Below are 95168 nucleotides of genomic sequence, written 5' to 3' on the forward strand. Positions count from 1 at the left end.
ACGCACGCAGCTCGATTCGGGCACGCATCTGTCGAGCGCCAATGACGGCACCATCACGTTCGGATTCTTCACGCATAATCATGCGGTCGGCGTGAACAACAATCCGCATTCGGGCGAAGGCAAGGGTTACACGCCTTTTACCGAAGCGCAGAAAGCGGCGGCGCGGATCGCGGTGGCGAACTGGGACGAGCTGATCGCGCCCGAGTTCCAGGAAGTCACCATGTCCAAGGGCGCGAGCGACTGGGCAAAGAACTCGGCCGACATCTGGCTCGCCAACACCAGCACCGGTCCGGCCCAGGCCTGGGCCTATTACCCGGATCAGGGCCAGCCCTATGGGCGCGCGTCGAGCGATGTGTGGCTCGCCGATCCGCGCTACAACAGCAGCAATGCCGATCTGCGTTCCGGGCAATATGGCCTGCAGACGCTCAATCACGAGCTCGGCCATTCGCTCGGCCTCAGCCATCCGGGCGACTATGATTTCGGCGACGACAATGACGGCGACGGCCAGCCGGACCCGATCACGTACGAAGGCGACGCCTTCTACTTCCAGGACAGCCATCAATATACGATCATGTCGTATTTCGACAGCTACGAGACCGGCAACAACGTCGTCGACTGGAACCTGATGCGGGTCGTCTACCCGTCGACGCCGATGGTCCACGACATCTGGGTCATTCAGCAGAAATACGGCGTCGAGACGACCACCCGCACTGGCAACACCACCTATGGCTTCAACGCCACCGCAGACGTCACCAACGACGCGATGCGGTTCGAAAAGGGCGAGATGGCGGCTGTCTTCTCGATCTGGGATGCCGGCGGCAACGATACGCTGAACCTGTCGGGCTTCTACACGCCATCCATCATCGACCTGCGCGAAGGCGCGTACAGCAGCGCGGGCGGGTTCGGCTCCTATGATCCGGCATTCGCCGGCAAGGACCCGTCGACCATGTCGAAGGATGCCTACCTTGCCTTCGTGAACGCCAACAACACCGCCCAGGGTTTCGGCACGCGCACCGCGGCCTACGACCTCTATTTCGGCGGCCGTGAGGGCGTGAACGAGGGCGTTCCCTGGTCCGAGATCATGGGCAAGGACTGGCTGATGGAGAACAACATCGGCATCGCCTATGGCGCGGTAGTCGAAAATGCCATTGGCGGCTTCGGCAATGACCGGATCAACGGCAACCAGGCCAACAACCAGTTCACCGGCGGCGCCGGCGCGGATGTGTTCGTGCTTGCCAATTATTCGGGCGTGGACGCCACCGGCAAGTCGGTGATCGACACGTCGATCGACTCGATCCTCGACTTCAGCTCGAAGCAGGGCGACAAGATCGACGTCAGCTCGTTCAAGTCCGTCGATGCCGGCGACATCAAATATGTGAACGGACAACTGCGCATCGACACTGACGGCAACGGCACCGCCGACTTCTTCACCAACCTGGCGGGTGCCCCGACCATCAATCTGGCGCAGGATTTCATCTACGCCTGACCGAATAGGCTGAAGGAAGGGCGTCGCCGGCTGCGGCGGCGCCCTTTTTTAAGCCTCAGGGCAGCAGCAGCGACGCGTCGCCATAGCTGTAGAAGCGGTAGCCACCCGCAATCGCGTGCTGGTAAGCAGCCAGCATCCGCTCCCGTCCCATCAGCGCCGAGACCAGCATGAACAGCGTCGATTTCGGGAGGTGGAAGTTGGTCATCAGCCCGTCGATGCCACGGAAGCGGTAGCCGGGTGTGATGAAGATCGCGGTGTCGCCTTCGAAAGGCGCAATGCGCCGCTGCTCGTTTGCGGCGCTTTCAAGCAGGCGCAGGCTGGTGGTGCCGACCGCGATGATCCTGCCGCCCTCGGCGCGCACCCGATTGAGCCGATCGGCGGTGGCCGCGTCGAGGCGGCCCCATTCGGCATGCATCTTGTGGTCGGCCGTATCCTCGGCCTTGACGGGCAGGAAGGTGCCCGCGCCGACGTGCAGCGTCAGTGTCTCGTGAACGATGCCGGCGTCCGTTAGCGCGCACATCAGCTGCGGCGTGAAATGGAGCGCGGCGGTGGGCGCGGCGACGGCGCCTTCCTTCCGCGCGAACATAGTCTGATAGTCGCGGGCGTCGCGCTCGTCCGTTTCGCGCTTGCTGGCTATATAGGGCGGCAGCGGCATGCGTCCGGCGCGCTCCAGCAGGACCTCTACTGGTTCATTGCCAAGAAAGTGGAGCAGGAAGCTGCCATCCGGCGCGCGGCTTTCGGCAATTGCCTCGACGCCTGAGCCGAAGTCGATCGCGTCGCCGGGTCGCAGCCGCTTGGCGTTGCGAACGAACGCGTGCCACCGACGCAGATCGTGGCGCTTGTGGAGCGTCGCGCCGATCCGCGCTTCGCCGCGGCGTCCCTTCAGCTGGGCCGGGATGACGCGGGTGTCGTTGAAGACCAGGCAGTCGCCGGCGCGCAGTAGGGCCGGGAGTTCGCGGACGATGTGGTCAGCCGTGCGGGCGCCGTCCAGGAGCAGGAGCCTGGCGGCATCGCGCGGTTCCACCGGACGCAGCGCGATGCGCTCCGGGGGGAGATGGAAATCGAAAAGGTCTACGCGCATTCCCCATAAACCCCGGTTTAGCCTGAGCTTGTCGAAGGCCTCCCTTCTTTAGGGCTGCGAAGAAAAGGAGGGCTTCGACAAGCTCAGCCCGAACCGCCTATTAGTTTTGCGGCTGAGGCGTCGGGCTGGCAGCCGGCGTCGAGCTCGCCTCGGGCGCCGGGGTGGGAGCCGGAGCGGTCACCGCCGGCAATGGCCGGAGCGGTGCGTTCTCGCCATCGGCCTGGATCCAGGCGCGGACAATCCGCGACGGGTTGACCGGCGGCTCGCCCTTTTCGATCGCATCGACAAACTGCATGCCGGAGACGACCCGGCCAAAGGCGGTGTAGCGATTGTCCAGTCGCAGCGTCGGCATCAGCATGATGTAAAACTGGCTGTTCGCCGTATCATTGCCCTCGGCGCGCGCCATGGAGACGACGCCGCGCACATGCGGCAAGTCGTTGAACTCCGCTTTCAGGTCCGGCAGGGGCGAACCGCCTGAGCCGGTGCCTTCCGGATCGCCGCCCTGCGCCATGAAGCCGTCGATGACGCGGTGAAAGGTTAGACCGTTGTAAAAGCCGGCACGGGTCAGCGTCTTGATCCGCTCGACGTGGTTGGGGGCCTTGTCGGGCCGCAGCTGGATAACCACGCGGCCGCCGGTCGACAGATCGAGCACCCAAGTGTCTTCCGGCGTCAGGGGCGGCACGGGCGCAGGCGTCGGCGCTGGCGCGACTTCGCCCTTCTGCGCATATGCGGTCGACGCGAAAACAACGCCGAGCAGGGCAAGAAAGGCGGCAACAAAGCGCATGCACGAAACTCCGAAGATCGGGAGAGGCCTTGCCGCTAGATTATGGCGGCTTAGCGGCGGCTGAATAACGTCACGATCCCTTGCGGCCGAGCCTTGCGACACGGGCGACCACGTCCTCGCTGACCGCCGGCGTGACGAACTTGGTAACGTCGCCGCCAAACATTGCGATCTCCTTCACCAGGCGCGACGCGATGGGCTGCAGCGACACGTCTGCCATCAGGAAGACCGTCTCGATGCGGTCGTTCAGCTGCTGGTTCATGCCGGCCATCTGATACTCATACTCGAAGTCGGCGACGGCGCGGAGGCCGCGCACGATTACGGAGGCGCCCTGGCGTTCGGCAAAGGTCATCAGCAGCGAGTCGAACGGCACCACGTCGATCGACGAGCCTTCCCTGTCCACTTCGCGGCGGACCATCGCCATCCGCTCCTCGATCGTGAACATCGGCGACTTGGAAGGGTTGGTGGTGACTCCGATCACCAGCCGGTCGACCAGCTTCGCGCCGCGGCGAATAATGTCCATATGGCCAAGCGTGATCGGATCGAACGTGCCCGGATAAACCCCCACTCTCATCGTCAGCGATCCCGGTCTACGATGTAGCGCGCCACCTCGCGCAGCAGGTCGGCCTCTGGGCCGTGGTCGTGCAGATATTCGACGGCCTGGTCGACCAGCATGCGCGCCTGTTCGCGCGCGCGCTCCGGACCCAGATGCGAGACGAAGGTCGCCTTGCCCGCTGCCTCGTCCTTGCCGACGGCCTTGCCGGCTTGTTCTTCGCTGCCTTCGACATCGATGAGGTCATCGACGATTTGGAAGGCAAGGCCGATATTGCGCGCATAGCCGCGCAGCCTCGTCCGCCCCTCGGGCGGCACCCGGCCCATGATCGCGCCGGCTTCGAGGCAGAAGCCGAACAGAGCCCCCGTCTTCAACTGCTGGAGCCGGGTCACCATGGCCAGATCCATATCTGCGGCGCCGGCAACCAGGTCCATCATCTGCCCGCCAGCCATCCCGGCCGGACCACTGGCACTGGCGAGCTCCAGGCAGAGCTCAGCGCGGACGAACGGATCGGCATGGGTGGCCGGATCAGCGAGGATCTCGAACGCGAGCGCGTGCAGCGCATCGCCGGCCAGGATCGCCGTGGCTTCGTCGAACGCCTTGTGGACCGTGGGCTTGCCGCGGCGCAGATCGTCATCGTCCATCGCCGGCAGATCGTCATGGATCAGCGAATAGACATGGATGCATTCGATCGCGGTCGCGACGCGCAGCGCCGCTTCGCGGCTGACGGCGAACAGGTCGCACGCCGCGCAGACCAGCAGCGGCCGCAGCCTCTTGCCGCCGCCGATCGTCGCATGTCGCATAGCTTCATAGAGCCGGGCACGGGCGTCGTCGGGAACTGGCAGCAGCAGGTCGAAGGCGCGGTCCATGTCCGCCGCGATGCGGCCGAGCGCCTGATCCAGTTCCCCGCCCCCGCGCGCCATCGGCTCAGCCCGCGTCGAACGGCTGAGTGCCGGTAGGACGGCCGTCCTGGCCGAGCGTGATCTTTTCGATACGCGCCTGCGCCGCCTGCAGCCGCGCCTCGCACTGGGCCCGCAGCTTGTCGCCTTCGGCATAGAGCGTGATCGACTCGTCGAGCGAGGCGTCGCCGCTTTCGAGCCGGGAAACGATCGCTTCCAGCCTTTTCAGCGCATCTTCGAAGGACAGGGCGGCGACATCCTCGCCGGCTTGACTTTCCATGCATCCGCTATGGGGGAGCGGCCGTATCTTGGTCAACCGAGCCGTCGCTTTTGTCGCAATCATGCTATACTTTGGGGCGCCTGGCCGGAAAGCAAAAGCCTACAGGGGAGTAAGCAGATGATCGCGTTGCGCACGTGGCTTACCCTGGGAGGCGCGCTGGCGCTCATCCCGGCGGTGTTGATGTCGTCTGACTATGCAACGCTGGCTGCTGATCATGTGGAACCGCCTACGCGCGCCGACCCCACCGTAGATCCGATCCCGGATGCGGCGGCGGACCTGGCCGATATTTTCGCCTGGCATACGCCGCAATCAGTCGTGATCATGATCACCTTCGCCGGCCCACGCGCAGCAAACCTGCCACCCGTCTATGATCGCGACGTATTGTATCGGATCAATATTTCCAATGCCGGCGCCAGTACCGACGCCGAGCATCAGATCTTGGTGCGCTTCGGCTTTGATGGGAATGCAGTCGGTGTGCAGATCAGCGGCGTGCCAGGCACGACAGGTCCGATCATAGGCCCCGTGCAGACCGAACTGAACAAGGAAGGCGTGCGGGCGATCGCCGGTATTTTCGACGATCCGTTCTTCTTCGACTCGCAGGGTCTCAAGGACACACGCGCGACCGGAACTCTATCCATCCGGAACACCCGCGATTTCTTCGCCAATGGCAACGACACGATGGTGATTTTAGAAATCCCCCGCGCTTCGATTATGAACGGCTCGAACCGCCTGGATATCTGGTCTGATACGGGTCGCTTTGGAGGACAGATCTGATGCGCACTCGCTTCTTGCTCGTGCTTTCCGGCGCAACCATTTTGCCGTTACTGGCCGGCTGCGGCGGCGATGGTCAAAGCGCGGCGCCCCGGCCAGCCCCCGTCGCGACTGTTGCCCCGACGCCCAGCCCGACGATCACCGGAACCAGCTTCGACGTCACGCCTTGTCTGAACCAGCAGGTCGCGCTGGGTGTCAGCGTGACCAACCTGATCATTCCCGACACGATCAAAATGGACCTGAGCAAGCCGAACGGTTTTCCGAATGGGCGGCGTCTGGAAGACCCGGTCGTGGACGTCACGTTGGCCGTGCTGTTTCTCGATCTGACCAAGCATCCAGCCAATCTGTTCGCCAGCCTGCCTTTGAACCCGCCAACTAACGATGTGCCGTTTCCGAGCTCCTTTCCCTATGTCGCAAAGGCGCAAGGCAATCCGCCTCTGCCACCGACCAACGGCAGCAATTATAACTTCAGAACCGATCCGGCTTCAGCCTATGTAAGGGTGGACCGGACCGGAATGCCGGCAGTCGCAACCGCACTCATCTCCCCGCCACAAAAGAACCCTTACAACGACGCCGACCCGGTGGACGACGTAGCGGGCAAGTTCGTGCCCGACATGAAGGCGACGTTGACCGGCCTTACCAACGCACTGGCCGACGACTTCCAGCGTCTGAACCTCAACATGTGCGCCAAGCCGGTGGCGTGAACGTGGCGTTGCCGCGGCCGACCGCGGCAAGGATCATTGCGGCCGGCGTGTTGGTCGCGGTCGCACTGTTCGCGCTCGCGCGGATCGAAGAGCATTGGCGCGCCCCGCCCACGTCTCCCCCCCTGGCGGTAGCGCTCCGCCAATACAGCTACGTTCAGGCAAAGTCGGGTCTGGATGCGGAGATCATCGGCGCGCGCTCGTTGGCGGCGAACCGCGAAGATGATTGGCTGACTCGCGAACGTCTCGCCCTACTGCTGATGGATCGAGCGCGCCTGACGGGCGATTTCACCGACCTTTTGGAGGCGCAAAGGTCACTCGACCGCGGTTTCGCTGCCGCACCGGAAGGAAGCGGCCCGCACATGACCGCGGCGATTCTGGCGCTGAGCGAGCACCGTCTCGATACCACGGAGCGCCTTCTCGCCAGCATTGACCGCTATGCTGTCGAGCCTGACCCGAAGACGCGTTCGGCGCAGCGCGCCCTCCGCGGCGACGTAGCGTTCTACCGGGGTCGCTACCGCGCCGCGCTCGTCGCCTATGCGGCACTACCGCAGCCAGATTACCGGCTGGCGATCTTTCGCGCACGGACCGGACAGCCGGACATGGCGCTGGATACGATCGGCAGAATCGAGCGAACCGCATTGCACACCGGTCACGCGCTCGCCCAGCTCGCCCTGCTGCGCGGCACGATCCAGCTGCAGCGCGGCGACTGGGATGCCGCTGAAGCGAGCTTCGTCGAAGCGGACCGGCGGTTCCCCGGCTGGTGGCTGGCAGCCGCGCATCGGGCGCAGATGCTAGCGTTACGTGGGCAGCAGCCGGCCGCGATCCGCGCCTTCAAAGCGCTAGCGGGAGCTCATGGCGACCCGATGCTGCGCGACGCGCTCGCCAGCCTGTACCGCGCCAGCGGCGATTATGCGCAGTCGCGTGCTTGGGCGGAGCAAGCAGCGCAAGGTTGGGCCGAGCGGCTGCGGCTGCTCCCCGACGCGGCGCTGGGCCATGCCGCCGAACATGAGCTCGCCTTCGGGACGCCCGAACGGGCGCTGATGCTCGCGTCGCGCGACTTCGACCTTCGCCCGCATGGCGCGACAGCGATCACTTTGGCTTGGGCCCTCATCGCGAACAACAGGCCCGCGGACGCGCTGCGCCTCATGGAGCGGGTGAACCGGTCCAGCTGGAGCTCGGCCGAGCAGCATCTGGTAGCCGCCCGTGCTCACGCCCTGCTCGGGCACGGCGAGGCTGCGGCAGAGGCGGAAAAGCGGGCATTGGCGATCAACCCGAGGGCACTGGATGCGTCCGCCGCTACCTTATGGTTCGGCCATTGAAGCGGCTTCTGCTCCTCCTGCTGTCGCTGATCGCATCGCCAGCCGCCGCGCATCTGACGCCCAATTCCGAAATCCGGCTCGATTTCGGCACGAGGGCGGTCGAGGCCGAAGCGATCATACCGCTTCCTGAACTCGGCTTCGCGCTGAGGCGGCAAGTTCAGGCAGTGCTCGGGCCGGTCAATGATCCGGAGATCCGCGCCTATGTCGCCGAACGGCTGGCGGTACCCGGCTGGCGGGTGCGGGTGGAGGCGATAGACATCATCCATGAGGCAGGGCCGCCCGATCTCCGAGCCCGCTACCGCTTGGAGCCACCCCCGGACGCCTCCCCCCGCCGTTTCACACTCGACTATCGCGTAGTGATCGACCGGGTGCCGAACCACATGGTGCTCGTCGTCGCGCGCAATGACTTCGCCGGTGGTCACGTCAGCGCCGAACCGAAGCTGCTCGGCGCCCTGCAAGGCACTCGCACCCGGCTGGCAGTCGACCGCGGCGGCGCGAGCGACTGGAAGGGCTTCGCTGCCGCGGCGCAGCTCGGCATGCACCACATCGCCGAAGGGCACGATCATCTCCTCTTTCTCGTCGCGCTGCTGCTGCCTGCCCCGCTGCTTGCGAAGGGGCGGCGTTGGAACGGCTATGCCGGGCTGCGCCACACCGGTCGCGGCCTGATCGCCGTGGTCACCGCCTTCACCATCGGCCATTCGCTGACCCTGATCGGCGGTGCCTTCCTTGGCTGGCAGCTGCCGGTCCAGCCAGTCGAGATCGGCATCGCCTTGTCGGTGCTGATCTCGGCCGTTCACGCGTGGCGTCCGCTCTTCGCGGGACGCGAGGCGATTGTTGCCGGCCTGTTCGGCCTCGTCCACGGCCTCGCCTTCGCAACGCTGATCGGACATCTCGGCATGGAGCCAGCGCAGAAGGCCAAAGCGATCCTCGGGTTCAATATCGGCATCGAACTGATCCAGCTGCTCGTCGTCGCGGCCGTCATGCCTGCTTTGATCATGCTCGCCCGTACGCGCTTCTACCCGCCCGTGCGCATGGCGGGCGCCGCGCTCGCCGGCACCGCCGCTCTCGCATGGCTCACCGAACGCTTGTTCCAAGTCGAAAACCCGATCGCCAGCGCCATCGACCAAGGGCTCAGCTACGCGCCCTGGCTGCTCGCCCTGCTGACCGTCGCCGCAGCCACCGCCTTCATGCTCGGCCGCAAAGCGCATGCCGCCTGAGTTTCAACCCATGCGTTGAGGCAGGTAGCTGTCGTCTATGAAGTCGCTGAACTTGGTGATGTTGCTTTCAAACTTCAGCCGCACCTTGCCCGTCGCGCCGTGGCGCTGTTTGGCGATGATCACTTCCGCCTTCTGGAACGCGTCCTGCATTTCCTGCACCCAGGCATTGTACGCCTCGGCCGTTTTTCCATCCTGACTGTCGCCCTTGGGCTCGCGCGCAGCGACATAATATTCCTCTCGATAGACGAAGAGCACGATGTCGGCGTCCTGCTCGATCGAGCCGGATTCACGAAGATCGGAGAGCTGTGGCCTTTTGTCCTCGCGCTGCTCGACGGCACGGCTGAGCTGCGACAGCGCCATCACTGGCACGTTCAGCTCCTTGGCGAGCGTCTTCAGGCCGCGGCTGATCTCGGAGATCTCCTGCACCCGATTGTCGCCGCTGCTCTTGCCGCCGCCGGTCAGCAGCTGGAGGTAGTCGACGATGATCAGGCCGATGCCATGCTTGCGCTTCATCCGCCGCGCGCGCGTCCTCAGCGCGGCGATGGTGAGGCCCGGCGTGTCGTCGATATAGAGCGGCAGATTCTCAAGCTCCGCCGCAGCGCGCGCGAACTGGTTGAACTCGTCGCGGCTGAGCGAACCCGAACGGATTTTGGAGCCGACCACACCCGAATTTTCCGCGAGGATACGAGTTGCCAACTGGTCGGCGGACATTTCGAGGCTGAAGAAAGCAACCGGTGCGCCGAGCGATTTGGCGGGATCGATCCCGTCCTCGATATCGCGCTGGTAACGCTGGGCGGCGTTGAAGGCGATGTTGGTGGCGAGCGAGGTCTTGCCCATGCCCGGGCGGCCGGCAAGGATCAGCAGGTCGGACCGCTGCAGGCCGCCGGTGCGATGGTTCAGATCCTCCAGGCCGGTCGTCACGCCTGAGATATGGCCGCCCGAGTTCTGCGCCTTCTCCGCTTGGGCGATCGCGATGCGCGCCGCCTGCAGGAAGCTTTTGGTGCCTCCCTGCTCGCCACCCTGTTCGGCGACGCGGTACAGCGCCACTTCGGCCTGTTCGATCTGGCTTTTCGGGTCGACCGCCTCCGACGTGTCGAGCGCATTCTCGACCATCTCGCGGCCCACGCCGACCAGCTCCCGTAGCAGCGCCAGGTCATAGACCTGCTCGGCGAAGTCGCGCGCGCCGATCAGGGCGGCACCGCTGCCGGTCAGCTGGGCGAGATAGGCGGGGCCGCCCAGATCCTTCATCGCCTCATCGCTGTCGAACATCGGCTTCAGCGTTACCGGATTGGCGACCATGTTGCGGTCGACCAGCTTCAGGATCGCGTCGTAGATCCGCCCGTGAATCGGCTCGAAGAAATGATCGGCCTTCAGCTTCAGCTGCACGTCTTCGACCAGGCGATTGTCGATCATCAGCGCGCCAAGCAGCGCCGCCTCTGCCTCGATATTATGCGGCAGGGTCTGGGGTTCGACGCTCGCGTCGTGAATCAGCTTGAGCTCGGGCATGGGCGCATCATGCGCGCCGCGTGACTCGCACTCAAGACAACAAGCCTGTGGATGCTTTGGTGAATGGATTCAGTCACTCCGGCTCAAGCGATCGTGTGCGACGAGCCGGGCGGGAAAGAGGATGGATTCCGGCTTTCGCGCAAATGACGAAGAGGGCTAGGACGAGCGGACATGAGCGATCCGCGCATCATCGACATCGAGCTGGACGAGCACACGATCCTGTGGCGCTCGGCCGATGTTGAACAGGAGCGGCGGATCGCCATATTCGACCTGCTAGAAGGCAATCATTTCGCGCCGCAGCGTGAGCATGCCGACGGCTATAAGGGCCCCTACCGGATCAAGCTGCGAGTCGAGGAAGGCCGGCTGGCGCTGGACATATACCGCGAGGACCGCACGCACCTTGAGACGTTGGTGCTGGCGCTCGGGCGCTTTCGCAGGCCGATCAAGGACTATTTCGCAATCTGCGACAGCTATTATCAGGCGATCCGGCAGGCCACGCCGCAGCAGATCGAGACGGTGGATATGGCCCGCCGCGCCGTTCACAACGAAGCCGCCGAGCTGCTGCAGGAGCGGCTCGCGGGCAAGATCGACGTGGATTTCGACACGGCGCGGCGCCTCTTCACGCTCATCTGCGTGCTGCACATCAAGGGGTGAGCGTCTCGCTTGACCTCCACTTTCCGTTCGTGTCGAGCGAAGTCGAGACACGGCTTCTCGACTGCGCTCGAAGCGAACGGAGATGAGGTGACAAGAAAAGAACTGATTGAAGCCGCTCGCGCGGCTGCACGCAACGCCCACGCGCCCTATTCGCGCTTCGGGGTCGGCGCGACGCTGCTGATGACGGACGGCAGCGTGGTCACCGGCTGCAATTTCGAGAATGCGAGCTACGGCTTGTCGCTCTGCGCCGAAACGGTGGCGCTCGCCAAGGCGAACAGCGAAGGACGCCTGCGCGACGTGGCGGAAGTCGCAGTGATTGGCGGCACGATCACACCCGAAGGGCTGAGGGGCGGCTCTGTCGTCAGCCCCTGCGGCCGCTGCCGTCAGGTGCTGAACGAAGCGGCGCAGCTGGGCGGTCGCGACTTGCCTATCCACTGCGCCTCTGCCGATGGTGCGCATGTCGAAAGCTATCGCCTGTCCGAACTGCTGCCGCATGCATTCGGGCCGGCCAATCTGGGGATGTGAATGTCGATCCTGTCCGACCGGTGGATACGCGAACAGGCGCTTGGGAACGGCATGATCGAGCCGTTCGTCGAGAGCCAGCGGCGTGAGGGCTGCATCAGCTATGGCCTGTCGAGCTATGGCTATGACGCGCGTGTGGCCGACGAGTTCAAGATTTTCACCAACGTCGACAATGCGATCGTCGACCCGAAGGACTTCGCCGCCAACAGCTTCGTCGACCGTAAGACGAACGTCTGCATCATTCCGCCGAACAGCTTCGCGCTGGCGCGCACCGTCGAATATTTCCGCGTGCCGCGCGATGTGCTCGTCATCTGCCTCGGCAAATCGACCTATGCACGTTGCGGCATCATCGTGAACGTGACGCCGCTTGAGCCCGGCTGGGAGGGGCATGTGACCCTGGAATTCTCCAACACCACGCCCCTCCCCGCCAAAATCTACGCCAACGAAGGCGCCTGCCAGTTCCTGTTCCTGCAGGGCAACGAACCGTGCGAAGTCAGCTACGCTGATCGCGCGGGCAAATATATGGGTCAACAAGGCGTAACCCTGCCAAGGTTGTAAAGACCTAATAAGAGCCCTATATTCCGGTCATGATCGATCCCATTCTCGCCAACGCCAGCGTCAGCATCAGCACGCTCAAGAAGAATCCCAGCGCCGTCATCAAGGCAGCGGAGGGGTTCCCGGTCGCCGTGCTCAATCACAACAAGCCGACAGCTTACATCGTGCCGGCAGAGGCATGGGAAGCACTGCTCGACCGGCTTGAGGATATCGAACTGGCAGAGATTGTTCGTCAGCGTGAAGGCGAGGTCGGCATCCGAGTCGACATAAATGACCTATGAGCTCGAGTTCCTTCCAAGCGCTCAGAAAGAGTGGCGCAAGCTAGGTTACACAGTTCGGGAGCAGTTCACGCGCAAGCTGCGGCGCGTCCTAGAAGAACCGCACCGTCCGGCCGCTCGCCTCCACGCGATGCCGGACTGCTACAAGATCAAGCTGAAGGACTCAGGGTATCGGCTTGTCTATCGAGTGATCGATCGGGTCGTAGTCGTGCAGGTTGTCGCCATCGGCAAACGTGATGGCGACGTGTACGATGACGCGATTGGCCGGCTTGACAGCTAAGCTCAATATACCCGCTTCTTCGGCTTGATGTATTCGGCGTCGTCGGTGAGCGTGTATTCGTGGACGGGGCGGTAGTCGATCGTCACCCCTTCCTTGGCCAGCGACACGCCGGGGGCGCCGCCGGCCGAGTTCAGCCAGGTCACCGTGTGCTTCATCCAGTTCGCGTCGTCGCGCTCGGGGAAGTCCTCGTGCATGTGCGCACCGCGGCTTTCCTTGCGGTTAGCGGCCGAGTGCATGGTCACCACTGCCTGGGCGAGCAGATTGTCGAGCTCCAGCGTCTCGACTAGGTCGGTGTTCCAGACCAGCGAGCGGTCGGTCACGTGCACGTCGTCGATCGAACGCGCGATGGCGTCGATCTTGGTCTGGCCTTCCGCCAGCAGCGCTGAATCGCGGAACACTGCGGCATGCGCCTGCATCGTCTTCTGCATGTCGCGGCGGATCTGAGCAGTCGGGGAGCCGCCCTTTGCATGGCGAAAGCGGTCGAGCCTTGTGAGAGCGAACTCTTCCGATCCCTTGGGCAGCGGATTGTGCGGCGTATTCGGCTTCTGGATGTCGGCGATGCGCAGGCCCGTCGCCCGGCCGAATACGACGAGGTCGATTAGCGAGTTGGAGCCGAGCCGGTTGGCCCCATGCACCGAGACGCAAGCCGCTTCGCCGACTGCGAACAGGCCAGGCACCACGCTGTCCGGATTGCCATCCTTCAGCGTGACGACTTCACCATGATAATTGGTCGGGATGCCGCCCATATTATAGTGCACGGTCGGCACCACCGGCAGCGCTTGGCGGGTCAGGTCGACATTGGCGAAGACCTTGCCGGTCTCGGTGATCCCGGGCAGCCGCTCGTGCAGCACCTTGGCGTCGATATGGTCGAGGTGAAGGAAGATGTGATCCTTCTCCTTGCCGACGCCGCGCCCTTCCCGAATCTCCATCGCCATCGAACGCGAGACGACATCGCGCGAGGCCAGGTCCTTGGCCGAGGGCGCATAGCGCTCCATGAAGCGCTCGCCCTCGGAGTTGGTGAGGTAACCGCCCTCACCGCGGGCGCCTTCGGTGATCAGCACGCCCGCGCCATAGATGCCGGTCGGGTGGAATTGGACAAACTCCATGTCCTGCAGCGGAAGCCCGGCGCGCAGCACCATCGCATTGCCATCGCCGGTGCAGGTGTGGGCGGATGTCGCCGAGAAATAGCAACGGCCATAGCCACCCGTAGCCAGCACCGTCTGATGGCTGCGGAAACGGTGGATCGTGCCGTCGTCCATGCACAAGGCGATCACGCCCCGGCAGGCGCCATTCTCCATGATCAAATCGAGCGCGAAATACTCGATGAAGAAGTCGGCATCATATTTGAGGCTCTGCTGGTAGAGCGTGTGCAGCATGGCGTGACCGGTGCGGTCCGCCGCGGCCGCCGTCCGCTGCACCGGCGGTCCCTCGCCCATATTCTGCATATGGCCGCCGAACGGGCGCTGGTAGATGGTGCCATTCTCGTTGCGGCTGAACGGCATGCCGGCATGTTCGAGCTCGTAAACCGCGGCAGGTGCCTCGCGGCACAGATATTCGATCGCGTCCTGATCGCCGAGCCAATCCGAGCCCTTGACCGTGTCGTACATGTGCCATGACCAATGGTCGGGCGAGTTGTTGCCGAGCGACGCCGCGATGCCGCCCTGTGCCGCGACAGTGTGGCTGCGGGTCGGGAACACCTTGGTAATGCAGGCGGTCTTCAGCCCGGCGCCGGCAATGCCCATCGTCGCTCGCAGGCCCGCGCCGCCTGCGCCGACCACCACCGCGTCATAGGTGTGATCGATGATCTTGTACGCGTCCGCCATCAGGCCGCACCCCCGCCAAAGGCGATCTTGAGAATGGAGAAGATCGCGAAGGCCGCCATCGCGATCACGTAGAAATTGAGCAGCACCAGCGCGACCACCCGCGTCTCGTCATGCTGGTAATCCTCGATCACCACCTGCAGGCCCATGCGGAAATGCCAGAAGACGCTGGCCACCAGCAGCATCATCGGCACCGCCGCCATCGGTGAGGACAACCAGGTGGTGATCGTCAGATAGTCGAACGCCGGCAGCCGCAGCAGCGAGATGAGCAGCCAGCTCATCAGCAGGAAGTTGGAGCCCGCGGTCAGCCGGTGCATCCACCAATGGTGCGCGCCGGTCTTGGCGGAGCCGAGCCCGCGGACGCGGCCGATTTCAGTGCCCGTGCCCATCAGTTCCTCCCCACGAGCAGAACTGCCCAGAAGATCAAGGTCATCAGGATCGAAAAGCCCCAGGTCAGCTGTGCCGAAAGCTTGTTGCTCTTCAGCTCGAAGTTGGCGCCGGTGTCCATCACCAGGTGGCGGATCCCCGAGGCCATGTGCTGGAACAGAGTGAGCGTCAGCCCGATGCCGAACAGATAGCCGAGAATGTTGAGCTCGCCCGATGACACCGTGAACACGTCGCGGAAGTTCGCATAAGCCTCTGGCCCGCTCGCCAGCGCAACCAGCCACCAGACGAGCAGGATGGCGCCAACCGTCGCCATGCCGGACCCAGTCACGCGGTGCAGGATCGAGACCGCCATGTGCGGCCCCCAGCGCCATATCGTCAGGTGCGGCGACAAGGGCCGGTTGCGGTTGCTGCTGCTCATCGGAGCCCCTCTTCCTGTTCTTCGGGGAAGCTCTTAGCCAATGCGCCGCCGCTTGCAATAATGCGGCTCCGTGGCGCCGATGTTTAACCCGGGCTTTACCAGCGGAGGCCTAGCAGGAGCCGGACGGCGTAGCGAAGGACGAAGCCAAGTGAGTTCTCAGAAAACTGCGAACACCAACCAACTTGCGGACACCATCGCGATCTCGGTACGCGAGCGGCTCAACGAATTCGACCGCGACGGCACTCTGACCAGCGATCTGCGCGAGGCGTATGAGGTTGTCGAGCCGAAGGCGGACGACATCTCCCGCCGCTTCTGGGAAGCCTTCAACCAGTCGAACTACGTGCAGCCGAAGGTCACGGGCGAGGCGCTGGAAAAAAGGATTGCGGCGAGCACCGCTTTCACGCGCGAGAAATTCATGAACTTGTCGGGCCAAGCCTGGGCCGACATGGCGCGCACCAATGCAGCTTTCTGCGAGCGCGCGGGCGTGCCGCTCTACGCTTCGCTTGCAGCTTTCGCCGCCGCCTACGATCTCGCGATGGAAACCGTCTTCCACGCCTGCAAGGACGACATCAGGAGACTCGCCCGCCTGACCCGTGCTATCCGCCGGGCGGCAATGATCGAGGCAGAAATCATGTCTGCCTTTGTAGCTGAGCTGCGCGCCCGCCAGGCGGCAGCAGGCCGGTCCGAACAAGCAGACCTGTTCCAGAACCGGGTCGCGTCGGAGGTCTCCACCACCGTTTCGCTAGGCGAGTCCCTGCGCACGCAGGCCGCCGATGCTTCGATCGCCGCGCGAGGGATGCTCGGCAAGGCCTCCGAAGTCGCCGCTGCCGCCGAACAGTCGGCCGTTGCGATGCGGGAAGCGGCCCACACCGCAGCCGGCCTGATCCGAGCGATTGAGGATGCCCGCACCGAAGTGGAAACCGCCGCGGGCATCGCCACGCGTGCCGCTGGCCAGGCGACCGCCGCCGTCGAGGTCTCCGAAGCCCTGTCGAACCATGCTCAGTCGATCGAGTCGATCCTCGGCCTCATCCGCGATATCGCCGGGCAGACCAACCTGCTGGCGCTCAACGCCACCATCGAAGCGGCGCGCGCCGGCGATGCCGGCCGCGGCTTCGCGGTCGTCGCTCAGGAAGTGAAGAGCCTCGCCAATCAGACGGCGCGTGCGACCGACGACATCGCCGCCAAGATTGCTGCCATCCAGGCCGCGACCCGTACCACGGTCGAAGCCAATGGCTCGATCCGCGACACGGTCGGCGAAGTCCAGCAATCCGCAGACCGCATCCGCGCAGCGATGGAGACGCAGGCGCAGACGGTCACCATGATCACCGCCGCGGTGGACGAGACCGCGCTGGCCGCGGACTCCATGTCCTCGACCATCGCCTCGATCCGACAAGACACCGAGACGGTCGCCAGCGAGATCGACGAACTCGAGACGGGCTTCCGCAAGGTCGACGACCAGCTGGGGCATTTGAAGTCGGCGGCGCAGGATTATGTGAAGCTGGTGGCGTAGTCAGAAGCGAAGAACAGGGCTTCGGACAGGCTCAGCCCGGACGGGTGGAGGAGAGATCGTCCCAAGCTCCGTTCGGGCTGAGCTTGTCGAAGCCCTGCTTTTCCTTTTACCGCCGCACCCATGACGAACATCCTCCTGACCGGGGCCTCGCGCGGGATCGGCGCGGCTTGCGCCGAGGCTTTCAGCGCCCACAATCTGATCGGCACGTCCAGCGCCGATGGCGACCTGGCCGATCCCGCGACCCCGCAGCGCATCTGGAACAGCGCGCTCGAGCGGTTGGACGGGCGGATCGACGTGCTCGTCAACAATGCAGGCGTGTTCGAAGCGGCGCCGGTGGACCTGGCTCACGACAAATGGGTCGGCGCCTGGGAGCGGACGATGCGGATCAACCTGACTGCTTCGGCCGAGCTCTGCCGGCTCGCCGTGCTCCACTTCCGCGAACAGGGCGGCGGCCGCATCGTCAACGTCGCCAGCCGCGCCGCCTATCGCGGCGACTCGCCGGCGCACTGGCATTACGCCGCGTCCAAGGCCGGCATGATCGGCATGACCAAATCGATCGCGCGCGGGTTCGCGGCCGAGAACATCCTCGCTTTCGCCGTCTGCCCCGGCTTCGTCATGACCGGCATGGCCGAGGATTATCTGGCGAGCCGCGGCGGCGACAAATTGCTCGCCGACATCCCGCTCGGCCGCGTCGCCACTCCGGACGAGGTTGCGTCCGCAGTGCGCTACCTGGCCCTCGAAGCGCCCGCCTCCATGACCGGCGCCGTGATCGACATCAACGGCGCGAGCTATGTCCGCTAGTACATGGAAGCTGACGCTGCCGTGCACGCGCGCGGAAGCCGAGGCCATCGACGCGGGCGCCATCGAGATCGACGCCGTGCTGATGACAACGGAGGTCGTCGAAGACGATGTCGAGCAGTGGCGGCTCGACGCCTATACGGAGGATGAGCCTGGGCCGGAGATGATCGCGGTCATTAGGGCCCTGGTGCCGAGCGCAGCTAACGTCACGCCCGACATCCAGCAGCTGAGCGACGAAGACTGGGTGGCGATGAGCCAGGCCGGGCTGGAGCCGATCCGCGAGGGCCGTTTCATCGTCCACACCGAAGCGCATCCGGTGGAGCCCCGCCCCGGCGAGCGCGCCTTCCTGATCAATGCGGGGCAAGCCTTCGGAACCGGCCACCACGGCACTACGGCCGGCTGCCTCGCAATGCTGGACAGGCTCGCGGGCGAAAGCTTCGATCGGGTCATCGACCTGGGCACCGGGACCGGCCTCCTCGCCTTCGCCGCCCGTCATCTCTGGCCCGGTGCGCAGGTGATCGCGACAGACATCGACCCGGTCGCGATCGACGTCACCGCCGAAAACGCGGAGACCAACGGCGTCCAGGGCGTCGAGCTGATCGTTGCCGACGGTGCTCGTTCGCCCGCGATCACCGGCAGCGCACCTTACGATCTGATCATCGCCAACATTCTCGCCGGCCCGCTGGTCGCAATGGCGCCGGAGATCGCCGCCATCGCCGCACCAAGTGCAACGATCGTGCTCGCCGGCCTGCTGACCAACCAGGCCGATAAGGTGCGCGCCGCCTATCGTGCGGTCGGCTGCTCGGTTGAAGAAATGGACGAGCGCGGCGACTGGACCATTCTACGGCTGCGGGCGGCTGCGGTTCCGGTCACCGATGCCAGGTCGGACGATGCTGGCCGCGAGAACTGGGCACGAGACATTTAGCCATGGCCGCAGAGGCGCCCTGGTGGAAACGCGCGGTTTTCTACCAGATTTATCCGCGCAGCTTTGCGGACGGGAATGGCAACGGCGTCGGCGACCTGGCCGGCATCATACACCGGCTGCCCTATATCGCCTCGCTCGGTATAGACGCGATCTGGCTGTCGCCCTTCTTCCGCTCGCCGATGAAGGATTATGGGTATGACGTCGCCGATTATCGCGACGTCGATCCGCTATTCGGCACCCTTTCCGACTTCGACAGGCTGCTTGAACACGCTCATTTACTCGGGCTCAAGCTGATCATCGACCAGGTCTGGTCGCACACGTCGGACCAGCATTCGTGGTTTAGGGACAGCGCCGCCCGGCGCGGCGGCTATGACGAATGGTATGTCTGGGCGGATGCGAAACCGGACGGCACGCCGCCCAACAATTGGCAAGCGAGCTTCGGCGGCCCGGCCTGGACCTGGCATCCGGGCCGCCGCCAATATTATCTGCACAACTTCCTTAGCTCGCAGCCCGACCTGAACTTCCACAATCCTGCCGTGCAGGATGCGATCTTGGACGTGGCTCGCTTCTGGCTCGATCGCGGCGTCGATGGCTTTCGGTTGGACGTGATCAACTATGTCGCGCACAATCCGGCACTGACCGACAATCCGGTCGCGCGTTACGCCGCCACTCCTCCGGCAACGATCCGCTTCCAGCGGCAGCGGCACAACAAATCCCAGCCGGAGGCGCTGGCCTTCGTCGCCCGGCTCCGCGCCCTGCTCGACGATTATGATGACAGGATGGCGGTCGGCGAGATCTTCGACGACGACATGCTGGCGCGGCAGCTGGAATATACCGATGGCCCGGACCGGCTGCACACCGCCTACAGCTTCCATCTCCTGAACGCGCGCAAGGCGACGCCGGACCTGTTTGCGGACGCCATAATGGCGTGGACCGATGCGGCGGGCTGGCCATCCTGGTCACTCGGCAATCACGACGTCCCGCGCTTTCCCACCCGGCTCGCCGCCGACGACCCGCGGCTCACCCGCAGCTCGATGCTCCTTCTGCTGTGCATGCGCGGCACACCCTTCCTCTACCAGGGCGACGAACTCGGCCTGCCCCAGGCGCGCGTGCCGTTCGAACGGCTGCGCGATCCTTTCGCCATCGCCAGCTGGACCGAAGACGCACAGGATGCCGGGCGCGACGGCGCCCGCACGCCCATGCCGTGGACCGAAGACATGCTCCGTACCGAGACCTGGTTGCCCATCGACTCGCGCCACCTGGCGCTCGCGGTGGAGCGGCAGGAGCGCGTTCCTCACTCGACGCTCCAGTTCACCCGGCGCTTGCTGGCCCTGCGGCGAGCACATCCGGCGCTGCAATATGGTGACGCCAGGCTGGTCGAAGCTCCCGCGGGCGTTCTCGCCTTCGAACGGCAACTCGGCGACCAGCGCCTACTGTGTCTGTTCGAACTGAGCGGGGCTGAATCCACCTACGACCTGCAGGGTCCGGGGGCGCTACTGGACACCGGTCTACCCGCTCAAGCCGCAGATGGACAGGTGACGCTGCCCGCCTACGGCGCAGCGATCCTGGCGCTGAGTCAGGCGCCTTGTTCGGCCTCGCCCTCCGCATCGGCCGCTGGCGTCAGGTAGTAGGGCTCGACCGGACCGGTCAGCTTGATGGTAAGTGGCCGGCCATGGCGGTCGACCTTCTTGCCGAGCGCCACGCGCACCCAGTTCTCCGAGACCGAATATTCCTCGACATCGGTGCGCTCATTGCCCTTGAAGCGAATGCCGATGCCGCGGCTCAGCACGTCCTGATTGAAGTGCGGGCTGCGCGGATCGTTCGAGAGGCGGTCGGGAGGCGTGTCGGTCATGGCCGAGGCGCATAGCCCGGACCCGCCCGACTTTGCAAAGGCTTGCGCACCGGCAGCGGCTATGGCCTGTTCGTCCGATCAAACGGGGGGACACTCATGAGGCTCGGCGTAGCGGCTTATAGATTTTTTGTGATGTCGCTCGCGCTTCGGACCGGTGCCGCCGCCTTCGACACCCTGTACAGCCATGCGGGCTGGTATGCCGATCCGGTCGCATGGACACGGCAGCCGATTAGTCCGCCGGGCGCGATGAACCCGTGGCCGATCCTGACCGTCTTGGCGGTCCTCGGAACGCTGACTGCCCTGATCGCCCTGTGGCGCGACCGTCGCATCAGGAGCCGCTCCGCCATCATTCCTCCACTCGGCCTTGTCGCGGTGCTGATCGCAACCGGCGTCTATTTTGTACCGACTTTAGTGGGGCTCGCGGATCACGCGAACTTGACCGACGCGCAGATCGTCGAGGCCGTCCGCCTCTGGATCACGCTCAACATCTTGCGCCTGCTCGCTTTGCTTGCGCTCTTTTACCTCGCTCTCGTCGCGCTGGGGCGGATGAGCAGCGACTAGGCGGCGAGGTCGCGCAGCCGCACGTTCGCCGTTTTCAGGTCCTCGACGAAGCGGCCGAATTCGTCCTCCGCCTTAGCCTTGTCCTGCAGCCGGAGCAGATAGCTTGGGTGGATCGTCACCCAGCATTCGCCGCCATCGGCCAGCTTGAGCGGCTGTCCGCGGCTGCCGGAAATCGTCACGACCTTGCCGAGCAGCGAGCGGGCGGCGGTGGCGCCGAGCGCGACAGTCACAGGCGGCCGGATCAGCACCCGCTCCTGATCGATCCACCAGCGGCAGGCGTCGATCTCCGAGCCGTTCGGCTTCGAATGGATGCGGCGCTTGCCGCGCTGCTCGAATTTGAAATGCTTCACCGCATTTGTGACATAGGTGTTCGAGCGGTCGACCCCCGCCTGCGCCAGCGCCTTGTCCAGCACCTGGCCGGCGGGCCCAACGAAGGGCTTGCCGGCCAGATCCTCCTGGTCGCCCGGCTGTTCGCCGACCAGCATCAGCTTGGCCGAGACTTCACCTTCGCCGAAGACGGTCTGCGTCGCGCACCTGTAGAGGTGGCAACGGGTGCACGCAGCCGCTTCGTCGCGCAGCGCTTCCCAGGCGACGCGCGCATTGCCGCCGATGTCCGCACGCGATGCCGCGACCATTCTAGCCTCCCGAGCCTGCGCCCCCGCGATCAGCTGCGGGACCAACGCGGTCTCCGGCATGTTTTTCCAATATTTGCGCGGCATCTCCTTCAGCATGGCGCCGACTTTCAGCCGTGCCGGGTTGAAGATCGAGCCGTAATAAGTGCGCCAGACCTCCTCTACGGCGTCGCCCTGCGGCGCATCCGCCTTGGTCGCGCCCGGACTTTCGGTGAGGCTCTCTCCATCCCAATGGATCGACAGTTCCGGCGTCAGGATCGACCAGTGCATCGACGCAAATCTTCTGACGAAGAAGCCGGCGTTGACGCGTACGATGTGATGCTCTGGCTCGAACCAGGCGACGAAGCGCGTGCCCTCCTCCGTCTCCACCTCGCGGAAGCGGACGAAGGCTCGCATCTTGTGCATGTCCCGCCGCACGCCTTTGGCCATCTCTTCCAGCCGCCGCAGCAGCGGATCAGCCCGGTCGTCCATGGCGCCAGGCTGGTCGCGCAGGCGCAACAGCATGCGGTAGAGCATGGCGAACCGCTCGGGATCGCTGTGCGCGACCACCGACTGGGCGAGCTCCACGAAGGGGCGCGGCACGCTGAAAGCCCCGGCAACTGCCTCCGGCACGGCTTCGTCGCCGAACAGATCGCCTGCCCGCTCGCCGACTTGCCAGACGACCTGGTCCGCCGGCACGCGCGCCGCCGCCAAGGCTCTCGCTGCGGTGCGCCAGCCGTCGAAGTCGTCCTCCGTCGCGAGCTGTGCGACCCTCACTCCCGCTCGTCGCTCCCGGGCGGATTGGCCTTGGCGTTCTCCAGCTCCGCCGGCTTGCGGTTCTCGTACACGCCCGCGAGTTCGCGCTCCTTGTGCTCGGACAGCACCTCCGAGGCGGCGGGGAACATCTCCTCCTCTTCCTCGTCGATATGGTGTTCGTAGCGGTGCCGGAGATGCTGGAACTTCGCATCCCATTCGGCAGAGGCGGCGTCCAGGTCCATCATCTCGGCGAGAATGTCGTCGACTTCCTTATGCTCGGCAACCGAGTGGCGGGCGTCGTCGCGCACCTCGGGCTTGGCCAACATCGTCGCATAGAGCGACTCTTCCTCCGCCGCCGCATGGGACTGGAGTTCCAGGCGGAACTCCTCGAACAGCTTGGCGCGGCCGTTGCCGCCTTCGCCAAGTCGGCGCAGCATATCCCGCTGCTTGTCGTGATCGCGCTTCAGCTTCGCGTAAATATCCTGATCGGCCATGCGGTCCTCCTTGCCCGGTCGAACGGATGATCAGGCAAACAGCTCCAGCTGTTCGCGTTTGGGCGCCACCAGCGGCTTCAACTCCGCCCTGTCGCTGAGCATTACCGGGCGCCAATCTTCGGCGACGATGAAAGGGCGAAGCTTGGCAATGGAAACGGTCAGCCGGGCGACATCGTCGAGGCGGAGCCGGCGCCATCGGCGGCTCGCGACGATGGCATTCACCGCCTTCACACCGAGGCCCGGCACGCGCAGCAGCAGCTCTTTTGGTGCGCGGTTCACATCAATTGGAAAGCTTTCGCGGTGTTTCAGCGCCCAGGCGAGCTTCGGATCAATGTCGAGCGGCAGCATGCCCGTTTCGTTCGCTGCCGCGACAACTTCCTGCGGCTGGAAACCGTAGAAACGCATCAGCCAGTCGGACTGGTAGAGCCGATGCTCGCGCATCAGCGGTGGGCGCTGGAGCGGCAGCACGGCGCTTGCGTCCGGAATCGGGCTGAAAGCAGAGTAATAGACGCGCCGCAGACTGTATTTGCCGTAGAGGGATGAGGCGCGCAGCACGATGTCCCCGTCGGTGGCGCTGTCCGCGCCGACAATCATCTGCGTCGACTGCCCTGCGGGCGCGAGGCGCGGCGCGTGCTTGTACTTCTTCGCCTCCGCGGCGTCGTCGATCGCGTGCTTCACATCGGCCATGGCGCTTTCGATGCGCGTCCCGTCTTTCTCTGGCGCCAAGCGTTTGAGCCCGCGTTCCGTCGGCAGCTCGATGTTGATCGACACGCGGTCGGCATGAACGCCGGCCAGCCGCACTAGCTCGGGATCAGCATCCGGAATGGTCTTCAGGTGAATATAGCCTCGGAAATCATGATCTTCGCGCAGGCTGCGCGCTACTTCGACGATCTGCTCCATCGTGTAGTCGGAGCTGCGGATAATCCCGGAGGAAAGGAACAGACCCTCGATATAGTTGCGCTTGTAAAAAGCGAGGGTGAGGTCGACGACTTCCTTGGCGGTAAAGCGCGCCCGCCGCACGTTCGAGCTCTTCCGGTTGATGCAGTAATGGCAGTCGAAGATGCAGCTGTTAGTCAGCAGGATCTTCAGCAGCGAAATGCAGCGCCCGTCCGGCGCATAGGCATGGCATATGCCCATGCCTTCCGTCGAGCCGATGCCCTTCCCGTCCCGGCTGTCCCGCTTCGACGTGCCCGAAGAGGCGCAGGACGCATCATATTTCGCCGCGTCCGCGAGAATTTCGAGCTTCTGACGGACGTCGAGTTGAGCCATGCGTTCTACTTATGTTCGGTAGCGCACAAACTCAAGTGCTTGATTGCGCAACTGTTCCCCGGCGCAGGCCGGGGCCCAGCCACCTTGGACCCCGGCCGTCGCCGGGGAACTGTTAGGCAGCAGCCTCCGGCGTCATCAGCTTGCGGACGAATCCGATCAGGCCGGTCTGGCGGCTGCGCTTCAGCCGCTCCGCCTCCAGGATGGTCTGGACTCGGCGGAAGCAGGCATGGGCATCATCGTTGACGAGCACATAGTCATAGCCGTCCCAATGGCCGATCTCGCTCGCGGCCCTCGCCATGCGCGCGGTGATCACTTCGTCGCTATCGGTGGCACGGGCGCGCAGGCGGCGCTCCAGTTCCTCCATCGACGGCGGCAGGATGAAGACGCGGACGACATCGCCGCCGGCGAGCTGGTGCAGCTGCTGCGCGCCCTGCCAATCGATGTCGAACAGCACGTCGTTGCCGGAGGCCAGAATGTCATCGACCGGCTTGGCGGGGGTGCCATAGCGGTGGCCGAAGACGTGCGCCCATTCCAGGAACTCTCCCGCCGCCACCATCTCCTTGAACCGCGCTAGGTCGGCAAAGTGATAATCGACACCGTCCTGCTCGCCGGGACGGATGGGCCGCGTCGTCACCGACACCGACATGCGCAGCGTCCGGTCCGACTCGAGCAGCATGCGCGAGATCGTCGACTTGCCCGCGCCCGAGGGCGAAGACAGCACGAACAGCACGCCGCGCCGGCGGAACTTGTGCGGATCGTCGGGGCGCGAGGCGGTCAGCGTGGTCGGGCGAAGCACGGCTGCGCTACTGGCCCGTGCCCGCCCTCGCGTCAACGTCAGTAGCGGCCGCGGCGGCGGTCCATCGCCTTCTTGGCGACATAAGCGCCGCCCAGGATCATGCCCAGGGGACCCATGCGCCGCAGCGCCCCGGCCGCCAATGCGCCGGTCAACATGCCGCTGCCGCCGCGCCCGCTGCGCCGTCCGAGTTCGCGCCCGACGAGCGCGCCGATCACCTTGCCGATCATCTCAATCTCCTTTTCGCGGAGGCATAACGCCGGAGCGGGATGCTTTCTCCGCAAGGCCGGAGACGCCCCTGCGCCGGTCCAGTTCCGCCAGGACATCGTCAAAACTCAGCCCCATGCTCTCCAGCAGCACGGCCAGATGGAAAAGCAGATCGGCGGCTTCCGAAGTCAGCCCTTCAGCATTCCCCTTGGTCGCGGCGATCACGGCTTCGACGGCCTCTTCGCCGACCTTCTGCGCGATCCGCTCGCGCCCTTTTGCGAGCAGCCGGGCCACGTAGGAGTCGGACGGGTCGGCGCCTCGCCGAGCACGGATGAGTTCCGACAGCTGAAGCAGCCGATCCTCAGTCATGACGCCGCACCGGATAGCCGGCCGCACCCAGCGCGGCGTGCGCTTCTGCGATCGTGTGATGGCCGAAATGGAAGATGGAGGCCGCGAGCACGGCGGAGGCATGGCCGTCCCTGACGCCCGCGACAAGATGCTCGAGTTCGCCGACGCCGCCGCTTGCGACCACCGGCACCTGCACGGCGTCTGCGATGGTTCGGGTCAGCGCCAAGTCATAGCCCCCCTGCGTGCCGTCCCGGTCCATCGAGGTGACGAGCAGTTCGCCGGCGCCAAGTTCCGCCAGCCGCAGCGCGTGTTCGACGGCATCGATGCCCGTCTCGCGGCGGCCGCCATGAGTGAAGATCTCCCACCGGTCCTTCGTCACCGCGCGGGCGTCGATCGAGGCGACCACGCATTGGCTGCCGAAGCGATCGGCCACCTCGGCGACCAGCTCCGGCCGGGCCACGGCAGCCGAGTTGACTGCGACCTTATCGGCACCGGCAAGCAGCAACGCTCGGGCATCCTCGACCGAGCGCACGCCGCCGCCGACGGTCAGCGGCATGAAGCAGACCTCGGCCGTGCGCCGCACAACCTCGACCATCGTGCCCCGCGCTTCGTGGCTGGCGGTGATGTCGAGGAAGCAGAGCTCGTCCGCGCCCGCCGCGTCATAGGCGCGCGCCTGCTCGACCGGATCGCCGGCATCCGCCAAGTCGACGAAGTTCACGCCCTTCACCACGCGCCCATTCGCGACGTCGAGGCAGGGGATGACTCGAACGCGGACGGTCATCTCGCGGCGGCCTCGATCGCGTCTGCGAGGTCGATGCGACCGTCGTAGATGGCGCGGCCGGTGATCACACCCTCGATGCCGGTATGAGGCTTCAGCGCTGCGATGTCCTCCATGCCGGCGAGGCCGCCGCTGGCAATCACCGGCAGCGACTGGCCATCGGCCAAGGCGACCGTCCCCTCGACGTTCACGCCCCGCAGCATGCCGTCCCGGCCCACGTCGGTGAACAGCAGCGCAGCTACCCCCACATCCTCGAAGCGGCGGGCAAGGTCTATAACGGGCACGTCGGACACATCGGCCCAACCGGCCGTCGCCACCATGCCGTCGCGTGCATCGACCGCGACGACGATCCGGCCGGGAAAGTCGCGCGCGGCGCCCTTCACCAGATCAGGGTCGGTGAGGGCGGCGGTGCCGATCACCGCCCGCACCACCCCGTAATCAAACCAGCGCTCGATCGCCTCGCGCGAGCGGATTCCCCCGCCGAGCTGCACATTGCCGCGGAAGGCGTTGACGATGCGGCGGACGGCTATGCCGTTGACGCTCTCGCCGGCAAAGGCGCCGTCCAGATCGACGACATGGATCCACTCCGCGCCGGCCGCGGCGAACCGCTCTGCCTGAGCTGCGGGGTCGTCGGCATAGACGGTGGCGCGGTCCATATCGCCCTCGGCGAGCCGCACCACCTGTCCGCCCTTCAGGTCGATGGCCGGAAAGACGATCATCTGATCCTCCCCGGCACGGGGAGGGGGACCGCGCCGCGCAACGGCGTGGTGGAGGGGGCCCAAAGGCTGGCACAGGCGGAGGGCCCCCTCCACCAGCCTGCGGCTGGTCCCCCTCCCCTTGCCGGGGAGGATTTCATCGCCGCCATGCCAGAAATCTCCTCAGCAGCTCGATCCCATAAAGCTGGCTTTTTTCCGGATGGAATTGCACGCCTGCCATATTGTCACGGCCGATCGCGGCGGTGACCGGACCGCCATGATCCGTGTCCGCCAGCACGCCTTCGCCTTCATAGGCATAGCCGTGAAGGAAATAGGCCTCCCCGTCCGCAATCAGCGGGTGCTCGGCGCGAGGGCGGACATCGTTCCAGCCCATATGCGGGACCTTAAGTTCCGGCGAAGCGGGCAACGCCCCCACCCGGCCCTTCATCCAGCCCAGGCCCGGCGTCGTCCCATGCTCCTCGCCGGCTTCCGCCATCAGCTGCATGCCGACGCAGACGCCGAGAAAGGGGCGGCCCTTTTCGACAACGACTTCGTTCAGCGCCTCGATCATGCCGGGCACGGCAGCCAGCGCCCGCATTGCCGCGCCGAACGCGCCCACGCCGGGCAGCACGATGCGGTCTGCCATGCGGATGCCGATCGGGTCGGCGGTGACCGCGATCCGCTCGGCTCCGGCTGCCCTCAGCGCGTTATGGACCGAAAAGAGATTGCCGGCGCCGTAATCGACCAGCGCGACCGTTTCAGCCACCAAGTGTACCCTTGGTGGACGGCACCGCATCGGCCTTGCGCGGATCGATCTCGACCGCCTGGCGCAGCGCCCGGGCAAGCGCCTTGAACGCGCTTTCGACCAGATGGTGATTGTTGCGGCCGTAAAGATTGTCGACATGGAGCGTCAGGCCGGCCGTCTGGGCAAAGCTGTGGAACCAGTGTTCGACCAGTTCAGTATCCCACTCGCCAAGCTTCTCCTGGGTGAACTCCAGCTTCCAGACGAGGAAGGGCCGTCCGGAAATGTCGAGCGCGCAGCGGGTCAACGCCTCGTCCATCGGCGCATAGGCGGTGCCATAGCGGGTGATGCCGCGCCGGTCTGCCAGTGCCTGGGAGATTGCCTCGCCGATCGCCAGCGCCGAATCTTCGGTTGTGTGGTGCTGATCGATATGCAGATCGCCTTCGACCGCGACGTCCAGGTCAATTAGCGAATGGCGGGACAGCTGTTCGAGCATGTGATCGAGAAAGCCTATGCCGGTCGCGACCCGATAGGCTCCCGTCCCATCGAGATTGACGGTCACCGCGATCTTCGTCTCGCTGGTGTTTCGGTTCACCGTGGCCGTGCGCATGGCGCGCCTATGCGAACAAGTGTTCCGCTTTGCAACGTGGCTTGACCCGCCCGCTCGCCCCTTTACGAGTCGAGGGGATGAGCGAGACTCCGCCCGACAGCCTGATTCCGTACGACGAGATCGTGCAGGAGGCGCTGCGCGCCGTCGTCGGTCGCGTGCTGGGCGAAGTGCAGGAATCGGGCGGGCTGCCCGGCGAGCATCATTTCTACATCACCTTCAAGACCGGTCATCCCGGCGTCGATCTGCCCAAGCACCTGACCGAACGCTTCCCCGACGAGATGACGATCGTGCTCCAGAATAAGTTCTGGGACCTGAAGGTCGGCGACCAGCATTTCGAGGTGGGGCTCAGCTTCAATCAGGTGCCCGCCAAGCTCTCGATTCCGTTCGCTGCGGTCACCGGCTTCGTCGATCCGGCGGTCAACTTCGCGCTGCAGTTCCAGGCGCAAGGCGAGGATGCCGGTCCCGAGCCGCACGAAGCCGCCGAGAATGACGGTCCCACTGTGACTCCGGCCGAAGATGGCTCGAACGTCGTGACGGTGGATTTCGGCCGGAAGAAATAAGTTCTACTCCGTTCGCTTCGAGCGACGTCGAGAAGCGTATCTCGACTTCGCTCGATACGCCGGAAGGAGGTCACCGAGGCGGCGGAGGCCCCTGGATCGTCGGCCCCAAGTTCTGCATCACCTCGCGCGCATCGAAGTCGCGAGCGTCGCGGGGACGGCCCTTGAACATCACGATCTCGGCAAAGGCTTCGAACCGGTCGATGGTACGGACGTCGATCGTGTCGGCCCAAAACGGGTCGTAACCCCAGGGATCCCACGCCCGCCAGCCAAAGCCGCCGCCATAATAGCGCCAGCTCGGTCCCCAATAGCCCCAAGGGCCGGCGCCGAACGGGCGCGGCGTGGTCTGCACCGATGTGCGGCGGTCAGTCTCACGGTCCACCAGGGTGAAGCCGTCATAGCCTTGCTGCACGGTCAGTTCCGCAGCGCGGAAGAGCAGGTAATTCTCCACCGTCTCGCGGGCGGTGAACTGGTTGCCCGCGAACATCACCCGGAACCGGTTTGCCTCGATCCGCTGTTCCGAGAAGCCGCCGCGGACGCCCGTAGGGGCGCCGAGCGGCTGGTACGGCGTCGGCGTGGCGCAGCCAGCGAGCAGCGCGGCCAGGCCAAGTGTAGCAAAAGTCAGGCGTTTCATTTCGTCGCGACCTCGTTTCCTTCCATCGTCAGAACAATGGGGGAGCGGACCCGTTCCACGCGATCAGTTGCAGGCGAAAACCCTCTTTAACTTAGGTGTCAGCAATGGCACTCTCCCCGGCAAACGAGACCGAGTCAGGAGAAGGATATGGCCACTCTCGCACAGCCGCCGGTCGAGAGTTTCACCGATCCGCTGGATGTCAGCCGGGCTGAAATCTACCGCGAGCATAAGTGGCACGAGCCGTTCCGCCGTCTGCGCACCGAGGCGCCGGTCTATAAGTGCGAACATAGCAGCTTCGGCCCCTATTGGTCGGTCTCGACCTACAAGCCGATCGTCCATGTCGAATCGCTGCCGGAGCTTTTCTCCTCGGAAGCAGGCGGCATCACCCTCGCCGACCGCCTGGCCGACGATTATGCGATGCCGATGTTCATCGCCCGCGACCGGCCGGTGCACACCGCCCAGCGCCGCACCGTCGCGCCAGCCTTCACTCCCAGCGAGATCGTCCGCATGTCGGGCGATGTCCGCCGCCGCACCGCGGAAATCCTGGACGAACTGCCCTGGGGCGAGACGTTCGACTGGGTCGACCGGGTCTCGATCGAGCTCACCACCCAGATGCTGGCGATCCTGTTCGATTTCCCGTGGGAGGACCGGCGCAAGCTGACCTTCTGGTCCGACTGGGCCGGCGATATCGAGCTGGTCCACAACGAGGCGACCCGCCAGGAGCGGCTCGGGCACATGTTCGAGTGCATGACCTATTTCAAGAAGCTGTGGGACTCGAAGCTCGGCAAGGAGCCGACGCCCGACCTCATCTCGATGATGATGCATTCCGAGGCCATGTCGAGCATGCCCGACAATGAGTTCATCGGGAACCTGATCCTGCTGATCGTCGGCGGCAACGACACCACGCGCAACTCGATGACCGGCGCCGTCTATGGCCTCGACAAATTTCCGGACGAGCGCGCGAAGCTCGAGCAGAATCCCGACCTGATCCACAATGCGGTGCAGGAAATCATCCGCTGGCAGACGCCGCTCGCCCATATGCGCCGCACCGCGAAGGAAGACACCGAACTCGAAGGGCAGCAGATCAAGGCCGGCGACAAGCTCGCGCTCTGGTACATCTCCGCCAATCGCGACGAGAGCGTCTTTCCCAATGCCGACAAATTGATCGTCGATCGCGAGAATGCGCGGCGGCACCTCGCCTTTGGTTACGGCATTCACCGCTGCGTCGGCGCCCGTCTCGCCGAGCTGCAGATCGCCGTGTTGCTGGAGGAAATGGCCAAGCGTCGGATGCGGGTGAACGTGATGGAGGAACCGGTGCGGGTGAGCGCCTGCTTCGTGAACGGCTATCGCACGTTGCCGGTCCAAATCAGCAAATATTGAAGCCGCGGCGCTGCTTCCCACGTAGCTGACCCCAAACAGCGCGAGCGGAGTTGCCATGATCGATCGTCGAATGCTTCTTGTATCCGGTGCCGCGGCCGCCGGTGCGATGTGGCTGGGCGGCGGCGCGAGCGCTGCATCCCCCGCCGCCGACCCGCGCTTCCGGCTGAGCCCGGCGGAATGGCGCAAGCGACTGAAGCCCGCCGTCTATGCCGTGTTGCGCGAGGAAGACACGGAGCGGCCGGGCACCAGCCCGCTGCTGAAGGAAAAACGCGCCGGCACCTTCGTCTGCGCCGGCTGCGCCCAGCCGCTTTTCTCGTCCAGGACGAAATATGAGAGCGGTACCGGCTGGCCGAGCTTCTGGGCAGCGCTCCCCGGCGCCACCGGCACCACCACCGACCGCAAATTAGGCTTCGAGCGGGTCGAGGAACATTGCCGCCGCTGCGGCGGGCATCTCGGCCATATCTTCGACGATGGCCCCAAGCCCACCGGCAAGCGCCACTGCATCAATGGTCTCGCGCTGCGGTTCGTGCCGGCCTGACATCACCCGAGCGCGGGCGCGGCCTGGGCCGGGCGCTCGGACATCGGACATGTCGGACACGCAATATGTTCATTTGCGCGTCCGATCGGAACCAGCTTCCAGCCCGGCGGGATGAGCAGCTCCGTCTCCTTGTGTTCGGTATAGCCCTCATCCCTGATCTGTTGATCCCGTAAACGACGCAGCTTGCGCATGATGCGCGCGATGACGTCTTCCTTCGAACCGTGCTGCGCCTCCTGCTCCGCTTCCAGCTCAGCCTCGATCTCGGCGCGGATCTCCTGCCGCAGGCGCAGCATCCGCTTCTTGCCCAGCGTCTTTTTGCCGCGCGACGCGCCGGCCTGCGGGCCATATTTCTCCGGGTTCGAGCCTTTGAGCAGCGTCTGCAGCAGCGCGTCGGAGCGCTTGACGCGCGTGCCGACATGCTTGCCGTAATGGATCACATCTTCCTCGATGCCGGTGACGGCGCGATCGAAGGCGGCCAGCTCGGCCACCGGCGCGATCACCTTCTGCGCCGCCAGGCACGCGGCCGCGAAGTTCGCATCCTCCTTCTGGTGCAGATAGATGGTCGAGCGGCTGACCGACGCCGCCCGCGCTGCCTCCGTCAGTGTCGCCCCTTTAGAAAGCGCTTTGAGAAACGTCTTCTTCCGCGCCGCATCGAACGCCCAACGCCGGGACGGCGTCGCATCCTGGGCGGCGTCTTCGAGCTGCTGCTCCCAGCTGGCGGGTTGTTCCTCGGGGAGATCGGGCGAATCGGACATAACCATTCTCCTTTGTTCAAAGGAGAGCAGTTTGACCTATTTGGTTGGTAATAGGACAGCGGGTTTTCGTTCGAGGCACTTTTTCGACGTATGAGTAGCTTACAACCCCACATCGCTGCCGCCGTTTCGCGGGCGACGATCAAACTCGCTGATGTTCGAGAAAAGATAGCCGACCATCCCGCCAACAAGTGCAGCCACGGTTGCACCGTCGATCAGCTTCTCGAGCGCCAATACGATTATGGAAGGCATAAAGGTGGCCGTGGCGATGACTTGCATAGCTCGGACGCCCAGCCCTCGTTTTGTTATCATGCGCTCGACGATGACCACCACGATCGTCAGGGGTATAGTCAGGATCGCGACTAACTCCACGATCTCACGTCCAGTCATGCACGCCCCCCACGTTCAAATTGTCGGCCACAGTGCCTGGATATTGTGGCACTCAGCCTCAATGTCCTTAAGCCGTTTGGCGGTAGCTTTCACGCCCGGAAAGACCTGCCCCGAACCAATATCAATAACTGGACAGAGGTGAGGCGCGACGATCTCTTCCCCTTCGATGACGAACGCACGCAGATACTCTTGAACGACGGCGGACACATATCCTGCGGATTCGCCGTCGTGACAGTGGGTTTTGGTGAAGTGCAGTTTGACGGCACCCACCATTTTTTGACCTTTCGGCCCATCCGCCCGCAGGATCACTTCAGGGCGCACGCTGATCTTCACGCCGTGGAATGTCAGCTTTTCCGGGTTCTGTGATCCAAACGTGGTGCTGGCGCCTTGTAGATCGATGTCGTCCAGCATGTCGCCGCTTGCCGACGATACCCTTGAGGCTCTGAACGGCGCGCTGGCGATCATCCACGCCATTGGCGATGCGGTGGTTATACCGGAACTCGAACTCGGCAAGATAACGGTGCAGGTGCTGCTCGGCACAGCAGATCGACGCCCTAATTGCGCGTTCGCCAGCGCTACCAGGCGGCAGCGTCCCCTCCCCGGTCCGCGACCCCCAAGCGCCGCCTCGTCCAACCACGCGCCGGCGCTTCTACGTAGCGGTAGGCGATGGCCGCGGCGGCGATGACCAGTGCCAGCGTCGCCAGGGTGATCGCGTCGGCTTGCCAGCCTTGGGCGGTGAGCCGGTCCGGTGATCCGGTCTCGGCGAGGCCGAGCCTGGCCAGTACCTCCATCAGCCGCGCCTGCACGAACGGGTGCACCATATAGATGCCGTAGGAGAGCGTGCCGAGCAGGGCGAAGGGGCGCAGCCTCAGCAGGCGGCTGACGAGGCCGGCATCATCGGCGAAGACGGCGACGGCGGCGGCGAACAGGATCGGGGCGAGGAGCGTGCGTGCGCCGCCCCAGACGAGCGACGCGAAGCCGATCACCGCCGCCACGAGCAATATCTCCGCCAGGGTCGCGAGCCAGACAGGCGGGCGCCAGTCGGACTCTCCGCGCAGCCGCCACACCAGCACGCCCAGCGAAAAGCCATAGAGGCAGCGCACGACCCCGAGATCGAAGCTGGCGTCGTGCAGGTCCGGGTGGGTGGCGAGCGTCGTCAGGCCGGCCGCCACCGCCATCAGGGCGAACGGCCAGACGCGCCGGGTGAGCGCCAGGGCGGCGAATGCGGCATAGGCCCAGAACTCGGCGGCGATGCTCCAGCTCGGGCCGTTCCAGACGAGGCGGTCCGTCGTCCCACTGGCATGGAGCAGCAGCAGCGAGCTGATGAAGTCGCCCACCGTGCGGCCGGGCGCGAAGGCGGCGCGGCCGCCGCCGACCAGCCACAGGCCGACCTCTCCCGCCAGCATCAGCAACAGCATCGCGAGGTGCAAAGGATAGATTCGGCCAAGCCTCAGGCCGAGGAAGCGCCAGGGCGACACGCCCCTGCCGATCCCGCTGAAATAGGCATGAGCGAGCACGAAGCCACTCAGCACGAAGAAAAAGTCGACGAACATCCAGCCGCGGCGGATCGCGGGCAGGTTCGTCAGCACGCCTTCGGTGCGGAAATGGAACAGCACCACCGCGACTGCGCACAGCCCGCGCAGGGCATCGAGCGCGGCGATGCGGTGCGGTTGCGTCAGCCTACCACCAGCGATCGGGCCGGGCGGTGAAGCCCGCCCGCTGCTCGAGCGCTAGGCCGGCGTTCAGCACGCCCTGCTCGTCAAACGCCTTGCCGATGATCTGCAGACCGAGCGGCAGCCCCTGCCCGTCCAGCCCCGCCGGCACCGACATGGCCGGCAGCCCGGCCAGCGACGAGGGCACGGTGAAGACGTCGTTCAGATACATGGCGATCGGGTCGGCCGACTTCTCGCCCAAGGCGAAGGCCGCCGACGGAGCGGTCGGGGTCAGCAGCAGGTCGCACTGCTCCCAGGCATCGTCGAAGTCGCGGGCGATCAGCGCACGGACCTTCTGCGCCTGGTTGTAATAAGCGTCGTAGAAGCCCGCGGAGAGCACATAGGTGCCGATCATCAGCCGACGCTTCACTTCGGCGCCGAAGCCGGCGGCGCGCGTCGCGGCATACATGTCCTGCAGGCCGGCGCCGTCGGGCAGCTCGCGCAGGCCGTAGCGGACGCCGTCATAGCGGGCGAGGTTCGACGAAGCTTCGGCAGGCGCGATAATGTAATAGGCCGGGAGCGCATACTTCGTGTGCGGCAGGGAGACTTCGACGATCTCGGCGCCCGCATCCCTCGCCCAGGCGATTCCCTGCTGCCACAGCGCGTCGATCTCGGCCGGCATATTGTCGACGCGGTACTCCTTGGGGATGCCGATGCGCTTGCCCTTGAGATCGGGCGACAGGCCCTGTTCCCAGGCGGGCACGGGCATGTCGAGCGACGTCGCGTCCTTCGGGTCGAAGCCGCTCATCGCCTCCAGCATGATCGCGCAATCGCGTACCGTGCGCGCCATCGGTCCGGCCTGGTCGAGCGAGGAGGCGAAGGCAACCACGCCCCAGCGCGAGCAGCGGCCATAGGTCGGCTTAATGCCCGAAATGCCGGTGAAAGCGGCGGGCTGGCGGATCGAACCGCCGGTGTCGGTACCGGTCGCGGCGGGGACGATCCGGGCCGCAACCGCTGCCGAGCTGCCGCCGGAGGAACCTCCGGGCGCGAGCGCGGCATTGCCGCCATCGCTCCGCCGCCAGGGCGAAATGACATTGCCGAATGCGCTCGTCTCGTTGGACGAGCCCATGGCGAACTGGTCCATGTTGAGCTTGCCGAGCATGCCGGCGCCCGCGCGCCACAGATTGGCGGTGACGGTGGACTCGTAAGTAGGCTTGAACCCGCCGAGGATGTTCGACGCGGCAGTCGTCTGCACGCCTTCGGTGCAGAACAGGTCCTTGATGCCCAATGGCACACCAGCGAGCGGCTTCGCCTCTTCTCCCGCGGCACGCGCCTTGTCGGCAGCGTCGGCGGCGGCGAGCGCATGGTCCGGCGTCTCGATCAGGAAGGCATTCAGGATCTTCGCGCCCGCGACGGCAGCATTGAATGCCTCCGCCGCCTCCCGCGCAGAGAAGGCGCCGCTGCGGAAGCCGTCGCGCAATTCGGCGACGGTGAGTTCGGTGAGTTCTGTCACTATTCGATCACCTTGGGCACGGCGAAGAAGCCGTGTTCGGCCTGGGGTGCGTTGGCCAGCACCTTGTCGCGGATATCACCGTCGGTGACTTCGTCGTCGCGCAGGCGGAGCGTGTTCGGGATCACTGCCGTCATCGGCTGGACGGACGAGGTGTCGACCTCCTGCAACTGCTCGATCCAGCCGAGGATATTGTTGAGCTCGGGCACCAAAGCCTCCGCCTCGACGTCGCTGATCGCGATGCGGGCGAGGCCGGCGACTTTCTTCACGGTGGACAGGTCGACGGACATGGCGGCGCGGCTAGCATCGGAGGGCCAAGGCGGCAAGGCGGGGTTGCGGATGGCGCGGGAGTGGCTACCTGCGCCGCGTGGATCGCAAATTCCTGTACATCGTCGCCGGGCTGATCGTGCTGGTGCTGGGCGCCGGAATCGCCTGGCAGCTGTGGAGCACGCAGCTGATCACCCGCGCCCTGGTGCCGACGGTCGCTTTCAAGGCGGAGCCGTCCCAGCCGAAGACAGCCTATGCGGACCCGCGCATGTGGTATTCGCGCCCGCCCAACAGCGCCAATGATCCGGCCTTGTGGGTGCCGGAAGGCTATGCGCCCAATCGCAAGCCGGAAGCCGCGCTGTTCTTCATCCACCCAACCAGCTTCCTCGACCGCAGCGCCTGGAACATGCCGCTCGACCACCCGGACGCCAGCCAGCGGGCGCGGCTGTTCATTCGAGGCCAGGCGAGCGCGTGGAACGAAGTCGCCGAGGTGTGGGCGCCCAAATACCGGCAGGCGACCTTCGGCGCCTTCCTGACCAACGCCGAAGACGCGAGCAAGGCTTTGGACCTCGCCTATCGCGATGTGGCGCTCGCGTTTGAGGAGTTCGTGCAGCAGGTGCCGAAGGATCGGCCGATCTTCCTTGCCGGCCATAGCCAGGGCGCGCTGCACCTGACGCGGCTGCTGCGCGAGAAGGTCGCCGGCACTCCGCTCGCGCGCCGGGTCGTTGCGGCGTACGTCGTCGGTTGGCCGGTGTCGCTGACCACCGACACCGAGGCGCTGGGGCTGCCCGCATGCGAGGCCGCGGACCAAGCCGGCTGCCTGCTCTCATGGCAGAGCTTCGGCGAACCGGCGGACCCCAAGCTCATCATCGACACCTATGACGCGACGACGGGCTTCAACGGCCAGCCGCGTAAGGACACGCCCTTCCTGTGCACCAACCCGATCACCGGCACGAAGGACGGAGAAGCGCCGGCGAGCGCCAATCTCGGCACCCTTTTCCCGAGCGACGATTTTGCAACCGCCGAACTGAGGCCGGGCGAAGTCCCGGCACGCTGCGACGGCCGCGGCATATTGCTGATCGGCCCGGGCCCGAAGCTCGGCCAGTACGTCCTGCCCGAGAACAATTACCACGTGTTCGACATCAGTCTGTTCTGGGCCAATGTCCGCGCCGATGCGAAGCGGCGGCTGGTGGCGTTCGCGAAGTGATCACCTCGCTGGCTTCCGAATTCCGCGCGGCGCTGCCGATGGGCGGGCGGCTGCTCGGACTGGACGTCGGCACCAAGACCATCGGCACGGCTCTGTGCGACGCTGGCTGGTCGATTGCGAGTCCGGCCGAGCTGATCAAGCGGACGAAATTCGGGGCCGACAAGGCGGCTCTCGGCAAGCTCATCGGCGCCCAGTCGGTGAAAGGGCTGGTGATTGGCCTGCCCTTGAACCTCGACGGCAGCGACAGTCCGCGCACGCAGTCCGTCCGCGCCTTCGCCCGCAACATGGCGCCTTCGGGCCTGCCGATCCTGCTCTGGGACGAACGATGGTCGACCCAGGCCGTCACCCGCACCCTGCTCGACGCCGATGCCAGCCGCGCCCGGCGAGCGGAGCTGGTCGACAAGATGGCCGCCGCCTACATTCTGCAAGGCGCGATCGACGCGCTGATGATGGGGTGAGACGTTTTTCGCTCGTCCCGAGCGAAGTCGAGGGGCGCCTGCTCCAGGCCACGCCCTTCGACTACGCTTCGCTCCGCTCAGGACGAGCGAAAATGAGATCTAATCCTGCAGCACCTTCATGCCGCGCTGCACTGCCGGCCGGCCACCGACGCGGTCCATCCAAGCTGCGACCGCAGGCGACTTCTCGATTGCGGCAGCGAGTGGCTCTTTCAGCATCGTCGTGGCGGCGACCATCCAGGGATAGCAGGCGATATCGGCGATCGAATAATCTCCGCCGAGATATTCCGCCCCCTGCAGCCTCTTCTCCATCACGCCGAACAGGCGCGTGCTTTCCTCGCTGAACCGACCAATCGCCAGCGGCAGCTTTTCCGGCGCGCGATTGGCAAAATAGCCGAGTTGGCCCAGCATCGGCCCCAGCCCGCCGATCTGCCAGTGCAGCCACTCGAGCGCCTTGAACCGCGCGTGGCCGGACGCGGGGAGCAGCTGACCGCTTTTCTCCGCCAAATAGGTCAGGATCGCGCCGCTTTCGAAGATCGACAGCGGCCCGCCCTCCGCATCGTGATCCACGATCGCCGGGATCTTATTGTTCGGACTGACTTTCAGAAAGTCGAGCGCGAACTGCTCGTCCTTGCCGATGTTGATCGGCTTGACTTCATAGGCCCAGCCAAGCTCCTCCAGCATGATCGCCGGCTTGCGGCCATTGGGCGTCGTCCAAGTGTAGAGCGTGATCAACGAGAGCCTCCGTTACGGAACCGGTCCGGTAGATAGGGAGCCGGGTCGATCTCCGCCACCTGGCGGCCGAGGAGCAGTGCGGCCGCCATTTTTGCAGCAGCGGGCGCGGTCTGGATGCCGAACCCGCCTTGAGCTGCGCACCAGAAGAAGCGCGGCTCCAGCGGGTCGAAGCCATAGACAGGCAGCCGATCCGGCGCGAAGCTGCGCAGGCCGGCCCAGCGGCGCTCCACGCGGCGGATCGGCCAACGCGCGGCTTTCTCGAACCGGTCGATCGCGACCGCCACGTCGAGCTCGTCGGCGGCGGCGTCGCACGGCGAATCGGGCGTTTCGTCATGCGGGCTGAGCCACAGGCGCCCGCCCGCCTCGGGCTTGAAGTAGAAGCTGCCGTCCATGGCCATGACCAGCGGCAGGTCGGCGGGCGCCGGGGGATCGACCTCGAGCTGCACGACCGTGCGGCGATAGGGCTGGATGCCGATCGGCGGTACGCCCGCGAGCGCCGCGACCTGATCGGCCCAAGCACCGGCGGCGGAGACCAGGACGCCTGCCTCGATCACCGGCCCTCCAGCTACGAGCCTCCAGCCCGAGCCCATGCGCTCCGCGCGCTCCAGCGGCGCGCCGCAGCGTAGCTCCGCGCCCGCCTGCCGCGCGCCCTTGAGGAAGAGCTGGTGCGCACCGGCGACGTCGATGTCGGTGCAGCTCGGCATCCAGAGCGCTTCCGCGAAATCGTTGGAAAGACCCGGAAGCCAGCGGCGTGCCTGCTCAACGGACCAGCGCTCCATGACCACGCGCCCGTTGAACGCGGCCATCATACGCTCGACCTCGCCCCATTCTGAGGCGCGGGCGAGGTAAAGTTCTCCGCGCGGCGTCAACAGGCCATGGTCCTGCAGCCAAGGACCGGAGGCGGAGGTGAGCGGCTGAATCAGCGGCCCGCCATAGGTCTCCGACCAGAAGGCGGCGGAGCGGCCGGTGGCGTGATAGCCCGGCTGGTCCTCAGCCTCGAGCATGAGCACAGAGGCGTGCGGCGCGACCTCCGCGGCAAGGCTGGCGCCGGCGATGCCCGCGCCGATGATGACGATGTCGAAGCGGCTCATGCCGGCGGAGCGCGCTCGCCCAGGAAGCGGTCGATTTCGGCAAGGGCAGCGTTCCGCACCTGGTTCGCCTCCCGCAAAATCTCGTGTGCCGACTCAGGCCCCCAGCTGCGCAGCGCTGCATTGGGCAAGCGCCCCGCTGAGCGGCGAATCGCGGCATAGTCCACCAGCCGGTCCTGCTCGGCACCCAGGATCAGGATAGGTGTAGCGATCCGTTCCAGTTTTCCCGGCTCTTCCAGCGACAAGGTCGAGCGATAGGCCTCGGCCACCCAGGCCCAGCTGGGCGGGCCCACGGCGATCTCTGGCTTCTCTGCCTTCCACCAAAGCTCGTCCTCGTAGCGCTCGCGGTCGTGCGTCAGCAGCGCGAGCCTGCCCTTCATCGGCACGCCGGGACGCTCGTTTGCTTTCCAGGCGAGCCGCTCGGGCTTGCCGATCCGGCACATCAGCCCGGCGACCTTGGCCGCGACTCGGGCGCCGAAGGGTGCGCTTTTCAGCCCCAGCATCGGCGCGACCAGCACTGCGGCATCCGGAGCGATCCGTTCTTCCGACAGCGCCCGAAGTGTCAGATGACCGCCCATGGAATGGGCAATGATCACGTGCAGGCTCGGCTCGCGTGTCCGCCACTGCTCCACAAAGGCGGCGAGATCGTCGATCCAGGGCGCAAAGGCGGCGGCATGCCCGCACTTCGGATCGGACGAGAGCCGCCCCGATCCGCCCTGCCCGCGCCAGTCGAAGCTGGAGACGGACCAGCCCGCGCGGTGCCAATGATCGAACGCCTCGAAATATTTTTCGAAAATGTCGCCGCGGCCGCCGAGGAACAGGATCGAGCCTCGCCCGCCGCCGCTCGGCCATTCGAAGGTGCGGTGCGGCCAGTCATCCGCCGCCTGCCAGCTTCCGATGATGGCGCCGTCCGGAACCGCTCGTCTGTTAAAGACCATGGTGGCTGGTTACGGTTAAGCAAGGTTCGGCGTCTAGACATTGTGGCATGGCTGGTCATGCCCTGCTCGCGATCCTTGCGCTTCTGCTGCTCTGGGCAGCCGCGACGGACCTGCGTTCGCGGACGATCGCCAATGGATTGAACCTGCTCATCGCGCTGCTCGCCCCGGTCTATTGGTGGGCGACCGAGATGGCCATTTGGCCCGACATGGCGGTGCAGCTGGCGCTCTCCGCCTGCGTGTTCGGGATGTTCGCTTTCCTGTTCGCGATGGGCTGGATGGGCGGCGGCGACGTGAAATTGCTCGCCGCGCTGGCACTGTGGCTGCCGCTGTTCGCGGTGGTGAAGCTGCTGGTCGCGATGTCGCTGCTCGGCGGGCTGCTGACCTTGAGCTTCCTGGCCGTGCACCGGCTGCGCAAGCTCAAGACAAACCTCGAAATTCCTTACGGTGTTGCAATCGCTTGTGCGGGTCTTTGGGTCATTGGCGAACGCTATCTTAACCAGTTTGCCTGAAAGCTGCGGGCGGGTCGCGAGACCCGAGTGGGAGTGAGCTGACGTGGATGTGAGAAAGATTGTCTTGCTGGTCGGCGCGCTGGTGATCGCTGGGGTCACCGCCGTCATGGCGCGCAGCCTGTTCAACACCGGCGGCACGCCCGTCGCAGCGGCCCCCGCAGAGCAGCCGACGGGCCCGCAAGTGCTGGTCGCGACTCGCGCCCTGCCTGTCGGCACCATCCTGCAGGTGGACAGCTTCCGTTATCAGCCCTGGCCCAAGGAGCTGATCCAGGAAGCCTATTATGTCCAGGGCGAGCAGGCCGCGCCGCAGCCCGGCACCGTCGTCCGCTATAATATCGCCGCCGGCCAGCCGATCCCGCAGGGCGCGCTGGTCAAGCCCGGCGACCGCGGCTTCCTGGCCGCCGCGCTCGGACCCGGCATGCGCGCCGTCACCGTTCCGGTCGATGCGAAGAGCGGCGTCGCCGGCTTCGTCTTCCCGGGAGACCGAATCGACCTGGTGCTGACCCAGACGATCGAAGGCCGCGATGGCGGCCCGGCGCTCAAGGCGGCCGAGACCTTCGTCCGCAACATCCGCGTGCTGGCGACCGACCAGCGCACCGAAGCGCAGACCAAGGACGGCAAGACCGAAGTCACCACTTTCTCCACCGTGACGCTCGAGGCGACGCCGCGCATCTCCGAGAAGATCGCGCTCGCCCAGGCGCTCGGTCAGCTGTCTCTGTCGCTGCGCTCCATCGCCGACAATAATGCAGAGCTGGAGCGGGCGATCGCCGCCGGCGAAGTCACCGTCGGCGACGGCAAGGATCCGAAGGCGGAAAGACAGATGCTGCTCGCCGTCGCGTCGCGCCCGATCGACAGCGACACCACTTTCGTCACCGGCGGCGACGTGTCGCGCTTCGCCCGGCGCACCGTGCCAGGGATGGGCGCGCCTGCCGCCGCGCCTGCAGCTTCGGCCGCGCCCGCCGCGCCGGTGCCGGGCTTTTCCACCGGACCCGTGGTGCGCGTCGCGCGCGGCAATGTGGTCGTCGAAGTTCCCGTAGGGGGTCGTTAAGATGCGTAACAAGCTCCTGATGGCGCGGCTGGCGCTGGTCTCCGCGGCCGCACTTGCCGCCGCCCAGCCAGCCCTCGCCGCCAAGCCGGCGCGTGTGGGACCGCTGCCCGCCGGCACGCAGCGGCCGAGCAGCGAAGTGCTGCTCTCCGTCGGCCAGGGCCAGCTCGTCACCCTGCCGCAGAGCGTCACCAATGTCTGGACGTCGAACGACAAGGTGGCCGACGTCTATGTGAGCAATCCGCGCCAGATCCACCTGTTCGGGAAGGAAAATGGCGAAGCGACGGTGTTCGCGACCACGGCTTCGGGCCAGGTCGTTTACGCCACCAACGTCCGCGTCAGCCAGAACATCACGTCGCTCGACAAGATGATGCGGCTGGCCTTTCCGGACGCCGACGTGACCGTCACCACGGCTGGGCAGCTCGCCGTCCTGACCGGCACGATCCGCTCGCCCGAAGACAGCGCCGCCGCCGAGCGGCTGGTGCTGACCGCGCTCAATCCTGGCGTGAATCTCGGCGATCCCAATGCCCAGCTGAAGATGGGCGTGATCAACCGGCTGAAGATGGCGACCCCGCTGCAGGTCAACCTGCAGGTCCGCATCGCCGAAGTCAGTCGCGACCTGGTCAAGGAAATCGGCGTCAACCTCCTCACCCGCGACCAGACCGGCGGCTTCCTGTTCGGCGTCGCGCAGGGGCGCAACTTCGGTTCGATCACCAACTTCGACGCCTCGGCCTTCCCGAAGCTGGACGCGTCGCAGCTGTTCGGACTCCCGGCGGGCTCGATCAGCCTGCCCTTCAACCCGGCGACCGGCCAGTTCATCAACCCGAACAGCGGCACGGCGTTCAACTTCAACAATCTGGGTCAAGGTGCCGGCAAGACGGCGATCGCACTCGCCGGCAAGCTGTTCGGCATCGACGTCGCTTCGGCCATCGACCTGGCCGAGACCCAGGGCCTGGTCGTCACCCTCGCAAACCCGAACCTAACGGCGCTGTCAGGCGAGACCGCGAGCTTCCTGGCCGGCGGCGAAATCCCGATTCCCTTGGCCCAGGGCCTCGGCACGATCGGCATCGAATACAAGCAATATGGCGTCAGCCTGGCCTTCACGCCGACGGTGCTCGGCGATGGCCGCATCTCGATGCGCGTGCGCCCGGAAGTATCCGAACTGAGCACCCAGGGCGCGATCACGATCAGCGGCTTCCAGGTGCCGGGCTTTTCGACCCGACGCGCAGAGACGACGGTGGAGCTCGGCTCCGGCCAGAGCTTCATGATCGGCGGCCTGCTGCAGAACAAGCATTTCAACCAGATCGAAAAGGCGCCGGGTCTGGGCGACGTGCCGATCCTCGGCTCACTGTTCCGCTCCAGCCGCTTCCGGCGCAGCGAGACCGAACTGGTCATCATCATCACGCCGTATCTGGTGAAGCCGACTTCCGGCACGCTGCCGCTGCCGACCGACGGCTACAAGGCGGCGACCGACGCCTCGCGGGTCTTCATGGGACAGAGCTTCAGCGGCGACAGCGGCGCGGCACGCCCGCGCCCGACGCTGGCGCCGCCGCAGACGCAGGTCACCGGCCAGCCCCAAGCGCAGGCCGTGGTGCCGGCGAAGCCCGAAAAACCGAAGCAGAGCGCGGCGGCCGTCCCGGCCCCCGGCTTCTCGATCAAGTGATGCGTGCGGAGAGCATGATGGCGCTGAAGATCCTTCCCCTGACCGCCCTGGCCTTGGCGCTTGCCGGCTGCGGCACCGTCAACCGCGGCATGGAGTCGGTGCACCAGCCGGTCGTGCAGCGCACCGACTATGTGATCGATCTCGCCAGCTCCGGCTCCGGTCTTGCCGCCGGCGAGCAGGAGCGGCTGGAAGGCTGGTTCCGCTCGATCGGCCTTGCCTATGGCGACCGGGTCGCGGTCGACGATCCGACCGGCGGCGCGAGCGGCGACGTCGCAGAGCTGCTCGCCCGGCGCGGCATGAGCATCTATGGCGCAGCGCCTGTCACCGCCGGCCGCGGCGCGGACGGGTCGGTCCGCGTCGTCGTCAGCCGCGCTTCGGCAACGGTGAGCGGCTGCCCGGACTGGAGCCGTCCCTCCGCTCCCGATTTCGTCGGTTCGACCATGTCTAATTACGGCTGCGCCAACAATGCGGCACTGGCTGCGATGGTCGCCGATCCGCAGGACCTGATCAGCGGCCGCGAGCCGGGCGCCGTCACCGACCCCGCCATCGCAACCAAAGCCATCGACGCCTTCCGCGCTGCTCGCCCGACCGGCGCGCAGGGCATCAAGACCGAATCCACATCCAAGGTTGGGAAGTAATGAACGCACCCTGGAGCCCCACCCGATCCGCAGCCCTGCGTGATCCGTTCGTCGCCTATGTGTGCGACGACAGCGCCGCCGATGCGATCCGGCCGGTGGCGGTCGAGATGGGCTGGTCGCCTGAGAAGGTCGTGCGCGGCGGCCTGCGCGCGGCGATCCAGAACCTCGCGATTTCGGCCAGCCCGAACATCCTTCTCGTCGACCTCTCGGAAACGGCCGATCCGCTGAACGACATCAATGCGCTCGCCGAAGTATGCGAGCCCGGCACAGTGGTGATCGCCACCGGCCTGATTAACGACGTGCGCCTCTACCGTAACCTGGTGGCGAGCGGCATTCAGGATTATCTGCTGAAGCCCTTTCATCCGGACCAGCTCCGCGACGCCTTCACCAACGCGCAGGCGGTGTTCAGCGCGCCCAAAAGCTTTGAGCCCAGCGCCGACCGGCCGCATCTGATGACGGCAGTGATCGGCTCGCGCGGCGGCGTCGGTGCATCCACCATCGCCGCCTCCCTGGCCTGGCTGTTCGGCGACAAGGACAAGCGCTCGACCGCCTTGGTCGATCTGGACGTGCATTTCGGCACGGATGCGCTGGCCTTGGACCTTGAGCCCGGCCGCGGCCTCACCGACGCGATCGAAAATCCAAGCCGCATCGACGGCCTGTTCATCGAACGCGCGCTGGTGCGGGTGAACGACAAGCTCGCCGTGCTGTCGGCCGAGGCGCCGATCAACCAGCCGCTGATGACCGACGGCTCCGCCTTCTATCAGCTGCAGGAAGAGATCCGCGCCGCCTTCGAGTGCACGGTCATCGACCTGCCGCGCCACATGCTGGTCCAGCATCCGATGCTGGTGCAGGACGTCAATACGGTCGTGCTGGTCACGGAGATCACGCTGGCGGCCGCGCGCGACTGCATCCGCTTCCTGTCCTGGTTCAAGACGCACGCCCCCCAAGCGTCAGTGGTGCTTGTCGCCAACCGCGTCGCGCCGGCCGGCGGAGCGGAGCTGAGCCGCAAGGACTTCGAGGACTCGGTCGAACGCAAGATCGACTTCGTCATCCCGCTTGACCAGAAGCTCGCAGCGCAGGCCGCCAAGCTCGGCAAGCCGCTCGCCGAAGCCGGCAAGACCGGCAAGATGGGCGTGGCGTTGCAGGCGCTCTCCGACCGCCTGATCTCGGCGGCGAGCGGCGACGCCGCTCCTTCGACCAAGGCAAGCGGCAAGTCGCTGCTCGGCAAGCTCGGCGAGTTCAAGCTGAAGCTGCCGAAGTCGGCCAAGTCGTGATCGCCGGCAGACGGACATGATGGAACTGCTCCTTCCGGCGTTCGGCGCGGGCGTCACCCTGGTGCTGCTCGTGCTGGCCTTTTCCGGCCCGTCCGAGGCAAAGGCGCAGAAGCGGCGCCTGGAAACGCTGCGGGAGCGGCACAGCGGCACGGCGATCGCTCCGGAAGAACGGCTCCGCCGCATCACCGGCGCGCAGGACACGAAGATCGACGATTTCGCGTCGCGCTTCCTGCCAAACCCGGCGCTGCTGAAGAAGCGACTGGCGATGACCGGCAAGGAATGGTCGGTCGGCCAATATGCCCTGATCAACCTGCTGCTGACGCTCGTCGTCGGCGCTCTCGCGCTCAGCCAGGGCGCGCCAACCCTGCTTGCCCTGTTCGGCGGCACGCTGATCGGGCTGGGTGGCCCTCACATGTATGTCGGCCTGATGATCAAGCGGCGAATCAAGCTGTTCACCGTCCGCTTTCCAGATGCGATCGAGCTGCTGGTCCGCGGCCTGCGCGCCGGCCTGCCGATATCCGAAACGCTGACCGTCGTCGCATCGGAGATTCCGGGGCCGGTCGGCGAAGAATTCCGCATCGTCACCGACAAGATGAAGATCGGCCGCACGATGGAAGCGGCGCTGCAGGAAACGGCCGACCGGCTCGGCACGCCCGAGTTCCAGTTCTTCTGCATCACGCTTGCCATCCAGAAGGAGACCGGCGGCAACTTAGCGGAAACCCTCAGCAACCTGGCCGACGTGCTGCGCAAGCGCGCGCAGATGAAGCTGAAGATCAAGGCGATGTCGTCGGAATCGAAGGCTTCCGCCTATATCGTCGGTGCCCTGCCCTTCATCGTCTTCGCGATGATCTGGATGATCAACCAACCCTATATGATGAACTTCGTGCAGGACGAGCGGCTGATGATCGCCGGCCTGGGCGGGCTCGTCTGGATGAGCATCGGTGCCTTCATCATGGCCAAGATGGTGAATTTCGAGATCTAGGGCCTGTCCTCAATGACCACATCAGACATGATCGTTTCGAGAGGTGCGCTGGCGAGGAGCGCAGCACAGACGCGTAGCAGGAGCTACGCGCAAGCAAGCGACGCGGCCAGCGCGCCTCTCGAAGCGACCGCGGAGCGGCGGGGCGTCTTTTGGTCTGTGGAGGGCGTCGCTCGATCGGTCACGATGTGGAACATCGCTCCCTCCTCGCTCCTACCCACAAACCAAAACTCGCCCCGTCATGCCGATGTGGTCATCGAGGACAGGCCCTGATGGAAGCGACCGGCCCCACTCTCCTTGGCATCGATGTTCTCTGGGTAGCGACGCTGCTGAGCGGCATCGCGACCTTCATGGTTCTGGTCGCGCTCTATGCGGTGACGACGGTGCGCGATCCGATGGCGCGGCGCGTCAAGGCGCTGGTCGACCGGCGCGAGCAGCTCAAGGCGGGCATCACCGCCTCCAGCTCGAAGCGGCGCGCCAAACTCAACGCCCGAAGCGAGACGACCGACCGCATGCGATCGCTGCTGTCGTCGCTGAAGGTGCTGCAGGACCAGCAGCTGAAGGCTGCCCAGATCAAGCTGATGCAGGCGGGCATCCGTTCCAAGGACGCCGCCATCGCCGTCATCTTCGGTCGCATGATGCTGCCGATCCTGTTCGGGCTGGGCGCCGTGGTGATGGTCTATCTGCTCGAATTCTGGCCCGAATGGGGCCCGTTCAAGCGGTTCATGGTGACTGCCGGCGCGCTGATCGGCAGCTACAAGGCGCCCGACATCTATCTGAAGAACCGGATCAGCAAGCGCAGCGACGCGATCCGCAAGGGACTGCCCGACGCGCTCGACCTGCTCGTGATCTGCGCCGAAGCCGGCCTGACGGTGGACGCCGCCTTCGGCCGCGTGGCACGGGAGTTGGGCAAGGGCTATCCCGAACTCGGCGACGAGTTCATGCTGACCTCCATTGAGCTCGGCTTCCTGACCGAGCGGCGCCAGGCTTTCGAGAACCTCGCCACGCGCGTCGATCTGGACGCGGTGCGCGGCGTGGTCACGACCATGATCCAGACCGAGAAATACGGCACCCCCCTCGCCTCTGCATTGCGCGTGTTGTCGGCCGAGTTCCGCAACGAACGGATGATGCGCGCAGAAGAAAAGGCTGCACGTCTGCCGGCGATCATGACCGTGCCGCTGATCTGCTTCATCCTGCCGGTGCTGTTCATCGTAATCCTCGGCCCGGCGGCCTGCTCGATCGCCGACAACTTCAAATGACGCGACCGTAGAGCCGCGTCATCCCGGCGCAGGCCGGGATCCACTCCACTATGGGCCCCGGCCTTCGCCGGGGAACAGAAAGGCGGAACGGCGGCGTCCTCTCCTTCGTTGTTCCAGCGGAACAGCGGGAGAGACGCCGTGGAGTTCACCACCGAAACCTGGATGATCCTGGGCCTGACGCTGGCCTTGGGCTGGCTGCTGGGGCTGATGTCCCGCTCAGGCGGCAAGAAATGGAAGCGCGAGCTGCACCGGGAACGCGAAGAGCATAAGTCCGCGATCCGCAACCGCGACGAGCAGATCGCCGCGCTGAAGAGCCGCGTGACCGGCTATGAGCGAACGCAGCCGGCGACGGCCTATCGAACCGACGCAGACGTGCGGGATAGCCGCCCAGACCTGCGACACGATGGCCGCGCCGACAATCTCGACTTGCGTCACCGCGAGCACGCGCCGCATGATCGCGATGCCGAGCTTCAGTCGCGCCGCAACCCGGACGGCACTCGGACCGTCCTGCCGCGCCCCTAAAGCACGTATTTCGAGAGATCGGTGTCGCGCGCGATCTCGCTCAACTGCGCTTCGACATAGGCGCGGTCGATCGTCAGCGTCTCTCCCTGACGATCTTCCGCGTCGAAGCTGACCTGCTCCAGCAGTTTTTCCATCACCGTCTGCAGGCGGCGCGCACCGATATTCTCGACCTGCGAGTTCACTTCGGCCGCGATGCGCGCAACGGCTGCAATGCCGTCGTCGGTGAAGTCGATCGTCACGCCTTCGGTGCCGAGCAGCGCCTTATACTGACCCGTCAGCGAGGCCTTGGTGTCGGTGAGGATGCGGACAAAGTCGGCTTCCGTCAGCGCCTTCAGCTCCACACGGATCGGCAGGCGGCCCTGCAGCTCCGGCAGCAGGTCGCTCGGTTTTGCAACATGGAAGGCACCTGACGCGATAAAGAGGATGTGATCGGTCTTCATCGGCCCGTATTTGGTCGCGACGGTCGTGCCCTCGATCAACGGCAGCAGGTCGCGTTGCACGCCCTCGCGGCTGACGGAGCCGCCGCGCACATCGCTGACTGCGATCTTGTCGATCTCGTCGAGGAACACGATGCCATTGGCTTCCGCATCGGCCAGCGCCTGGCGGCTGACTTCATCCTGATCGAGCCGCTTGTCAGCCTCTTCCTCCAGCAATTTGTCCCAGGCGGCACGGACGTTGAGCTTGCGCTTCTTCAGCTGCCCGCCGCCCAGCGCCTTGGACATCATGTCGGACAGGTTGATCATGCCGACCTGCCCGCCCATGCCTGGGATCTCGAACGGCATATTCGGCTGGGCCGATAGTTCGATCTCGACTTCCTTGTCGTCGAGCACGCCTTCATCGAAGCGCTGGCGGAAGGCGGCGCGGGTCGCCTCGGACGATCCCTTGCCGGTGAGCGCATCGAGCAGCCGCTCCATCGCGGCGGCCTCGGCCTTGTCGATCACGGCCTGGCGGCGGCGTTCCTTTTCCAGGCGGATTGCTTCCTCCACCAGATCGCGGGCGATCTGCTCCACGTCGCGGCCCACATAGCCCACCTCGGTGAACTTGGTCGCCTCGACCTTCACGAACGGGGCGTCGGCGAGCTTCGCCAAGCGCCGGCTGATCTCCGTCTTGCCGCAGCCGGTGGGCCCGATCATCAGGATGTTCTTGGGCGTGACTTCGTCCCGCAGCTCGGGGGGCAGCTTCTGCCGCCGCCAGCGATTGCGGAGCGCGACCGCAACGGCGCGCTTGGCGTCCGCCTGGCCGATGATGTGCGCATCCAGCGCAGCGACGATGGCTTTCGGGGTCAAACTGTCATTCATAACGAACACCGGCTGGCCTGAGCTTGTCGAAGGCCTGTCTTCGCGAGCTCAGAAAGGGAAAAGCAGGGCTTCGACAAGCTCAGCCCGGACGGAGCTTAGGTGGCGCTGTCCAGACTCTCGATCGTGAGCTGGTCGTTGGTGTAGACGCAGATATCGGCCGCGACGGCCATTGCCTTACGCGCGAGCGTTTCCGCATCCGGCTCATATTCTGCGAGCGCGCGGGCCGCAGCGAGCGCGTAATTGCCGCCAGAGCCGATCGCGGCAATGCCGTTCAGCGGTTCCAGCACATCGCCATTGCCGGTGAGGATCAGCGACACGTCCTTGTCGGCGACGATCATCAGCGCTTCGAGGTTGCGCAGATACTTGTCGGTCCGCCAGTCCTTGGCGAGTTCCACCGCGGCACGCAGCAGCTGCCCGTGATGCTGCTCCAGCTTACGCTCCAGCCGCTCGAAGAGGGTGAAGGCGTCCGCCGTCGCGCCGGCAAAGCCGCCGATGACGCTGCCGTCGCCAAGCTTCCTGACCTTGCGTGCATTGGGTTTCATGACCGTCTGGCCCATGGAGACCTGGCCGTCGCCGACGATGACGACCCTGCCGCCCTTGCGAACCGAAAGGATGGTGGTGCCGTGCCACTGCACGAGCCCGTGTTCATTCCCGCTCATGGCGCGCGATATGGGAGGGGTGCGGCGGCGCTGCAACGCCCCCAAAATTCCGCTGGCGAGCCGGCCACGGCTGTGCCACCCGGAGCCGCCGTGAGGGGAGCTATCACTTGAATCGCTATCTGATTGGGATTGCAGGCATTGTCCTGATCCTGGCCGTTGCGCTGCTGTTGTCGACCAATCGCCGGGCGATCCGGCTGCGCGTCGTGCTGCCGGCCTTTGCGCTGCAGGCCGGGTTCGCGTTGCTCGTGCTCGGCACAGAGTGGGGCCGAACGGTGATCGAAGCGATGTCGCGCGGCGTCTCCAACCTGCTCGGCTATGCCAAGGCGGGGACCGACTTCATCTTCGGCCCGCTCGCCTCGCCGGAGATGGGCGCGAACAGCTTCGCGATCGCCGCCCTCCCGGTCATCATCTTTTTCGCCTCGCTGATCTCGATCCTCTATTATCTCGGCGTCATGCAGCAGATCGTCCGCTGGGTCGGCGGCGCGATCCGGCTGGTGACCGGCATTACCCGCGTCGAGAGCCTGGGTTCGGCTGCGAACATCTTCGTCGGCCAGTCGGAAAGCCCGCTGGTCGTGCGGCCTTATCTGGCGAGCCTGACGCCGCCCCAGCTCTTCTGCCTGATGACGGTCGGCATGGCCGGCGTCGCCGGCACGATCCTGGGCGCCTATGCCTCGATGATCGGCGCGCAGCTGCTGCCTTATCTGCTGGCCGCCAGCTTCATGTCGGCGCCGGGCGGCGTGCTGATGGCCAAGATCATGATGCCGGACGAGAAGGCGACGCCCGAGCCCGACGAGATCGCGCTGCCGCACGCACGAGTCAGCGCCGAAGGTCCGGCGGCGCTCCTCCCCGAAGCCGCTCCGCATCCGACGCCGCCCGCACCGGAAGAGGAAGAGCGCCCGGCAAACATCATCATGGCGGCCGCGCAAGGGGCCCAAACAGGCGTGAAGCTTGCGGTCGCCGTCGGTGCGATGGTGCTGGCGTTCGTGGCGCTGGTGGCGCTCGCGAATGGACTGCTCGCGGGCGTCGGTGCCTGGTTCGGCCGTCCCGACCTCTCCTTCCAGATGCTGCTCGGCTATATCTTCCGTCCGGTCATGTTCATGCTGAACGTGCCTTGGAACGAAGCCGGCGTCGCCGGCGGCCTGTTCGGCACCAAGATGGTGTTGAACGAGTTCGTCGCCTTTATCGAACTCGGCAAGATCCAGAACACCCTCTCGCCGCAAACGGTGGCGGTGGTGACCTTCGCGCTGTGCGGCTTCGCTAACTTCAGCTCGATCGCCATCCAGATGGCGGTTACCGGCAATCTGGCGCCCAACCAGCGCCCGGTGATCGCTCGCCTCGGGCTGCGCGCCCTCGTTGCCGGCAGCCTCGCCAACCTGATGAGCGCCGCACTCGCCGGGTTGATCTTGGGCTAGACTACCAAAACCGCAGCCCCGTAGGCACCCAGGACGGTGTCAACAGTTAACAGTCTCATCGGCTCTGCTTGAGCTTGGGCGACCAGCAGGCGATCAAACGGATCGTTGTGAACAGGCGGCAGATGGTCGAGCATGGCTGCATGCTCTGCAGTCACGGAGAGGAGCGGCAAGCCCGCCCGACCGAGTTCATCAAGCAGCTCCTGACCCGACACGATTCCGCTCTGCCCTTCCCGCACTCGCTTGCTATGTTTGATCGCGACCTCCCAGACCGCCACGGCGCTACCAAAAACCTGGTTGCTCGGCTCCATCAGCAGATCGTGTGCACGGCGAGGAATTCGCTCGGGCTCGGTTACCAACCAGACTGCGAGATGCGTATCGAGCAGCAGCCTCAATCGGCGTCACCATAGAAGAGCTGGGCAATCTCTTCATTGTCCGCGTCAAAATCGCCGGGCAGAGAGAACTTTCCGCGTGCCAGGCCAAGGCGCAATGGCTTGCGCGCGGCGATCGGGACAATCCGGGCGGCCGGCCGGCCATTGCGCGCGAGCACGATTTCCGTTTCGACACCGCTCTCGATCGCATCGACCAGTTGCGATAGCCGGCTTTTCGCCTCGTGCATGTTCACATAGCCCATATGCGACACTTAGCTAAGTCGGACTAATCTTTCAAGCTTCTGCCACCAGCGGGGCCACCTGGCCGGCAAAGGCGGTGCGCTTCATCGTCAGCTTAGTGAGTTCGTTGAGGTCACCCTGGATCCGCGTGGGCGTGACACCGGTAAAGCGTTTGATTTCGCGGATGCAATGCGATTGATCGTAGAATCCCTGGGTCAGCAGCTCCGCAGTGCTCGCCTCGCCCTTCGCCAGCACCACGGCGGCCCGGAGCGCGCGGTATTTGCGGGAGAGGAGTTTGGGCGGGCAGCCGTAGAGGCGCTTGCATAGCCGCTCGACCTGGCGGCGAGAGAGGCGCGTGGCGGCAACGAGATCGTCCACTTCGGGGCTCAGGCTCGACTCAAGCCACTCGTCGACCGTGCGCGTGAACCAGCGCGGCAGCTCATTGCCCCGCTCTACAAGGGTGCGGACCAGCGCGTTGCCGATTGCCACGCGCTCTTCAAGCGTTTCCACCGCTCGGAGCTGATCGAGAACGTCGCGCACGTCGCGCCCGAACAGCTCCGTGCCATCGACGACCCGGTTCGTCAGCGTCGACGCATCGATTGCGATCATCGCACCCCAGCCGGACGGCAGCAGGCCGGCGCCGAACACTTCGGCCGGCCCATCAACGCAGACATGGGTGACGCCCATGGTGGGTCCGACGACCTGGATCTCCGGCGCTTCCTGCACATGACCGTCGGCGAAGCGGTAATGGCCGCTGCCTTTCAGCTGGAAGCGAAGCTGGGCCAGGTCGGCGCGATCGTCGTCTTCGAACCGCGGCACATTGACGCGGAAGTTGTAGAAGACGGAGACGAACTCCTTCAGCGCCGCATCCGGTGCGGCATAGTCCAGAGACACAGCATCCACGAAAAGGCGCGCCCCGTTTTGTTCTGGGACTGCCTGCATAGACGCTCAAAATGACTCAAAAAAGTGGCCCGGCTGAAACTGATTCAGCCGGGCCGTAAAGGAAAAGAACCCCCAAGATCGGGAGCCCTTCGGGTCGCATCTCCTGACTAACCGCAGCCAGGCCGAGTCGGATAGGACAGAATCGACATAAGTCGTGCTTTAACGCTCGATGAACCAACAAAATTGCAGCGGGAATGACAGGCGGTGCCGCTACGGCTAATGCACCCTTATGGCCACTGCATCGAAGCTTCCGCCCGAGACCCTGCCCGTTGATCTCGCCGACATTCAGGCAGCGGCGGCGCGGATCGGCGGGTCGGTGGTGCGTACGCCGACGCTGCACAGCCAGACCCTGTCGCAGCTGACCGGCGCCCGCGTCTGGCTGAAGTTCGAGAATCACCAATTCACCGCCGCTTACAAGGAGCGAGGCGCGCTCAACACGCTGCTGCAGATGAGCCCGGAAGCGCGCGCTAAGGGCGTGATCGCCGCCTCAGCCGGCAATCATGCGCAGGGCCTTGCCTATCACGGCCATCGGCTCGGTATTCCAGTGACGATCGTGATGCCGAAGCCGACGCCGACGGTGAAAGTCACGCAGACCGAAAGCCATCATGCGACGGTGATCCTCGAAGGCGAGACCTTCGACGCGGCCTATGCTCATGCGCGGCAGCTGGAAGCCGAGCGCGGGCTCACCTTCGTTCATCCCTTCGACCACCCGCACATCATCGCCGGCCAGGGCACGGTGGCGCTGGAGATGCTGGCCGACGCGCCAGGCATCGACACTTTGGTGGTGCCGATCGGCGGCGGTGGCTTGCTCTCCGGCATGGGAACGGCCGCCCGTGGGTTGAAGCCAGGTATCGAGCTGATCGGCGTCCAGGCGGAGCTCTATCCGTCCATGTACGCGGCGCTGAAGCAGGTGGACTTGCCCTGCGAAGGCGACACGCTGGCCGAAGGCATCGCCGTCAAGCAGCCGGGCACGCTGACGCGCCGCTTCGTCGAGGCGCTCGCCGACGAGATCCTGCTCGTGTCCGAACGCGACCTGGAGAAGTCGGTCAGCCTGCTCCTCCAGATCGAGAAGACGGTGGTCGAGGGCGCCGGCGCCGCCGGCCTTGCTGCCCTTCTCGCCCATCCCGAGCGATTCGCCGGACGTGAGGTCGGTATCGTGCTCTGCGGCGGCAATATCGACACGCGTCTGCTGGCGAACGTGCTGCTGCGCGACCTTGCGCGGTCGGGCCGCCTCGCTCGCCTGCGCGTGCGGCTGCAGGACCGGCCCGGCGCTCTATTCAACGTCGCCCGCATCTTCCACGAGCAGCAGGTCAACATCATCGAGGTCTATCACCAGCGTGTCTTCACCACGCTTCCGGCGAAAGGACTGATCACCGATATCGAGTGCGAAACCCGCGATTCCGCGCACCTCGATCGGCTGATGCAGGCGCTTCGGGCCGCCCACTACGAAGTCAGCACCGTCGAACTCGCCTGAAAGAGGGTAAACCGGCTTTTCATTGCATCGCCGGTAACCGATAGTGCGTTTGTAAATGCGTCGCCGGGGGAGGACACCCGCGCCAGAGAGGGCCTGACGTGAGCGCACCATTTCGCTTTCCGCGATTCTTCGTCACCAGCCCCAATCCGTGCCCCTATCTGCCCGGCAAGTTCGAGCGGAAGGTGTTCACCGAACTGAGCGGACCACACGCCGCGGAGCTGAACGATGCGCTTGGCCGGATCGGCTTCCGCCGCAGTCAAAGCGTCGCCTATCGTCCCAGCTGCCCGGACTGCCATGCCTGCGTTTCGATGCGCGTCGTTGCCGACGAATGGCAGCCGAGCGGGACGCAGAAGCGGATCCTGAAGCGCAATCGCGACCTGGAAGTGACCGCCTGCCGCCCATGGTCCACCGACGAGCAGTTCCAGCTGCTCCGGCGCTACCTTTCCGCTCGGCATCCCGGCGGCGGCATGTCGAACATGGACGAGATGGACTATGCCGACATGGTCGAGCAGACGCCCGTCAACACCCAGATCATCGAGTATCGCGAGCCGCGCAAGGGTTTCGCGCCCGGCCGCCTGATCGGCGCTTGCCTGACGGACACCCAATGCGACGGGCTGTCGATGATCTACAGCTTTTACGACGCCGACCATGAAGAGCGGCCGAGTCTTGGCAGCTTCATCATCATGGATCATATCCAGCGCGCCCGCGCAGCCGGCCTGCCCTATGTCTATCTGGGCTATTGGGTCCGCGGGTCCCGCCGCATGGCCTATAAGGCGCGCTTCCAGCCGGTCGAGCGGCTCGGCGGCGATGGCTGGGAACGTTTCGAGCCCGAGCAGGACGGCTGACGCCGAACGGTCACGAGTCCGTCAACCAACTGTTAACCATCCGACACGGTCCCGACTTCGAGCGCGCTGCCCCACCCTTGGCATGCGAATGGCAGGCCATCATCCAGGGGTATGACATGATACAAATTCTGAAAACGAGCGCAGCGATCGGCGGCGCGCTTCTTTTTTCGGCTGCCGGTGGCACCGCGGCCAGCGCCGCGATCATCCAGAATTTCGACAGCGGCTGGTACACCAACAGCGGCTTCACTGCCGGCGTGAACAACATCAACGTCGGGTCGAGCAACCTGAATGGTGCGGTGTACCGCAACTGGCTCGCCTTCAACATATCGGGTCTGGCACCCAATCAGAAGATCACGTCCGCCACTCTTACCTTCTATGGCGGTAATGGCGTTAACACGTCTTCGACCAGCGAGACCCTGGGCCTTTTCGATTACACCGGCAGCATCGCTTCCCTGATCGCGAACTCGCAGAATAACGTCGGCATCTTCACCGATCTTGGGGATGGCAGCAGCTATGGATCGGCCGTGGTTGCTCCCGGCGCCATCCAGCAATTTTCGATCCCGCTGAACCAGGCTGCGATTTCAAACCTGAACATAGCGGCGCAGAACAAGAGCGACTCCCGTTTCGTGATCGGCGGCTCCCTCCAGTCGATCAGCGGCCCGTTCGCCAACGAGCAGCTGTTCGCGATTTTTGGCCCGCGCGTGGCACTCACCCCAGCGGCGGCGCTGGAGATCGATATTGCGACCGTGCCGGAACCGGCGAGCTGGGCGATGATGATTGCGGGCTTTGGCATGGCCGGAACGGCAGTGCGCCGCCGTCAGACGAAAGTCCGTTTCGCCTGATTTCGGAACAGTGTTGGACGGGGGCGCGGCGCTGCCGCGCCCCCGTTCGCTTGCCGGGCATTGGAACGGGTCCGCGAATCGCGAGTTGAAATCGTCCGAACTAAGAAGACGGTCGACGATAAGGTTAACGACACGACAATATGGGTTAATGCACTTTAGCCATATTTCAGTTGTGCTAAGTTGAAAGCAGTTGAAATGGCGCCGTCGTGTAGAGGAGGTGCTGGTGCGTACTGAAACTGTTCAGCCGCTGAACCTGGTACAGCGTGGATATCAGGTGGTTTATCATCCGGGCGAGACGAACCGTTGCCCCGGCTGTGGCCATAGCAATTGGCTGATCGGGCGCGTTTCGGCGCAATGCGGCTTTTGCGGCACGGCGCTTGCCCTGGCGCTTACCGCACCCGGCCTGATGCTCCACGAAGAGCAATACGCCCTCGCCAGCTGATACGAAAAAGGCCGGCAGGTTGCCCCGCCGGCCCTTCCACCCCGCTCGGGTGATCGTCAGGCTGCGACCGTGACCGGCGCCTGTTCTTCCTGCGGATCCCGCAGCACGTAACCGCGGCCCCATACAGTCTCGATGTAATTGTCGCCGCCGCAGGCCAGGCTGAGCTTCTTGCGCAGCTTGCAGATGAAGACGTCGATGATCTTCAGTTCCGGCTCGTCCATGCCGCCGTAAAGGTGGTTCAGGAACATTTCCTTGGTGAGCGTGGTGCCCTTGCGGAGCGAGAGCAGCTCCAGCATCGCATATTCCTTGCCGGTCAGGTGCACGCGGGCCCCATCGACCTCGACCGTCTTGGCGTCGAGATTGACCGCCAGCTTGCCGGTGCGGATGACCGACTGGCTGTGACCCTTCGAGCGGCGGACCACCGCATGGATGCGTGCAACGAGCTCGTCACGATGGAAAGGCTTGGTGACGTAATCGTCGGCGCCGAAGCCGAACGAACGGACCTTCGAGTCCATCTCGGAAACGCCCGACAGGATCAGCACGGGCGTGGACACTTTCGACGTGCGAAGCTTCTTCAGCACGTCATAGCCGTGCATGTCCGGCAGGTTCAGATCGAGGAGGATGATGTCGTAATCATAGAGTTTGCCGAGATCGAGGCCTTCCTCGCCCAGGTCCGTCGTATAGACGTTCAGACCTTCGGCATTCAGCATCATCTCGATCGCCTTGGCGGTCGTCGGCTCGTCTTCAATCAGCAGAACGCGCATATTTGCTGCCCCTCAGCTACCGGGCGCGGCGACCCCGCTTACGCCCGTCTGCTTCATTAACCAGTTAACCTTTGAGCCGAAACCGTTAATATACGGTAAATCGATCACTTAGCGGCTACGGGGCAGAAACAGTCAGAACTGTTGCGCGCAAAGCACAGGGCCGAAAGCCTGCGGGCCGCTCTCGCCTGCACGCTAAAACGCTCTATCGACTCGGGAAAATGGTGGAGCCGAGGGGGATCGAACCCCTGACCTCGTCATTGCGAACGACGCGCTCTCCCAGCTGAGCTACGGCCCCGCACCATCATCATCGACGCGGCCGGACCGCGCGAAGCAGCGCCCTTACTCGCGCCTCCGGCCCGATGCAACACGCTTCGTCGCAGCACCAAACTCGTTCCGGAACCAACCTGTATCAGCATGCGCTTCTATCGCCGGAGGTGCGCGGGCGGCGCATGCCCGCGCCGTGCTTCCTCGACAATGCGAAGGAGAGCAAAAGTGGCAGACAGAGACGACCGGTATCGCGGCTATGGCAGCCCCAGCGGGCGCTATTACGAGAACCGCGAATATGATCGCGATGCGCGCGAACGTGGTTCCTATGGCGGCGATCGCGGCCGCGGCGAATGGCGCGGCGACGGACGCGACAATGACCGCGGCTTCTTCGAACGCGCAGGCGAGGAAATCCGCTCCTGGTTCTCCGACGATGACGATCGTGGCGGCCGCTATGGCGGCGAAGATGATCGGGGGCGTTCGCGCTCCGACGATCGCACCCGCGGCTATGGCTGGGGCAGCATGATGTCCGGCCAGGGCGGACGCGACCAGGACCGGGATGATCGTCCTCCCCAGACTTATCGCGGCGAACCGACGAGCGGCGGTTATGATTACAGCCGCAGCGAGTGGCGTGGCCGCAGCGGCGGCTATGAGGCCGGGGGTTCGCGCTATGGTGCGACTTCGGGTTACGGGGCCGGCTCCGCCGGGAACCAGTTCAGCCGGGGCGACGATCGCGGCTCGCTCCCGCATGACGACCATTATCGGGAATGGCGCAATCATCAGCTGTCCGAGTTCGACCGCGACTATGAGGAATATCGCCGTGAGAACCGCGACAAATTTCACAGCGAGTTCTCGAACTGGCGCGGTCAGCGCCAGCAGCAACGCTCCAGCCTGCGCCAAGCCAAGGAACATATGGAAGTGGTCGGGTCGGACGGGCAGCCGGTCGGCACGGTCGACAAGATCGCCGGAGACAAGATCATCCTGACCAAGAGCGGCGCCGGGGCCGGTGGCCACCACCACTCGATTCCCTGCTCGTGGATCCAGTCGGTCGATGACAAGGTGACGATCAACAAGACGGCCGAGCAGGCCCGCCAGCAATGGACAGACGAGGAGAATCGTCGCGCACTGTTCGAGAGTGACGAACAGCGTCAAAACGACGGCCCACACATTCTCGATCGCAGCTTCTCGGGGACATACGAGCGCTAAGCCAAAGAGCATGAAGAGGGGCCCGGAGCATGCTTCCGGGCCTCATTCCTGTCATCCCGAACTTGTTTCGGGATAAGCTGGCCGCCTAGAAACCGCTGGACCCCTTATGCTGAAACAAGTTCAGCATGACGGAATGGGAGAGGCGATGCAGCGCGAGCTTGTCCAGCTGTGATTCGAGTCGAACCGAGCAAACAGGTCTGTGGCGCTACGGTCACCGGCATCGACCTGCGCCGTCCACTCGCGCCAGACGATGTGTGCGCGATCCGCGCCGCCTGGCTGGAGCATCACGTTCTCGCCTTTCCAGACCAGCCGATCGGCGATGACGATCTCGAACGGTTCACCCTCGCGTTCGGCGGGTTCGGCGAGGACCCGTTCATCGCACCGATCCCCGGTCGCGAGCACATCATCGCGGTCAAGCGGCTGGCCGGTGAGACGCGCCCGCTCTTCGCGGAGAACTGGCATACCGACTGGAGCTTCCAGCCCCGTCCGCCCGCCGGCACCTGCCTCTACGGCATCACCATCCCGCCGCACGGCGGCGATACGCTTTTCGCCGACCAGCACGCAGCTCTGGACGCCATGCCGTCACAACTCCGTGCCCGGTGCGAAGACCTGGTGGCGATCCATTCGGCCGGCAACGCCTATGCGCCGTCAGGCTTCTATGGAGAAGCCGACATAGGGCGGAGCATGGATATTCGCCCCTCAGACACCGCCCGCGCGACCCAGCGCCATCCGCTCATCCGCAATCATCCCGAAACCGGCCGCCCCGGCCTGTTCGGCTGCGTCGGCTATATCATCGGCTTTGAAGGACTGGACCAGAAGGAAAGCCGCGCGCTGCTGATCGAGCTGCTGCAATGGCAGACGCAGGATCGCTTCGTCTATCGGCACCGGTGGCAGCCGAACATGCTGGTGATGTGGGACAATCGCTCGTTGCTGCATCGCGCCACCGGCGGCTATGACGACCATGACCGCCTTCTTCACCGCACCACAATCGCGGACGATCCGGCTTTCTATCTCGCCGCAGCCTAGACCGCGCCGCTGAAGGTGTCGCACACCGCCGGGTTACCACTCTCCAGCCCGCGGCGGAGCCAGGCCATGCGCTGTTCAGCCGAGCCATGGGTGAAGCTTTCCGGCACGACCCGGCCCTGTCCCGCCTTCTGCAGCGTGTCGTCACCGATTTGGTGTGCGGCGCGCAGCCCTTCCTCGACGTCGCCGGGCTCCAGCCGCGCTCGGTTCTGCGCGGCCCACACGCCGGCATAGCAATCCGCCTGCAGTTCGACGCGGACCTGCATGGCGTTGCCCTCGGCCTGGCTCGCGCGTTGCTGGAAATCGTGCGATTTCTGCAACGTGCCCTGCAGCCCCTGCACGTGATGTCCGACTTCGTGCGCGATCACATAGGCTTGAGCAAAGTCGCCGGCCGCTCCGAACTTCTGCGACAGCTCGCGATAGAAGTCCGTGTCGAGATAGATGCTCTGATCGGTCGGACAATAGAATGGCCCCATCGCCGATTGTGCCGCACCGCAGCCGGACTGGCCGCGGCCGCTATAGAATTGAAGTTTCGTCGGCGTGTAGCTCTGGCCGGCCTGCTGGTAGAGCCGCGCCCAGGTGTCTTCCGTGCTGGCGAGCACCTGACAGGAAAAGCGGCTCGCTGCATCGACCGAGCAGATCTCCGCGGGAGTCTTGCCGCCCTGCTGCTGTGCGGGAGAGATGGCGCGCTGCCCACCGCCACCGAACAGGCCGAGCATCCAAGCGCCGATCAGCACCACTGCGACGCCGCCGATGCCGAAGCGCGAGCCGACCAGGCTTAAGATCAAGCCGAGCCCGCCGCCCAGCCCTCCTCCGAAACCGCCGCCGCCCATGCCGCGCTGATCGCCGACATTGCTGCTGGTCCGATAATCGTCGAGGCGCATGGGCGAAGCTCCTGAGGTTCGCGGCTAGAATGCGTAGGCAGCCCTCCCAGTTGCAAGCGCACAACGAATGACGGATTGGTGCTTCCACACGCATGGAGAAGCTATGTTCCTGAAAGGCAAAACCGCACTCGTCACCGGCTCCACGTCCGGCATCGGCCTTGCCTATGCCAAGGCGCTGGCGGCCGAGGGCGCGGCGGTGATGATCAACGGCTTCGGCGACGCGCAGACGATCGAACGCGAGCGCGCCCAGTTGACGGAGGCAAGCGGCGCCCAGGCGCTCTATTCCGACGCTGACATGAGCGACCCGCAGGCGATCGCCGCCATGGTGCAGCGCTGCGCCGAGGAGCTGGGCGGGCCGGACATCGTCATTTCCAATGCGGGCATTCAGCACGTTTCTCCGGTCGACCAGTTTCCGGTCGACAGATGGGATGCGATCATCGCGATCAACCTGAGCTCGACCTTTCACCTGATGCGCGCCGCCGTTCCGCTGATGCGCGCCAAGGGCTGGGGGCGAATCATCACCACGGCATCGGCCCATTCGCTGGTCGCGAGCCCCAACAAGTCGGCCTATGTGGCGGCCAAGCACGGCGTGGTTGGCCTGACGAAATCGGTTGCCCTCGAGGCGGCGAAGACCGGCGTCACCGTCAACTGCATCAGCCCGGGCTATGTCTGGACGCCTTTGGTCGAAAATCAGATCCCCGACACGATGCGCACTCGCGGCCTCACCCGCGACCAGGTGATCAACGATGTGCTGCTGGCGGCGCAGCCGACGAAGCAGTTCGTCCAGCCCGAACAAGTCGCCGCGCTCGCCCTGTTTCTGTGCCGCGACGAGGCGGCACAGATCACCGGCGCCAATCTGTCGGTCGATGGCGGCTGGACGGCCGCCTGACCGGGCTGACTCTCGCTTTCCGCTTCACTAGAGTGAGCGAAAAGAGAGGTCGCATGAACAAGGCTGTGCTGATTGCCGCCTGCGCGTTGCTGGTTGGCTGCGCGCGTGGCGGTGCCGTGGAGAGTGCTGCGAGCGCCGTGCCCGACTGGAGGAACGTCGCGACGCCGGCCGACCGCGCGCGCCTGCGCGGGTGGCGAACGGCTTTCGTCACCGGCCTGAATCAGGCGCGATCCGCTGGTCATGCAGCGGAGATCGCTCGGGAAGGTCCGCTGCTTGACCCCGATGCCGGGCGGACCGCACGGCCTGCCACCGGCGACTATCGCTGCCGTGTCATCAAGCTCGGCGTAAAGGGGCAAGGCGGTCTCCCCTATGTCGCTTACCCGCCCTTCATGTGCCGGATCGATGATGAGGGCGGGGTCGCGAGCTTTACCAAACTGACCGGCTCGCAGCGGCCTGTCGGCGTGATCCTTGGCAGCCCGCAGCGGCATGTTTTCCTCGGCACGCTGGTGCTCGGCGACGAGAAGCGCGCGCTGGACTATGGCCGCGACCATGAGCGAGACCTGATCGGCGCCGTCGAAGCGCTGCCCGACGGCCGCTGGCGCCTGATCATGCCCTACCCCCATTACGAAAGCCTGATCGACGTGATCGAGCTGGTGCCTACCTCGCCAACTCCTGAACACCGTCCGGGCTGAGCCTGTCGAAGCCCTGTTCTTCTTTACGACCGAGCAAGGAAGTGCAGGCCTTCGACAAGCTCAGGACGAATGGGCTAAGTTGGCAGCATCCTTTCTGGAGACCCTTGTGCGTTCCTTAGCCCTCCTCCCCCTCCTCTTCGCCGCTCCCGCTTTCGCCCAGCCCGACATCCGCGCGGACGTTGCGAAGGACCTGCAGTCGCTGATCACCATCTACCGCGACCTCCACGCCAATCCCGAGCTGTCGGGGCAGGAGAAGCGCTCAGCCGCCATCCTAGCCGCCGAAGCGAAGAAGGCGGGCTTCGAGGTGACGACCGGTGTCGGCGGGCACGGTGTGGTTGCCGTCATGAAGAACGGTCCTGGCCCGGTTGTCATGCTCCGCGCCGACATGGACGCGTTGCCGGTGGCGGAGCAGACCGGTCTACCCTTCGCCAGCAAGGTCAAGGCGGCGGGCGGCGATGGCCAGCCGACGCCGGTGATGCACGCCTGCGGCCACGACACGCACATGTCCGCATGGATCGGCACTGCCCGGCGCATGGCGGCGCTTAAGGGAAGCTGGTCCGGCACCCTCGTGATGATCGGCCAGCCGGCCGAGGAGACGATCGAGGGCGCGAAGGCGATGCTGAAGGACGGGCTGTTCACCCGCTTCCCCAAGCCGCAATTCGTCATCGGCTTCCACGACTCGGCTTCGCTGCCGGCCGGCACGGTTGGCTACACGGCGGGCTATGCGCTCGCTGCCGTCGACTCGATCGACATATTGGTAAAGGGCGTCGGCGGCCATGGCGCGGCGCCGGCGACCGCCAAGGACCCGATCGTGCTCGCATCTCGGATCGTCACCACATTGCAGACGCTCGCTGCGCGTGAGATCGACCCGCAGGACGCGGTGGTGGTCACGGTCGGCTCCATTCATGGCGGCACCAAGCACAACATCATCCCGTCAGAAGTGAAGCTGCAGCTGACGGTCCGCAGTTATTCGCCCGAGACGCGCACCAAACTGCTCGACGGCATCAAGCGCATCGCGCGCGGCGAAGCGATCGCGGCGGGCCTGCCCGACGAGTTGATGCCGGTCGTGTCCAGCTTTGGCCCTGCGGGCGTCTCCACCTTCAACTCCGAAGAACTGACGAACCGCCTGGGCAAGGTCTTCGCCACCCGCTTCGGACAGAACCGTGTGCAGGCAATCAAGGCGTCGATGGTGAGCGAGGACTTTCCCGAGTTCCGCCTCGCCGATCCGGACAACATCCAGTCGACCATCTTCTGGGTCGGCGGGGTTCCCCGCGCCAAATGGGACGCGGTGAACGGCGATCCCGCGCGACTGCCGTCGCTCCACAGCCCGTTCTGGGCGCCCGACGCCGAGGCCGTAATCGGCACCGCGACGGAGGCGATGACCGCGGCGGCAACCGAGGTGCTGGGGAAGAGATGAGTGCAAGCCCCTCCCCTGAAGGGGAGGGGTGAGAGGCTCAGAACCGCGTGCTCACCGTCACGCCATAGGTCCGCGGGTCGCCAGGCTGACCGACGATCAGCCCGGTATTGCCCGGCTGCAGCGCCAACAGGTCATAATAGTTCACGTCGAAGGCGTTGCGCACCCAGCCAAAGACGTTCCACTTGTCGTCGGAACGCCAGCCGAAGCGCAGGTTGGTCAGCGCATAGCCCTTCACATCGGTGAAGCGGGATCGCGACGGATTGGCCGAGAATTTGGAGCGATAGCTGCCGTCCACGCCGGCATAGAGCTGACCGTCCAGCCCGCCGAAGGTGACTGGCACATTATATTCCGCGCCATAGGAGGTCGCCCATTTGGAGATGCCGGGCAGCCATTGGCCGGAAATGTCGCAATTCGGGATCGTGCCACCAACCAGCTCCGGCGGACAGGGCGCGTCGGTGAAGCGGACATATTGGTGATCGGTATAGGCACCGCTCGCATAAACGCGCAGCCTCTCGGACGGGCGGGCGGACAGGTCGGCTTCAAGTCCGCGCACCCGCACCTTGTCGGCGTTGGCGAGATAGCCGCGCACCACCGCGAACTGGCCGTTGGTGACGGTCGCCTGATAGTCGCTCGTCTCCGTCCAGAAGCCGGCAAGGTTAAGCGTCACGCGCTTGTCCCAGAACTGCGTCTTCAGGCCCAGTTCGAAATGATCGACCTTCTCCGGCCGCACGGTCACGGCGCCCAGGATCGGCTGATTGTTGGCATCGAGCGGCAGGCCCGACAGGTTGATGCCGCCCGACTTGAAGCTGCGCGCGTAAGTGGCATAGCCGAGCACATCGTCCGTGAACTGGTAGGCTAGGGTGAGGTCGCCCGACACGTTCCAGTCGCTGAACTTCGGCTTGTAGCTTTGCGGCGCGAGGGTGGCGCATTGGTCCCGCACCACTGAGTTGGTCGGCGCCGGGTTGCAGACGATCGCCTGACCGGCGCCATTGGTCACCACTGCCTCATAGGAGCCGCTCTTGCGGTCGTAATTGACGCGCAGCCCCGGCTGGATCTCCAGTCGGTCGGCCACGTGCCAGGTCAGGCGCCCGAAGGCGGCCAGGCTCGTATTCCTGAAGCTGATGTCGTTCGTCGAGGTGAGGCCGTCCAGCACCGCCGGATTGCTCGCGTTGGCACTGGTCGGGTTCAGCGTGTAGCGCGAGGCGGCAGCTCCCTGGCTCTGCCGCCCCTGCGTCGCGATTGTCTGGTGAAAGGCGAACAGGCCGATCACATAGTCGATCGTCCGCTCGCCGTTCGAAGCGAAGCGAAGCTCCTGCGTATATTGCCGCTGCTGCGACGGATTTGCCGAAACGGTCGTGATCGGCAGCCCGATAAAGTCGCGGTCGTTCGACGGCTTCCAATCCCAATAGCGGAACGCCGTCACCGAAGTGAGCGTGCCGAGCCCCAGGTCCCATTCGGCAAGGATGGAGGCGCCGCCGAGTTCCTGTCGGGCGCGCAGTCCGACATCAATGTCGGTCAGCCGGTCGAAGGCGTTCAGGCTGGGCGGCGCATAGCCGAAAGCGGCGGCGAGCGCCGGAAACTGGCGGTTCGCCGGGCGCTGGGTGGTGCCGATCCGCGCCGGGATCTGCACGCAGCAATTCGGGTTCTGCAGGTTGAAATCGGCGGACAGCGTGATGTCGAGCCGGTCGGTCGCGCGCCAAAGCAGCGACCCGCGCACGCCGATATTGTTCAGCTCATTCTGCCATTCGCGCGTGCGCACATTGTAGATCGTGCCGCGCCGATCGCTGGACGCGACGCCGATCCGGAACGCCACTGCGTCGCTGAGCGGGCCTGAGATCGATCCCTTGCTCTGGACATAGTCGAGATTGCCAAGGCTCAGCTCGGCCCGGCCCTCCCATTCAAAGCTGGGCCGTGTCGTGGTGATGTTGATGGCGCCGGCGGTCGTGTTCTTGCCGTAGAGCGTGCCCTGAGGCCCGCGCAGCACCTCGATCCGGTCGACGTCGATGAAGTCGAAGGTCGCGGCGGCGATGCGCGAATAATAGACCTGGTCGACATAGATGCCGACGCCCTGCTCGATGCCGTCGTTTGTGAGGCCGAACGGGGCACCCAACCCGCGAATGTTGGCGGCGGAGTTGCGGGGATTGGTCGAATAGAATTGCAGCGATGGCTGCAGCTGCGTCAGCCGCCCGACGGAGTTGGAGCCGGTCGCGGCGAGCGTCGCACCCGTGATGGCGGCGACAGCGATTGGCACGTTCTGGATACTTTCCTCGCGTCGACGCGCGGTCACGATCAGGTCGCCGTCGGTGACGACCTCCACCTCGGCAGGCGGCTGCGCATTTTCTTGCGCGCGCGCAGGAGCGGCGAGCAGCAGCCCCGTGCTCATCAGCAGAATCACCCGCATGGCATGGTTCCTTCCGCTGAGCAGTTTCTCAACTGGTCGAGTAGAGAACGAGAAAGATTTAGTTTCACCCGCCTTCCAGGCGCCTTAGTCTGCCGCTCAGGAGGCACGGATGACCGCATACGACACCATCGAGACAGTCACAGACGACGGGGTCATGACGATCACGCTGAACCGGCCCGACCGGCTCAACGCTTTCACGCCCGTCATGATGAAAGAGCTGATTGCGGCGTTCGACGAGGCCGATGCCGATGACGCGGTCCGCGCGGTGATCATGACCGGGGCGGGCCGCGCCTATTGCGCCGGGGCGGACCTGGGTGCGGGCGGCGCCACATTCGACTATGCCAAGCGGGCCGACCGGCTGGAGCAGGGCTCGCCGGTGCGCGAGGATGGCAGCGTCGACTATTCGCATCCCGGTGTCCGCGATGGCGGCGGCCGCCTCACCCTGCGCATCTTCAACTGCCGGAAGCCGGTGATCGGCGCGATCAACGGTCCCGCGGTCGGGATCGGCGCCACAATGACGCTGCCAATGGACTTCCGGCTGGCCAGCGACACCGCGAAGTTCGGCTTCGTTTTCGCGCGGCGCGGCATCGTGCCGGAGGCAGCCTCGAGCTGGTTCCTACCGCGGCTGGTCGGTATCAGCCAGGCGCTCGACTGGTGCTATTCAGGGCGCGTGTTCGGTGCGGAAGAGGCGCTGAAGGGCGGCCTGATCCGCTCGATCCATGCGCCCGACGAGCTGCTGGAGGCCGCGCGCAAGCTCGCCTGGGAACTGACTGCCCAGAGTGCTCCTGTGTCCATTGCCCTCACGCGCCAGATGATGTGGCGCATGATGGGCGCCGAACACCCGATGATCGCCCACCGCCTCGACAGCCGCGCCATCTGGTCGCGCGGCCAGAGCGGGGATGCCAAGGAGGGCGTGTCGTCCTTTCTCGAGAAACGCGAGGCGAGCTATCCTGACCGCGTTTCTGCCGATTTTCCGGATTTCGGCGAGCTGCTGAGCGATCCGGGATATAGATGAGGCTTATACCAGACCCGTTCGGGCTGAGCTTGTCGAAGCCCTCCCTTCTTTCTACCAGTTCGGGATAACAGAAAGGGAGGGCTTCGACAGGCTCAGCCCGAACGGAGTGGGGGCATCTCGATGAGCAAACTACTGCGCCGCAAGGCGATCGTCGCGGCGGAGGATCAGCCGCAGGAGCATCGCCTCGCCCGCACGCTCTCATGGCCGCACCTCGTCGCGCTTGGTGTCGGCGCGATCGTCGGCACGGGCATCCTGACGCTGATCGGCGTGGGCGCGGACCGCGCTGGGCCCGCCGTCCTGCTAAGCTTCGTCGTCGCCGGCGCGATCTGCGCTGCCGCTGCGCTCTGCTATGCCGAGATGGCGACGATGATCCCTGCCTCGGGCAGCGCTTACACCTACAGCTATTCGGTGTTGGGCGAGGTGTTCGCCTGGGTGGTCGGCTGGAGCCTGATCCTGGAATATTCGCTAGTAGTAGCGACGGTCGCGGTCGGCTGGTCCGGCTATGCCGTCGGCTTCCTGTCGGGCCTCGGCATCGTGCTGCCCGATGTGCTCACTCACGGCCCCACGGTGGTCGGCAATCTGGCTGACGGCTTCACCATCACCGAAGCCGGCATCAACCTGCCGGCCATCTTCATCATCGCGGTGGTCGCCGGCCTGCTGATGCTCGGAACGCGCGAAAGTGCGACGGTCAATACTGCGCTCGTCGTCCTGAAGATCGTCACCCTCGCGCTGTTTGTCGCGGTCGCACTGCCCTATTTCGACCCCGCGAATCTCGAGCCCTTCGCGCCGAAGGGCTATGGCAGCGTCGAAGGCGATGGCGGCGTCAAATATGGCGTGATGGGTGCCGCGGCGATCATCTTCTTCGCTTTCTACGGCTTCGACGCGATTTCGACCGCGGCTGAGGAAGCAAAGAACCCGGAGCGGGATCTCGCCATCGGCATCGTCGGTTCGATGGCGGCCTGCACCCTTATCTACATGATCGTGGCGGCCGCCGCCGTCGGCGCGCTAAACTACGCGCAGTTCGCGAACAGCCCCGAGCCGCTGGCGCTAATTTTGCGCGAGATCGGACGGCCGGGCATCGCGACCATCATCGCCGCCGCAGCGGCCATCGCGCTGCCGACTGTGCTGCTCGCCTTCCTTTATGGCCAGACCCGCATCTTCATGGTGATGGCGCGCGACGGCTTCCTGCCGACCTCCTGGGCGCGCGTGTCGAAGCGCGGCACGCCGGCGGTTATCACACTGGTGACGGCGATCTTCGTCGCGATCATCGCCGCGGTGACCCCGCTCGACCTGATCGCCTCGCTTGCCAATGCCGGCACGCTCTGCGCCTTCATCGCCGTCGCCCTCTGCGTGCTGGTGATGCGCAAGCGTGCGCCGGACATTCGCCGCGGCTTCCGCACGCCGGCAGCCTGGATCGTCGCGCCCTTGGCGATCCTCGGCTGCATCTATCTCTTCACCAGCCTGCAGTCGGTGACGCAGGTGAGCTTCTTCGTCTGGAACGGGATCGGCCTGCTGATCTACCTGATCTACGGCCTGGCGCGCAGCCGCGCTACTTTGCCTTCGTCCAAGTAACCGACCGGCAGAAGATCGCCACGCAGCCAGTGAGCCTCAGCGTTCCGGGCCCGGTGCGCTGGAGAGTCGTCTTGTAGCTCTTTCCGTTCTTCGGGTCGTAGGCGGTACCGCGCCACAGATTGCCGTCCTCCGCAAAGCCGGTCAGCACCGGCATGCCCAGGATCGGCCGTCCGCGCAGCCTTGCGTCTGGATTGTTGACGTCGGTGCCGGGCGGCTTGATCGGCACCAGGCTCCTGACCAGCCGCCCGCACAAACGCTGGCCGCACGGTGCGATCTCGATCAGCCCGTCCTTGGTGTCGGTCAGCCACGTTCCGGTGACTGCCTCTGCGGCGCGAGATGGAGAGGCGGCGAAGACCAGAAGGATGAATGTCCAGCGCATTTCATCTCCGTTTGTATCGAGCGAAGTCGAGATACGTTTCTCGACTGCGCTCGAAACGAACGGATTGATGGGTGTTGTCAACTGCGCGGAGCAGGGTAGCTTACATTCATGACAGCATTAGCCCTCGCCCTGCTCGCGACCATAACGGTCTCTCCCGGCCCCGACGCTCAGGAACGGCTGCAGGCCGCCCTGATCGAGGCTGCTCCAGGAGACACGGTCCGGCTCGGGCCCGGCCGCTTCGAACTGACCGACGGCCTTTCGCTGGACGTAGACAAGGTCACCGTCCGCGGCGCCGGGCGCGATGCGACGGTGCTGAGCTTCAAGGGTCAGAAAGGCGCCGGCGAAGGCCTGCTGGTCACGTCGGACGATGTGGTGCTGCGCGATTTCGCGGTCGAGGACAGCAAGGGCGACGGCATCAAGTCGAAAGGCGCCGACCGCATCGTCTATTACAATCTCCGCGTCGAATGGACGGGCGGGCCCAAGGAAACCAACGGCGCCTATGGCGTCTATCCGGTCAGCTCGACCGATGTGCTGGTCGACAAGGTGCTGGTCCGCGGCGCCTCGGACGCGGGCATCTATGTCGGGCAATCCAAGAACATCGTCGTCCGCAACTCGGTCGCGGAGAAGAACGTCGCCGGCATCGAGATCGAGAACAGCTATTATGCGGACGTTCATGGCAATGTCGCACGCCACAATACCGGTGGCATTCTGGTCTTCGATCTGCCGAACTTGCCGCAGATGGGCGGCCATTCGATTCGCGTGTTCGACAATCAAGTGACGGACAACGACACGCCCAACTTCGCGCCCAAGGGCAACATCGTCGCCTCGGTTCCGATGGGCACCGGCGTGATGGTCATGGCCAACCGCAACGTGCACGTGTTCGGCAACACGCTGGCGAACAATGCCAGCTCCAACGTGATGCTGATCGGCTATCGCCAGCCATTCGATGACAAGAACTACAACCCGCTGATCCGGCAGGTGGTGATCCGCGATAACAAGCATGGCCGCGCCGGCTTTGCGCCGAGCTTCCCGGGCGGAGCGCAGCTCGCGGGCGCGATGGGCGGCGCCTTGCCGCCGGTCTTCTGGGACGGCACCGGCGAAGCTGTGGTCGTCGCCGAGACGGATGTGCCGACGCTGACCCTGGGTCTCCCCTCGCCGTCCACGCCGCTCGACCAAGCCAAGCCTTCGCTCGCCAAGTTCGACGCAGCTCGCGCGGCGGAACCCGCGCCGGTGGTGCTGCCCGCGTCGATGGAGGCGGCGATCCGGTGAGAGTGACGTTAGCGCTGGCCGTCCTGGCGCTGCTGACCAGCGCCGCGCCGCCAGGCGTCGATGACGCGCTGATCACCGGCGACACGCTGCCGCCGAAGCTCTCCAATTTCCGCTTTTTCGTGAACGGCAAGCCGAACGGACGCGTCGCGCCCTACACGCTCACCACTCCACTCTTTTCCGATTACGCGGACAAGGACCGGTTCATCTATGTGCCGGCCGGGCAAAAGGCGCGGCACACAGGCGACGGGCTGATCGAGTTTCCGATAGGCTCGGCGCTGATCAAGACGTTCAGCTATCCCGGCCAGACGCTCGAAACACGCGTACTGCTAAAGCGGGCGAGCGGCTGGGTGGCGCTGCCCTATGTGTGGGAAGGCAGCGATGCGGTGTTGAAGCGCGGCGGCAAGCGCATCGAGGTGGCAGCTCTCGGCCAGACGATCAGCTACGCCGTGCCGAACCAGAATCAGTGCAAGGAATGCCACCAGTCCTCGGGCGCGGTCGAGCCGATTGGTCCCAAGGCGCGCAACCTCGGCGCGGCGCAGCTACAGAAGCTGGTCACAGCCGGTGTGCTCGACCGCGCGCCAGCCGGCTATACGCTCCCCCGCTGGGACGATCGGCGCGTGCCGGTCGCACAGCGGGCCCGCGCCTATCTCGACGTCAATTGCGGCCACTGCCATTCACGCACCGGCATTGCCAACAACAGTGGCTTGTTCCTGACCTGGGAGGAAGCCGATCCGGTGGCGTTCGGCGTCGGCAAACGCCCGGTAGCGGCGGGACGCGGCAGCGGCGGCCATGACTTCGCCATCGCGCCTGGCGAGCCCGACAAGTCGATCCTGCTCTACCGGATGAACAGCACCGATCCGGGCGTCGCCATGCCGGAACTCGGCCGGTCCTTGGTGCACAAGGAAGGCGTGGCGCTGGTGCGGGAATATATCGCCAGCATGCACCCGCATCCCTAAGTCCGTTCGGCCTGAGCTTGTCGAAGGCCTCCCTTTCTGTACACGGAACCCAGAAGAAGGGAGGGCTTCGACAAGCTCAGCCCGAACGGAGTTAGAATGGACTGGTTCATTGGGGTGCTGGGAGGTTCCGGGCTCTATGCCGTCGACGATCTCGAAGGCGCGGAATGGCAGACCGTCGACACACCTTGGGGAACTCCCTCCGACCAGATACTGACCGGCACCATCGCAGGCATCCGCTTCGCCTTCCTCCCTCGTCACGGTCGCGGTCACCGGCTTTCCCCGACCGAGCTCAACTATCCCGCCAATATCGATGCGCTGAAGCGGATTGGGTGCACCGACCTGCTGGCGCTCTCCGCGGTCGGATCGCTGCGCGAGGAGCTGGCACCGGGCCGCTTCGTGGTCGCCGACCAGTTCATCGACAACACAAGGCACCGCGCCGCCAGCTTTTTCGGTACGGGCCTTGTCGCCCATGTTTCGCTCGCTGATCCGGTTTGTCCGCGCCTCTCCAGCCTTGCCGCCGCGGCAGCGACACGTGCCCGAGCCGAAGTGAGCGAAGGCGGCACCTATATCGCGATCGAGGGGCCTCAGTTCAGCAGCCGCGCGGAAAGCCACATGTACCGCACCTGGGGCGCCGACATCATCGGCATGACCGGCATGCCCGAGGCGAAGCTCGCCCGCGAGGCAGAGCTGCCTTATGCGCTGATCGGCATGGTCACCGACTATGACTGCTGGCGCGAAGGAGAGGCGCATGTCGAGGTCAGCGAAGTGCTCCGCGTCATGCACGACAATGCCGGCAAGGCACGGCGGACCATCGTGGAACTCGCCAAGCTGTTGCCCGCAAGGCGAGAGCCGAGCCCGATCGACACATGCCTAGATCACGCGATCGTGACGGCGCCCGACGCGCGCGATCCTGCCTTGATTCGAAAGCTTGATGCCATTGCCGGGAGAGTGTTGCGATGACCATTCGACTGTTTGACTATTTCCGCTCCTCGGCCAGCTACCGGGTGCGGATCGGTCTCAACCTTAAGGGGGCCGAGTATGAACGCATCGACCTGTCGCTGCTCGACGGCAAACATCGCGAGGCGGACAATCTCGCGCGCAACCCGCAAGGCTTCGTGCCGACGCTGGAGTTCGACGGCCATCAGCTGACTCAATCGCTCGCGATTCTCGACTATCTGGACGCGCGCTTTCCCGAACCGCCCTTCGTTTCCAAAGACCCGGCGCGCCGTTCGAAGACGCTCGCCCAGGCGCTGCTGATCGCCTGCGACATCCACCCGATCAACAATCTGCGCGTCCTCAAATATCTGAAAGGCGAGCTCGGCGCGTCCGACGAGGCGCGGGACGACTGGTATCGTCACTGGGTGCGCGAGGGGTTCGTCGCGCTGGAGACGATGGCGGAAGGCAGCGGCCGCTATCTTGGCGGCGATGCGCCAGACTTGGCCGACATCTGCCTGGTGCCGCAGATGTTCAATGCACGGCGCTTCAACCTAGACCTGACGCCCTTCCCGACCCTAGTGCGGATCGACGCAGCACTGCAGGAGCTGGACGCCTTCGCCGCAGCGAGCCCGGAGCGGGTCAGCCAGTCATCCTAAACTCCGTTCGGCCTGAGCTTATCGAAGGCCTGCCTTTCTACAGCAAAAAGAAGAACAGGGCTTCGACAAGCTCGGCCCGAACGGAGTAGGGGAGCGCGTGCTTCTATACCTCCTTCTCCAATCCGCCGAACCTGCCATTGTCGTTACCGGCCGCGGTCTCGCCGAAGCACCCGGCGACGCCGCCTATGATATTGTCACCATCAATCGCGACCGGCTGACCTCCAGCGCTAGCGGCCGGCTCGAGGATGTCCTGCGCGATATGGCGGGCCTGCAGCAATTCCGCCGCTCCGATGCGCGCTCCGCCAATCCGACCAGCCAGGGCGTGACGCTGCGCGGCCTCGGCGGCAATGCCGCGAGCCGGGCGCTGCTGATTCTCGACGGCGTGCCGCAAGCCGATCCGTTCGGCGGCTGGGTCGCCTTTCCGGCCTATGCGCCGGAGCGGCTAGGCCAGGTGCGGGTCACGCGTGGGGGCGGCAGCGGCCTCTTCGGACCGGGAGCGCTCGCCGGCACCATCGAGCTGTCGAGCGCCACGCCAGGCGAGCTGCCGCGGCTCGGAGGCGGGATAGCCTATGGCAGCCGCGAGAGCCTTGACGCGGACATCATAGGCAGCGGCCGGTTGGGCGCGGGCTTCGCAGTGCTGTCGGCTGATTATGCGCGCGGCAGCGGCTTCAATCCGATCATCCGCTCTCAACGTGGCCCCGCCGACCGCCCGGCCGATTACGAGCAGGGCAGCGTCTCCGCCCGTGCGGTGGTGCCGATTGCCGCCGACACAGAGCTGCAGGCCAATCTCCTCGCCTTCGCCGACCGGCGGGAACGCGGCACGCGCTTCACCGACAATGGCAGTGACGGCGCCGATGCAAGCCTGCGGCTAGTCGGCCGAGGTCGCTGGGGATTTTCCGCGCTCGCCTATATCCAGACCCGCAGCTTCCGCAGCGAATTCGCCTCGATCAGCGCCGGACGGGAAACCGCAACGCAGACGCTGGACCAGTACAACACGCCGGCGACCGGACTCGGTGCCCGGGTCGAGATCGCTCCGCCCATTGGGGCCGATATCGATCTCCGCATCGGCAGCGACTGGCGCCGCACAAGCGGGCGCACCGAGGAACTCTTCACCTTCGTCAATGCAGCACCGACGCGGCAGCGGCTGGCCGGCGGCGTGACCGGAACGATTGGAGCCTTTGCCGACCTGTCCTGGAGAACCGGAGATCTGGTGCTGAGCGTCGGCGGCCGGGTCGATCGCTGGGCCATCCGCGACGGGCTCCTGCGCGAGACCACGCTCGGCTCTGGCGCGGTGCTGACCGACAGCCGCTTCGCCGATCGTAGCGGCTGGGAGCCGACCGGACGCGCAGGCCTCGCCTGGCGCGCCAATGACGCGCTGACCCTTCGCGCCGCCGCCTATGCCGGCTGGCGGCTGCCGACCCTGAACGAGCTCTACCGTCCATTCCGCGTGGGTGCCGATGCGACGGCACCCAATGCTGGCCTTTTGCCGGAGCGCCTGCATGGGGCCGAGCTTGGAGCGGAGTTCCGTCCCGCTCAAGGCGTACGGCTGGCTGCGACGCTGTTCGATAACCGGCTCGACAATGCCATTGCCAATGTCACCGTTGCGCGCGGACCCGGCACCTTCCCCGGCGTAGGGTTCGTGTCCGGCGCCGGCTTCTACCGTGTGCGGCACAATCTGGACCGCGTCCGCGCGCGCGGCGTGGAGCTGGACGGCGCCGTGCAGATGGGCGTCTGGGGCCTGACCGCCTCCTACGCCTATACAGACTCACGCATACGCGCCTCCGGCCAAGCGGCCTCGCTGGACAGCCTTCGTCCCGCGCAGACGCCTCGGCACACAGCCTCCGCTACCCTCAGCTGGTTGCCGGGGCGCGCACGCGCCTCGGTTACGATGCGCTATGTGTCGGGTCAGTTCGAGGACGATCAGAATAGCCGTACGCTCGAAGATGCGCCGACCATCGACGCCGCATTGGCCCTGCCGATCTCCACCTCGCTGAGCCTTGAGGCGCGCGGCGTGAACCTTGCCGACGCCCGAGTTGAAGCAGCGATCTCCGGCGACGGCGTGATCGAGCGGGCGAGCCCGCGGACGCTCTGGCTGGGGCTCCGCTTCGGCCGCTAGGGCACGAAGCGCTTCACCAGGGCGCGCCCGCGGTCCATTAGTTCAGGCGGCGCGATCTTCCAGCAGAGGATCGCGGTGATCATGCCCAACAAGGCACCGCTCGCCCACCAGCGCCAGTCGCTATAGTCGAGCGCGGCCGAAATGACGGCACCCGCCAGCATCGGCAACGCGACGAGCCCTATCAATGGCGCCGGGTTCAGCCTCCGCCGCGCCGCCCACCAGAGCAGCAGGAAATCGACCGAGCAGCGGAATGCGAACACGGCCGCGCAGCCAATCAGTCCGAACCATTTCATCCCGAAATAGAGCAGCACTAGATAAGGCGGGATCTGCGCGAGCAGGCATTTGGTGACAAGGTCGGGCCGTCCCATGCCTTGCAACCAGCTATAGGGAACGACGGCAAAGGCGTTCGCCCAATAGCCGAACACGATCAGCACGCCAACATCGGCTGCCGGGCGGCCGATTTCGCTGCCGACCCACAGGTCCAGAAACGGATGCAGCACGTAGATGGCGCCGAGGATCGGCAGGCTGATGCCGGCGAGCAGCACGCGGACGGCCTTGTCGCTCAAGGCCGCGCGCTCCTCTGGCGAAGCGGTCGGCAGGCGCGGGAAAACGGCGGTCACCAGAGCGTTGGGGAAGATGGTAATGCGCTGGGCGAGTTGGAACGGCACCGTGTAGATCGTCACCGCCTTAGCGCCGAGCACGGCGCCGATGGCGAACCGGTCGAGGATGACGAGGATCGGCCCGAACAATCCGGTGACCGTTACCCAACCACCATAGCCGAGCAGCTCCTTGATCTGGCTGCGGTCGAAGCGCGCTTTCTGCCCTTTGGTGATGAACAAATGGCAGCGCCACCACAGCACCGCGATTGCGATGGCGCGCGCTGCCACCGACGCGAGCAGCAACAGGCTGAGATTGGGCCCGAACGCGAGCGCCACGAACAGGGGCAGCAGCTGAAACAGGCTGGTCGACAGGACCGAGACCATGTTGGTCTCAAGAAACCGGTCGCGCGCCTGCAAGGCGCCGCTCAGCACGCCTGTCATCGTCGCGATGGGCACAGCGAGCGCCAGGAACGGCACAGCTGCCGAGATTTCGGGTCGCAGCGCCGGGTCGACCTTGAATATCTGATCGAAGAAGAAGGCGGCGGCGCCCCACAGCACCAGTGCACCCAGGACGCCCATGAGCACATTGGTCAGGATCGCGGTCCAGAACACATCGGCGCGATCCTGCGCGGGAGCGTCCTTCAACGCGGCGATGCTGTAGGTCGTCGCGCGGCCCAGTCCCAGATCGAACAGCCCGAAATAGCCGAGCAGCAGCCAGGCAATGGCAAGCACCCCATAACGGTCGGTGCCCACGAGCTTCAGGTAGATGGGGACGGTGACGAGCGCGAGCAGGATCGGGAGCACCGCCCCGATCAGGTTATAGGTCGCGTTCCGGCTGACGCTCATTGATTGGCCATCACATCGTCATTGCGAGGATGGAAGCGACGAAGCAATCCATCAGGCGGCGCCGGACCTGGATTGCTTCGCTCCGCTCGCAATGACGTGCGTTAAGCGACCTTCTGCTCGAGCGGCGCTTCCACGCCGGCGACGCCGCGTCCGACGCCGAAATAGGTCATGCCCGCCTTCTCGGCCTCGGCCGGGTTATAGACGTTGCGCAGGTCGACCAGCACCGGCTGGCGCATCGATCCGGCGAGCCGCTTGAGATCCAGCGCGCGGAACGCGTCCCATTCGGTGACCAGCACGAGAACGTCGGCGCCTTCGGCCACTTGATAGGCATTGGCCCTGTAGTCGAGCTCGCCCAGCATCGCGCGGGCTTGTTCCACGCCTTCCGGATCATAGGCGGCGATGTCCGCGCCGGCCTCACGCAGCACCCGCACGATGTCCAGCGAAGGCGCGTCGCGCATGTCGTCAGTGTTGGGCTTGAAGGTCAGGCCGAGCAGCCCGACCCGCTTGCCCTTGGCCGAGCCACCCAGCACTTCGATGACCTTATGGCCCATTGCTTCCTTGCGCAGGTCGTTCGCCTCGACCGTCGCATGCACGATGCGCAGCGGCACGCCATAATCCTCGGCCGTCTTCAGCAGTGCCAGCGTGTCTTTGGGGAAGCAGGAGCCGCCATAGCCCGGGCCCGCGTGCAGGAACTTGGAGCCGATGCGGTTGTCGAGGCCGATGCCGCGTGACACATCCTTGACGTCCGCGCCGACCTGCTCGGCCAGGTCGGCAAGCTCGTTGATGAAGCTGATCTTGGTCGCAAGGAACGCATTCGCCGCGTATTTGATCAGCTCGGCGGTGCGCCGGCCGGTGAACAGCAAAGGCGCGGCGTTCAGGTAGAGCGGACGATAGACCTCGCGCATCACATCCTGAGCATGCGCGTCCTCAGTTCCGACGACGATACGGTCGGGCCGCTTGAAATCGCCGATCGCTGCGCCCTCGCGCAGGAACTCCGGATTGGAAACGACTGCCCAGGCGAAGTTGGGGCGGGTTTCCTTAAGAATGGCTTCGACCTTGTCGCCTGTGCCGACGGGCACCGTCGATTTGGTGACGACGACGCACGGCTTGTCGGCGGCCTGGGCGATCTCCTTGGCCGCCGCGAACACATAGGACAGGTCGGCATGACCGTCGCCCCGGCGCGACGGCGTGCCGACGGCGATGAACACCGCGTCGGCGCCGGCGATGCCAGCCTTCAGATCAGTGGTGAATGACAGGCGCCCGGCCTTCACGTTCGACGCGACCAGCTGGTCCAGGCCCGGCTCGAAGATCGGCATGCGGCCGGCTTCCAGCGCCTTGATCTTGCCCGCATCCTTGTCGACGCAGACCACGTCATGGCCGAAATCGGACAGGCAGGCTCCCGAAACGAGGCCGACATAGCCCGAGCCGATCATCGTAATCTTCATCATGTCACCCTGAACTTGAAGCGGCGCCGCCTTAGCCGCCGCCGCTTATCGTTACCACCGGATAAAGGGTTAAGCGCGCGCCAGGAACTGCGCCGTCGACGCAGCCACCGTCTCCCCCGCCGGCTCGCACCGGCCGCCCAAATTGGCGGCCAAGAACTCCTCCGTGATCGCGTTGAAGGCGATGTTGTTTTCCGGACGCGCGAAGCCGTGCCCCTCGTCCGGAAAAAGCACATAGGTGACGGGAATGTTCCCGGCCTTCATTGCGGACACGATCTGGTCGGATTCGGCCTGCTTGACGCGGGGATCATTGGCGCCCTGGCCGATCAGCAGCGGTCGCACGATCCGGTCGGCCTTGTAGAGGGGCGACCGGTCCTTGAGCAGCTGCAGCCCTTCCGGCGTTTCGGGATTGCCCATGCGCCGATGAAATTGCTGCACCACCGGCTTCCAATAAGGCGGGATGGTCTGCAGCAGCGTTTCCAGGTTGGACGGCCCGACGATGTCGACGCCGCAGGCGAACAGTTCCGGCGTGAAGGTCAGCCCGGCAAGCGTCGCATAGCCGCCATAAGAACCGCCCATGATCGCGATCCGGTCTCGGTCGGCGATGCCCTCCGCCACAGCCCACTCGACTGCATCGACAAGGTCGTCATGCATCTTCGCGCCCCATTGGAGGTCGCCGGCCGAGATGAAGCTCTTGCCGAAGCCCGTCGAGCCGCGGAAGTTAACCGACAGCACCGCATAGCCACGGTTCGCCAGCCATTGATGATACGGGTTGTAGCCGTGATGGTCGCGCGCCCAGGGGCCGCCATGGACGAGCAACACCATAGGCAGCGGCCGGTCGGGAATGCTCTCCTTGGCCGTTGCCGCTCCATTGGGCAGGGACAGATAGGCGGTCAGCGTCAGCCCATCGCGCGTCCGCAGCTCCAGCGGGTGCATCGGCACCAAAGGCGCATGCTCCAGCTCCGGTCGTGACACGTAGAACAGCTCCAGCCGGTCCGCGTCGCGATCATAGAGGTAAACGGCGGGCGGCCCGGTCACCGGGTCCACCGCGACCGTCCACTGGCGATCGTCATCGGTGCGCGACGTGATCTCGATATCGCCTTTAAGCCGCTCGCGCAGGCGCTTCAGCGTCGCGCCGATTTCCTGATCGAGGCCCACCCACTCCTTAGTCAGGTAATCGACCGAATAGGCCTCCACTTCGCCGGTGAGCGGGTGAGAAAGCGTGCCGCCGATATCCGCGCGCGGGTCCTCGGCGATGACGCGCCGGCCGCCGGTCGCCATGTCCTCGGCGATCAGCGCCGCCGTATCCCGGCCGCGGCTGTCGACCCAGTAGAGCGTCGCCCCGTCGGTCGTGAAGCCGGCGGGCTGGGTAGTGAGCGAGTCCTCGAGCGTGGTGGCGGCGAACGGCGCCTCCTCCACTCTGCCGTCCTCAACGCGATGGAAGTCCATGCCGCCCTCGGCATTGGGGCGCACCGCGATCCGCAGCTTCAGCGCATCATCGGCAAGGAAGCCGGCAAAGCTGTCGCCGCGCATGACCTCGGTCAGCTGTCCAGTCGCCAGGTCGAGCGAATGCACATCGTGCCATTGCGGGTCGCGATTGTTGAGGCCGACAAGAATGCGGCCGCGCTCCGTCACCGAGGTGCCCATGATCAGCACGCGTGTGTTCTCATAGGGGGTGAGGCATGCTTCGGCACCGCTCTTGATATCGACACGGTAGAGCAGAAAATTCTCATCGCCGCCCTTGTCCTGCACATAGAGAAGTGACTGGCTGTCCGGCGCCCAGAGGTATTGGCTGATCGGACGAACCTTCTCCGCCGTCATCGGCCGGGCGTCGGAAGGCGCATCGGAAGGCGCCAGCCACAGGTTCATCACGCCATCGCGGGGCGCGAGCCAGGACAGCCAACGTCCATCGGGGCTGACCCGCCCTTGCGCGCGCGTGGGATTGCCGAACAGCTTTGCCCGCTCGATCAGGGGAACTTCTGGAGTATGCGTCATGGCCGCTGCTTTACGGCCTCGGCGCTCCGCCTCAAGCGCCCTCGTTGACGTCAGTGCGCCAAATCGCCGAGCAAGCGGCACGTTTCCTTGATCTCGCCAAGGAGCCGATGCTGTTCGTCCCGGGTCAGCATCACTGCGCGCTCGCGCCAGGCGACAATGATCCGCTCGCGCAGGTCGGTGATCTCGCCCAGCATCTCATCGGCACTGAACGCGTCGAGCTGATAGACATTTTTGCGTTCCTGGTCAGGCATAGATGCCTCCCGTGAGAAGCGGGAGCGTGCCAAAGACTCTCATGGCGCGCGCTTCGATGCAAAATGCGCCAATGCCCTCTCTATAGCCTGGTTCGGCATGGAATGTCCATGATTCCGCCTGATCCAGGTTAAAGCGCCACCATCTTATAGTGGTGCCAGGCGAAAATCGCGGCGGCGCCCCGGTGCGGGCGCCAAGCTTCGGCAAGTTCGCGCGTGCGCTTCTCGTTTGGGCGCTCGGGCAGCCCAAGCAGGACGCCGACTTCGCGCATCACCGCCAGATCGCCAGCGGGCCAGATGTCGGGCCGCCCTTCCGCGAACAGCAGGTAAATCTCCGCCGACCAGCGGCCGATACCTTTGATCTTGGTCAGCGCGGCGATGGCTTCCTCATCGTCTTCAGGCAGGTTGGACAGGTCCAACTCGCCGCTGACCACCAGCTGGGCCAGGCTGCGCGCATAGCCGCTCTTCTGCCGCGACAGTCCCGCCGCGCGGAGGTCCTCGTCGGAGGCGGCGAGCAGCCGTTGCGGGTCGGTCGTGTCGCCGAGCAACGCCGCGAGCTTGTTCCACATCGATGCGGCCGCCGCGACGCTGACCTGCTGGCCGACGATGGTGCGCAGCAGCGTCTCATAGCCCGGCTCGCGGATGCGCGGCTCGGGATAGCCGGCCCGGGCGATCGCTTCGGCGAAGACCGGTTCGCGCGCCGCGAGCGCGTCCAGCGACTCCTTCAGCTGCTCGGCCGAAAGCCCCATGCTTGACCCTCCCCCGCTCTCGCGACATTGCGTGCGCAAAGCCTCGCTAGGCTGAACGGAAAGGGAACACAATGCCGAAGCTGGTGGTGGTGACGCGGGACGGAAGCGAGCGGGCGGTCGACGGCGATGTCGGCCTGTCGGTCATGGAAGTGATCCGCGAGAACGGCTTCGACGAACTGCTCGCGCTATGCGGCGGCTGCTGCAGCTGCGCCACCTGCCATGTCCATGTCGATGCGGACTGGGCCGAGCGGCTGCCGAAGATGAGCGAGGATGAGAACGACCTGCTCGAATCGAGCGATCACCGGAACGAGAGCTCGCGCCTGTCTTGCCAGATTCCGTTCACCCAGGATCTGGACGGCCTGCGGGTGACCATCGCGCCGGAGGATTGACGCTCATCCGTCATTGCGAGTGCAGCGAAGCAATCCAGTGGAGTCTACGAGCGGCTGGATTGCCGCGTCGCTCCGCTCCTCGCGATGACGGCCTAGTGCAGCCGCAGCACCGCTGTTGGCGCATCACGCGTCAGCGGCGACACTTTCCAGGTCAGCGTCTTGCGCGGACCGGCCGTTCCCGGGCCCTCTTCATTGTTGGTGCTGACCAGCTCGGCATCGGTTTCCAGCACGAACGTTCCGTCCAGCTTGTCGCTGGAATCGGCGGCGCCGCTCATCGGGCCCAGCTCGTCCTTGCTTTCATTGGCGAAACCGGGCGCCTTCACCCGCACCGTGCCATTGCCGCGCAGCTCGACAGCGACAAAGGGCACGATCGCCTGCCCGTCCAGATTGAACGGGTAGATGAAGTTGTGCGTGAGCGTGCCGGAGACCTGATAGTCGATCGCGAATGCGCCATCGCCCAGATAGCGGACCGAGCGATAGCCCGCTTCCTTGGAGAGCGCATCGGCGATGGCACGCGCCTTCACCTCGGCCTTGCGCTTGTCGTCGGCGCTGACCGGCTCCTTGCCTGGCTTCATCTGCTCCGGGTCGAGCGCATGCACTTCGCCGACATAAGAATAGGTGAAGCTGCGATCGGCGTTGATCAGTAGCCGCGAGGTGAACTTGCCGGGCGTCAGCAGGCAGCCGGCGAGCAGCAGCGGCAGGCACAAGGCCGCCGCCAGTCGAACGAACACCCCCATATGCCCTCCCTCAGCTTCGGGTCGCCGCCGCATAGAGCGCGATCGCCGCGGCGTTCGACACGTTCAGGCTTTCTACCCTGTCGCTGATCGGAAGTCGCGCCAGTTCGTCGCAGTGCGCGGCCGTGTTCTGCCGCATGCCCTCGCCCTCGGCGCCAAGCACCAGCGCGACCTTGGCGGACCCAAGCGTCTCGGAAAGCGTCCGCTCCGCCTCTCCGGCCATGCCGATCCGCCAGAAACCGGCCTCGCCGATCTCGTCCAGGGCGCGCGCGAGGTTCACGACCCGCACCCATGGCACCACTTCCAGCGCGCCCGATGCGGCACGGGCAAGCGCCCCCGACTCGGGTGGACTGTGACGGTCCTGAGTGACGATCCCCGCGGCATCGAACGCGGCGGCCGATCGCAGGATCGCGCCGACATTGTGCGGGTCCGTCACCTGATCGAGAACCAGCAGCGGCCGATTGCCCTCGCCGGTCAACAGCTCGTCCAGGAACACGTCCTCCAGCGGCTCGACTTCGAGCACCACGCCCTGATGCGGCGCGTCCTGGGGCACCAGCCGGCCGAGGTCTGCCACGTCGGCGAAGGTGACGGTCAGTTCCTTCGGCAGCTCCATCCGTGCCGCGGCCTCACGCGTCGCCCAGAGCTTGACCGCACGACGTCCGGGGTTGGCAAGCGCGGCGCTGACCGCGTGGCGGCCCCAGAATCTCGGACGGCCGGACGCGGCGGCGGCGGGGCGGTGGCGCTTCTTCATGGGCGGCGCCTCTACAGCAAAGTGAAGGCGTTGACAGGCCGCGCCGCGTTCGTCATTGGCGTCGCCTCCGCTCAACCCGGCTTGACCGGAACCTGTGGACAGGTGGCCGAGTGGTTAAAGGCAGCAGACTGTAAATCTGCCGGGCTTCGCCCTACGCTAGTTCGAATCTAGCCCTGTCCACCACACCCCTTCACAGACCTTGGCTCGTTCGTCATCCCGAGCGCAGCCAAGCAATCCAGTGCCAGTATTGAGTCAGCTGGATTGCTTCGTCCCTTCGCTCCTCGCGATGATGATGGAAACTCAGGCGCCAGACGCCTCTGACGGTCAGCGCAGCTTATTGCGGAAATGCTGCCGCTCGAGGGCGCGGCGACGGCGCGACTTCCAGACCGTCTGATGAAAAATCAAGGCTCCGATGGAGCCGACACCGGCCAGCAAAAGCGCGACCAGCAGCGGGAGAATATCGTCCACTTTGTGCCTTATCGTACCCGAAGTTTGGGCGAGAGCTACCGCCTCGCCTCTTCGGAATCAACGTCGCGCGTTATGGTTTGCGTTCCTTCACTCACTTCCGTCGTGCTGTGGCGTCGGTTCGTCGCCTGCTGTCCAGCTTCATCGACACGCATTCCCCTGTGGTCGACAGCACAGCGACCTTTTCTACCCAGAAGCTAGAGCGCCTCCATCGCCGCCAGGGGGGCGGCGAATCGGATGAAAGGACAGTCACATGACCGCAGACGCTCTGCGCACCACCGCGACCTGGCTCGCGGCGTTGTTCGTCGGCACATTGTTCGTTGCCGCCTCGACCTCGTTCGTCGGCATCGCCTAAGTGGGCCGCTCAAGGGAGGCCCAGCTTTTCGGTCAGCGTATCGATATAGCTGGGCCCCACCTGAACATGGGCGCCATCGTCGAGCACCAGAGTGAGGCTCCGATTGGCGCGGCGGACTTCCGCCACCTTCTCCGGCCGCACAAAGGCCGATCGATGCACCCGCATCAACCCCGTTCCATCCAACTTTTCTTCCAGCGCCGCCATCGTCGCCCGCAGCATGTGGCTGCGCGTTTCGGTGTGCAACAGCACATAATCGCGCGCCGCTTCGATCCAGCCGATCGCCTCGATCGGGACCCAGCGATGGCCGTGCCGCTCGGGCACCCAGAAGCCGGCATCGTCGCTGCGGCTGCCGCCGCTCTTCGAGCGCAGCGCCTCCACTTCCTCCAGTAACTTGCCGCTCTGCTCTGCCTGCTCGCGCAACTCGCGGCGGCGGCGGGCGCGGTTGACGGCCTGGCGGAGCCGGTCGAACCGCACGGGTTTAAGCAGATAGTCCGCGGCATCCACTTCGAACGCGTCCGGCGCGTAATGTTCGTGCGCGGTGACGAAAATGATCTCCGGCCGCTTCTCCGGCTCTAGCGCGGCAGCGGTGCGCAGACCGTTGCGGCCGGGCATCTGGATGTCGAGGATGACGAGATCGGGCCCGAGCGCCTCGATCTGCTCCAGCGCCATGTCGCCATCGGTCGCCTGACCGATCACGTCGACATCCTCGATATCGGCGAACAGGGTTCGCAAGCGGTCAAGCGCCAGCGCTTCGTCATCGACCAGCAACACACGCATGCAGCAATCCCCCGAGGCTTTTCCGTCTCTTATCGGACAGCCGGGCCGATCGCTCAAGGGCTTCAGCGGGTGGGCGGCGGCTTGACCGGCATACGAATGACGGAAGCATAGCCCGGATCCCGCGGGCCGGCGGCGACGGATGCGAGCTCTCCATAGAGCGCCGACAAGCGCCGGCGCACATTCTGCAGCCCGACGCCGGTGCCCCCAGGCGCGACGGCATTGGCCGCCCCCTTGCCATCGTCCTCAACGGTCACGATCAGTTCGTCGCCGTCGCGGCGCCCCGTTACGCGGATATTCACCGGCTCCAGCGAAGGCGCGACGCCATATTTGATCGCGTTTTCAACCAGCGGCTGGAGCAGGAAGCTGGGGATCGGCACGCTGCACGCGTCCGACGCGCAGTCGATTTCGACATGCAGCCGCTCGCCGAAGCGGATCGACTCGATCTCCAGATAATCCTCGATCAGCGTCAGCTCCTGATCGAGCGGCACCAACTCGGTCGGGTCTGACGCCAGCGAGGCACGCAGAAAGCTCGACAGCTTGTCGGTCATCAGCTCCGCCTCGTCATTGCGGCGGGTGACGATCATCGCGGAGATGGCGTTCAGCGTGTTGAACAGAAAGTGGGGATTAAGCTGATACCGGAGCGCCGCCAGCTGGGCGTGCTGCGCGGCCGACAGCGCCTGAGCCAGTTCCTTCGCCTGAGACAGCTCGTGCCGGCGCGAGTTGACGAGGTGGAATAGCGCCACGTTGACGCCGAACACGCACACATAGTTGAAGGTCGCGCGATAGGCGCGGCCAAGATCCGTCGGCAGATTCTCCCACGCCGTGTCCACTCGGTTGGCGATCAGGCCCGTGTAGAGCAGGTCGAAACAGACCTGGACGATCGCGGCCGCCAGCACCGCGCCGCCCAGCGCAAGCACCCGGCGCGGCACTTCCCATTCCTCCGTCGCGCGGAACAGTGCGAACAGCGGCATGGCAAGCGCCATGGACAGCAGCAGCGTCACTTCGTCGAGCGCGACGCTGACCCAACCTTCGCCCGGGTGGCGATCGATCAGGATCGGCAGGTAGATGATCGCGACGAAGGTCCAGAGCGCGACCGTCAGCAGAATCGCTTCGCGCCACCCCGCTCCGCCTGCCTGAAAACTGGTCGGCGCCGGCGTGGCCGCGGCGCGGGAAGACCCAAGCAACGACATCCGATCAGCCATCAACACCGTCGCCAAAACCGCACTGCCCCGCTCGATTCGCCCCACAGTGCAGGCTGATCGCGGGCTGGGGCGCGGACCATATCGGCGGGACGAAACTGCGCCCGCACGCGATAAGAACGCCGACGATCATGACGCTGCGGCGAAAGCGGCCAGCGCCGCGCGGGCGATCGGCTCGCCCCATTCCTGCACGAAATGCCCTGCCTCGGGCACGATCATCGGCTCCGGGCAGCCGCAAATGTGCCGCCTTACGCCTTGCATCGCCTCGACGGAGATCACCGGATCGGCGCCTCCCACTGCCATGAAGCTTTGACCCTGCCATTCGTTCGACCACCAGTCGCGGGCTCGGCGCGACGTTTCCGCGCCGGGAGCGAGGAGCCGGTCCGGCACCAGTTCGGGGAAGCGGCGCACACCGGCCTTGTAGCGCATGTCCGGATAGGGCGCGGCATAGGCGGCTGCCTCCGCATCGCTCAGGATCGGGGTCGCACGCTGCATCAGCGCCTTGATGTCGAGATCGGGCTGGGAGCGGTTATAGGCCTTCCACGCCTCGAAGCCCGGCCCAAGCGGACGATCGCCAGTCGCGAAGCCGGTGTTCATCACGATCAGCCTCCGATAGCGCTGCGGCGCCTCCATCGGCAGTGTCAGGCCCAGCAGCCCGCCCCAGTCCTGGCACACGAGCGTAACGTCCTGCAGGTCGAGCGCCTCGACCAGCGCGAGCAACGCGCCCCGATGAAAGTCGAAGGTATAGACCTGGTCGTCGACCGGCTTGTCGGAGCGGCCGAAGCCGTAAAGGTCCGGCGCGATCACCCGGCCCGCCTTGGCAAAGACCGGCAGCATCTTGCGGTAGAGATAGGACCAGCTGGGCTGCCCATGCAGGCAGAGGAACACCGGTCCGCCTCGCGTCCCCTCGTCCAGATAGTGGATGCGCAGCCCCTCATAACCGGGCAGGTCGTCGCGATAATGAGGCGCGAAGCCATAGCCCGGCAGCCCGTCGAACCGCTTGTCCGGAGTGCGCAACGCCTCGATCATCGGACTTTCCCCGCCATCACCCACGCCGATATGCCGGTTGACGAGCGCGTCGTCCACGTGGCAGTCGCGGCGCACCCCGAGCGGGTATAGTTCAATGGTAGAACATCAGCCTTCCAAGCTGAATACGCGGGTTCGATTCCCGCTACCCGCTCCACGCAGTTGACTGCCGGAAAGCTTTGGTTTGCGAAGTCTGGCCGACAGGTCTGGTTCGAACTTTTCTGGGCGAATATGGCGGCTTCGTGGCGAGCTGCGGTGACATGCGAGCCTTTGCCTCCCGGCTTGAGGGAGGAGTTGAAGAGACGAGACCAACGTTTCAACATCATCATCCTGTTCGGGGCGGGAAGTGAAAACACGCAGCGTTCGGCTGTGCCGGATTGCGCTCTAGGCGTTCATGGCCTCGGGCACCGCCTAGTCTGGCGAAGGGGTCTCCTGCTTTAGCAGCGAAGGCACTCGCCTCTTGCACCGGCCCCGATCCCCGCAACCGGATCGGAAAGAACTTGGCAGGTGACGCAACAAAGCAACACCGTGCGGCAAAAGAGACACGCGCATGTCAGCTCCACCTTCTCGCGTCTGAAGCCGGCGCTATTGATGCGCCATAGACACATTCAAGGGAGAGTTGCTCATGTCTCGCATTGCACGCCGGACGGCATTGCTGGCTGGAACCTCGTTGCTGCTGACCATATTGTCCACGCCATCGTTGGCACAATCGAGCGCACAGGGTGCCGGAGCCGAACTGGCTGAGGATAATGCCGACATCATCGTGACGGCAACCAAGCGAGCCACTTCGCTGCAGGACGTGCCGTTCTCTATCAATGCGCAGACGCAGGAGGACATCCAGCGCTCGGGCGCGGGAACGCTCGAAGACCTCTCGCGCAATGTTGCCGGTCTGACGATCCAGAATCTGGGACCCGGCCAGAGCCAGGTCTCGATCCGCGGCGTGTCGGCCGGTCAGATCGTCCGTGATCAGCCGGGGGTCAAGGAGCAGGTCGGCGTTTACCTCGACGAAAGCGTCGTGTCGCTTTCGCTGTTCACGCCTGATCTCGACCTATTCGACCTGAACCGCGTTGAGACGCTGCGCGGCCCCCAGGGCACTCTGTTCGGCTCGGGCTCGGTTGGCGGCACTGTCCGCTACATCACAAACCAGCCGACGACCGACAGGATGGAAGGGCAGGTAGAGGCCAATATCAACACGATCGACGGCGGGTCGGTTGGCGGCTCTTTGAAGGGCGCGGTCAACCTGCCGGTCAATGAGCAGATCGCGGTCCGCGCCGTAGGCTATTACACGCGCTATGGCGGCTTTATCGATGCACTGGGTGAAGGCGGTGCAGTCGATCGCAATGTGAATGACGGGGAGCGTTACGGCGGCCGTCTTTCGGTCCTTTTCCAACCGACGGAAAACATCTCCATCACGCCGCGCGTGGTCTATCAGAAGATCACTACGGACGGGTTCAACCGGCAAGAAGTCTATAACCTTTTCGCCAATCCGTTTACGACCAGCCGGCCGACGATCCAGCTCGGCAAGCGCCAGCAATATCTGCTACTCGATGAAGGCTTCCGCGACGAAACCCTGCTCGGCGACTTGACGGCGAACGTGGACATCGGCGCGGTGACGCTCACCTCCGTCACCACCTACATAAATCGCGACATTCTCGTATCGCGCGATGCCAGCGCGCTCACCGGATCGGTCTCGGTCGATCTGGCATTCCCCAGCGCAGCAGTGCTGCTGCCATCCAATCTGCGCGACACCACGGATCTGGAAACCTGGACGCAGGAAGTGCGGCTTGCGTCCAACAACTCCAGCCCATTCCAATGGCTGATCGGCGGCTTCTATTCCAAGATCGACCGCGTTTACGCTCAGCGGCTGCCGACGCCAGGCTATGACGCGTTCACCGATGCGCGTTTGGGAGCGGGCACCTCAGCAGCGGTAGCCAACGGCTTCCCGCTCAACTCCCCCTACAATGCCGATATCCCGTACGATATCGAGCAGAAGGCGGTGTTCGGCGAAGCCAGCTACGATTTCGGAGAGGTTCGGCTGACTGCAGGCGGCCGTTACTACGACTTTAGCGAGAAGCGCGACTTCATCTCTGGCGGCCTGTTCTCAAATGGCGACAGGCGCATTGCCGACCGTACCAAGTCGGACGGCTTCACACCCCGCTTCATCGCCACCTGGGAACCGAGCGCGAACGTGTCGGTCAACCTGCAGGCTGCCAAGGGCTTCCGCCTTGGCGGTGTGAATGATCCGCTGAACCTTCCACTCTGTTCCGGCGGAGCGACGGGTCCGGACGCGCAGATCTACGGCAATCGTCCAACTTACGAGGACGAGACGCTGTGGAACTATGAACTGGGCTTCAAGAGCCAGTTCGGCGGGCTGACCTTCAATGCGTCCGCTTTCCACAACGACATCAAGAACCTGCAGGTAACTGCCGATGCTGGCAGCTGCTCGTCACGCGTCGTCTTCAACGTGCCCGAGGCGCATGCGACCGGCCTCGAGGTCGAGCTGTCCGCTCGCCCGGCGGAGGGGCTAAGCTTCAGTCTCAATGGCACCTATGTCGATTCCAAGTTCGACAGTAGCGTGCTCGACGCCACCGGCGCGGTGATCGCCGGTATCCGCGATGGCAATCGCCTGCCGACCGTTCCCAAGTTCCAGATGTCCGCAAGCGGAAACTACGAGTTCCCGCTCGGCGCCGACTGGACGGGGTTCGTCAGCGGCAGCGTGCAATATGTGGGCGATCGCTTCACCCAGGCCGGCGACCAGGAAAGCAACCCGCGCACCTTTGTCCACGGCCTGCCCTTTGGCGGTGCGCCGGCGAACGCGTCCACCACGCTGGACCTGAAGCTGCCGGACTACACCCTCGTCAACTTCAGCCTTGGCGTATCGACCGAGGGCGGTTTCGAAGTGCAGGCCTATGTGAACAACCTGTTCGACGAAAACCCGCTGCTCTCGTTTGACCGCGAACGTGGCGGTCGCGCGCGGCTTGGCTTCAACATCGGCCAACCGCGTACATTCGGCATCACTGCACGCCAACGCTTCTAATGGCAACGGTCGGGCTGGAACGTGATCCAGCCCGACCGACCGCGGAGATAGCTGACACCTACACGAGCTTCGCTAGCGATAGTCGCGATCTCCGGTCGTGCTTTCTGCGTCCGCGATGCACCCCATACCGCCACATCGGAAAGGAACTGCTCGAGCCTACTCGCTTAAGCGCTCAAGCGCCTTGCTCTCTACTCCTCACATAATCAGCCCATGGTCGGGATAACGAACGCGTCCTGAATGCGGCTAGGGCCGCCGTCTTCCGAGCCCTTGGGCAGGGCCGAGCCGTCAGGCCAGCGCTGCGTCACCGTCTTGGTCTTGGTCCAGAAGCGCACGCCTTCCATGCCGTGCTGGTTGATGTCGCCAAAGGCCGAGCGCTTCCAGCCGCCGAAGCTGTGATAGGCGACTGGCACCGGGATCGGCACGTTGATGCCGACCATGCCGACATTGACCCGCGACGCGAACTCGCGCGCGGCATGGCCGTTGCGGGTGAAGATGGCGACGCCATTGCCATACTGGTGCTCGCTCGGGAGCCTGAGCGCCGTCTCGAAGTCGGGCGCGCGGACGATCTGCAGGACCGGCCCGAAGATTTCCTCCTGGTACGACTTCATCGTCGGCTTGACGTGGTCGAACAGGCTCGGCCCAATGAAGAAGCCTTGTTCATGCCCCTGCAGCGAGAAGCCGCGGCCATCGACGACCAGCTCCGCGCCCTCGTCGACGCCGGTCTGGATCCAGTTCTCGACCCGCTGCTTGTGCGCAGCGTTCACGACCGGCCCGTAATGCGCGTCATTGTCGGTGGAGACGCCGACCCGCAGCGAGGCGATCGCCGGCAGCAGCGCCTCGCGCAGTTCGTTGGCGGTCTTGTCCGTCACCGGCACCACCACCGGGAGGGCCATGCAGCGCTCGCCCGCCGAGCCGAAGGCCGCGCCGGACAGGTCCTTCACCACCTGGTCGATATCGGCGTCCGGCATGACGATGCCGTGGTTCTTGGCGCCGCCCATCGCCTGGACGCGCTTGCCCGCCTCGACGCCGCGCCGATAGACATAGTGCGCGATGTCGGACGAGCCGACAAAGCTCACCGCGCTGATCGCCGGATGATCGAGAATGGCGTCTACCATCTCCTTGTCGCCATGCACGACCTGCAAAATGCCCTCGGGCGCGCCCGCCTCCAGCATCAGCTCGGCCAGCCGCACCGGCACGGTCGGGTCGCGCTCGGAGGGCTTTAGGATGAAGGCGTTGCCGGTCGCGATGGCGACGCCGAACATCCACATGGGGATCATCGCCGGGAAGTTGAACGGCGTGATGCCGGCGCCGATGCCCAGCGGCTGGCGCATCGAATAAACGTCGATGCCGGGGCCCGCCCCTTGCGTATATTCGCCCTTCAGAACATGCGGGATGCCGCAGCAGAACTCGATAACCTCGAGCCCGCGCTGGATGTCGCCCTTCGAGTCCGCAATCACCTTGCCGTGTTCGGACGACAGGATGCGCGCCAGCTCGTCCATGTTCGCTTCAACAAGCGCCTTGAAGTTGAACATGACGCGGGCCCGGCGCTGCGGGTTGGTCGCCGCCCAGGCGGGTTGCGCGGTCTGCGCGGCCGCAATGGCGCGCTCCAGCGTCTCAGCCGTGCCCAGCGGCACGCGCGCCTGCACCGCCCCCGAGTTCGGATCGAACACCTCGCCGAATCGGCTCGCGGCCGCACCCGGGCCGCCGACGATGAAATGATCGATGTCGCGCATGTTGATCTCCGTTCTCCTGGCGCCGCCTAGCGCCAAGAGAGCCGTGCGCACAAGGCGCGGCGGACCTCAGGGGATCAGTTGCGCGATGATCGCGTCGGCCGCCTGCTCGGGTGTCATGGACGTGGTATCGATGCGGATTTCGGGCCGCTCGGGCGGTTCATAGGGGCTGTCGATGCCGGTGAAGTTCTCCAGCTGACCCGCGCGCGCCTTGGCATAAAGGCCCTTCACGTCGCGCCGCTCGGCCTCGGCAAGCGGCGTGTCGATATGGATCTCGAAGAACTCGCCCTCCGGCAGCATCGCCCGGACCATATCGCGTTCGGCGCGGAACGGCGAAATGAAGGCGGTGATGACGATCAGGCCGGCATCGGCCATCAGCCTCGCAACCTCGCCGATGCGGCGGATATTCTCGACCCGGTCGGCATCGGTGAAGCCGAGATCCTTGTTGAGGCCGTGGCGCACATTGTCGCCATCGAGCAGGAAGGTGTGGCGGTTCATCCGCGCCAGCTTCTTTTCGACGAGATTGGCGATGGTCGATTTGCCCGCGCCCGACAGTCCGGTCAGCCACAGCACGGCAGGCCGCTGGTTCTTCAGTTCGGCGCGGCGTTCCCGCGTGACGTCCAACGGCTGCCAATGGACGTTCTGCGCCCGGCGCAGCGCGAAATGGATCAGGCCCGCAGCGACAGTCGCGTTGGTGAATTTGTCGATCAGGATGAAGCCGCCGAGCGTGCGATTGCGTTCATAGGGTTCGAAGACGATCGGCCGGTCGGTCGACAGGTTGGCGACGCCAATCGCATTCAGCTCCAGCGTCTTCGCCGCGACATGTTCGAGCGTGTTGACGTTGACCTGATATTTGGGCGCCTGAACATTGGCGGTGACCGTCTGGGTGCCGAGCTTCAGCCAATAGCTGCGGCCGGGCAGCATCGGCTCGTCGGCCATCCAGATAATCGTCGCCTCGAACTGGTCGGCAGCCTCGGGCGGATCGCCCGCCGACGCGATCACGTCGCCGCGCGAGCAATCGATCTCGTCTTCAAGAGTGAGGGTGACGGATTGCCCCGCCACTGCTTCGTCAAGGTCGCCCTCCAGCGTGACGATCCGCGCGATCCGCGACGTCTTGCCCGAAGGCAACGCGCGCACCTCTTCACCGGCCCGGACGCTGCCGCTGGCGATCAGGCCGGCAAAGCCGCGAAAGTCGAGATTGGGCCGGTTCACCCATTGCACCGGCATTCGGAATGGCCTCGCCCCTTCCGCAGTGACATCGAGTTCGACCGTCTCCAGATGCTCGATCAGCGGCGGCCCATCATACCACGGCGTGTTTGCGGACCGCGCCGTGATGTTGTCGCCCTTGAATCCGGAAATCGGCATGGCGACGAATCCGCCGATCCCGATCGAAGCGGCGAAGGCACGATAGTCGGCAACGATCGCGTCGAAGACGGCCCGGTCATAGCTAACCAGGTCCATCTTGTTCACGGCCAGCACGATGTTGCGGATGCCGATCAGGTGGGCAAGATAGCTGTGCCGCCGCGTCTGGGTGAGCACGCCCTTGCGCGCGTCGACCAGAATGACGGCGAGGTCGGCGGTCGAGGCGCCCGTCACCATGTTGCGGGTATATTGCTCGTGGCCCGGCGTATCGGCGACGATGAACTTCCGCTTTTCCGTCGCGAAGAAGCGGTAGGCGACATCGATGGTGATGCCCTGCTCGCGCTCGGCCGCGAGACCGTCGACCAGCAGCGCGAAGTCGATTTCCTGCCCCTGCGTTCCGACCCGCTTCGAATCCGCTTCGAGCGCGGCGAGCTGATCCTCGAAGATCATCTTCGAATCGTAGAGCAGCCGCCCGATCAGCGTGGACTTGCCGTCATCGACCGACCCGCAGGTGATGAAGCGCAGCAGCGACTTATGCTGATGCCGATGAAGATAGGCATCGATGTCTCGCGCGATGAGGTCGTCGGCGCGGTAGCTATGGTCGGTCACGTATTCACTCCGTCACCCCGGCCTTGAGCCGGGGTCCCGCTTTTCTTTTGGAGCCAAAGGCAGCTGGACCCCGGCTCAAGGCCGGGGTTGACGTGGACTTCACGCTTCGCATGACGTTCCACGTCAAAAATAGCCCTCCTGCTTCTTCTTCTCCATCGACGCATCGCCCGCGTCCTTGTCGATCGCGCGGCCCTGTCGCTCCGAGGTGGTGGTGAGCAGCATTTCCTGGATGACCTCCGGCAAAGTCCGCGCCTCGCTTTCGACCGCCCCTGTCAGCGGATAGCAACCGAGGGTACGGAAGCGGACGGAGCGGGTGACCGGCTGCTCGCCCGGCGCCAGGCGGAAGCGGACGTCATCGACCATCAGGATCAGCCCATCCCGTTCCACCGTCGGCCGCGGCGCCGCGAAATAGAGCGGCACGATCTCGATGCCTTCGAGATGAATATACTGCCAGATGTCGAGTTCGGTCCAATTGGAGATCGGAAAGACGCGGATGCTTTCGCCCCTGTTCTTGCGGGCATTGTAGAGGTTCCACAGCTCCGGCCGCTGGTTCTTTGGGTCCCAGCGATGATTGGCCGAGCGAAAGGAAAAGACGCGTTCCTTCGCTCGGCTCTTCTCCTCGTCACGCCGGGCGCCGCCGAACGCCGCGTCGAAGCCATGTTTGTCGAGCGCCTGCTTCAGACCTTCCGTCTTCCACATGTCGGTGTGGAGCGGGCCATGATCGAACGGATTGATACCCCGCTGCTCGGCTTCCGGGTTCCGGTGGACCAGCAGCTCCATGCCCGCGTCGCGCGCGGCCTTCTCGCGCAGCGCATACATGTCGCGGAACTTCCAGGTCGTATCGACATGAAGCAGCGGGAAAGGCGGCGGCGCAGGGAAGAAGGCCTTCCTGGCAAGATGCAGCATCACCGCTGAGTCTTTACCGATCGAATAGAGCATCACCGGGCGCTCGGCCTCGGCGACCACCTCGCGCATGATGTGGATGCTCTCGGCCTCCAGCCGCTCGAGATGTGTCAGGTTCCTGCCCACGCCCGTCCTTTCGCAGCCCGACTTAAGCCGACGCGCCGCGCCCATGAAGAAACTTTTCCCTGCCCCGCCTCAAGCAGCGGCGACAGGATAGCGCGCCACGAACGCTTGGCCAGTTGCCCTTGCGCTCACGAGAGCTACGAGGCGGACATGACGAATGCAGCGGCTAAATGGCATTTCTGGATCGATCGCGGCGGCACCTTCACCGACATCGTCGCGCTGAGGCCGGACGGAGAGATCGTCACCCATAAGCTGCTCTCCGCAAATCCTGAGCGATACAAGGACTCCGCCATCCAAGGCATCCGCGGTCTGCTCGGGCTGGCTGACGGGGCGCCGCTCCCCACCGAGCGCATCGGCAGCGTCAAGATGGGCACGACGGTCGCCTCCAATGCGCTTCTGGAGCGCGCGGGCGAGCC

101 protein-coding genes, 3 tRNA genes and 1 pseudogene (1 of these 105 cut by a window edge) are annotated in these 95168 nt (G+C 65.1%); 50 read left to right on the forward strand and 55 right to left on the reverse strand.

The genetic code is table 11. From position 1 onward, the window contains the following. Nucleotides 1–1486, forward strand: partial view of a M10 family metallopeptidase gene (locus tag VGT77_RS10850; protein ID WP_327462435.1) — the 3' portion only. The gene continues 275 nt to the left of window position 1, outside the view; the window shows 1486 of its 1761 coding nt (coding positions 276–1761); the start codon falls outside the window, past its left edge; its stop codon occupies nucleotides 1484–1486. A gap of 55 nt (nucleotides 1487–1541) precedes the next feature. On the opposite strand, the gene queA is transcribed toward VGT77_RS10850, so the two are convergent. The 5 genes from queA to VGT77_RS10875 all read right to left on the reverse strand — a co-directional run bounded on the left by queA (nucleotide 1542) and on the right by VGT77_RS10875 (nucleotide 5080). Continuing rightward, nucleotides 1542–2567, reverse strand: a complete 1026-nt coding sequence (queA, locus tag VGT77_RS10855; protein ID WP_327462436.1) for a tRNA preQ1(34) S-adenosylmethionine ribosyltransferase-isomerase QueA — start codon at nucleotides 2565–2567, stop codon at nucleotides 1542–1544. Nucleotides 2568–2667: 100 nt separating this feature from the next. After that, the gene (locus VGT77_RS10860; RefSeq protein WP_327462437.1) at nucleotides 2668–3351 is read right to left on the reverse strand and encodes a peptidylprolyl isomerase; all 684 of its coding nucleotides are present in this window, start codon (nucleotides 3349–3351) and stop codon (nucleotides 2668–2670) included. A 70-nt stretch (nucleotides 3352–3421) separates the two neighbouring features. Beyond that, entirely contained in the window at nucleotides 3422–3922 is a 501-nt protein-coding gene (gene coaD / locus VGT77_RS10865) for a pantetheine-phosphate adenylyltransferase (protein WP_327462439.1), read from the reverse strand. A 2-nt stretch (nucleotides 3923–3924) separates the two neighbouring features. After that, a complete protein-coding gene (locus VGT77_RS10870; RefSeq protein ID WP_327462441.1) occupies nucleotides 3925–4824 on the reverse strand; it encodes a farnesyl diphosphate synthase in 900 nt (299 codons plus the stop codon). 4 nt (nucleotides 4825–4828) lie between these two features. Beyond that, complete coding sequence (locus VGT77_RS10875; protein ID WP_327462444.1) at nucleotides 4829–5080, reverse strand: exodeoxyribonuclease VII small subunit; 252 nt, start codon at nucleotides 5078–5080, stop codon at nucleotides 4829–4831. Between the two features lie 117 nt (nucleotides 5081–5197). Here VGT77_RS10875 and VGT77_RS10880 point away from each other — a divergent pair, with 117 nt between their 5' ends. From VGT77_RS10880 to VGT77_RS10895, 4 genes are read left to right on the forward strand one after another with little or no spacing between them, the layout of a single operon-like run. Continuing rightward, nucleotides 5198–5854 (forward strand): hypothetical protein, encoded by a 657-nt coding sequence (locus VGT77_RS10880; protein WP_327462446.1) that lies wholly within the window; start codon nucleotides 5198–5200, stop codon nucleotides 5852–5854. A 20-nt stretch (nucleotides 5855–5874) separates the two neighbouring features. Further along, nucleotides 5875–6555, forward strand: coding sequence for a DUF4331 family protein (locus VGT77_RS10885; RefSeq protein WP_327462631.1), 681 nt, complete (start codon nucleotides 5875–5877; stop codon nucleotides 6553–6555). After that, complete coding sequence (locus VGT77_RS10890; RefSeq protein WP_327462448.1) at nucleotides 6534–7874, forward strand: hypothetical protein; 1341 nt, start codon at nucleotides 6534–6536, stop codon at nucleotides 7872–7874. Before VGT77_RS10885 ends, VGT77_RS10890 begins: the two co-directional genes overlap by 22 nt. After that, on the forward strand, nucleotides 7871–9091 hold the full coding sequence (locus tag VGT77_RS10895; RefSeq protein ID WP_327462450.1) for a HupE/UreJ family protein: 1221 nt from the start codon (nucleotides 7871–7873) through the stop codon (nucleotides 9089–9091). Before VGT77_RS10890 ends, VGT77_RS10895 begins: the two co-directional genes overlap by 4 nt. A gap of 3 nt (nucleotides 9092–9094) precedes the next feature. Here VGT77_RS10895 and VGT77_RS10900 read toward each other — a convergent pair whose 3' ends face one another. Beyond that, nucleotides 9095–10597: a replicative DNA helicase gene (locus tag VGT77_RS10900; protein ID WP_327462452.1), complete on the reverse strand. Its 1503-nt coding sequence runs from the start codon at nucleotides 10595–10597 to the stop codon at nucleotides 9095–9097. A gap of 171 nt (nucleotides 10598–10768) precedes the next feature. Between VGT77_RS10900 and VGT77_RS10905 the strand changes: the two genes are divergently transcribed. From VGT77_RS10905 to VGT77_RS10925, 5 genes are all read left to right on the forward strand, one after another. After that, a complete protein-coding gene (locus VGT77_RS10905) occupies nucleotides 10769–11251 on the forward strand; it encodes a UPF0262 family protein (protein WP_327462454.1) in 483 nt (160 codons plus the stop codon). A gap of 87 nt (nucleotides 11252–11338) precedes the next feature. Then, nucleotides 11339–11776: a cytidine deaminase gene (locus tag VGT77_RS10910; protein ID WP_414713386.1), complete on the forward strand. Its 438-nt coding sequence runs from the start codon at nucleotides 11339–11341 to the stop codon at nucleotides 11774–11776. Beyond that, the gene (gene dcd, locus VGT77_RS10915) at nucleotides 11777–12331 is read left to right on the forward strand and encodes a dCTP deaminase (protein ID WP_327462458.1); all 555 of its coding nucleotides are present in this window, start codon (nucleotides 11777–11779) and stop codon (nucleotides 12329–12331) included. 29 nt (nucleotides 12332–12360) lie between these two features. Beyond that, nucleotides 12361–12609, forward strand: coding sequence for a type II toxin-antitoxin system prevent-host-death family antitoxin (locus tag VGT77_RS10920; RefSeq protein ID WP_327462460.1), 249 nt, complete (start codon nucleotides 12361–12363; stop codon nucleotides 12607–12609). Beyond that, nucleotides 12599–12886 carry a type II toxin-antitoxin system RelE/ParE family toxin gene (locus tag VGT77_RS10925; RefSeq protein WP_327462462.1) on the forward strand — a complete coding sequence of 96 codons (288 nt, stop codon included), beginning with the start codon at nucleotides 12599–12601 and terminating at the stop codon, nucleotides 12884–12886. The genes VGT77_RS10920 and VGT77_RS10925 overlap by 11 nt, the downstream gene beginning before the upstream one ends. 2 nt (nucleotides 12887–12888) lie before the next feature. On the opposite strand, the gene sdhA is transcribed toward VGT77_RS10925, so the two are convergent. Genes sdhA through sdhC form a run of 3 tightly spaced genes read right to left on the reverse strand, consistent with a single transcriptional unit; the run spans nucleotide 12889 to nucleotide 15511 of the window. Continuing rightward, nucleotides 12889–14709, reverse strand: coding sequence for a succinate dehydrogenase flavoprotein subunit (sdhA, locus tag VGT77_RS10930; RefSeq protein WP_327462465.1), 1821 nt, complete (start codon nucleotides 14707–14709; stop codon nucleotides 12889–12891). Further along, on the reverse strand, nucleotides 14709–15095 hold the full coding sequence (gene sdhD, locus VGT77_RS10935; RefSeq protein ID WP_327462467.1) for a succinate dehydrogenase, hydrophobic membrane anchor protein: 387 nt from the start codon (nucleotides 15093–15095) through the stop codon (nucleotides 14709–14711). The genes sdhA and sdhD overlap by 1 nt, the downstream gene beginning before the upstream one ends. Further along, nucleotides 15095–15511 carry a succinate dehydrogenase, cytochrome b556 subunit gene (gene sdhC / locus VGT77_RS10940; RefSeq protein WP_327462469.1) on the reverse strand — a complete coding sequence of 139 codons (417 nt, stop codon included), beginning with the start codon at nucleotides 15509–15511 and terminating at the stop codon, nucleotides 15095–15097. The genes sdhD and sdhC overlap by 1 nt, the downstream gene beginning before the upstream one ends. Before the next feature lie 148 nt (nucleotides 15512–15659). Here sdhC and VGT77_RS10945 point away from each other — a divergent pair, with 148 nt between their 5' ends. From VGT77_RS10945 to VGT77_RS10960, 4 genes are all read left to right on the forward strand, one after another. Then, a complete protein-coding gene (locus VGT77_RS10945) occupies nucleotides 15660–17021 on the forward strand; it encodes a methyl-accepting chemotaxis protein (RefSeq protein WP_327462471.1) in 1362 nt (453 codons plus the stop codon). 120 nt (nucleotides 17022–17141) lie between these two features. Beyond that, a complete protein-coding gene (locus tag VGT77_RS10950) occupies nucleotides 17142–17822 on the forward strand; it encodes an SDR family oxidoreductase (protein WP_327462473.1) in 681 nt (226 codons plus the stop codon). Further along, a complete protein-coding gene (locus VGT77_RS10955) occupies nucleotides 17812–18744 on the forward strand; it encodes a 50S ribosomal protein L11 methyltransferase (protein ID WP_327462475.1) in 933 nt (310 codons plus the stop codon). The genes VGT77_RS10950 and VGT77_RS10955 overlap by 11 nt, the downstream gene beginning before the upstream one ends. 2 nt (nucleotides 18745–18746) lie before the next feature. Continuing rightward, on the forward strand, nucleotides 18747–20372 hold the full coding sequence (locus VGT77_RS10960) for an alpha-amylase family glycosyl hydrolase (protein ID WP_327462477.1): 1626 nt from the start codon (nucleotides 18747–18749) through the stop codon (nucleotides 20370–20372). On the opposite strand, the gene VGT77_RS10965 is transcribed toward VGT77_RS10960, so the two are convergent. Next, nucleotides 20321–20596, reverse strand: coding sequence for a DUF3297 family protein (locus tag VGT77_RS10965; RefSeq protein WP_327462479.1), 276 nt, complete (start codon nucleotides 20594–20596; stop codon nucleotides 20321–20323). The two genes, VGT77_RS10960 and VGT77_RS10965, sit on opposite strands and share 52 nt — an antisense overlap. Nucleotides 20597–20728: 132 nt before the next feature. On the opposite strand from VGT77_RS10965, the gene VGT77_RS10970 reads away from it, so the two are divergent. Beyond that, on the forward strand, nucleotides 20729–21157 hold the full coding sequence (locus VGT77_RS10970) for a hypothetical protein (protein ID WP_327462481.1): 429 nt from the start codon (nucleotides 20729–20731) through the stop codon (nucleotides 21155–21157). Here VGT77_RS10970 and VGT77_RS10975 read toward each other — a convergent pair. The 10 genes from VGT77_RS10975 to hisB all read right to left on the reverse strand — a co-directional run bounded on the left by VGT77_RS10975 (nucleotide 21154) and on the right by hisB (nucleotide 28460). Beyond that, nucleotides 21154–22545, reverse strand: coding sequence for a UdgX family uracil-DNA binding protein (locus tag VGT77_RS10975; RefSeq protein ID WP_327462483.1), 1392 nt, complete (start codon nucleotides 22543–22545; stop codon nucleotides 21154–21156). The genes VGT77_RS10970 and VGT77_RS10975 overlap by 4 nt on opposite strands. Beyond that, the gene (locus VGT77_RS10980; RefSeq protein WP_327462485.1) at nucleotides 22542–23018 is read right to left on the reverse strand and encodes a hemerythrin domain-containing protein; all 477 of its coding nucleotides are present in this window, start codon (nucleotides 23016–23018) and stop codon (nucleotides 22542–22544) included. The genes VGT77_RS10975 and VGT77_RS10980 overlap by 4 nt, the downstream gene beginning before the upstream one ends. 30 nt (nucleotides 23019–23048) lie before the next feature. Then, on the reverse strand, nucleotides 23049–24287 hold the full coding sequence (locus VGT77_RS10985) for a putative DNA modification/repair radical SAM protein (RefSeq protein ID WP_327462487.1): 1239 nt from the start codon (nucleotides 24285–24287) through the stop codon (nucleotides 23049–23051). Nucleotides 24288–24399: 112 nt separating this feature from the next. Then, complete coding sequence (gene gmk / locus VGT77_RS10990; RefSeq protein WP_327462489.1) at nucleotides 24400–25083, reverse strand: guanylate kinase; 684 nt, start codon at nucleotides 25081–25083, stop codon at nucleotides 24400–24402. A gap of 38 nt (nucleotides 25084–25121) precedes the next feature. Next, nucleotides 25122–25310, reverse strand: coding sequence for a hypothetical protein (locus VGT77_RS10995; protein ID WP_327462491.1), 189 nt, complete (start codon nucleotides 25308–25310; stop codon nucleotides 25122–25124). 1 nt (nucleotide 25311) lies between these two features. Further along, on the reverse strand, nucleotides 25312–25656 hold the full coding sequence (locus VGT77_RS11000) for a phosphoribosyl-ATP diphosphatase (protein ID WP_327462493.1): 345 nt from the start codon (nucleotides 25654–25656) through the stop codon (nucleotides 25312–25314). Then, nucleotides 25649–26416 carry an imidazole glycerol phosphate synthase subunit HisF gene (gene hisF / locus VGT77_RS11005; RefSeq protein ID WP_327462494.1) on the reverse strand — a complete coding sequence of 256 codons (768 nt, stop codon included), beginning with the start codon at nucleotides 26414–26416 and terminating at the stop codon, nucleotides 25649–25651. Before hisF ends, VGT77_RS11000 begins: the two co-directional genes overlap by 8 nt. After that, the gene (hisA, locus tag VGT77_RS11010) at nucleotides 26413–27132 is read right to left on the reverse strand and encodes a 1-(5-phosphoribosyl)-5-[(5-phosphoribosylamino)methylideneamino]imidazole-4-carboxamide isomerase (protein WP_327462496.1); all 720 of its coding nucleotides are present in this window, start codon (nucleotides 27130–27132) and stop codon (nucleotides 26413–26415) included. The genes hisF and hisA overlap by 4 nt, the downstream gene beginning before the upstream one ends. Before the next feature lie 133 nt (nucleotides 27133–27265). Further along, on the reverse strand, nucleotides 27266–27904 hold the full coding sequence (gene hisH / locus VGT77_RS11015) for an imidazole glycerol phosphate synthase subunit HisH (protein WP_327462498.1): 639 nt from the start codon (nucleotides 27902–27904) through the stop codon (nucleotides 27266–27268). Further along, complete coding sequence (hisB, locus tag VGT77_RS11020) at nucleotides 27867–28460, reverse strand: imidazoleglycerol-phosphate dehydratase HisB (RefSeq protein WP_327462500.1); 594 nt, start codon at nucleotides 28458–28460, stop codon at nucleotides 27867–27869. Before hisB ends, hisH begins: the two co-directional genes overlap by 38 nt. Before the next feature lie 77 nt (nucleotides 28461–28537). On the opposite strand from hisB, the gene VGT77_RS11025 reads away from it, so the two are divergent. Continuing rightward, entirely contained in the window at nucleotides 28538–29020 is a 483-nt protein-coding gene (locus VGT77_RS11025) for an SspB family protein (RefSeq protein WP_327462502.1), read from the forward strand. A gap of 70 nt (nucleotides 29021–29090) precedes the next feature. Here the strand turns inward: VGT77_RS11025 and VGT77_RS11030 are convergent, their stop codons facing one another. After that, nucleotides 29091–29651: a CC0125/CC1285 family lipoprotein gene (locus tag VGT77_RS11030; protein WP_327462504.1), complete on the reverse strand. Its 561-nt coding sequence runs from the start codon at nucleotides 29649–29651 to the stop codon at nucleotides 29091–29093. Between the two features lie 147 nt (nucleotides 29652–29798). On the opposite strand from VGT77_RS11030, the gene VGT77_RS11035 reads away from it, so the two are divergent. After that, the gene (locus tag VGT77_RS11035; protein WP_327462506.1) at nucleotides 29799–31031 is read left to right on the forward strand and encodes a cytochrome P450; all 1233 of its coding nucleotides are present in this window, start codon (nucleotides 29799–29801) and stop codon (nucleotides 31029–31031) included. Nucleotides 31032–31086: 55 nt separating this feature from the next. Further along, nucleotides 31087–31569: a peptide-methionine (R)-S-oxide reductase MsrB gene (gene msrB, locus VGT77_RS11040; protein WP_327462508.1), complete on the forward strand. Its 483-nt coding sequence runs from the start codon at nucleotides 31087–31089 to the stop codon at nucleotides 31567–31569. A 2-nt stretch (nucleotides 31570–31571) separates the two neighbouring features. Here the strand turns inward: msrB and VGT77_RS11045 are convergent, their stop codons facing one another. The 7 genes and pseudogenes from VGT77_RS11045 to gatC all read right to left on the reverse strand — a co-directional run bounded on the left by VGT77_RS11045 (nucleotide 31572) and on the right by gatC (nucleotide 36163). Continuing rightward, complete coding sequence (locus VGT77_RS11045) at nucleotides 31572–32324, reverse strand: hypothetical protein (RefSeq protein WP_327462510.1); 753 nt, start codon at nucleotides 32322–32324, stop codon at nucleotides 31572–31574. Nucleotides 32325–32423: 99 nt separating this feature from the next. After that, entirely contained in the window at nucleotides 32424–32711 is a 288-nt protein-coding gene (locus VGT77_RS11050) for a hypothetical protein (RefSeq protein ID WP_327462512.1), read from the reverse strand. 15 nt (nucleotides 32712–32726) lie between these two features. Beyond that, nucleotides 32727–33122 (reverse strand): hypothetical protein, encoded by a 396-nt coding sequence (locus VGT77_RS11055; RefSeq protein ID WP_327462514.1) that lies wholly within the window; start codon nucleotides 33120–33122, stop codon nucleotides 32727–32729. 4 nt (nucleotides 33123–33126) lie between these two features. Beyond that, nucleotides 33127–33252, reverse strand: a pseudogene (locus tag VGT77_RS11060) (IS1595 family transposase); the annotation flags it as partial. A gap of 34 nt (nucleotides 33253–33286) precedes the next feature. Beyond that, nucleotides 33287–34405, reverse strand: a complete 1119-nt coding sequence (locus tag VGT77_RS11065; RefSeq protein WP_327462633.1) for an acyltransferase — start codon at nucleotides 34403–34405, stop codon at nucleotides 33287–33289. Further along, nucleotides 34392–35876: an Asp-tRNA(Asn)/Glu-tRNA(Gln) amidotransferase subunit GatA gene (gatA, locus tag VGT77_RS11070; RefSeq protein ID WP_327462516.1), complete on the reverse strand. Its 1485-nt coding sequence runs from the start codon at nucleotides 35874–35876 to the stop codon at nucleotides 34392–34394. Before gatA ends, VGT77_RS11065 begins: the two co-directional genes overlap by 14 nt. Beyond that, nucleotides 35876–36163: an Asp-tRNA(Asn)/Glu-tRNA(Gln) amidotransferase subunit GatC gene (gene gatC, locus VGT77_RS11075; RefSeq protein ID WP_327462518.1), complete on the reverse strand. Its 288-nt coding sequence runs from the start codon at nucleotides 36161–36163 to the stop codon at nucleotides 35876–35878. Before gatC ends, gatA begins: the two co-directional genes overlap by 1 nt. Before the next feature lie 77 nt (nucleotides 36164–36240). On the opposite strand from gatC, the gene VGT77_RS11080 reads away from it, so the two are divergent. After that, nucleotides 36241–37347, forward strand: a complete 1107-nt coding sequence (locus tag VGT77_RS11080) for a DUF3089 domain-containing protein (protein WP_327462520.1) — start codon at nucleotides 36241–36243, stop codon at nucleotides 37345–37347. A gap of 38 nt (nucleotides 37348–37385) precedes the next feature. Continuing rightward, nucleotides 37386–37805 (forward strand): Holliday junction resolvase RuvX, encoded by a 420-nt coding sequence (gene ruvX, locus VGT77_RS11085; protein ID WP_414713389.1) that lies wholly within the window; start codon nucleotides 37386–37388, stop codon nucleotides 37803–37805. A gap of 99 nt (nucleotides 37806–37904) precedes the next feature. Here ruvX and VGT77_RS11090 read toward each other — a convergent pair whose 3' ends face one another. From VGT77_RS11090 to VGT77_RS11100, 3 genes are read right to left on the reverse strand one after another with little or no spacing between them, the layout of a single operon-like run. Then, nucleotides 37905–38537, reverse strand: a complete 633-nt coding sequence (locus VGT77_RS11090) for a glutathione S-transferase N-terminal domain-containing protein (RefSeq protein WP_327462524.1) — start codon at nucleotides 38535–38537, stop codon at nucleotides 37905–37907. Beyond that, nucleotides 38534–39628, reverse strand: a complete 1095-nt coding sequence (locus VGT77_RS11095; RefSeq protein WP_327462526.1) for an FAD-dependent oxidoreductase — start codon at nucleotides 39626–39628, stop codon at nucleotides 38534–38536. Before VGT77_RS11095 ends, VGT77_RS11090 begins: the two co-directional genes overlap by 4 nt. Next, nucleotides 39625–40563: an alpha/beta hydrolase gene (locus tag VGT77_RS11100; RefSeq protein ID WP_327462528.1), complete on the reverse strand. Its 939-nt coding sequence runs from the start codon at nucleotides 40561–40563 to the stop codon at nucleotides 39625–39627. The genes VGT77_RS11095 and VGT77_RS11100 overlap by 4 nt, the downstream gene beginning before the upstream one ends. A gap of 47 nt (nucleotides 40564–40610) precedes the next feature. Between VGT77_RS11100 and VGT77_RS11105 the strand changes: the two genes are divergently transcribed. From VGT77_RS11105 to VGT77_RS11140, 8 genes are all read left to right on the forward strand, one after another. Continuing rightward, nucleotides 40611–41072 carry an A24 family peptidase gene (locus VGT77_RS11105; protein WP_327462530.1) on the forward strand — a complete coding sequence of 154 codons (462 nt, stop codon included), beginning with the start codon at nucleotides 40611–40613 and terminating at the stop codon, nucleotides 41070–41072. 43 nt (nucleotides 41073–41115) lie between these two features. Beyond that, complete coding sequence (gene cpaB, locus VGT77_RS11110; protein WP_327462532.1) at nucleotides 41116–42120, forward strand: Flp pilus assembly protein CpaB; 1005 nt, start codon at nucleotides 41116–41118, stop codon at nucleotides 42118–42120. Between the two features lies 1 nt (nucleotide 42121). Further along, nucleotides 42122–43780 carry a type II and III secretion system protein family protein gene (locus VGT77_RS11115; RefSeq protein WP_327462534.1) on the forward strand — a complete coding sequence of 553 codons (1659 nt, stop codon included), beginning with the start codon at nucleotides 42122–42124 and terminating at the stop codon, nucleotides 43778–43780. Next, nucleotides 43780–44418: a CpaD family pilus assembly protein gene (locus tag VGT77_RS11120; protein WP_327462536.1), complete on the forward strand. Its 639-nt coding sequence runs from the start codon at nucleotides 43780–43782 to the stop codon at nucleotides 44416–44418. The genes VGT77_RS11115 and VGT77_RS11120 overlap by 1 nt, the downstream gene beginning before the upstream one ends. Beyond that, complete coding sequence (locus VGT77_RS11125) at nucleotides 44418–45692, forward strand: pilus assembly protein CpaE (protein ID WP_327462538.1); 1275 nt, start codon at nucleotides 44418–44420, stop codon at nucleotides 45690–45692. The genes VGT77_RS11120 and VGT77_RS11125 overlap by 1 nt, the downstream gene beginning before the upstream one ends. A 16-nt stretch (nucleotides 45693–45708) precedes the next feature. Further along, on the forward strand, nucleotides 45709–46674 hold the full coding sequence (locus VGT77_RS11130) for a type II secretion system F family protein (RefSeq protein ID WP_327462540.1): 966 nt from the start codon (nucleotides 45709–45711) through the stop codon (nucleotides 46672–46674). A 269-nt stretch (nucleotides 46675–46943) separates the two neighbouring features. After that, on the forward strand, nucleotides 46944–47930 hold the full coding sequence (locus VGT77_RS11135; RefSeq protein WP_327462542.1) for a type II secretion system F family protein: 987 nt from the start codon (nucleotides 46944–46946) through the stop codon (nucleotides 47928–47930). A gap of 138 nt (nucleotides 47931–48068) precedes the next feature. After that, nucleotides 48069–48452, forward strand: a complete 384-nt coding sequence (locus tag VGT77_RS11140) for a hypothetical protein (RefSeq protein ID WP_327462544.1) — start codon at nucleotides 48069–48071, stop codon at nucleotides 48450–48452. On the opposite strand, the gene hslU is transcribed toward VGT77_RS11140, so the two are convergent. Further along, complete coding sequence (hslU, locus tag VGT77_RS11145) at nucleotides 48449–49750, reverse strand: ATP-dependent protease ATPase subunit HslU (protein WP_327462546.1); 1302 nt, start codon at nucleotides 49748–49750, stop codon at nucleotides 48449–48451. The two genes, VGT77_RS11140 and hslU, sit on opposite strands and share 4 nt — an antisense overlap. A gap of 95 nt (nucleotides 49751–49845) precedes the next feature. Continuing rightward, nucleotides 49846–50409 carry an ATP-dependent protease subunit HslV gene (hslV, locus tag VGT77_RS11150; protein WP_327462548.1) on the reverse strand — a complete coding sequence of 188 codons (564 nt, stop codon included), beginning with the start codon at nucleotides 50407–50409 and terminating at the stop codon, nucleotides 49846–49848. Between the two features lie 107 nt (nucleotides 50410–50516). Between hslV and VGT77_RS11155 the strand changes: the two genes are divergently transcribed. Beyond that, entirely contained in the window at nucleotides 50517–51821 is a 1305-nt protein-coding gene (locus tag VGT77_RS11155) for a NupC/NupG family nucleoside CNT transporter (protein WP_327462549.1), read from the forward strand. Here VGT77_RS11155 and VGT77_RS11160 read toward each other — a convergent pair. The 3 genes from VGT77_RS11160 to VGT77_RS11170 are packed head-to-tail and all read right to left on the reverse strand — an operon-like array spanning nucleotide 51818 to nucleotide 53323. Next, entirely contained in the window at nucleotides 51818–52213 is a 396-nt protein-coding gene (locus tag VGT77_RS11160; protein WP_327462551.1) for a type II toxin-antitoxin system VapC family toxin, read from the reverse strand. The two genes, VGT77_RS11155 and VGT77_RS11160, sit on opposite strands and share 4 nt — an antisense overlap. Continuing rightward, complete coding sequence (locus VGT77_RS11165; protein WP_327462553.1) at nucleotides 52210–52452, reverse strand: type II toxin-antitoxin system prevent-host-death family antitoxin; 243 nt, start codon at nucleotides 52450–52452, stop codon at nucleotides 52210–52212. Before VGT77_RS11165 ends, VGT77_RS11160 begins: the two co-directional genes overlap by 4 nt. 31 nt (nucleotides 52453–52483) lie before the next feature. Next, nucleotides 52484–53323 (reverse strand): AraC family transcriptional regulator, encoded by an 840-nt coding sequence (locus VGT77_RS11170; RefSeq protein WP_327462555.1) that lies wholly within the window; start codon nucleotides 53321–53323, stop codon nucleotides 52484–52486. A gap of 277 nt (nucleotides 53324–53600) precedes the next feature. On the opposite strand from VGT77_RS11170, the gene VGT77_RS11175 reads away from it, so the two are divergent. From VGT77_RS11175 to VGT77_RS11190, 4 genes are all read left to right on the forward strand, one after another. After that, the gene (locus VGT77_RS11175) at nucleotides 53601–54845 is read left to right on the forward strand and encodes a threonine ammonia-lyase (RefSeq protein WP_327462557.1); all 1245 of its coding nucleotides are present in this window, start codon (nucleotides 53601–53603) and stop codon (nucleotides 54843–54845) included. Between the two features lie 98 nt (nucleotides 54846–54943). Beyond that, a complete protein-coding gene (locus VGT77_RS11180) occupies nucleotides 54944–55690 on the forward strand; it encodes an arginyltransferase (RefSeq protein ID WP_327462559.1) in 747 nt (248 codons plus the stop codon). Nucleotides 55691–55806: 116 nt separating this feature from the next. After that, nucleotides 55807–56532 carry a PEPxxWA-CTERM sorting domain-containing protein gene (locus VGT77_RS11185; RefSeq protein WP_327462561.1) on the forward strand — a complete coding sequence of 242 codons (726 nt, stop codon included), beginning with the start codon at nucleotides 55807–55809 and terminating at the stop codon, nucleotides 56530–56532. Nucleotides 56533–56755: 223 nt separating this feature from the next. Then, a complete protein-coding gene (locus VGT77_RS11190; RefSeq protein WP_327462563.1) occupies nucleotides 56756–56974 on the forward strand; it encodes a hypothetical protein in 219 nt (72 codons plus the stop codon). A gap of 56 nt (nucleotides 56975–57030) precedes the next feature. On the opposite strand, the gene ctrA is transcribed toward VGT77_RS11190, so the two are convergent. After that, nucleotides 57031–57738 carry a response regulator transcription factor CtrA gene (ctrA, locus tag VGT77_RS11195; protein ID WP_327462565.1) on the reverse strand — a complete coding sequence of 236 codons (708 nt, stop codon included), beginning with the start codon at nucleotides 57736–57738 and terminating at the stop codon, nucleotides 57031–57033. 219 nt (nucleotides 57739–57957) lie between these two features. After that, nucleotides 57958–58033, reverse strand: a tRNA-Ala gene (locus VGT77_RS11200). A 197-nt stretch (nucleotides 58034–58230) separates the two neighbouring features. Between VGT77_RS11200 and VGT77_RS11205 the strand changes: the two genes are divergently transcribed. Together VGT77_RS11205 and VGT77_RS11210 are read left to right on the forward strand one after the other, a co-directional pair. Then, nucleotides 58231–59208 (forward strand): DUF2171 domain-containing protein, encoded by a 978-nt coding sequence (locus tag VGT77_RS11205; protein WP_327462567.1) that lies wholly within the window; start codon nucleotides 58231–58233, stop codon nucleotides 59206–59208. A gap of 168 nt (nucleotides 59209–59376) precedes the next feature. Beyond that, nucleotides 59377–60234, forward strand: a complete 858-nt coding sequence (locus VGT77_RS11210; RefSeq protein WP_327462569.1) for a TauD/TfdA family dioxygenase — start codon at nucleotides 59377–59379, stop codon at nucleotides 60232–60234. Here the strand turns inward: VGT77_RS11210 and ypfJ are convergent. Further along, nucleotides 60231–61115 (reverse strand): KPN_02809 family neutral zinc metallopeptidase, encoded by an 885-nt coding sequence (ypfJ, locus tag VGT77_RS11215; protein WP_327462570.1) that lies wholly within the window; start codon nucleotides 61113–61115, stop codon nucleotides 60231–60233. The two genes, VGT77_RS11210 and ypfJ, sit on opposite strands and share 4 nt — an antisense overlap. A gap of 103 nt (nucleotides 61116–61218) precedes the next feature. On the opposite strand from ypfJ, the gene VGT77_RS11220 reads away from it, so the two are divergent. The 3 genes from VGT77_RS11220 to VGT77_RS11230 all read left to right on the forward strand — a co-directional run bounded on the left by VGT77_RS11220 (nucleotide 61219) and on the right by VGT77_RS11230 (nucleotide 64113). Further along, the gene (locus VGT77_RS11220; RefSeq protein WP_327462572.1) at nucleotides 61219–62004 is read left to right on the forward strand and encodes a 3-hydroxybutyrate dehydrogenase; all 786 of its coding nucleotides are present in this window, start codon (nucleotides 61219–61221) and stop codon (nucleotides 62002–62004) included. A 53-nt stretch (nucleotides 62005–62057) separates the two neighbouring features. Beyond that, on the forward strand, nucleotides 62058–62696 hold the full coding sequence (locus VGT77_RS11225; protein ID WP_327462574.1) for a DUF4893 domain-containing protein: 639 nt from the start codon (nucleotides 62058–62060) through the stop codon (nucleotides 62694–62696). A gap of 94 nt (nucleotides 62697–62790) precedes the next feature. Beyond that, nucleotides 62791–64113 carry an amidohydrolase gene (locus VGT77_RS11230; RefSeq protein ID WP_414713390.1) on the forward strand — a complete coding sequence of 441 codons (1323 nt, stop codon included), beginning with the start codon at nucleotides 62791–62793 and terminating at the stop codon, nucleotides 64111–64113. Between the two features lie 37 nt (nucleotides 64114–64150). On the opposite strand, the gene VGT77_RS11235 is transcribed toward VGT77_RS11230, so the two are convergent. After that, nucleotides 64151–66514: a TonB-dependent receptor gene (locus VGT77_RS11235; protein ID WP_327462579.1), complete on the reverse strand. Its 2364-nt coding sequence runs from the start codon at nucleotides 66512–66514 to the stop codon at nucleotides 64151–64153. 109 nt (nucleotides 66515–66623) lie between these two features. On the opposite strand from VGT77_RS11235, the gene VGT77_RS11240 reads away from it, so the two are divergent. After that, on the forward strand, nucleotides 66624–67529 hold the full coding sequence (locus VGT77_RS11240) for a crotonase/enoyl-CoA hydratase family protein (protein ID WP_327462581.1): 906 nt from the start codon (nucleotides 66624–66626) through the stop codon (nucleotides 67527–67529). Nucleotides 67530–67649: 120 nt separating this feature from the next. Next, nucleotides 67650–69101 carry an amino acid permease gene (locus VGT77_RS11245; RefSeq protein WP_327462583.1) on the forward strand — a complete coding sequence of 484 codons (1452 nt, stop codon included), beginning with the start codon at nucleotides 67650–67652 and terminating at the stop codon, nucleotides 69099–69101. On the opposite strand, the gene VGT77_RS11250 is transcribed toward VGT77_RS11245, so the two are convergent. After that, nucleotides 69079–69480: a DUF2147 domain-containing protein gene (locus tag VGT77_RS11250; protein ID WP_327462585.1), complete on the reverse strand. Its 402-nt coding sequence runs from the start codon at nucleotides 69478–69480 to the stop codon at nucleotides 69079–69081. The two genes, VGT77_RS11245 and VGT77_RS11250, sit on opposite strands and share 23 nt — an antisense overlap. A gap of 108 nt (nucleotides 69481–69588) precedes the next feature. On the opposite strand from VGT77_RS11250, the gene VGT77_RS11255 reads away from it, so the two are divergent. From VGT77_RS11255 to VGT77_RS11275, 5 genes are all read left to right on the forward strand, one after another. After that, nucleotides 69589–70749 (forward strand): parallel beta-helix domain-containing protein, encoded by a 1161-nt coding sequence (locus tag VGT77_RS11255; RefSeq protein ID WP_327462587.1) that lies wholly within the window; start codon nucleotides 69589–69591, stop codon nucleotides 70747–70749. A gap of 2 nt (nucleotides 70750–70751) precedes the next feature. Then, nucleotides 70752–71705: an SO2930 family diheme c-type cytochrome gene (locus VGT77_RS11260; protein WP_327462589.1), complete on the forward strand. Its 954-nt coding sequence runs from the start codon at nucleotides 70752–70754 to the stop codon at nucleotides 71703–71705. Nucleotides 71706–71801: 96 nt separating this feature from the next. Then, a complete protein-coding gene (mtnP, locus tag VGT77_RS11265) occupies nucleotides 71802–72665 on the forward strand; it encodes an S-methyl-5'-thioadenosine phosphorylase (protein ID WP_327462591.1) in 864 nt (287 codons plus the stop codon). Next, on the forward strand, nucleotides 72662–73297 hold the full coding sequence (gene maiA / locus VGT77_RS11270) for a maleylacetoacetate isomerase (RefSeq protein ID WP_327462593.1): 636 nt from the start codon (nucleotides 72662–72664) through the stop codon (nucleotides 73295–73297). Before mtnP ends, maiA begins: the two co-directional genes overlap by 4 nt. Before the next feature lie 97 nt (nucleotides 73298–73394). Next, nucleotides 73395–75413 (forward strand): TonB-dependent receptor, encoded by a 2019-nt coding sequence (locus VGT77_RS11275; RefSeq protein WP_327462595.1) that lies wholly within the window; start codon nucleotides 73395–73397, stop codon nucleotides 75411–75413. Here VGT77_RS11275 and VGT77_RS11280 read toward each other — a convergent pair. The 5 genes from VGT77_RS11280 to VGT77_RS11300 form a co-directional block, all read right to left on the reverse strand. Further along, nucleotides 75410–76858, reverse strand: a complete 1449-nt coding sequence (locus tag VGT77_RS11280; RefSeq protein ID WP_327462597.1) for a flippase — start codon at nucleotides 76856–76858, stop codon at nucleotides 75410–75412. The two genes, VGT77_RS11275 and VGT77_RS11280, sit on opposite strands and share 4 nt — an antisense overlap. A gap of 101 nt (nucleotides 76859–76959) precedes the next feature. After that, complete coding sequence (locus VGT77_RS11285; protein ID WP_327462635.1) at nucleotides 76960–78303, reverse strand: UDP-glucose/GDP-mannose dehydrogenase family protein; 1344 nt, start codon at nucleotides 78301–78303, stop codon at nucleotides 76960–76962. A 69-nt stretch (nucleotides 78304–78372) separates the two neighbouring features. Beyond that, complete coding sequence (locus tag VGT77_RS11290) at nucleotides 78373–80295, reverse strand: S9 family peptidase (protein ID WP_327462599.1); 1923 nt, start codon at nucleotides 80293–80295, stop codon at nucleotides 78373–78375. Nucleotides 80296–80345: 50 nt separating this feature from the next. Then, nucleotides 80346–80546: a hypothetical protein gene (locus VGT77_RS11295; protein WP_327462601.1), complete on the reverse strand. Its 201-nt coding sequence runs from the start codon at nucleotides 80544–80546 to the stop codon at nucleotides 80346–80348. 128 nt (nucleotides 80547–80674) lie between these two features. Then, on the reverse strand, nucleotides 80675–81292 hold the full coding sequence (locus tag VGT77_RS11300) for a DNA-3-methyladenine glycosylase 2 family protein (RefSeq protein WP_327462603.1): 618 nt from the start codon (nucleotides 81290–81292) through the stop codon (nucleotides 80675–80677). A gap of 71 nt (nucleotides 81293–81363) precedes the next feature. On the opposite strand from VGT77_RS11300, the gene VGT77_RS11305 reads away from it, so the two are divergent. Beyond that, a complete protein-coding gene (locus VGT77_RS11305) occupies nucleotides 81364–81681 on the forward strand; it encodes a 2Fe-2S iron-sulfur cluster-binding protein (RefSeq protein ID WP_327462605.1) in 318 nt (105 codons plus the stop codon). Nucleotides 81682–81773: 92 nt separating this feature from the next. Here the strand turns inward: VGT77_RS11305 and VGT77_RS11310 are convergent, their stop codons facing one another. Both VGT77_RS11310 and rlmB read right to left on the reverse strand, forming a co-directional pair. After that, nucleotides 81774–82418, reverse strand: coding sequence for a hypothetical protein (locus VGT77_RS11310; protein WP_327462607.1), 645 nt, complete (start codon nucleotides 82416–82418; stop codon nucleotides 81774–81776). Between the two features lie 10 nt (nucleotides 82419–82428). After that, complete coding sequence (gene rlmB / locus VGT77_RS11315; protein WP_327462609.1) at nucleotides 82429–83166, reverse strand: 23S rRNA (guanosine(2251)-2'-O)-methyltransferase RlmB; 738 nt, start codon at nucleotides 83164–83166, stop codon at nucleotides 82429–82431. 96 nt (nucleotides 83167–83262) lie between these two features. Between rlmB and VGT77_RS11320 the strand changes: the two genes are divergently transcribed. Continuing rightward, nucleotides 83263–83349 (forward strand) — tRNA-Tyr (locus tag VGT77_RS11320). Nucleotides 83350–83490: 141 nt separating this feature from the next. Here the strand turns inward: VGT77_RS11320 and VGT77_RS11325 are convergent. From VGT77_RS11325 to VGT77_RS11340, 4 genes are all read right to left on the reverse strand, one after another. Next, nucleotides 83491–83634: a hypothetical protein gene (locus VGT77_RS11325; RefSeq protein WP_327462611.1), complete on the reverse strand. Its 144-nt coding sequence runs from the start codon at nucleotides 83632–83634 to the stop codon at nucleotides 83491–83493. A gap of 361 nt (nucleotides 83635–83995) precedes the next feature. Beyond that, nucleotides 83996–84763 (reverse strand): LytTR family DNA-binding domain-containing protein, encoded by a 768-nt coding sequence (locus VGT77_RS11330; RefSeq protein ID WP_327462613.1) that lies wholly within the window; start codon nucleotides 84761–84763, stop codon nucleotides 83996–83998. Nucleotides 84764–84825: 62 nt separating this feature from the next. Beyond that, nucleotides 84826–85965 (reverse strand): sensor histidine kinase, encoded by a 1140-nt coding sequence (locus tag VGT77_RS11335; RefSeq protein WP_327462615.1) that lies wholly within the window; start codon nucleotides 85963–85965, stop codon nucleotides 84826–84828. A gap of 126 nt (nucleotides 85966–86091) precedes the next feature. Continuing rightward, nucleotides 86092–87066: a haloalkane dehalogenase gene (locus tag VGT77_RS11340; RefSeq protein ID WP_327462617.1), complete on the reverse strand. Its 975-nt coding sequence runs from the start codon at nucleotides 87064–87066 to the stop codon at nucleotides 86092–86094. Between the two features lie 5 nt (nucleotides 87067–87071). Here VGT77_RS11340 and VGT77_RS11345 point away from each other — a divergent pair. Both VGT77_RS11345 and VGT77_RS11350 read left to right on the forward strand, forming a co-directional pair. Continuing rightward, nucleotides 87072–87145 (forward strand) — tRNA-Gly (locus VGT77_RS11345). Between the two features lie 468 nt (nucleotides 87146–87613). After that, nucleotides 87614–90025: a TonB-dependent receptor gene (locus VGT77_RS11350; RefSeq protein WP_327462619.1), complete on the forward strand. Its 2412-nt coding sequence runs from the start codon at nucleotides 87614–87616 to the stop codon at nucleotides 90023–90025. A 203-nt stretch (nucleotides 90026–90228) separates the two neighbouring features. On the opposite strand, the gene VGT77_RS11355 is transcribed toward VGT77_RS11350, so the two are convergent. From VGT77_RS11355 to cysD, 3 genes are all read right to left on the reverse strand, one after another. Next, the gene (locus tag VGT77_RS11355; protein ID WP_327462620.1) at nucleotides 90229–91758 is read right to left on the reverse strand and encodes a CoA-acylating methylmalonate-semialdehyde dehydrogenase; all 1530 of its coding nucleotides are present in this window, start codon (nucleotides 91756–91758) and stop codon (nucleotides 90229–90231) included. 66 nt (nucleotides 91759–91824) lie between these two features. Then, the gene (gene cysN / locus VGT77_RS11360; protein ID WP_327462621.1) at nucleotides 91825–93726 is read right to left on the reverse strand and encodes a sulfate adenylyltransferase subunit CysN; all 1902 of its coding nucleotides are present in this window, start codon (nucleotides 93724–93726) and stop codon (nucleotides 91825–91827) included. Between the two features lie 123 nt (nucleotides 93727–93849). Beyond that, nucleotides 93850–94755 (reverse strand): sulfate adenylyltransferase subunit CysD, encoded by a 906-nt coding sequence (gene cysD, locus VGT77_RS11365; protein ID WP_327462623.1) that lies wholly within the window; start codon nucleotides 94753–94755, stop codon nucleotides 93850–93852. 147 nt (nucleotides 94756–94902) lie between these two features. On the opposite strand from cysD, the gene VGT77_RS11370 reads away from it, so the two are divergent. Next, a partial coding sequence (locus VGT77_RS11370; protein ID WP_327462625.1) for a hydantoinase/oxoprolinase N-terminal domain-containing protein occupies nucleotides 94903–95168 on the forward strand: 266 nt, incomplete at its 3' end.

The sequence above is a fragment of the Sphingomonas sp. genome, from assembly GCF_035944535.1.
Taxonomy (GTDB): domain Bacteria; phylum Pseudomonadota; class Alphaproteobacteria; order Sphingomonadales; family Sphingomonadaceae; genus Sphingomonas_B.

Bases quoted from the DNA above. Each gene is read 5' to 3' on its own strand.
- queA (WP_327462436.1), bottom strand. From the start codon at position 2,567: ATGCGCGTAGACCTTTTCGATTTCCATCTCCCCCCGGAGCGCATCGCG.
- VGT77_RS10860 (WP_327462437.1), bottom strand. From the start codon at position 3,351: ATGCGCTTTGTTGCCGCCTTTCTTGCCCTGCTCGGCGTTGTTTTCGCG.
- coaD (WP_327462439.1), bottom strand. From the start codon at position 3,922: ATGAGAGTGGGGGTTTATCCGGGCACGTTCGATCCGATCACGCTTGGC.
- VGT77_RS10870 (WP_327462441.1), bottom strand. From the start codon at position 4,824: ATGGCGCGCGGGGGCGGGGAACTGGATCAGGCGCTCGGCCGCATCGCG.
- VGT77_RS10875 (WP_327462444.1), bottom strand. From the start codon at position 5,080: ATGGAAAGTCAAGCCGGCGAGGATGTCGCCGCCCTGTCCTTCGAAGAT.
- VGT77_RS10880 (WP_327462446.1), top strand. From the start codon at position 5,198: ATGATCGCGTTGCGCACGTGGCTTACCCTGGGAGGCGCGCTGGCGCTC.
- VGT77_RS10900 (WP_327462452.1), bottom strand. From the start codon at position 10,597: ATGCCCGAGCTCAAGCTGATTCACGACGCGAGCGTCGAACCCCAGACC.
- VGT77_RS10905 (WP_327462454.1), top strand. From the start codon at position 10,769: ATGAGCGATCCGCGCATCATCGACATCGAGCTGGACGAGCACACGATC.
- dcd (WP_327462458.1), top strand. From the start codon at position 11,777: ATGTCGATCCTGTCCGACCGGTGGATACGCGAACAGGCGCTTGGGAAC.
- VGT77_RS10920 (WP_327462460.1), top strand. From the start codon at position 12,361: ATGATCGATCCCATTCTCGCCAACGCCAGCGTCAGCATCAGCACGCTC.
- VGT77_RS10925 (WP_327462462.1), top strand. From the start codon at position 12,599: ATGACCTATGAGCTCGAGTTCCTTCCAAGCGCTCAGAAAGAGTGGCGC.
- sdhA (WP_327462465.1), bottom strand. From the start codon at position 14,709: ATGGCGGACGCGTACAAGATCATCGATCACACCTATGACGCGGTGGTG.
- sdhD (WP_327462467.1), bottom strand. From the start codon at position 15,095: ATGGGCACGGGCACTGAAATCGGCCGCGTCCGCGGGCTCGGCTCCGCC.
- sdhC (WP_327462469.1), bottom strand. From the start codon at position 15,511: ATGAGCAGCAGCAACCGCAACCGGCCCTTGTCGCCGCACCTGACGATA.
- VGT77_RS10950 (WP_327462473.1), top strand. From the start codon at position 17,142: ATGACGAACATCCTCCTGACCGGGGCCTCGCGCGGGATCGGCGCGGCT.
- VGT77_RS10955 (WP_327462475.1), top strand. From the start codon at position 17,812: ATGTCCGCTAGTACATGGAAGCTGACGCTGCCGTGCACGCGCGCGGAA.
- VGT77_RS10960 (WP_327462477.1), top strand. From the start codon at position 18,747: ATGGCCGCAGAGGCGCCCTGGTGGAAACGCGCGGTTTTCTACCAGATT.
- VGT77_RS10965 (WP_327462479.1), bottom strand. From the start codon at position 20,596: ATGACCGACACGCCTCCCGACCGCCTCTCGAACGATCCGCGCAGCCCG.
- VGT77_RS10970 (WP_327462481.1), top strand. From the start codon at position 20,729: ATGTCGCTCGCGCTTCGGACCGGTGCCGCCGCCTTCGACACCCTGTAC.
- VGT77_RS10980 (WP_327462485.1), bottom strand. From the start codon at position 23,018: ATGGCCGATCAGGATATTTACGCGAAGCTGAAGCGCGATCACGACAAG.
- VGT77_RS10985 (WP_327462487.1), bottom strand. From the start codon at position 24,287: ATGGCTCAACTCGACGTCCGTCAGAAGCTCGAAATTCTCGCGGACGCG.
- VGT77_RS10995 (WP_327462491.1), bottom strand. From the start codon at position 25,310: ATGATCGGCAAGGTGATCGGCGCGCTCGTCGGGCGCGAACTCGGACGG.
- VGT77_RS11000 (WP_327462493.1), bottom strand. From the start codon at position 25,656: ATGACTGAGGATCGGCTGCTTCAGCTGTCGGAACTCATCCGTGCTCGG.
- hisF (WP_327462494.1), bottom strand. From the start codon at position 26,416: ATGACCGTCCGCGTTCGAGTCATCCCCTGCCTCGACGTCGCGAATGGG.
- hisA (WP_327462496.1), bottom strand. From the start codon at position 27,132: ATGATCGTCTTTCCGGCCATCGACCTGAAGGGCGGACAGGTGGTGCGG.
- hisH (WP_327462498.1), bottom strand. From the start codon at position 27,904: ATGCGGTGCCGTCCACCAAGGGTACACTTGGTGGCTGAAACGGTCGCG.
- hisB (WP_327462500.1), bottom strand. From the start codon at position 28,460: ATGCGCACGGCCACGGTGAACCGAAACACCAGCGAGACGAAGATCGCG.
- VGT77_RS11025 (WP_327462502.1), top strand. From the start codon at position 28,538: ATGAGCGAGACTCCGCCCGACAGCCTGATTCCGTACGACGAGATCGTG.
- VGT77_RS11030 (WP_327462504.1), bottom strand. From the start codon at position 29,651: ATGAAACGCCTGACTTTTGCTACACTTGGCCTGGCCGCGCTGCTCGCT.
- VGT77_RS11035 (WP_327462506.1), top strand. From the start codon at position 29,799: ATGGCCACTCTCGCACAGCCGCCGGTCGAGAGTTTCACCGATCCGCTG.
- msrB (WP_327462508.1), top strand. From the start codon at position 31,087: ATGATCGATCGTCGAATGCTTCTTGTATCCGGTGCCGCGGCCGCCGGT.
- VGT77_RS11045 (WP_327462510.1), bottom strand. From the start codon at position 32,324: ATGTCCGATTCGCCCGATCTCCCCGAGGAACAACCCGCCAGCTGGGAG.
- VGT77_RS11050 (WP_327462512.1), bottom strand. From the start codon at position 32,711: ATGACTGGACGTGAGATCGTGGAGTTAGTCGCGATCCTGACTATACCC.
- VGT77_RS11055 (WP_327462514.1), bottom strand. From the start codon at position 33,122: ATGCTGGACGACATCGATCTACAAGGCGCCAGCACCACGTTTGGATCA.
- gatC (WP_327462518.1), bottom strand. From the start codon at position 36,163: ATGTCCGTCGACCTGTCCACCGTGAAGAAAGTCGCCGGCCTCGCCCGC.
- ruvX (WP_414713389.1), top strand. From the start codon at position 37,386: ATGGGCGGGCGGCTGCTCGGACTGGACGTCGGCACCAAGACCATCGGC.
- VGT77_RS11095 (WP_327462526.1), bottom strand. From the start codon at position 39,628: ATGAGCCGCTTCGACATCGTCATCATCGGCGCGGGCATCGCCGGCGCC.
- VGT77_RS11100 (WP_327462528.1), bottom strand. From the start codon at position 40,563: ATGGTCTTTAACAGACGAGCGGTTCCGGACGGCGCCATCATCGGAAGC.
- VGT77_RS11105 (WP_327462530.1), top strand. From the start codon at position 40,611: ATGGCTGGTCATGCCCTGCTCGCGATCCTTGCGCTTCTGCTGCTCTGG.
- VGT77_RS11115 (WP_327462534.1), top strand. From the start codon at position 42,122: ATGCGTAACAAGCTCCTGATGGCGCGGCTGGCGCTGGTCTCCGCGGCC.
- VGT77_RS11120 (WP_327462536.1), top strand. From the start codon at position 43,780: ATGCGTGCGGAGAGCATGATGGCGCTGAAGATCCTTCCCCTGACCGCC.
- VGT77_RS11125 (WP_327462538.1), top strand. From the start codon at position 44,418: ATGAACGCACCCTGGAGCCCCACCCGATCCGCAGCCCTGCGTGATCCG.
- VGT77_RS11130 (WP_327462540.1), top strand. From the start codon at position 45,709: ATGATGGAACTGCTCCTTCCGGCGTTCGGCGCGGGCGTCACCCTGGTG.
- VGT77_RS11135 (WP_327462542.1), top strand. From the start codon at position 46,944: ATGGAAGCGACCGGCCCCACTCTCCTTGGCATCGATGTTCTCTGGGTA.
- hslU (WP_327462546.1), bottom strand. From the start codon at position 49,750: ATGAATGACAGTTTGACCCCGAAAGCCATCGTCGCTGCGCTGGATGCG.
- hslV (WP_327462548.1), bottom strand. From the start codon at position 50,409: ATGAGCGGGAATGAACACGGGCTCGTGCAGTGGCACGGCACCACCATC.
- VGT77_RS11165 (WP_327462553.1), bottom strand. From the start codon at position 52,452: ATGGGCTATGTGAACATGCACGAGGCGAAAAGCCGGCTATCGCAACTG.
- VGT77_RS11175 (WP_327462557.1), top strand. From the start codon at position 53,601: ATGGCCACTGCATCGAAGCTTCCGCCCGAGACCCTGCCCGTTGATCTC.
- VGT77_RS11185 (WP_327462561.1), top strand. From the start codon at position 55,807: ATGATACAAATTCTGAAAACGAGCGCAGCGATCGGCGGCGCGCTTCTT.
- ctrA (WP_327462565.1), bottom strand. From the start codon at position 57,738: ATGCGCGTTCTGCTGATTGAAGACGAGCCGACGACCGCCAAGGCGATC.
- ypfJ (WP_327462570.1), bottom strand. From the start codon at position 61,115: ATGCGCCTCGACGATTATCGGACCAGCAGCAATGTCGGCGATCAGCGC.
- VGT77_RS11220 (WP_327462572.1), top strand. From the start codon at position 61,219: ATGTTCCTGAAAGGCAAAACCGCACTCGTCACCGGCTCCACGTCCGGC.
- VGT77_RS11225 (WP_327462574.1), top strand. From the start codon at position 62,058: ATGAACAAGGCTGTGCTGATTGCCGCCTGCGCGTTGCTGGTTGGCTGC.
- VGT77_RS11235 (WP_327462579.1), bottom strand. From the start codon at position 66,514: ATGCGGGTGATTCTGCTGATGAGCACGGGGCTGCTGCTCGCCGCTCCT.
- VGT77_RS11240 (WP_327462581.1), top strand. From the start codon at position 66,624: ATGACCGCATACGACACCATCGAGACAGTCACAGACGACGGGGTCATG.
- VGT77_RS11245 (WP_327462583.1), top strand. From the start codon at position 67,650: ATGAGCAAACTACTGCGCCGCAAGGCGATCGTCGCGGCGGAGGATCAG.
- VGT77_RS11250 (WP_327462585.1), bottom strand. From the start codon at position 69,480: ATGCGCTGGACATTCATCCTTCTGGTCTTCGCCGCCTCTCCATCTCGC.
- VGT77_RS11255 (WP_327462587.1), top strand. From the start codon at position 69,589: ATGACAGCATTAGCCCTCGCCCTGCTCGCGACCATAACGGTCTCTCCC.
- mtnP (WP_327462591.1), top strand. From the start codon at position 71,802: ATGGACTGGTTCATTGGGGTGCTGGGAGGTTCCGGGCTCTATGCCGTC.
- maiA (WP_327462593.1), top strand. From the start codon at position 72,662: ATGACCATTCGACTGTTTGACTATTTCCGCTCCTCGGCCAGCTACCGG.
- VGT77_RS11280 (WP_327462597.1), bottom strand. From the start codon at position 76,858: ATGAGCGTCAGCCGGAACGCGACCTATAACCTGATCGGGGCGGTGCTC.
- VGT77_RS11285 (WP_327462635.1), bottom strand. From the start codon at position 78,303: ATGAAGATTACGATGATCGGCTCGGGCTATGTCGGCCTCGTTTCGGGA.
- VGT77_RS11290 (WP_327462599.1), bottom strand. From the start codon at position 80,295: ATGACGCATACTCCAGAAGTTCCCCTGATCGAGCGGGCAAAGCTGTTC.
- VGT77_RS11295 (WP_327462601.1), bottom strand. From the start codon at position 80,546: ATGCCTGACCAGGAACGCAAAAATGTCTATCAGCTCGACGCGTTCAGT.
- VGT77_RS11300 (WP_327462603.1), bottom strand. From the start codon at position 81,292: ATGGGGCTTTCGGCCGAGCAGCTGAAGGAGTCGCTGGACGCGCTCGCG.
- VGT77_RS11305 (WP_327462605.1), top strand. From the start codon at position 81,364: ATGCCGAAGCTGGTGGTGGTGACGCGGGACGGAAGCGAGCGGGCGGTC.
- VGT77_RS11310 (WP_327462607.1), bottom strand. From the start codon at position 82,418: ATGGGGGTGTTCGTTCGACTGGCGGCGGCCTTGTGCCTGCCGCTGCTG.
- rlmB (WP_327462609.1), bottom strand. From the start codon at position 83,166: ATGAAGAAGCGCCACCGCCCCGCCGCCGCCGCGTCCGGCCGTCCGAGA.
- VGT77_RS11330 (WP_327462613.1), bottom strand. From the start codon at position 84,763: ATGCGTGTGTTGCTGGTCGATGACGAAGCGCTGGCGCTTGACCGCTTG.
- VGT77_RS11335 (WP_327462615.1), bottom strand. From the start codon at position 85,965: ATGGCTGATCGGATGTCGTTGCTTGGGTCTTCCCGCGCCGCGGCCACG.
- VGT77_RS11350 (WP_327462619.1), top strand. From the start codon at position 87,614: ATGTCTCGCATTGCACGCCGGACGGCATTGCTGGCTGGAACCTCGTTG.
- VGT77_RS11355 (WP_327462620.1), bottom strand. From the start codon at position 91,758: ATGCGCGACATCGATCATTTCATCGTCGGCGGCCCGGGTGCGGCCGCG.